General features: G+C 50.5%; 111 protein-coding genes, 1 tRNA gene, 1 rRNA gene, 1 riboswitch and 1 other annotated feature. Of the genes, 22 read left to right on the top strand and 91 right to left on the bottom strand.

What is annotated here, in order from left to right; translation table 11 throughout:
* Window positions 1-211: ribosomal RNA gene (locus tag EDM55_RS29120) — 16S ribosomal RNA — on the bottom strand; the annotation flags it as partial.
* Window positions 212-523: 312 nt separating this feature from the next.
* Here EDM55_RS29120 and EDM55_RS29115 point away from each other — a divergent pair.
* The gene (locus EDM55_RS29115; RefSeq protein ID WP_092268957.1) at window positions 524-1192 is read left to right on the top strand and encodes an endonuclease/exonuclease/phosphatase family protein; all 669 of its coding nucleotides are present in this window, start codon (window positions 524-526) and stop codon (window positions 1190-1192) included.
* Here the strand turns inward: EDM55_RS29115 and EDM55_RS29110 are convergent.
* The 30 genes from EDM55_RS29110 to EDM55_RS28970 form a co-directional block, all read right to left on the bottom strand.
* Window positions 1172-2644 (bottom strand): alkaline phosphatase family protein, encoded by a 1473-nt coding sequence (locus EDM55_RS29110; RefSeq protein ID WP_092268959.1) that lies wholly within the window; start codon window positions 2642-2644, stop codon window positions 1172-1174. The genes EDM55_RS29115 and EDM55_RS29110 overlap by 21 nt on opposite strands.
* A 130-nt stretch (window positions 2645-2774) precedes the next feature.
* Complete coding sequence (locus tag EDM55_RS29105; RefSeq protein WP_092268961.1) at window positions 2775-4274, bottom strand: S41 family peptidase; 1500 nt, start codon at window positions 4272-4274, stop codon at window positions 2775-2777.
* The gene (locus EDM55_RS29100) at window positions 4271-6271 is read right to left on the bottom strand and encodes an S-layer homology domain-containing protein (RefSeq protein ID WP_092268963.1); all 2001 of its coding nucleotides are present in this window, start codon (window positions 6269-6271) and stop codon (window positions 4271-4273) included. Before EDM55_RS29100 ends, EDM55_RS29105 begins: the two co-directional genes overlap by 4 nt.
* A 62-nt stretch (window positions 6272-6333) precedes the next feature.
* Window positions 6334-7449: a Nif3-like dinuclear metal center hexameric protein gene (locus EDM55_RS29095; RefSeq protein ID WP_122962036.1), complete on the bottom strand. Its 1116-nt coding sequence runs from the start codon at window positions 7447-7449 to the stop codon at window positions 6334-6336.
* A complete protein-coding gene (locus EDM55_RS29090; RefSeq protein WP_122962035.1) occupies window positions 7425-8159 on the bottom strand; it encodes a tRNA (adenine(22)-N(1))-methyltransferase in 735 nt (244 codons plus the stop codon). The genes EDM55_RS29095 and EDM55_RS29090 overlap by 25 nt, the downstream gene beginning before the upstream one ends.
* 139 nt (window positions 8160-8298) lie before the next feature.
* On the bottom strand, window positions 8299-9438 hold the full coding sequence (locus EDM55_RS29085; RefSeq protein ID WP_092268969.1) for an acyl-CoA dehydrogenase: 1140 nt from the start codon (window positions 9436-9438) through the stop codon (window positions 8299-8301).
* A gap of 155 nt (window positions 9439-9593) precedes the next feature.
* Entirely contained in the window at window positions 9594-9758 is a 165-nt protein-coding gene (locus EDM55_RS30555) for a hypothetical protein (RefSeq protein WP_170184386.1), read from the bottom strand.
* Window positions 9759-9838: 80 nt separating this feature from the next.
* Window positions 9839-10717 carry a hypothetical protein gene (locus EDM55_RS29080; protein WP_092268972.1) on the bottom strand — a complete coding sequence of 293 codons (879 nt, stop codon included), beginning with the start codon at window positions 10715-10717 and terminating at the stop codon, window positions 9839-9841.
* Between the two features lie 94 nt (window positions 10718-10811).
* Entirely contained in the window at window positions 10812-11942 is a 1131-nt protein-coding gene (gene rpoD, locus EDM55_RS29075; protein ID WP_092268974.1) for an RNA polymerase sigma factor RpoD, read from the bottom strand.
* 34 nt (window positions 11943-11976) lie between these two features.
* Entirely contained in the window at window positions 11977-13842 is a 1866-nt protein-coding gene (gene dnaG / locus EDM55_RS29070; protein WP_122962034.1) for a DNA primase, read from the bottom strand.
* Window positions 13843-14044: 202 nt separating this feature from the next.
* On the bottom strand, window positions 14045-14881 hold the full coding sequence (locus tag EDM55_RS29065; protein ID WP_092268978.1) for a pyruvate, water dikinase regulatory protein: 837 nt from the start codon (window positions 14879-14881) through the stop codon (window positions 14045-14047).
* An 11-nt stretch (window positions 14882-14892) separates the two neighbouring features.
* Window positions 14893-15537, bottom strand: coding sequence for a transcriptional regulator CcpN (gene ccpN, locus EDM55_RS29060; RefSeq protein ID WP_092268980.1), 645 nt, complete (start codon window positions 15535-15537; stop codon window positions 14893-14895).
* 153 nt (window positions 15538-15690) lie between these two features.
* A complete protein-coding gene (gene glyS / locus EDM55_RS29055; RefSeq protein ID WP_122962033.1) occupies window positions 15691-17760 on the bottom strand; it encodes a glycine--tRNA ligase subunit beta in 2070 nt (689 codons plus the stop codon).
* The gene (gene glyQ / locus EDM55_RS29050; RefSeq protein ID WP_092268984.1) at window positions 17753-18673 is read right to left on the bottom strand and encodes a glycine--tRNA ligase subunit alpha; all 921 of its coding nucleotides are present in this window, start codon (window positions 18671-18673) and stop codon (window positions 17753-17755) included. Before glyQ ends, glyS begins: the two co-directional genes overlap by 8 nt.
* Before the next feature lie 284 nt (window positions 18674-18957).
* Window positions 18958-19731, bottom strand: coding sequence for a DNA repair protein RecO (gene recO / locus EDM55_RS29045; RefSeq protein ID WP_122962032.1), 774 nt, complete (start codon window positions 19729-19731; stop codon window positions 18958-18960).
* Window positions 19722-19877: a YqzL family protein gene (locus EDM55_RS29040; protein WP_092268988.1), complete on the bottom strand. Its 156-nt coding sequence runs from the start codon at window positions 19875-19877 to the stop codon at window positions 19722-19724. The genes recO and EDM55_RS29040 overlap by 10 nt, the downstream gene beginning before the upstream one ends.
* Before the next feature lie 103 nt (window positions 19878-19980).
* Entirely contained in the window at window positions 19981-20898 is a 918-nt protein-coding gene (gene era, locus EDM55_RS29035) for a GTPase Era (protein ID WP_092268991.1), read from the bottom strand.
* Window positions 20891-21289, bottom strand: a complete 399-nt coding sequence (locus tag EDM55_RS29030; protein WP_122962031.1) for a cytidine deaminase — start codon at window positions 21287-21289, stop codon at window positions 20891-20893. Before EDM55_RS29030 ends, era begins: the two co-directional genes overlap by 8 nt.
* A gap of 116 nt (window positions 21290-21405) precedes the next feature.
* Complete coding sequence (locus EDM55_RS29025) at window positions 21406-21789, bottom strand: diacylglycerol kinase family protein (RefSeq protein WP_122962042.1); 384 nt, start codon at window positions 21787-21789, stop codon at window positions 21406-21408.
* Window positions 21790-21798: 9 nt separating this feature from the next.
* Window positions 21799-22278, bottom strand: a complete 480-nt coding sequence (gene ybeY, locus EDM55_RS29020) for an rRNA maturation RNase YbeY (RefSeq protein WP_092268996.1) — start codon at window positions 22276-22278, stop codon at window positions 21799-21801.
* Window positions 22279-22308: 30 nt separating this feature from the next.
* Window positions 22309-23283 (bottom strand): PhoH family protein, encoded by a 975-nt coding sequence (locus tag EDM55_RS29015; protein WP_092268998.1) that lies wholly within the window; start codon window positions 23281-23283, stop codon window positions 22309-22311.
* 38 nt (window positions 23284-23321) lie between these two features.
* The gene (yqfD, locus tag EDM55_RS29010) at window positions 23322-24536 is read right to left on the bottom strand and encodes a sporulation protein YqfD (protein WP_092269000.1); all 1215 of its coding nucleotides are present in this window, start codon (window positions 24534-24536) and stop codon (window positions 23322-23324) included.
* 23 nt (window positions 24537-24559) lie between these two features.
* A complete protein-coding gene (gene yqfC, locus EDM55_RS29005) occupies window positions 24560-24856 on the bottom strand; it encodes a sporulation protein YqfC (RefSeq protein WP_055743267.1) in 297 nt (98 codons plus the stop codon).
* A gap of 164 nt (window positions 24857-25020) precedes the next feature.
* Window positions 25021-25218: a sigma-70 family RNA polymerase sigma factor gene (locus EDM55_RS29000; RefSeq protein WP_122962030.1), complete on the bottom strand. Its 198-nt coding sequence runs from the start codon at window positions 25216-25218 to the stop codon at window positions 25021-25023.
* Window positions 25219-25417: 199 nt separating this feature from the next.
* The gene (locus tag EDM55_RS28995) at window positions 25418-25897 is read right to left on the bottom strand and encodes a hypothetical protein (protein WP_122962029.1); all 480 of its coding nucleotides are present in this window, start codon (window positions 25895-25897) and stop codon (window positions 25418-25420) included.
* A gap of 11 nt (window positions 25898-25908) precedes the next feature.
* A complete protein-coding gene (gene floA / locus EDM55_RS28990) occupies window positions 25909-26913 on the bottom strand; it encodes a flotillin-like protein FloA (RefSeq protein WP_092269006.1) in 1005 nt (334 codons plus the stop codon).
* Window positions 26914-26920: 7 nt separating this feature from the next.
* Window positions 26921-28270 (bottom strand): NfeD family protein, encoded by a 1350-nt coding sequence (locus EDM55_RS28985; protein WP_122962028.1) that lies wholly within the window; start codon window positions 28268-28270, stop codon window positions 26921-26923.
* A 166-nt stretch (window positions 28271-28436) separates the two neighbouring features.
* Window positions 28437-28883 carry a GatB/YqeY domain-containing protein gene (locus EDM55_RS28980; protein WP_092269010.1) on the bottom strand — a complete coding sequence of 149 codons (447 nt, stop codon included), beginning with the start codon at window positions 28881-28883 and terminating at the stop codon, window positions 28437-28439.
* Window positions 28884-28900: 17 nt separating this feature from the next.
* Window positions 28901-29074, bottom strand: coding sequence for a 30S ribosomal protein S21 (rpsU, locus tag EDM55_RS28975; protein ID WP_007727630.1), 174 nt, complete (start codon window positions 29072-29074; stop codon window positions 28901-28903).
* A 107-nt stretch (window positions 29075-29181) separates the two neighbouring features.
* Window positions 29182-29511 (bottom strand): histidine triad nucleotide-binding protein, encoded by a 330-nt coding sequence (locus EDM55_RS28970; RefSeq protein WP_092269012.1) that lies wholly within the window; start codon window positions 29509-29511, stop codon window positions 29182-29184.
* Between the two features lie 195 nt (window positions 29512-29706).
* Between EDM55_RS28970 and EDM55_RS28965 the strand changes: the two genes are divergently transcribed.
* Window positions 29707-31089 carry a UDP-N-acetylmuramoyl-tripeptide--D-alanyl-D-alanine ligase gene (locus EDM55_RS28965; RefSeq protein WP_122962027.1) on the top strand — a complete coding sequence of 461 codons (1383 nt, stop codon included), beginning with the start codon at window positions 29707-29709 and terminating at the stop codon, window positions 31087-31089.
* 47 nt (window positions 31090-31136) lie between these two features.
* Here EDM55_RS28965 and EDM55_RS28960 read toward each other — a convergent pair whose 3' ends face one another.
* Both EDM55_RS28960 and EDM55_RS28955 read right to left on the bottom strand, forming a co-directional pair.
* A complete protein-coding gene (locus EDM55_RS28960) occupies window positions 31137-31703 on the bottom strand; it encodes a histidine phosphatase family protein (RefSeq protein WP_092269016.1) in 567 nt (188 codons plus the stop codon).
* 218 nt (window positions 31704-31921) lie between these two features.
* A complete protein-coding gene (locus tag EDM55_RS28955) occupies window positions 31922-33052 on the bottom strand; it encodes a D-alanine--D-alanine ligase (protein ID WP_092269018.1) in 1131 nt (376 codons plus the stop codon).
* Between the two features lie 224 nt (window positions 33053-33276).
* Between EDM55_RS28955 and EDM55_RS28950 the strand changes: the two genes are divergently transcribed.
* Window positions 33277-33768: a hypothetical protein gene (locus EDM55_RS28950; protein ID WP_092269020.1), complete on the top strand. Its 492-nt coding sequence runs from the start codon at window positions 33277-33279 to the stop codon at window positions 33766-33768.
* Between the two features lie 57 nt (window positions 33769-33825).
* Here the strand turns inward: EDM55_RS28950 and EDM55_RS28945 are convergent, their stop codons facing one another.
* Window positions 33826-35121 (bottom strand): class I SAM-dependent rRNA methyltransferase, encoded by a 1296-nt coding sequence (locus tag EDM55_RS28945; protein ID WP_122962026.1) that lies wholly within the window; start codon window positions 35119-35121, stop codon window positions 33826-33828.
* A 124-nt stretch (window positions 35122-35245) separates the two neighbouring features.
* Here EDM55_RS28945 and EDM55_RS28940 point away from each other — a divergent pair, with 124 nt between their 5' ends.
* A complete protein-coding gene (locus tag EDM55_RS28940; RefSeq protein WP_092269024.1) occupies window positions 35246-36196 on the top strand; it encodes a Na/Pi cotransporter family protein in 951 nt (316 codons plus the stop codon).
* 12 nt (window positions 36197-36208) lie between these two features.
* On the opposite strand, the gene EDM55_RS28935 is transcribed toward EDM55_RS28940, so the two are convergent.
* From EDM55_RS28935 to EDM55_RS28835, 20 genes are all read right to left on the bottom strand, one after another.
* The gene (locus EDM55_RS28935; protein ID WP_092269026.1) at window positions 36209-36874 is read right to left on the bottom strand and encodes an LrgB family protein; all 666 of its coding nucleotides are present in this window, start codon (window positions 36872-36874) and stop codon (window positions 36209-36211) included.
* On the bottom strand, window positions 36867-37262 hold the full coding sequence (locus EDM55_RS28930; RefSeq protein WP_122962025.1) for a CidA/LrgA family protein: 396 nt from the start codon (window positions 37260-37262) through the stop codon (window positions 36867-36869). Before EDM55_RS28930 ends, EDM55_RS28935 begins: the two co-directional genes overlap by 8 nt.
* 108 nt (window positions 37263-37370) lie before the next feature.
* Window positions 37371-38036, bottom strand: a complete 666-nt coding sequence (gene deoC / locus EDM55_RS28925) for a deoxyribose-phosphate aldolase (protein WP_122926890.1) — start codon at window positions 38034-38036, stop codon at window positions 37371-37373.
* Between the two features lie 3 nt (window positions 38037-38039).
* Entirely contained in the window at window positions 38040-38468 is a 429-nt protein-coding gene (locus EDM55_RS28920) for an NUDIX hydrolase (RefSeq protein WP_092269032.1), read from the bottom strand.
* Entirely contained in the window at window positions 38465-39823 is a 1359-nt protein-coding gene (mtaB, locus tag EDM55_RS28915; protein ID WP_122962024.1) for a tRNA (N(6)-L-threonylcarbamoyladenosine(37)-C(2))-methylthiotransferase MtaB, read from the bottom strand. Before mtaB ends, EDM55_RS28920 begins: the two co-directional genes overlap by 4 nt.
* 29 nt (window positions 39824-39852) lie before the next feature.
* Window positions 39853-40605: a 16S rRNA (uracil(1498)-N(3))-methyltransferase gene (locus tag EDM55_RS28910; RefSeq protein ID WP_122962023.1), complete on the bottom strand. Its 753-nt coding sequence runs from the start codon at window positions 40603-40605 to the stop codon at window positions 39853-39855.
* Window positions 40606-40623: 18 nt separating this feature from the next.
* The gene (gene prmA, locus EDM55_RS28905; RefSeq protein WP_122962022.1) at window positions 40624-41565 is read right to left on the bottom strand and encodes a 50S ribosomal protein L11 methyltransferase; all 942 of its coding nucleotides are present in this window, start codon (window positions 41563-41565) and stop codon (window positions 40624-40626) included.
* Between the two features lie 63 nt (window positions 41566-41628).
* Window positions 41629-42756: a molecular chaperone DnaJ gene (gene dnaJ / locus EDM55_RS28900; protein ID WP_122962021.1), complete on the bottom strand. Its 1128-nt coding sequence runs from the start codon at window positions 42754-42756 to the stop codon at window positions 41629-41631.
* Between the two features lie 152 nt (window positions 42757-42908).
* Window positions 42909-44741: a molecular chaperone DnaK gene (gene dnaK, locus EDM55_RS28895; RefSeq protein ID WP_092269042.1), complete on the bottom strand. Its 1833-nt coding sequence runs from the start codon at window positions 44739-44741 to the stop codon at window positions 42909-42911.
* 49 nt (window positions 44742-44790) lie between these two features.
* On the bottom strand, window positions 44791-45384 hold the full coding sequence (gene grpE, locus EDM55_RS28890; RefSeq protein ID WP_092269044.1) for a nucleotide exchange factor GrpE: 594 nt from the start codon (window positions 45382-45384) through the stop codon (window positions 44791-44793).
* Window positions 45385-46413, bottom strand: coding sequence for a heat-inducible transcriptional repressor HrcA (hrcA, locus tag EDM55_RS28885; RefSeq protein WP_092269046.1), 1029 nt, complete (start codon window positions 46411-46413; stop codon window positions 45385-45387).
* A gap of 144 nt (window positions 46414-46557) precedes the next feature.
* Window positions 46558-47700: a radical SAM family heme chaperone HemW gene (gene hemW / locus EDM55_RS28880; RefSeq protein WP_092269048.1), complete on the bottom strand. Its 1143-nt coding sequence runs from the start codon at window positions 47698-47700 to the stop codon at window positions 46558-46560.
* 62 nt (window positions 47701-47762) lie between these two features.
* Complete coding sequence (gene lepA / locus EDM55_RS28875; protein ID WP_092269050.1) at window positions 47763-49580, bottom strand: translation elongation factor 4; 1818 nt, start codon at window positions 49578-49580, stop codon at window positions 47763-47765.
* Between the two features lie 214 nt (window positions 49581-49794).
* The gene (locus EDM55_RS28870) at window positions 49795-50799 is read right to left on the bottom strand and encodes a hypothetical protein (protein WP_122962041.1); all 1005 of its coding nucleotides are present in this window, start codon (window positions 50797-50799) and stop codon (window positions 49795-49797) included.
* Window positions 50769-51317, bottom strand: a complete 549-nt coding sequence (locus tag EDM55_RS28865) for a sigma-70 family RNA polymerase sigma factor (RefSeq protein ID WP_092269054.1) — start codon at window positions 51315-51317, stop codon at window positions 50769-50771. Before EDM55_RS28865 ends, EDM55_RS28870 begins: the two co-directional genes overlap by 31 nt.
* Before the next feature lie 57 nt (window positions 51318-51374).
* Window positions 51375-51596 carry a hypothetical protein gene (locus tag EDM55_RS28860; RefSeq protein ID WP_092269057.1) on the bottom strand — a complete coding sequence of 74 codons (222 nt, stop codon included), beginning with the start codon at window positions 51594-51596 and terminating at the stop codon, window positions 51375-51377.
* A complete protein-coding gene (locus tag EDM55_RS28855) occupies window positions 51586-52398 on the bottom strand; it encodes a heme ABC transporter ATP-binding protein (RefSeq protein WP_092269060.1) in 813 nt (270 codons plus the stop codon). Before EDM55_RS28855 ends, EDM55_RS28860 begins: the two co-directional genes overlap by 11 nt.
* The gene (locus tag EDM55_RS28850; protein ID WP_122962040.1) at window positions 52395-53408 is read right to left on the bottom strand and encodes a FecCD family ABC transporter permease; all 1014 of its coding nucleotides are present in this window, start codon (window positions 53406-53408) and stop codon (window positions 52395-52397) included. The genes EDM55_RS28855 and EDM55_RS28850 overlap by 4 nt, the downstream gene beginning before the upstream one ends.
* 105 nt (window positions 53409-53513) lie before the next feature.
* A complete protein-coding gene (locus tag EDM55_RS28845) occupies window positions 53514-54560 on the bottom strand; it encodes an ABC transporter substrate-binding protein (RefSeq protein WP_092269063.1) in 1047 nt (348 codons plus the stop codon).
* 271 nt (window positions 54561-54831) lie between these two features.
* Window positions 54832-55038, bottom strand: a riboswitch (cobalamin riboswitch).
* A gap of 12 nt (window positions 55039-55050) precedes the next feature.
* Entirely contained in the window at window positions 55051-56142 is a 1092-nt protein-coding gene (locus EDM55_RS28835) for a M24 family metallopeptidase (protein WP_122962039.1), read from the bottom strand.
* A gap of 122 nt (window positions 56143-56264) precedes the next feature.
* Here EDM55_RS28835 and EDM55_RS28830 point away from each other — a divergent pair, with 122 nt between their 5' ends.
* Window positions 56265-57026, top strand: a complete 762-nt coding sequence (locus EDM55_RS28830) for an alpha/beta fold hydrolase (RefSeq protein WP_122962019.1) — start codon at window positions 56265-56267, stop codon at window positions 57024-57026.
* Between the two features lie 44 nt (window positions 57027-57070).
* Here EDM55_RS28830 and EDM55_RS28825 read toward each other — a convergent pair whose 3' ends face one another.
* The 8 genes from EDM55_RS28825 to gpr all read right to left on the bottom strand — a co-directional run bounded on the left by EDM55_RS28825 (window position 57071) and on the right by gpr (window position 65942).
* Entirely contained in the window at window positions 57071-57964 is an 894-nt protein-coding gene (locus tag EDM55_RS28825) for an ABC transporter permease (protein WP_092269074.1), read from the bottom strand.
* Between the two features lie 13 nt (window positions 57965-57977).
* Window positions 57978-58988: an ABC transporter permease gene (locus EDM55_RS28820; RefSeq protein WP_092269077.1), complete on the bottom strand. Its 1011-nt coding sequence runs from the start codon at window positions 58986-58988 to the stop codon at window positions 57978-57980.
* A 163-nt stretch (window positions 58989-59151) separates the two neighbouring features.
* Window positions 59152-60822 (bottom strand): ABC transporter substrate-binding protein, encoded by a 1671-nt coding sequence (locus tag EDM55_RS28815; protein ID WP_122962018.1) that lies wholly within the window; start codon window positions 60820-60822, stop codon window positions 59152-59154.
* A 102-nt stretch (window positions 60823-60924) separates the two neighbouring features.
* Entirely contained in the window at window positions 60925-61896 is a 972-nt protein-coding gene (locus EDM55_RS28810) for an ABC transporter ATP-binding protein (protein ID WP_092269083.1), read from the bottom strand.
* A gap of 18 nt (window positions 61897-61914) precedes the next feature.
* Window positions 61915-62883: an ABC transporter ATP-binding protein gene (locus EDM55_RS28805; protein WP_092269085.1), complete on the bottom strand. Its 969-nt coding sequence runs from the start codon at window positions 62881-62883 to the stop codon at window positions 61915-61917.
* Between the two features lie 312 nt (window positions 62884-63195).
* Window positions 63196-63504 carry a DUF3679 domain-containing protein gene (locus EDM55_RS28800; RefSeq protein ID WP_122925524.1) on the bottom strand — a complete coding sequence of 103 codons (309 nt, stop codon included), beginning with the start codon at window positions 63502-63504 and terminating at the stop codon, window positions 63196-63198.
* 5 nt (window positions 63505-63509) lie between these two features.
* Window positions 63510-64688 carry a stage II sporulation protein P gene (gene spoIIP, locus EDM55_RS28795; protein WP_122962017.1) on the bottom strand — a complete coding sequence of 393 codons (1179 nt, stop codon included), beginning with the start codon at window positions 64686-64688 and terminating at the stop codon, window positions 63510-63512.
* A gap of 153 nt (window positions 64689-64841) precedes the next feature.
* Window positions 64842-65942: a GPR endopeptidase gene (gene gpr, locus EDM55_RS28790; RefSeq protein WP_092269094.1), complete on the bottom strand. Its 1101-nt coding sequence runs from the start codon at window positions 65940-65942 to the stop codon at window positions 64842-64844.
* Between the two features lie 156 nt (window positions 65943-66098).
* Between gpr and rpsT the strand changes: the two genes are divergently transcribed.
* Window positions 66099-66374 carry a 30S ribosomal protein S20 gene (rpsT, locus tag EDM55_RS28785; protein WP_055743229.1) on the top strand — a complete coding sequence of 92 codons (276 nt, stop codon included), beginning with the start codon at window positions 66099-66101 and terminating at the stop codon, window positions 66372-66374.
* Between the two features lie 54 nt (window positions 66375-66428).
* On the opposite strand, the gene holA is transcribed toward rpsT, so the two are convergent.
* From holA to EDM55_RS28765, 4 genes are all read right to left on the bottom strand, one after another.
* Window positions 66429-67469, bottom strand: a complete 1041-nt coding sequence (gene holA, locus EDM55_RS28780) for a DNA polymerase III subunit delta (RefSeq protein ID WP_092269097.1) — start codon at window positions 67467-67469, stop codon at window positions 66429-66431.
* Between the two features lie 311 nt (window positions 67470-67780).
* On the bottom strand, window positions 67781-68641 hold the full coding sequence (locus EDM55_RS28775) for a hypothetical protein (RefSeq protein WP_092269101.1): 861 nt from the start codon (window positions 68639-68641) through the stop codon (window positions 67781-67783).
* Entirely contained in the window at window positions 68641-69186 is a 546-nt protein-coding gene (locus EDM55_RS28770) for an RNA polymerase sigma factor (protein WP_092269104.1), read from the bottom strand. Before EDM55_RS28770 ends, EDM55_RS28775 begins: the two co-directional genes overlap by 1 nt.
* A 53-nt stretch (window positions 69187-69239) precedes the next feature.
* The gene (locus EDM55_RS28765) at window positions 69240-71621 is read right to left on the bottom strand and encodes a DNA internalization-related competence protein ComEC/Rec2 (RefSeq protein WP_122962016.1); all 2382 of its coding nucleotides are present in this window, start codon (window positions 71619-71621) and stop codon (window positions 69240-69242) included.
* 198 nt (window positions 71622-71819) lie between these two features.
* Between EDM55_RS28765 and asnB the strand changes: the two genes are divergently transcribed.
* The 3 genes from asnB (at window position 71820) to comER (ending at window position 75466) form a co-directional block, all read left to right on the top strand.
* Entirely contained in the window at window positions 71820-73745 is a 1926-nt protein-coding gene (asnB, locus tag EDM55_RS28760) for an asparagine synthase (glutamine-hydrolyzing) (protein ID WP_122962015.1), read from the top strand.
* Window positions 73746-73848: 103 nt separating this feature from the next.
* The gene (locus EDM55_RS28755) at window positions 73849-74556 is read left to right on the top strand and encodes a helix-hairpin-helix domain-containing protein (RefSeq protein ID WP_122962014.1); all 708 of its coding nucleotides are present in this window, start codon (window positions 73849-73851) and stop codon (window positions 74554-74556) included.
* Window positions 74557-74632: 76 nt separating this feature from the next.
* Entirely contained in the window at window positions 74633-75466 is an 834-nt protein-coding gene (comER, locus tag EDM55_RS28750; RefSeq protein WP_092269116.1) for a late competence protein ComER, read from the top strand.
* Between the two features lie 141 nt (window positions 75467-75607).
* Here comER and leuS read toward each other — a convergent pair whose 3' ends face one another.
* From leuS to EDM55_RS28705, 9 genes are all read right to left on the bottom strand, one after another.
* Window positions 75608-78025: a leucine--tRNA ligase gene (leuS, locus tag EDM55_RS28745; protein WP_122962013.1), complete on the bottom strand. Its 2418-nt coding sequence runs from the start codon at window positions 78023-78025 to the stop codon at window positions 75608-75610.
* Between the two features lie 64 nt (window positions 78026-78089).
* Window positions 78090-78333 (bottom strand) — a binding site (T-box leader).
* Between the two features lie 44 nt (window positions 78334-78377).
* Complete coding sequence (locus tag EDM55_RS28740; protein WP_122962012.1) at window positions 78378-79121, bottom strand: class I SAM-dependent DNA methyltransferase; 744 nt, start codon at window positions 79119-79121, stop codon at window positions 78378-78380.
* A 5-nt stretch (window positions 79122-79126) separates the two neighbouring features.
* The gene (gene rsfS / locus EDM55_RS28735) at window positions 79127-79483 is read right to left on the bottom strand and encodes a ribosome silencing factor (RefSeq protein WP_092269125.1); all 357 of its coding nucleotides are present in this window, start codon (window positions 79481-79483) and stop codon (window positions 79127-79129) included.
* Complete coding sequence (gene yqeK / locus EDM55_RS28730) at window positions 79483-80073, bottom strand: bis(5'-nucleosyl)-tetraphosphatase (symmetrical) YqeK (RefSeq protein WP_092269128.1); 591 nt, start codon at window positions 80071-80073, stop codon at window positions 79483-79485. The genes rsfS and yqeK overlap by 1 nt, the downstream gene beginning before the upstream one ends.
* Window positions 80066-80650 carry a nicotinate-nucleotide adenylyltransferase gene (locus EDM55_RS28725; RefSeq protein ID WP_122962011.1) on the bottom strand — a complete coding sequence of 195 codons (585 nt, stop codon included), beginning with the start codon at window positions 80648-80650 and terminating at the stop codon, window positions 80066-80068. The genes yqeK and EDM55_RS28725 overlap by 8 nt, the downstream gene beginning before the upstream one ends.
* Window positions 80651-80658: 8 nt before the next feature.
* A complete protein-coding gene (gene yhbY, locus EDM55_RS28720) occupies window positions 80659-80949 on the bottom strand; it encodes a ribosome assembly RNA-binding protein YhbY (RefSeq protein ID WP_092269134.1) in 291 nt (96 codons plus the stop codon).
* 38 nt (window positions 80950-80987) lie between these two features.
* Window positions 80988-81842, bottom strand: coding sequence for a shikimate dehydrogenase (locus EDM55_RS28715; protein WP_122962010.1), 855 nt, complete (start codon window positions 81840-81842; stop codon window positions 80988-80990).
* 76 nt (window positions 81843-81918) lie between these two features.
* On the bottom strand, window positions 81919-83037 hold the full coding sequence (gene yqeH / locus EDM55_RS28710) for a ribosome biogenesis GTPase YqeH (protein ID WP_174769284.1): 1119 nt from the start codon (window positions 83035-83037) through the stop codon (window positions 81919-81921).
* Window positions 83037-83561 carry a YqeG family HAD IIIA-type phosphatase gene (locus tag EDM55_RS28705; RefSeq protein ID WP_122962009.1) on the bottom strand — a complete coding sequence of 175 codons (525 nt, stop codon included), beginning with the start codon at window positions 83559-83561 and terminating at the stop codon, window positions 83037-83039. Before EDM55_RS28705 ends, yqeH begins: the two co-directional genes overlap by 1 nt.
* Window positions 83562-83776: 215 nt before the next feature.
* Here EDM55_RS28705 and EDM55_RS28700 point away from each other — a divergent pair, with 215 nt between their 5' ends.
* Window positions 83777-84325, top strand: coding sequence for a TetR/AcrR family transcriptional regulator (locus tag EDM55_RS28700; RefSeq protein WP_246070909.1), 549 nt, complete (start codon window positions 83777-83779; stop codon window positions 84323-84325).
* A 56-nt stretch (window positions 84326-84381) separates the two neighbouring features.
* On the opposite strand, the gene EDM55_RS28695 is transcribed toward EDM55_RS28700, so the two are convergent.
* The 7 genes from EDM55_RS28695 to EDM55_RS28665 all read right to left on the bottom strand — a co-directional run bounded on the left by EDM55_RS28695 (window position 84382) and on the right by EDM55_RS28665 (window position 89588).
* Window positions 84382-84795, bottom strand: a complete 414-nt coding sequence (locus EDM55_RS28695) for a VOC family protein (protein WP_122962007.1) — start codon at window positions 84793-84795, stop codon at window positions 84382-84384.
* Window positions 84796-84901: 106 nt separating this feature from the next.
* Window positions 84902-85096 carry a hypothetical protein gene (locus EDM55_RS28690; RefSeq protein ID WP_122962006.1) on the bottom strand — a complete coding sequence of 65 codons (195 nt, stop codon included), beginning with the start codon at window positions 85094-85096 and terminating at the stop codon, window positions 84902-84904.
* Between the two features lie 12 nt (window positions 85097-85108).
* Entirely contained in the window at window positions 85109-86161 is a 1053-nt protein-coding gene (locus tag EDM55_RS28685; protein WP_122962005.1) for a DNA polymerase IV, read from the bottom strand.
* 96 nt (window positions 86162-86257) lie between these two features.
* On the bottom strand, window positions 86258-86560 hold the full coding sequence (locus EDM55_RS28680) for a hypothetical protein (protein ID WP_092269163.1): 303 nt from the start codon (window positions 86558-86560) through the stop codon (window positions 86258-86260).
* 33 nt (window positions 86561-86593) lie between these two features.
* A complete protein-coding gene (locus EDM55_RS28675) occupies window positions 86594-87034 on the bottom strand; it encodes a peroxiredoxin (protein ID WP_092269166.1) in 441 nt (146 codons plus the stop codon).
* Between the two features lie 164 nt (window positions 87035-87198).
* Entirely contained in the window at window positions 87199-87933 is a 735-nt protein-coding gene (locus tag EDM55_RS28670; RefSeq protein ID WP_122962004.1) for a gamma-glutamyl-gamma-aminobutyrate hydrolase family protein, read from the bottom strand.
* Between the two features lie 23 nt (window positions 87934-87956).
* The gene (locus EDM55_RS28665; protein WP_122962003.1) at window positions 87957-89588 is read right to left on the bottom strand and encodes a peptide ABC transporter substrate-binding protein; all 1632 of its coding nucleotides are present in this window, start codon (window positions 89586-89588) and stop codon (window positions 87957-87959) included.
* A gap of 105 nt (window positions 89589-89693) precedes the next feature.
* Between EDM55_RS28665 and EDM55_RS28660 the strand changes: the two genes are divergently transcribed.
* Window positions 89694-90503 (top strand): serine hydrolase, encoded by an 810-nt coding sequence (locus EDM55_RS28660; protein WP_092269176.1) that lies wholly within the window; start codon window positions 89694-89696, stop codon window positions 90501-90503.
* A 104-nt stretch (window positions 90504-90607) separates the two neighbouring features.
* Here EDM55_RS28660 and EDM55_RS28655 read toward each other — a convergent pair whose 3' ends face one another.
* Complete coding sequence (locus EDM55_RS28655) at window positions 90608-91900, bottom strand: phytoene desaturase family protein (RefSeq protein ID WP_092269179.1); 1293 nt, start codon at window positions 91898-91900, stop codon at window positions 90608-90610.
* Between the two features lie 189 nt (window positions 91901-92089).
* Here EDM55_RS28655 and EDM55_RS28650 point away from each other — a divergent pair, with 189 nt between their 5' ends.
* Window positions 92090-92794, top strand: a complete 705-nt coding sequence (locus tag EDM55_RS28650) for a M15 family metallopeptidase (RefSeq protein WP_092269182.1) — start codon at window positions 92090-92092, stop codon at window positions 92792-92794.
* Window positions 92795-92907: 113 nt separating this feature from the next.
* Here the strand turns inward: EDM55_RS28650 and EDM55_RS28645 are convergent, their stop codons facing one another.
* The 3 genes from EDM55_RS28645 to EDM55_RS28635 all read right to left on the bottom strand — a co-directional run bounded on the left by EDM55_RS28645 (window position 92908) and on the right by EDM55_RS28635 (window position 95775).
* On the bottom strand, window positions 92908-94047 hold the full coding sequence (locus EDM55_RS28645; RefSeq protein ID WP_122962002.1) for a virulence factor: 1140 nt from the start codon (window positions 94045-94047) through the stop codon (window positions 92908-92910).
* A 94-nt stretch (window positions 94048-94141) separates the two neighbouring features.
* On the bottom strand, window positions 94142-95002 hold the full coding sequence (locus EDM55_RS28640; protein WP_122962001.1) for a GNAT family N-acetyltransferase: 861 nt from the start codon (window positions 95000-95002) through the stop codon (window positions 94142-94144).
* Window positions 95003-95016: 14 nt separating this feature from the next.
* A complete protein-coding gene (locus EDM55_RS28635; protein ID WP_092269192.1) occupies window positions 95017-95775 on the bottom strand; it encodes a DUF4931 domain-containing protein in 759 nt (252 codons plus the stop codon).
* 124 nt (window positions 95776-95899) lie between these two features.
* Between EDM55_RS28635 and EDM55_RS28630 the strand changes: the two genes are divergently transcribed.
* The 3 genes from EDM55_RS28630 (at window position 95900) to EDM55_RS28620 (ending at window position 97353) form a co-directional block, all read left to right on the top strand.
* The gene (locus tag EDM55_RS28630) at window positions 95900-96601 is read left to right on the top strand and encodes a pirin family protein (RefSeq protein ID WP_122962000.1); all 702 of its coding nucleotides are present in this window, start codon (window positions 95900-95902) and stop codon (window positions 96599-96601) included.
* Window positions 96602-96720: 119 nt separating this feature from the next.
* Window positions 96721-96966 carry a hypothetical protein gene (locus EDM55_RS28625; RefSeq protein WP_092269197.1) on the top strand — a complete coding sequence of 82 codons (246 nt, stop codon included), beginning with the start codon at window positions 96721-96723 and terminating at the stop codon, window positions 96964-96966.
* 24 nt (window positions 96967-96990) lie between these two features.
* Window positions 96991-97353, top strand: coding sequence for a L,D-transpeptidase (locus EDM55_RS28620; protein WP_092269200.1), 363 nt, complete (start codon window positions 96991-96993; stop codon window positions 97351-97353).
* A gap of 66 nt (window positions 97354-97419) precedes the next feature.
* On the opposite strand, the gene EDM55_RS28615 is transcribed toward EDM55_RS28620, so the two are convergent.
* Window positions 97420-97638: a hypothetical protein gene (locus tag EDM55_RS28615; protein ID WP_092269203.1), complete on the bottom strand. Its 219-nt coding sequence runs from the start codon at window positions 97636-97638 to the stop codon at window positions 97420-97422.
* Between the two features lie 113 nt (window positions 97639-97751).
* Complete coding sequence (locus EDM55_RS28610) at window positions 97752-99665, bottom strand: ABC-F family ATP-binding cassette domain-containing protein (RefSeq protein WP_122961999.1); 1914 nt, start codon at window positions 99663-99665, stop codon at window positions 97752-97754.
* Window positions 99666-99879: 214 nt separating this feature from the next.
* Here EDM55_RS28610 and EDM55_RS28605 point away from each other — a divergent pair, with 214 nt between their 5' ends.
* Window positions 99880-101364 (top strand): hypothetical protein, encoded by a 1485-nt coding sequence (locus EDM55_RS28605; RefSeq protein WP_141295197.1) that lies wholly within the window; start codon window positions 99880-99882, stop codon window positions 101362-101364.
* Window positions 101365-101422: 58 nt separating this feature from the next.
* Here EDM55_RS28605 and EDM55_RS28600 read toward each other — a convergent pair.
* From EDM55_RS28600 to EDM55_RS31550, 3 genes are all read right to left on the bottom strand, one after another.
* Window positions 101423-101494, bottom strand: a tRNA-Thr gene (locus tag EDM55_RS28600).
* Between the two features lie 57 nt (window positions 101495-101551).
* On the bottom strand, window positions 101552-101905 hold the full coding sequence (locus tag EDM55_RS31555; protein WP_373863300.1) for a Sir2 family NAD-dependent protein deacetylase: 354 nt from the start codon (window positions 101903-101905) through the stop codon (window positions 101552-101554).
* Entirely contained in the window at window positions 101815-102039 is a 225-nt protein-coding gene (locus EDM55_RS31550) for a hypothetical protein (protein ID WP_373863299.1), read from the bottom strand. The genes EDM55_RS31555 and EDM55_RS31550 overlap by 91 nt, the downstream gene beginning before the upstream one ends.
* Window positions 102040-102203: 164 nt before the next feature.
* Here EDM55_RS31550 and EDM55_RS28590 point away from each other — a divergent pair, with 164 nt between their 5' ends.
* The 6 genes from EDM55_RS28590 to EDM55_RS28565 all read left to right on the top strand — a co-directional run bounded on the left by EDM55_RS28590 (window position 102204) and on the right by EDM55_RS28565 (window position 106499).
* Window positions 102204-102995: a metallophosphoesterase family protein gene (locus EDM55_RS28590; RefSeq protein WP_122961997.1), complete on the top strand. Its 792-nt coding sequence runs from the start codon at window positions 102204-102206 to the stop codon at window positions 102993-102995.
* A gap of 165 nt (window positions 102996-103160) precedes the next feature.
* Complete coding sequence (locus EDM55_RS28585; protein ID WP_122961996.1) at window positions 103161-103589, top strand: disulfide oxidoreductase; 429 nt, start codon at window positions 103161-103163, stop codon at window positions 103587-103589.
* 3 nt (window positions 103590-103592) lie between these two features.
* The gene (locus tag EDM55_RS28580) at window positions 103593-104063 is read left to right on the top strand and encodes a thioredoxin family protein (protein WP_092269218.1); all 471 of its coding nucleotides are present in this window, start codon (window positions 103593-103595) and stop codon (window positions 104061-104063) included.
* Between the two features lie 174 nt (window positions 104064-104237).
* Window positions 104238-105107 carry a cytochrome c oxidase assembly factor CtaG gene (gene ctaG, locus EDM55_RS28575; protein WP_092269221.1) on the top strand — a complete coding sequence of 290 codons (870 nt, stop codon included), beginning with the start codon at window positions 104238-104240 and terminating at the stop codon, window positions 105105-105107.
* A gap of 25 nt (window positions 105108-105132) precedes the next feature.
* Window positions 105133-105744: an SCO family protein gene (locus EDM55_RS28570; RefSeq protein WP_122962038.1), complete on the top strand. Its 612-nt coding sequence runs from the start codon at window positions 105133-105135 to the stop codon at window positions 105742-105744.
* 2 nt (window positions 105745-105746) lie between these two features.
* On the top strand, window positions 105747-106499 hold the full coding sequence (locus tag EDM55_RS28565; RefSeq protein ID WP_092269224.1) for a FixH family protein: 753 nt from the start codon (window positions 105747-105749) through the stop codon (window positions 106497-106499).
* The last annotated feature ends 351 nt before the right edge of the window (window positions 106500-106850 follow it).

Below are 106850 nucleotides of genomic sequence, written 5' to 3'. Positions count from 1 at the left end.
TAGCTTGCGCCACCTTTCCGTCTTCCCTCATGCGAGAGAAGACTCTATCCGGTATTAGCATAAGTTTCCCTATGTTATCCCAGTCTTACGGGCAGGTTGCCTACGTGTTACTCACCCGTCCGCCGCTAGCCTCCGAAGAGACTCGCTCGACTTGCATGTATTAGGCACGCCGCCAGCGTTCGTCCTGAGCCAGGATCAAACTCTCCAATAAAGTTTGAAAACAAACTGACTTCAAGTAAAACACAAGCTTTATTACACAGATTCATTCTATCCGGTTTTCAAGGAACATCATTTATTTATCATCGCATCGTTTGCTTCAAGCAGAGGCGACGTTTTTTAATATAGCATAGGCTAAAATGGATTGCAACAGGAAATTATAATTAAGTTGGGAGTTTTTTTGGCTAATAACTCTCCCCCCTGCAAATGCCAGGTATTAAAATATAACAAAAACAACTAGCTATAATCAACTGGAAAAATCGTCCATACTAGTGATAAAACCTACGTCATAACGCGAGGAACGAACATGCTCCGTGCCGTCAGCTACAACATTCACAGTGGTCGAGATCTCTTTTGGCGCAAACGCCTAGAACAAATGGTACAGGCGTTAAGAGAAATACAGCCCGACGCCATAGCTTTGCAGGAGGTTCACCAAAACCCAAAATACGGATATCAAGCGGATTACATAGCTGAGCAATTGGATTACCAGGTTGTCTTTGCTCCTTCGATCGCACTGGCTGGAGGGTATTACGGGAATGCCTTTCTGACTCGCCTCCCCATTCACGATACGAAGGTCATTTCGCTCCCTGCAAAACGCGAGAAACGCACGTTATTAGACGTGTCCGTCAAATGGGAGGGTCGGGATATCTCCATTTGGAATACCCACTGCAGCTTAAACAAAGCAAGCCGCTTTTATCAGCTGCAGCTACTAATGACTCTGACAAGTCAACAGCTTGAACTGCCACGTCTCGTACTTGGGGATTTCAATGCGTCCTCGATCTCCTTTTCTCCTTATTACATTGACTGCGCCATGGCACATGGAAAAGAAAATTTGCACACGCTCCCCGCTTTTCGCAGACGACTAGACTATATCTTCGTCTCGCAGCATTGGGATGTATGCCGCTACGACTTGTACCCGATAGCCTGGTCAGATCATTTGCCCGTGATCGTGGACCTACGTTTGCACGACGCCTAATTCCTGCAAGATAAACCCTTTGACATCCACTAATCGGGCTGGTGTCCGAAACTTGCTCGACGAACCTGCAATGAGCAGCGGAATGATGGAATCCTGCTTGTGCAACGATCCATGGCTTCCCCCTCCCAAATGAGTCGGGGCACACTCCGACAAAAACTCATAGCTCTCCGCAGCACTCATTACGACTACGGGACCAGTCTGTGAAAAAATAGAGCCATACAAGCGCGAAAAGGCATCCGGGAACTTGTCAAACAGTAGGACATCCCCTTCTATGCGCGCATCAATAACGCCCAGATCACCCTCGATGCCCCAGGTTAACCCGTATATATCGCGATTCGGCCCATTTTTCCAGAAGCGCATAGTTTGATCCGTACCGCCACGTCGTACCACGATTTTTTCGTTTTCCCGCCACGCGATCAGGTCAATGCGCTCATCTACAGAAACCGCATCGACGATCGGCAAAAGCTTGGATTCCTCAGTCGGATACAGGAACGTCATTCTTTCGTTATTGCAGATGACCACATCCATTTGCGGGGTGACCTTCGCCCCTAACGGATGGATGCTAAAACGAGAGAGGAGCCGATCCAAAGAAATGTTATGATCTTCACTCTCCCCAATGATCGTCTGGCCATGATCACTGATCAGTATGCAAACGTTGCGCTCCAGCATCTGCTCCCAAGAGTCAAAGCTGTCCAGAAAGCGAACCAGATGCTTATCCACGTCCGCCAAATGTTGAATCGCATCCAACGGAGATTTGTGCAGCTTATGATCATTTTCAGGCAAATACACAAGTGTAAAGTGCGGCTGTTTCCCACTGCGGATCACTTCGATCAAAACATCGATGGCATAGGTATCGTTGATGCCATAGCCTTCTGTAAGGGTCTGCGCCAAATTCCACGTGATCGGACGGAAAATCTCTGGTCGCACCAACGTGCCCATACTCATGATCGTCGGCCCACTCATCTTTTCACGCAGTTGAAAGGAAGTAAGGGCATCCAGGAGGGGAGGAACATGCACCTGATGCTTTTTGTGCCCACGGTGGGCTATTACGTTGATAGAGCCGGATACAAGTTGATTTTCCTCGAGCTCCTCATGTATGGTCTTTACTTCTTTGCTCAGATGTCGTTCATTCAGGTCAAACAGCACATTGGTCGCACAGTGTGTTAACCCCATTTTTTTGACGGGAATCGCCCCGTTGATATAGTTGTGCATTTTTCCTTTTTCAGGTTCGTACCAGACCAATCCAGGAACCTTGTGCTGATCAGGATACACGCCTGTGATTAATGAGCAGTCAATAGAAGCCGTCATCGTAGGAAAGACAGTGACGCAATCTGGAATATACTGTCCCCGCTCCATCAAAAACTGCATGCCCGGCGCTTTTTTTGCAGCAATGCATCTCTCCAGGACATCTGGCATCATGGAGTCGATCAGGAATAAAATAACCTTTTTCATCCGTCTGCCATCCTTCGTCTGTCATGTCGTCGTACATGGTAGTTTTTGATTCCCACACTCCCCCTATTCGCCCGAATTGAAAAAGCCTACCTGCGCGATAGCTCGGCAGATAGGCTTGCGTACGATCCTTTTAATTCGTTTGATAGCGGAGCGTGTGCACGCCATTTTGACTTTGCAGCTGTAAGGAGGGATGACTTTTCAAATAAGGAGCAAGAGAAACGTAATCCTTCTCTCCAATTGATTTGTCGCCCAGCAGATGGGAAAGAACTGCCGCTTTGATCTGCAGACCATCGGAGGCCTGCTTGAAAAGAGGATCTACCGTTGGAAATGGAACCCCATTTACTATGGTATCTCCATTTTCGTCGCTCAGCTCCCAGTTTGTCACGTTCAAGGAATGCAGCGCTTCTACAACTTGCGCCCCGTAATCCTCAACCAGCATATCCGGCTCCAAACCGACGTGGTTGACCACCGTATGCTCGGGGGTAAAGTACTCGTTCAGCGTCAGCTTCAGAGCATCTCCTTCCGAGAGTGGAATCACTTGCTGTGCGCTGCCTTTTCCATATGTTTTGGTTCCAACAAGCTTAGCGATTCCATGGTCGCGCAGGGCACCGGATAAAAGCTCCGACGCCGAGGCTGTCCCCCCGTTCACCAAGATGCGAACCGGAATACCGATGTCCCGGCCGTTACGGACCCATGTCTCCACTTCCACGCCATTGCGGTTCGTTGTGTACATCAGCAAGCCTTCCTCCATAAAGAGACTGGCGATGTCACGGGCAGTCGAAAGATACCCCCCACCGTTGTCGCGCAGGTCCAAAACAAGCCCTTTCATTGGCTGCCCGGAACGAGCAAACTCGGCAAGCTTGTCTCTCATCTGAATGGCCCCATCCGATCCGAACGTTTCCAGGCTGATATACCCGATGCCGCCTTTGGTGAACAGCTGCCCTTCTGCCTCAGGCAACGAAAGCGAAGCACGCTGGAGCTTCACCTGAAACTCGCGGTCCTCTGACGCTCGATAAATAGTCAGAACCGCTTCGGTTCCCGCTTCTCCTTTTAAATAGGCATATGCCTCTTCAAAGCTTTTGCCCACCAGCGAAATATTGCCTACCTTTTTCACCTGGTCGCCCCGCTTCAATACCTTAGAGGCTGCCGCGGGTGAACCCGGAACGATTTCGCGTAAAATCAGCTCGTTGTTTTGCATCCGCATGCGGAAACCAAAGCCGACGAATTGATTTTCCACATCGGATTGGAACAAACGCAACTCATCCGAAGTGAAAAAGACACTGTGCGGATCATTTAAGGTAGAGAGCATCCCGTCGATCGCCCACGTATTGATGGTGGTGGAATCCCATTTTCCTTTGGCTTGCCATTCCGCCATACGCTGCTCCATCTCCCCCAGCGTATCGTCCTCCGCGGAGACAGGGAGTTTCAGCTGCTGCTTCTCATTGGCATGTTCGCTAATGGATTGCAGCGCGCCTTTTACCAATTGTTTGACTTCCGGCTTGCTCAAGTGACTTTCCATGACGTGATAAAAAACTTCTTCTGTCTCCATATAGGGTCTTTCTGCTGCATGTGCTGGTATCACAGTGGTCAAAAGCAAAACAGCTAAAGCCCATTGACTCAACCGTTTCATGGTGTCACCTCTTTCCGAACCTCATCGGGGATGGAAACCTTGACGTTAGACGACAGATTGTACTGATCCGTCCCCGAATAGGCCACATACTCCCTGTTCTCATAAATTTCTTCGTACCGCCATACATGCTTGACCAGCTCGTCACTTTCGCGGTCAATATAGTATTTATTCATATAGAGGGAAACGTTCTTAATCTTCCCTCTGCTAAACGAAAGGCTTTTTGCTTTTTCCGTAAGAGCGGCACCCGGAATCCACTCTGTGATGATGTCATATCGACCAAATGATTGCTTGTAGTAGCGGGCATGCAAATTGTTCATCCGATCTTGGATGCTTTGGGTCCCTACCCATTCATGCACGAAATCCAGCTTGTCTGTCGGATGCTGCACCCAGCCCTGTTTCTTCGTGTCATACGAATACTGGATCTTTTTCTGACCGTCTGTATACGTCTCAAGCTTGTCCGAAACCAACTGCTGGGGAGATTGGTAAAAGCCCTGCGTATGGCTGGAATTGCGCGTAGCGTCTACATCCTGCGTGTATTTGAAGGAAAAACCACTCAAAAACGCTTCCCCTTTTACCTGATAAGACGAGACTCGATCCAGATGGTTCAACGTATAGGTCAGATCAGTTGCAATCGATGGCTGCTGCTTGAGGGAGGCAAGCTCCTGTCCCAAGAGCTTAACCAGCTGTGTCATCCGCTCATCCGAGGGCTTTGGCTTCTGTTTTGCGAGCAAAGACTCCGCCTCTTGGATCCGCCCTTCCTGAACTAGGTAATAAGCGGAATTCAAGAGCGCCTCTGCATGCCTGGAAGCAAACGTTTCATACCGAACCAGGGCTTTGTCTGTCAGCCCAGCTTTGATCTCCAAGGCTCCCAGATAAATCGCCAAGGATTCCCATTCCTCTGTATCCTGCTTGAGCTTCGGCTCATACGCTGCCAAACGCTTCAATACTTTTTCATACTCCGCCGAATCATTCGCTCCCATCTGCAAAGCGATATCATACACGTTCGCACTCAGCAGGCGCAAAGTATCTGGCAAAATGATCTTATCCTGAAAATACGCATCAATAGAACGGAATGCTTCTTCCAAATTGTCTGTCAAAGGTGTCGAGGGGTTCCAGCTTAAATAGAAATGAACGCCGATCTGATTGGAAAACGAGTTGCTCGCCAGCTTCTCCAGATCAAGGTAGGTATTATCTGTATCCTCATGATTGCGAATGGCTTCCACCGCGTTCACATACATCTTCTCATCTGACGTTTTGGAATCCGTATACGTTACAAACAAAGGGAAAAGCTCCTGAATCTCGGGAACCATCGGAAATTTCGAGCCATCGTAATCGAGCAAGGGCAGAATGGTATCCTGCAGCAGGTAGGTCATCAAGCGATCCGCTGCAGCGGCTGCCTCTCCTCTTTTCAAAAGGTCTGTGCTCTCACCCTCGAGCCATCCCCAGCTCTTCACTTCCTCCCATGCCCTTTGGTTGTCACCTGTCATGGTAAACATTTGCATGAGCTTAGCCGCTTCTTCGTGGGTGATCGCTTGATTCGGCTTCATTTGCTCCCCAGGAAACACTTGAGCAATCGCATGTGGACCATACAAACGATCCAAGATATACGAAACACGCAGCGTAGGCGTGTACATCCAAGTCAGGCGGTCGACGTCCTTGTAGGGCAAATACGGCTCTTCAAAGCCCTCGCCCCTATTCCATTCCGCGTGCTCCGACAAAAATGTCAGGGGATATAGCTGGTACTGTCCTCCGTTGTACAAGCGATCGATTAAAGCCACAAACTCTGCTCGGGTCATATCGCGATTTGGGTAAAAAAGTGGGGCACTGCTGCCTGCTGCAAAAAGCCCCGCCTGAACTCCACGGATAATGGAGGTCTTTGCCCAATGGTTGCTAATGTCCCCGTAAGGCATAAAGCCCCCAGCCGCAGAGGCAAAGCCGGGGGTAAGCAGCGTAGCAGCGAGAAGAACACAGGATAACGTTCGTATGAATTTTTGCACGTGAATCCCTCCTACACTTCAACTGGCAGGCCATTAACCGACTGGCCAATACGCCTGGTCTCCTATACAAATTGGAACGGATCCGTGTGCATAGTCGATGCAATTACTTCTGTCTGATAGCCGTTTGCTTTCAGTAGTTCATTTAGGTAATCAGCCAGCTTTTGCTTCATGATCTTTTCGATATTGTGGCCAGCATCAATAATCGAAAGACCCTCTGCCTGTGCGTCGTGAGCGGTGTGGTAGCCAATATCGCCCGTCAAGTAGGCATCCGCTCCCTTAAATATCGCTTTGGAAACAAAGGAGCTTCCGTCGCCTCCCACCACAGCCACTTTTTTCACTTGGCCGTCCAAATCCCCAACAACGCGTAAGCCTTGCAAAGAGAAGCGCTCTTTTACTAGCTCTGCCAGCTGTCGCAGCGTCATCGGCTGTGGCAATACGCCAATTCGGCCGATGCCATAGCCTGTTCCAGCCTGCTCGAGTGGAATGATGTCATAGGCGACTTCTTCATAGGGGTGCGCAGCGAGCATGGCTTTTACAACCGCGGACTGTCGAGAAGCCGGCACAACCATCTCCAGCTTGACTTCTTCGACCTTTTCCAGCTTGCCTGTGGTCCCGATAAACGGATTCGTGCCTTCCCCTGGCATAAAGGTCCCTGTTCCTTCTGTCTGGAATGAGCAGTGGCTGTAGTTTCCGACAAAGCCTGCTCCAGCTTCTGAGATCGCTTGAAAAACAGCATCCCGATGCGAGGCGGGTACGAAGACCGCGAGCTTTTTCCAGCTGTCGCGGTGGATGACATCCAGTACCTCCACCTTGTTCAAGCCGATAGCTTCCGCCAGCCAATCGTTCATGCCACCGACAGCGACATCGAGATTTGTATGAGCCGTATAGACGGCAATATCATGCTTAATCAGCTTTTCGAAGACACGGCCTGCTGCCATATCTGTGCGAATGTTTTTAAGCGGGCGATAGATGACCGCATGGTGCGCAACAATCAGATCCACGCCTTCTGCAATCGCCTCATCAACGACGGATTCCAGAACGTCCAGTGCGACCATTACCTTTTTCACCTGTTTTTGCAAAGTGCCTACGTGAAGGCCAATCTTGTCTCCTTCATACGCCAACGATTTGGGAGCCAATCGCTCCACGTATTGAATCACAGTCTGTCCGTGCGCAAACATGCAATCACCTCATCGATCCATTCAACTTCTGCCGTAATTTCCTGTATCCGGGCTGCTGCTTCCGGTTTTTCCGAGCGGCTTAGCTGCACAAGTACCTTCGCCCATTTTTCTCGTTCATGGAGCCATTTTTGTACGAGAGCAGGCTGTTTTTGCTCCCAGAGGAACGGACCGATTCGCAGCAATTCTACCTTGGTTCGGTCCTTGTTTTCATAAGGCAGCTCCACATTTCCACGCTCTGCCACTAAAATTTCATAGACGATCCCGTCTTCTTCCAGAATCGTTTCAGCGATCAACTCCCAGCCACGCTCCAAGAACCAGCGGCGGACGATTTCCTCCCCCACATTTGGCTGTAGAATCAACCGTTTCACACCAACCAGCTTGTCCACGCCGGCTTCGAGGATGGAAGCAATAAGCTGTCCGCCCATCCCCGCGATACAGACCACATCTACTTCACCGGGAGTGAGTACGGCCAAACCGTCTCCTTTTCGTACAGATGCGCGGTCCTGTAGTTGCAGCGTATGTATTTGTTTAAGCGCTGCCTGATAAGGTCCTTCGTTTACTTCGCCTGCGATTACATGCGATGCGATTCCCGATAGAAGCAAATAAGAAGCCAACAACGCATGATCCGACCCGATGTCGGCGACGCGGGCTCCTTGGGGGCAATAGCGAGCAATCGTTTCCAGACGCTTGGAAATTGTTACATATGTCATGTGTCTCTTCACCTTCCGTTCCCTCTATTCTACCCTATTTGGGAGCGATTGCCCAATGCTAAATACCTGACAAAGAGCGCGCAAAGAACGACAAAAACCCCGCTGGCGTTTCTCAGCGAGGCTCTCTTCAAAGTATGATTTAGCAGCCAATTTCACGAGCAATGACATTGCGCAGAATCTCGGATGTCCCTTCCCCGATCTCCAGTAGTCTGGCATCACGGAAAAAGCGCTCTACCTGATATTCGCGCATGTAACCGTACCCTCCATGGATTTGAATCGCCTGATGAGTGGCGGACATGGCAACCTCGGAAGCATACAGCTTTGCCATGGCGGCTTCTTTTGTGAAGCGACGACCGTTGTCCTTCAGCCATGCAGCTTTGTACACCATGTTTCGCGCAAGCTCGATTTGCATCGCCATGTCTGCCAGCTTGTGCTGGATCGCCTGGAATTGGCTGAGTGAATTTCCAAAAGCGGTTCTTTGCTTGGCGTATTGCAGGGCCTTATCATAGGCAGCCTGCGCAATTCCTACAGCCATCGCCCCAATTCCGATCCGTCCTCCGTCTAGCGTAATCAGGAACTGCTTGAAGCCCTCTCCCTGTTTCCCCAGCACATTCTCTTCTGGAACGCGCACATTCTCCAAAACCAGCTCTGTCGTATTGGAGCTATGCAGGCCGAGTTTCTCGTAATTGGCCAACACGGTAAAGCCAGGCGAATCCGTCGGCACGATAAAGGCGGTGATTCCGCGCGCCCCTTTCTCTTTATCCGTAACAGCTGTCAAAGCGAGAAAGGATGCATAGGAAGCATTGGTAATAAAGCATTTCGATCCATTGATTAGCCAACCGTGATCATCGAGCACTGCTGACGTTTTCGTGCCTCCTGCATCCGATCCCGCATTCGGCTCCGTCAAGCCAAATGCCCCAAAGCTTTCTCCTGAGCAAATTTTGGACAGATACGTACGTTTTTGTTCCTCTGTTCCAAATAAGGAAAGGGGAGCCCCTCCTAGGGATATATGCGCCGAGTACGTAATTCCCGTCGAACCACAAGCTCGGCTGAGCTCTTCCGTTACAATCGCAAAGCTCGTGGTATCTGCCCCTGCACCGCCATAATGTTCTGAAAAAGGCAGTCCCATCAAGTTCAATTCTGCCATCTGCTTAAATACCTCAACAGGAAACTGCTTCGTCTTGTCGCGCTCATCTGCACCAGGCGCGACTACCTCATCCGCAAACTCCCGAATCATTTTTTTCAACATAAGCTGTTCCTGGGTCAAATCATAGTTCATTTTTGAAGCCCCCTTGAAAGCGCTTTAGTGTAGTGGTAAAAAGGATTGCGGCATTTTGACTGAGCGTTTGTTCAGAATTCTCTTACCATTATACACCATAGCTCCCCTCCTGTGGAGTTACATTTATAATCTCCTTGGCCAGAAAAAAGCACGCCTTATTTTTGGCGTGCTCCCACTACAATAGCCCCGATAAAAGAAAGAGCTCCCAATATGTACCCAATACTATAGGTCTTGTAGCCCATAAGCTGAGCAGCCGTTTCCCCTCCGAGAAAAATGACGGCGAGCAAAATTCCGATCAAAACTTTCCACTTGTTGTCCACTCTATCACCTCAACCCCTTATCCCCACCCATTGTAGCAAACAGCAAACCACCGTGTCAGGGAAATCCAAAGTCATCCTCTCTACAGACGCAGCCAGGAAAACCAATAACCACGCGTAAAGAAAAACAAGGCAGAAGCCAGAAAAACCTTTAGAAATAGCAGCAGCTGGATCACGTCACGTTTCGCTTCCGGTATGTAGAGAGCCTGCACCTCAGCTCCGAAAAAGGCAGCCAATCCGCAGAAGGCAAAGACTCCGGCCCATTTGGGATTGCCGCTGTTCATGAGAAAGCCCAATCCTGTCCACACACAAGCCAACGGTACCCAGTACAGCTCCGAACGCCACCATGAATACTCTTGACTGATTCGGCCCATTGTAGCAAATCCATATAAAAGGGCCAAGCCCAGCATGCCGCCATAAAGCAGGTAGGTAAACCCAAACAGAAACGCACTCGCGCACAGCAGAACACATATCAGACCCAAGTAAAACAGAATCATCGGGGTTGAGCCACCCATTTGGATAATGCTGTATATCCCACCCGCGATCAAGACGATGAAGGAGAGAATTAAAAAAAGATGGGTGAGAGGCGGTGCCGTGCGGCGAAATACTAGTCCCATAATATAGAAAACAAGTGCGAAACAGGCAAAGATGGTAATTTGCATTGGGGTTTGAAAACGGTTAAAATGAAAAGCAAGTAAGATCAAACCTGCAATAACAAAGGCACCTAGGAGCCATGCCATTACCATTTTACCGGTTATAGGAGACGAGTAGGAAGCAGGTGTCTTATAAATGACCTCCGATTTCTTCCTTTCGCTTTTGGCTACGGCTGGTGAAGAAGCCTGAGGCCGGTCTCCTTCCGTATACAGATTTAATAGGAAAATGCAGTAATGTTCAGGCAGCAAATGATTTCTCCGCCAGTTTTCAATCTCTGCAATAATGATACGTTTGCGCTGGTCGTCCAACGCGGCCCCTCCTTACTATCGACGGCAAAGGTCTGATTGGTGGAAAAAGAAAAGCCTACGTAGGCTGTACGTAGGCCACATATTACTATATCGGTTATTCCAAGAAATCTTTTAAGCGCTTGCTTCTGCTTGGATGACGAAGTTTGCGCAGGGCCTTTGCCTCGATTTGACGAATCCGCTCACGCGTCACGCCAAATACTTTCCCCACTTCCTCCAGTGTACGAGTGCGTCCATCGTCGAGACCAAATCGCAGGCGCAATACGTTTTCTTCTCTATCCGTCAACGTGTCCAGCACGTCTTCCAACTGTTCCTTTAACAGCTCGTAAGCCGCGGCATCAGATGGCTCTAGTGCATCCTGATCCTCGATAAAATCACCCAGATGGGAATCGTCCTCTTCCCCGATCGGCGTCTCCAGCGATACCGGCTCTTGGGCAATTTTCATGATTTCCCTCACCTTTTCCGGTGTGAGATCCATTTTTTCCGCGATTTCTTCTGGCATTGGCTCGCGGCCCAGCTCTTGCAGCAGCTGACGAGATACACGTATCAGCTTGTTAATGGTTTCCACCATATGCACAGGAATCCGAATCGTACGCGCCTGGTCAGCAATCGCACGGGTAATAGCCTGACGGATCCACCATGTCGCATACGTACTGAACTTGTAGCCTTTGCGGTAATCAAATTTTTCCACCGCTTTGATCAAACCCATGTTTCCTTCTTGAATCAAATCGAGGAACAGCATGCCGCGACCTACATAACGCTTCGCAATGGAAACCACCAGACGAAGGTTGGCTTCAGCCAATCGGCGCTTCGCTTCCTCATCCCCTTGTTCGATACGCTGAGCCAGTTTAATCTCCTCTTCAGCGGAAAGCAGAGGCACACGACCGATTTCTTTCAGGTACATTCTTACAGGGTCATTGATCTTGATTCCAGGTGGAACAGAGAGATCGTCAAAATCGAATTCTTCGTTGTCCTCGTCCTTCATGATCATTCGATCGACTTCTTCATCGTCGTCTTCGTTCTCATTGTTGTTTATTTCAATGCCTTGATCACCCAGGTATTCAAAAAACTCATCGATTTGATCAGAATCCTGCTCAAAACCAGAGAGGCGATCTGTAATTTCCTTGTAAGACAACGCACCACGCTTTTTACCTAATTCGACCAATTGTTCCTTCACTTGTTCGATGGACATAGCTTCCATGTCAGAAGTGATGTTTTGTTTGTTCATCTACTATCCCTCCTTCCCCGGGAATGATCTGATGCTACCCTTCTTTTAAAGCATTTTCCAATTCAAGAATCTTCATCCCTATGATGGCTGCTTGAATTTCCAGTTGTTTGCGCGCATCCTCGCTGTCCGCTGCGGCCGCTTGGAGGTGTAAGCTCCGCTGCTCTTCGCGCAATCGTTCCAACTCGGCACGCTTCGGGTAGTTATTCACTTGTTTGATGTAGTCGCCGATCTCTAAATCAGATACGTCTTCCTTATACTCCATCATGGCCAATCCCGAGGCTAATTGCTTTAACGATTCGTCTTGCACGTAATGTATAAACTTTCCAGGGTCTTCCGTGTTTCCCTCTGCATAGTAAGCATACAGGTAGGCTGAAAGCGCATCATGTTCGTCCACTTGAAAGTGTGCGTTGCATTCCTGCTGAACGCGAAAGGCAAGTTCTGCATTTCGCATCATGTAAAACAGCAGCTTGCGCTCAGCCGTGTGATAAGCGGGTGGCAGTGTTTTCGCGAGCGTAACTTTGCCATTATTTATACTATTATTCCATGCTGGCGACACTTTATCCCTTTGGCGCTCACTTTTTTGCTGTTTATACGCGCGTTTTGACTCCCATTTTAAATCGCCGAGAGTCAGGGAGTATTCTTCTGCCAATTGCCGCTGATACAAGTCCCTTTCTACCGGGCTGTCCAGTTCGTTGATGATTTCTACCGCCTTTGCAATCAGGCGCGTTTTATCTGTCTCATCATTTATTACGTACTGGCTCCGCAAATGTTTCAGTCGGAACGCTGTCACTGGCATTGCCTGCAACAAAACTTGCTGAGAAAACGCTTCGGCCCCATGCTGGCGAATGTAATCATCCGGGTCTACCCCCTGTGGGAGCGGAGCCACCCTTACGATCAAACCCGCCTGCTGCAAAACATGAATCGCCTTGCTTGTTGCTTCCTGACCTGCTGCATCTCCGTCATAGCAGAGTACTACCGATTCCACATTCCGCCGTAGGATTCGGGCCTGCTGCTCGGTCAGAGCTGTTCCTAACGTGGCGACACCTTGCATAAAGCCCGCCTGCCACGCTGACACCACATCCACATATCCTTCAAACAGCAATGCCTGCTTTCGCTTGCGCATAGTCGAGCGAGCCCGATGAAGATTGAAGAGGGTGGCGCTTTTGTTAAACAGGAGGCTTTCCGGACTATTCAAATACTTGGGTTGCGACGACCTGGGCCCCGTGTTGTCCAATAGTCTTCCACCAAATCCGATGACATGTCCCTGTGAATCATGAATGGGAAACATGACCCGCCCACGGAAACGGTCGAACACTTTTCCGGCCTCACTTTTCGCAAGCAAGCCTGCTTCTACCATCAAATCCTGTGAGAAGCTCCGTTTCTTTAAAAACTGTGTCACGAAATCCCACGAATCCGGGGCAAACCCAATTTGATACTCGGTTAACGTCTGACTGGACATTCCTCGTTTGGTGAGGTATTTCATTGCTTCCACACCATAGGGAGTCTCCGTCAGTACGTAGTGGTAAAGCTTTGAAACAAGCTCATGAGCTTCTAGCATCGCTTGCTTCGCCCGTTTTTCTGGAGATGCCTCTTCTTGTGGCGGCTTGGGCACATCGATTCCGGCACGTTCTGCCAGTTTGTGAAGTGCCTCCGGGAACGTCAGCTGCTCCAATTTCATCAGAAAGGAGAAAACATCCCCACCTGCTCCACAGCCAAAGCAATGAAAAAACTGTCGCTCCGCATTCACGTTAAAGGAAGGACTCTTCTCAGAGTGAAATGGACATAGACCGAGAAAGGCACGACCGCTTTTTCTCAGCTGTACATACTCTCCTACAACGTCTACGATGTCGACAGCGGCACGCACTTGGTTAACAAACTCATCAGAAGTGTGACCAGCCATCACTATCCACCTTTTCAGGAGAATCGAACGACGAGATTATTTAGTTCGTCAAAATTCGTCATTTTCCTTCTTGTGATCGCACTTCTTTTCTTCATTTCTACTTTTCCACATTTCCGCATGCAATAAACGCTCGTCACAAGGCAAGATCGTGATTCCTGCCCTACTCGTTTTCTACAAAAACCGCCATTTTCCTTCTTTTGGCCTATTTCTTTTCGTTCCGGAGGTTGTTTTTGCGAATCATCTCCAGAATGATGTTGGCCGTCTCTTCCACTGCCTTTTTCGAAACATCGATGACCGGGCAGCCTAAGCGTTCAATAATTTTGTTCGAATAAGCAAGTTCTTCCGCGATCCTATCCAGATTTGCGTAATTCGCTTGTGACGTCAAACCCAGCGCTTTCAGCCGCTCGGTACGGATGCCGTTCAGCTGCTCTGGATTGATCGTCAGCCCAATACAGCGCTCAGGAGGCAATTGGAACAGCTCCTCTGGCGGCTCCACTTCAGGAACCAGCGGCACATTTGCCACTTTCAGCCGCTTGTTGGCCAAGTACATAGAAAGCGGTGTTTTCGATGTGCGGGAGACCCCGATCAAAACAACGTCAGCACGAAGCAATCCACGCGGGTCACGTCCGTCATCGTATTTCACGGCAAATTCAATCGCGTCCACTTTGCGGAAATACTCCTCGTCCAAACGCCGAACCAGTCCAGGCTTGCCTGTTGGCGGCTCTTTCAGCATGCTTTGCAGCGTATGCATGAGTGGCCCCATGACATCAATGGCTGGGATTCCGTGCAGAGCCGCTTGCTTCGTAATGTAGGCATTCAGCTCGGGAATGACTAGCGTAAAAACGATCATTGCTTTGGACTCTTTTGCGGAAGCAATGATCTCGTCGATGGATTCTTTATCTTCTATGTAGGGATACTTCTGTACATCAATCAAAAAACGGTCAAACTGACTAGCACCAGCGCGAACAACAAGCTCGGCGGTTTCACCGATCGAGTCTGAAACTACGTAGATGAGCTGTCCTTGTTGATTTCCTTGCATTGCTTCTCCTCCTACACTTTCGGTTCGCTGCCCAATTCTACAAACGCTTTGGCGATCGTTGTCTTCGTGACTCTACCTGTCAGCTCCATGAATTTGGGGTCATCCTCGCTGGGACGAACCACTGGCAGGGAATCAATCTGGAAGTCGATCAGCTTTTTGGCTGCTGCATACAGTGTTTCCTCAGGAGCACAGGTGATGATATTGGGCATTCGTGACATGATGATGCTGACCGGTACATCCTCCAGCGTCTTGTTGCCAAGAGAGGCACGCAGCAAGTCTTTTCTGGAGATGACACCTGCCAGGTAGCCCTTCTGATTCACGACAAACAACGTCCCTACGTCCTCGAGAAAAAGCGTTACGATCGCATCGTATGCAGAGGCTGATTCGGACACAACGATGGGAACCGCCTTGTAATCATTGACGAGAAGCTTGTGAAGCCGTTCACTTATGACCGAGCTGGCTGGTCTCCCCGCATAAAAATACCCGACCCGAGGCCTGGCTTCTAAATAACCTGACATGGTGAGGATGGAAAGATCGGGCCGCAGCGTCGCACGGGTCAGATTCAATCGATCTGCGATATGCTCGCCTGTAATCGGACCTTCATCCTTCACTATCTGTAAGATTTGCTCTTGTCGTTTGGTGAGCTCGATGACCAATCACCCCGGTTTACGTCTGTTTACCTCTTCCTAGTATTACTCTATTCGACCGGATATTCCTTCTTTCGCATGGAAAAAAGGTACCTCCGCCAGTATATGGACGAAGGCACCCGGTGATTCTCACTCTATTTCTAGTAAGAAATATCTTTTTTCTTAGGCAAATACAAGCTTGGAAAAATCAGCATAAGCGAAAATGAGTCGAGAGAGACGCAGCAGCAAGCCCAGTCTGTTTGCCCGCACCGCTTGATCCTCCGCCATGACCATGACTTTATCGAAGAACGCCTTGATCGGCTCGCGCAGGATTGCCAGCGTTGCCAGTGCCTTCTCCTGATCTTTCAGACCCGCTACTTCCTGTTGTACGGACAGGTACGCCTGATACAAGCCACGCTCCACGTCCTCCACAAACAAAGCTTCGTCTACTTGATCCGCTTCGGCTTTTTGCGCCAGATTGTTTACACGGTTGAACTGCTCCACGATGAGCTTGAACTCCTCGTCACTTACAGCTGTCATCAGCGCTTTTGCTTTTGCCAAAATTTCTGGCACATAGGACAGGTCCGCAGACAGGACAGCATCGACTACATCGTAGCGCACGCCGTTTTCTTGCAGAACGTTTTTCAAACGAAGGCCAAAGAAGTCGACCAGATCCTTCTTCACTTCTTCAACCGTGCGCTTGTTCACACCTTGAGCTGCATACGTCTCGAGAGTTGCATCCCATAGCTGATCCAATGAAAGCTGCCAGCCTCGCTCCAGCAAAATGGTAACGATACCTGCTGCCATTCGGCGCAATCCGTATGGGTCTTGAGAACCAGTCGGCACGATGCCGATGGAGAAGATCCCGATGATCGTGTCCAGCTTATCCGCCAGGCTCACAATCGCTCCTTGCGCGGATTTCGGCGTCAGGTCACCTGCGAAGCGCGGCAGGTAGTGCTCAAATACACCGCCAGCAACGATCTCGTTTTCCCCTGCTTTGCGGGCGTAGTCTTCACCCATAATACCTTGCAGCTCAGGGAACTCGCCAACCATGTTGGTCACCAGGTCGAATTTGGCTATTTCTGCGATTCGATCGACTTGCTTTGCCTCTTCCTGACTCACACCCAGCTTTTCTGCGATTTGAGCAGCCGTTTTGCGAACACGGCGTACTTTGTCTCCGATCGTTCCCAGCTCTTCGTGGAAAACGATGGTTTCCAGACGTTTTAGGCAGTTTTCAATCGGGAGCTTTTGGTCTTCTACATAGAAGAAGCGAGCATCAGAGAGACGTGCACGAAGCACCTTTTCATTTCCTTTTGCTACGTTTTCCAGCGCACGGCTATCACCGTTGCGTACCGTTACGAAGTGGTTCAACAGTTGGCCTTGTGCGTTTTCCACAGGGAAGTAGCGCTGGTGCTCACGCATGGAGGTTACCAGAACCTCGCGCGGGATCGTCAGGAACTCTTCTTCAAATGTTCCGTACAGGGCAGTAGGATACTCAACCAGATGCACGACCTCGTCCAGCAGCCCTTCGTCCATCGGGATTTTCCAGCCATTTTCCTGTTCCATCCGGCGAATCTGCTCCACGATCGTGGCACGGCGCTCTTCCGGATTGACCATTACATGCTGTTCAGCGAGCTTGCTTGCATATTCAGCAGGCGAGTTGATTTCAACATCTGTGCCTAGGAAACGGTGACCACGGGAGATTCGGCCGCTTTTTACACCAGCAATCTCCAATTCAATGACCTCTTCCCCAAACAATGCTACCATCCAGCGAATCGGACGAACGTATTTCAGATCGTTTGCGCCCCAGCGCATATTTTTCGGAAAGTTCATCCCGGCAATGACGTCTGCGAGCTGCGGCAGAAGCGTCTTGGTTTCTTTTCCTGCTTCTGATTTGCGCGCATGCACGTATTCCACGCCATTCACGTCTTTGAAGTACAATTGATCTGGTTCTACTCCGTTGCTGCGGGCAAAGCCCAGTGCCGCTTTCGACCAGTTCCCGGCTTCATCCTGGGCGATCTTGCGTGCAGGACCTTTCGCTTCGTCATTGCGATCTGGCTGCTTTTCTGCAAGGCCATGGATCAATACAGCAAAACGACGCGGCGATTCCATCGAGATGATTTGATCAAAGGGGATACGCTCTGCTGCCAACCATTTTTCCACTTTTTCTTTCAACTGCGCTGCTGCCAAAGCGACGAAGCGAGCAGGCATTTCTTCGAGACCGACTTCCAAAAGCAAATCGCGCTTACTCATTCGAATTCTCTCCCTTCTCCACAACCGCACCATTGTTTCCTTTTTGCAAAAGCGGGAAGCCCAGTCTTTCACGCTCGGCGTAGTAGGTCTGTGCCACTTCACGAGATAGGTTGCGTACACGAGCGATGTAGCCTGCACGCTCGGTCACGGAGATAACGCCTCGCGCATCCAGAAGGTTAAAGGTATGAGAGCATTTCAGCACGTAATCGTAAGCTGGATAAACCAGGCGTTCTTTCATGAGACGCTTGGCTTCAGCTTCATAGGTGTTGTACAGATTGAACAGCATGTCCACGTCAGACAGCTCAAAGGTATATTTGGAATGCTCGTATTCCGGCTGAAGGAACACGTCACCATAGGTGTAGCCGTTCACCCATTCCAGGTCGAACACGTTTTCTTTTTCTTGAATGTAGGAAGCAAGGCGCTCCAGTCCGTAAGTCAACTCGACGGCTACCGGTTTGCACTCCAGACCGCCCACCTGCTGGAAGTACGTAAACTGGGTGATCTCCATCCCATCGAGCCATACTTCCCAACCGAGGCCCCATGCGCCAAGGCCAGGATGCTCCCAGTTGTCTTCTACGAAGCGAATGTCGTGCTCCAATGGCTCAATGCCCAGCTGGCGCAAGCTGTCCAGGTACAGCTCCTGGATGTTGTCAGGCGACGGCTTCATGATCACTTGGAATTGATGATGCTGGTACAGACGGTTTGGGTTTTCTCCGTAACGTCCGTCTGCCGGGCGACGGGAAGGCTCTACGTAAGCTACGTTCCACGGCTCAGGACCGATGGAGCGCAGGAATGTCATAGGATTGAGCGTACCTGCCCCTTTTTCTACGTCATACGGCTGTACGATCAGGCAATTTTGTTTTGCCCAAAAGTTTTGCAGCGTCAAAATGATGTCTTGAAACGTCATCTTCATGCTCTTTCCTCCTCAAATAATAAAAACCCCTCGTCGCCTACACCGTCTACTTGCGACAGTGTAGGGACGAGAGGATTCTCGCGGTTCCACCCTACTTGGCGAAAAAAGCTTCCGCCCACCTTGGATTATGCATTGCTCCAGAACGCCCTTCATCAGCTTGGTGACCGGGCTTACACTATCCCCGGTTCGCTAACACATCCAGCGGCCGACTACTCTTTTCCTTCATGGCAACATTCGGTATCAAGTTTGGTAATTATCATAACGAAAAGACAAACGGATGTCAATTACTCGCTGTCTTTCATCGGCAGCCGTTCCATCCGCTCCAGTTGTTCCAGAAACGAACGACTTTTCAGGCGAAGATCGAGATGCTCATCCATAAAGCTGCGCAGTACATGCTTGAGCTGATTGCGCGTCGCAGGCTTCACTTCGATATCCCCCAGCCGCTCCAAATCAAAAACCTGAAACAGCCGCAGCAGCTTCCAGGTCGAGGGTGTCACCGCTAACGCATATGGATCTGCAGGCAGGCAAACAGGGCACAAAAGGCCTCCTTGCGAGACACTGATCGCATAAGGCTCCCTCTGCGCACCACAGTTTGCACACGCGGAAAGTTGTGGCGAGATCCCTGCCACGATCAGCATCTTCGTTTCAAAGATGCGACAGAGGATCTCCGCATCCCGCCCTTCGTCCAAATATCGAAATGTATGGAGAAGCAGCTGAAACAGATACGGATTGGGCTCTCGCTCATGTGTCAGTCGATCCAACAGCTCTGCTATGTACGCGGCATAAGCCGTCGCACCCAGGCTTTGCCGCAGGTCCCGGAACGATTCCATGATGTCTCCCTGCGAGAGATCAGGCATACCTGTACCGGGTCCAGCTTTGCATAGATAGTACCCATGTGAAAACAATTGGGAGACGGCTGCCAGTCGGCTCTTGGTCTTTTTGGCTCCGCGCGCCATCAGACCCAGCTTGCCGTTCTCCCGGGTAAACAACGTCACCACTTTGCTGGACTCGCCATAGTCCACACTACGGATGACAATTCCTTCCCACTTTACAAGCATGCCTGCGAGTCACCCAATTCTTCCTGGGCGAGATCAAAGGAGGCCTCCTCGACAGCACCATCCGTTTGATGGTGATCCCGGTAGAGAAGGTACGCATGGATGTCACCGGTTGAAGCGAAAACTCTCCAAGAAAAGTCACGAAGCATGGAGCATCATCCTTTCCTATATCGGGTCTATCCACTTCCTTCTTAGAATCACCTTAGCCCGTTTTTCTATGCCTTGGAAAAATTAACACGTATAAAGCTCGTCCTATTCTTCGTTGTAAAAACCGAAATTGCGCAGCATCCGCTCCTGGTTTCGCCAGTCCTTCTTCACCTTGATCCACAGCTCCAAGAAGACCTGGTCCCCCATTAGCCGCTCAATGTCCTTGCGCGCACGGCGCCCGATCTCTTTGAGCATTTGACCTTTTTCGCCGATGAGGATACCTCGCTGGGAATCACGTTCTACGTAGATAGCTGCGTAGATGTACAAAGTCTTGCCGTTTTCCCCACGCTTCATTTCCTCAATCACGACAGCGATCGAGTGCGGTACCTCTTCCCTCGTCAAGTGTAGTACCTTTTCACGAATCAGCTCAGCTGCTACAAAGCGCTCGGGATGATCCGTCACCTGATCAGCTGGGTAGAACATCGGACCTTCTTCCATCTCGCCCATGATAGCTTGCATCAAAGAATTGGTATTGTTGCCTTCGAGAGCGGAAATCGGCACGATCTGCTTGAAATCATAAAGCTTGCGATAGTCGTCGATGATCGGCAGAAGCGCTTCCGGATGTACCTTGTCGATCTTGTTGATGACGAGGAAGACTGGTGTTTTTACCTGTTTCAGACGCTCGATGATATACTCATCTCCCGCCCCGCGTTTCTCCGTCGCATCCACAACAAACAAAACGAGATCAACTTCGTTCAGCGTATTTTCCGCTACGGTCACCATGTAGTTGCCCAATTTCGACTGCGGCTTGTGAATCCCTGGTGTATCGAGGAAGATGATCTGCCCATCCTCTGTCGTATGGACAGCCGTAATTTTGTTGCGTGTTGTCTGCGGCTTATTGGACATGATAGCGATTTTATGACCTACCACATGGTTCAGCAGTGTCGATTTTCCAACATTCGGCCGTCCCACAATAGAGACGAAGCCGGATTTAAAGCTTTTCTTGGTCTTGCGGTTATCCACGTAAATCCTCCTTGGTGAACGCCCCTGGAAGCAGGGCAGATATAGTCGTTTCCCAAACATCTCCGTTCAGGTTTGTTAAATAAACAGGCATTTCAGGCGGGCACAGCTCCGCCATCACTTGACGGCAAGCACCGCACGGAGACACTGCTTTTGGAGTATCTGCCGCTACTGCGAGTGCTTTGTACTGTTTATCCCCCTCGGAATATGCCTTAAACAAAGCCGTGCGCTCTGCACAGTTGCACAGAGAATACGCCGCATTCTCAATATTGCCGCCCAGATAGACTTTGCCTTCCTCTGTCAGGAGTGCAGCCCCCACTTGGAATTGGGAATACGGCACATAGGCGCGCTTTCGAGCTTCTATGGCTTGCTTCATCAATGCTTGTTTATCCATTCTCATCATTCCTCATATCGGTATTCTCTAACACCTAGGAGACACCAAGAGACCAGACTTCTTTCTCTTGGTAGAGGAAAGCATCTGGTCCATAGTAGTCTGATCATGCCATATTTTCAAGAAAGAAACCACTCTAACATTTTTTCATACAGTGGAGGTCCGAAAATAAAGCACCCAATCACCACTGACGCGATGGCTGCCACGAGAACGGCACCCGCTCCGACATCCTTGGCAATCTTGGCTTTGGCGTGCCAATCCGGCGAGGCCAGATCCACCGCTGCTTCGATCGCTGTGTTGACCAGCTCCAAGGATGTGACCAGCCCGATAGAAAAAAAGACCAGCAAAACATCGCTGCGTGGAATTTGCAGCCACCAAGCCGCCGCCAGCACGAGGAGAGCGGCAGCTACGTGGATTTGCATGTTTCGCTGTGTCTTCACGGTATAAACAATCCCTTGCCAGGCGCAGGAAAAACTACGCATCAAGCGACTCCACTCTTTCACTGCCATCGCCTACCTCGTCAAGCCAATTTGCTCCAATACCGCATCTTGACGGGAAAACATTTCTTTCTCTTCTTCTTCGCTGCCGTGGTCGTACCCTAACAGGTGCAGAAAGCCATGCACAGCGAGAAAGCCCAATTCTCTTTCCAAAGAATGCCCGTAGTCTTCTGCCTGCTCCTTTGCTTTTGGGAGCGAGATAATGATGTCTCCGAGCATGTTCGGGAAGTCTTCGAGATCACTCTCATCCAGAAAGATTTCCATCTCGCCTTCACCCGGCTCATTCATGGCAAAGGACAAAACATCTGTTGGCCGATCAACATCCCGATAGTCGCGATTCAACTCGTGAATCCGCTCGTTGCTTACAATCGTCACAACGACTTCTCCACTCACGTCCTCGTGCACAGCAGCCGCCTCGAGGCTTTTTACAATCAAGCTTTGCAAATGTTCATCGATCGGTTCGATATCTTCATGAAGAATTTCTACAGATAGCACAGATGCCTAATCTCCTTTATCCAAAACAATTTATCCATAATTGTGCTCGACTTCTTCTTTCGCATACGCTTGGATAATCTTCTGTACCAGGCTATGCCGCACGACATCCCCTTCTTGAAAATGGATGAAGGCCACATCCGCGATCGGGCTCAGAATGCGCTGGGCTTCCCTCAGGCCAGACTTTTTGCCTTTTGGCAAGTCAACCTGGGTAACGTCACCCGTGATTACCATTTTCGAGCCAAAGCCGAGACGAGTTAAAAACATTTTCATTTGCTCGGGAGTGGTGTTTTGCGCTTCGTCCAAAATGACAAAAGAGTCTTCCAACGTACGGCCACGCATATACGCCAGTGGAGCGACCTCGATCAGCCCTCTCTCCATCATCTTGGCCACCTGCTCATTGCCTAGCATGTCATACAAGGCATCGTAGAGAGGCCGCAAATACGGATCGACCTTTTCCTGCAAATCCCCAGGTAAAAATCCGAGACTTTCTCCTGCTTCCACAGCCGGTCTGGTCAAAACAATCCGTTTTACCCGAGCATTCTTCAATGCATTAACCGCTGTGACAACAGCTAGGTACGTCTTCCCAGTTCCAGCTGGTCCGATTCCAAAAACGATGTCTTTCTTTTTGATCGCCGACAAATAGTGACGCTGCCCTAGCGTTTTGGCACGAATGAGCTTCCCGCGTTGGGTTCGGGCTACTTCTTCGTCATAGACGTCCAGCAATTGGGCTGCATCTCCCTGGTTCGTGAGCATCATCGCATACGAGATGTCACGCTCGGACAAGGCAATCCCTCTGCGGATCAGCTGCAGCAGTATGCCGACCAATTCAGCCAGCTTATCCACCTCAGGCTTGTCGCCAGAAATCACGAGCTCGCCTTCGCGCGTCATGATTTTGGCAGAGCTTTTCTCTTCGATCAATGTTAAGTACGCGTCGTGTGGTCCGAACAACAGCAAGGCCTCAGATGCGTCTGCAAATGGGATTCTTACCTCATCTTGTAGGTGCAACAGGCTTCCATCTCCTTGCAATGATTATCAGCAATCCATCACGGCTTGCCAGCATCGGCAGGCGGCTGCGGTGCTCCCACAATCGGCTGTTCAACGGCAATATCCTCAATGACGGAAAAATGAATGCTCAAGTAAACTTTACCATTCTCTGTAGTGACGTGCAAAACTTTTTCGTCTGAAATCTCCGCATCCTTACCCGCTTTCCTCAAGATGTCCTCTCTGGCAAAGCGTTTCGCGATCTCGGTCGCTTCCTCCACACTTAGCTTGCGCTGGATAGGTTCTGTCTCCGCAGTATGAACGGTCTTCCACCCAATCGGAGAGGTGTACCCTGCGTAGGAAGGAATAAAGCGCGATTCCGTACTCTCCGCATGGACAAAAGTCTCTTTGTTGAATGGCCATACCTGGACAGCGTAAGGCCCAACAAGCAAGTATTGCTGCTCCTGATTTTCACCGGTTAAGCGGTACATGTTTTGCGTCAAGGGAACAGACGTTTCACTGACATACCATACTTCTCCACGTACAGTCCCTCGCGCGGAAACGACCTGCTGACGCGTTTCATTTCCGATTATCCCTGAAATGAGGACCTGTCCTTTTTCAACCAGCTGGTTGATCGTCACATGACTCTTCCCAACCTCTGGCAATATCTTGGTTATAACGGCACGTTTTTTTGCGACCAAATGGCGTGGACTTGTCGGCAGTGGCTTGACAGGGGCATCCTTTTCAACCACCTGCAGCTGCACCTTGGTTCCTTGGAAATCGATTCCCACCCACGTCACTTCCGGAAGCAAGCTCATCAGCTCTTTTTGCAAAACCAGTGGTTCCTTTAGTTTGACCTTCCATGCCCCTTCTTTAATCCCAACTTGTTCGGCAGCGAGCAGAACCTTTTGCGGATCCATGTGACGTGTGCCCGTGACCTCTACCGACCAAACAAACGAAGAGAGCATGTACAATCCGAGAAAAAAAAGAGAAGCGCCTATAGCCAGTCCTGCTCGCCTGCGAAGACGAATGAACCAGAACGGCAGTCCCCCTCGCCCCTCTACATGGCTGCGACAGCCTGTCTCCCTGAGCAACGGCCGCAGCCGGAAATAATCCCGAATCAGAATATCGCAGCGAGTCAAATCCTCACCGACCCGGCGGATGTTCCAGATGCGAATCCCATCTCGGATCGCCATATTCAACAAGCGCTCAAACCGCTTCCCTCGCACTGTGATGGTGACGTGTCCGTCTATCCACTCTTTCAGCCCGTTTCGCATGTGACTTCCCGCCCTTTCAAGTGTTACGAGCCCTGCGGCCCGGTTTCCAGAAATTTTACGCCCCCGATCCTGCCTTCTAGGAGCACTTCCTCGGGCAAGATGGCTCGTATCACGAGCTGCTCGCCAGATACGATCATCTGTCCATTCGTCAACAACAAGCGGAGCTCTTTTTCACTGAAGTGGAGAACTCCACGGTGATTCTCTATGTACATTTGCAAATGGCCGATCATCGTGATGCGCGGGACTTCCAGGACAACATCCTGCGGCAGCTCCAAAACCCCTCCCGCCAGTTGGCGCAGACGGCGGCTCCAACGCTTCATGGATAAGCCCCCTCTCTTACTAGCGCTACTGCGCCGAATATACTTTCCAATGGCCGTGCAAAACCGTTCTTACCTATGCGTATGCGGCTGACGAAGGTGGCATTCATGAAAAGAAAAAAGACCCTAACCGTCACGATTTCTCGTGCAACAAGGGCCTTTGTCAGCTATTGATCATCTTTAAGAGGTAGGTTTTCCATTTCGTTTCGAGAGAGTGCTTTCCATTTTTTCATGACGCGTTTCACTTTTTCCGCTGTGCAGCCGCAAGCTATCGCTGTCTCATAGACCGATTTCTTTTCTTCATACACGCATCGGATGACCTTTTGACGAAAACTCCCCATTTTTTCAAAAGCTTGTTGATTCATCGCTTGTCCACTACCCCTCATCCCGATTGGAAGATATTTCTATATAATCAGAATAGTCAACCGCAGGATGTGACACAAGACAAGATATTCGTGTTCTTTCGACACTTTTCTGTATCAGCTTGCTATTTTCTTCGCGCCTTTCGCCTACCAAAAAAGAGACAGGCAGACCCGCAGGCCCACCCGTCTCTCTACTCATTTCTTATACGTGCCTATTTCTTGCAGCAGGTGTCCCATGTGGAGCTTTCGCACGAGGCTCGCCAAAAATGATTGCCCACTTCATCCCTTCACGAGGATCCATGTGAGGTGCCGTAGGTTCTGCTTCGCTCTGCACCTCAGCTTGCACAGGCTTTTTGCGCTCTGCTGCGGCCTTTCTTTCATCGTCGCTCTCAGCAAAAGCCCACTCCTGCTCGACACCTACGCCTTCCATCGACTCGGAAGCGATTGGTTCGTATTTGGAAGAGGCACGAACGATTTGGCGCTCTTCCGGTGGTGCGGTGTTCGGATATCCACCGCTTTCCACAGGGGTCAATTGACGGCGAGGCTTTCCTTGTGCCATCTTCTTGGCACCTTTTCCAAAAAACTTGTAGCCGATCAGCGCCACGATGAGAAGCCAAAACTTGCCGATCAGTGGAATAACCCAGCCCAGGAGATCAAAAAGCAGATCAAGGAGTGCGTCCATGGCGGTCGCCCTTATTCCTGTCCGTTAGGCGGTGTATTCTTTTGCTTGTCGCCCGGCTGTCCAAAGGATTGGCGCATTTGCGTATCAGCAGCAATGTTTTGCATGTTGTAGTAATCCATGACTCCCATTTTGCCGCTGGTCAATGCTTCTGCGAGTGCAAGAGGTACTTGCGCCTCCGCTTCCACAACCTTCGCCTTCATTTCCTGTACGCGGGCTTTCATTTCCTGCTCCTGGGCTACTGCCATTGCACGGCGCTCTTCCGCTTTTGCCTGAGCAATTCGCTTGTCAGCTTCTGCTTGGTCTGTTTGCAGCTGTGCACCAATGTTTTTGCCGACATCGACGTCTGCAATATCAATGGAAAGAATTTCAAAAGCTGTTCCTGCATCCAATCCTTTGTTCAATACGGTTTTGGAAATCAGATCCGGGTTCTCCAGAACGTCTTTGTGACTGTTGGAGGAACCGATGGTAGAGACGATCCCTTCCCCTACACGGGCGATGATTGTTTCTTCCCCGGCACCACCGACCAGGCGGTCAATATTCGCACGTACTGTCACTTTTGCTTTCGTGCGCAGTTCAATCCCGTCTTTGGCCATCGCGGCCACAATCGGCGTCTCGATGACTTTCGGGTTTACGCTCATTTGTACTGCTTCCAGCACATCGCGTCCTGCCAGGTCAATGGCAGCCGCACGTTCGAAGCCCAGAGGAATATCTGCGCGCTGTGCCGCAACGAGAGCATCTACGACACGGTCTACGTTACCACCTGCGAGATAGTGACTCTCCAGCTGGTTCGTATCCAGCTCGAGACCAGCCTTGCGGGCCTTAATGAGCGGATTTACGATCCGGGATGGAATAACGCGACGCAGTCTCATCGCAACAAGTGTAATGATTCCGATCCGCACGCCCGAAGCCAATGCTGAAATCCACAGCATGACGGGAACGAACGAGAAAAATATAGATAGGACAACAATGGCGACTGCCACCATGAAAATAAGTGGTATCAATCCGCTTTCTAGCATAATCCGATCACTCCTTTAGTTCTAGTTCTTGCACCACGACGCGTGTGCCCTCGACCTGGACAACAATGACAGGCGTACCTGCCGCCACATATCCGCCAACCGTTACAGCGTCGACTCGTTTACCTTCTACCTTTACCATCCCTGCAGGACGTAATGGCGTGAGCGCAATCCCTTCCTTGTTGAGCAATTCACGCTGATCTTTTGGTGCAACGTAGCCTTCTTCGTTTCGCTGTACATCTCCCAGAATGAATTTGTTGAACAATCCCTTCACCCCAAATCGTTTCACGAGCAGGAGCGTGACGATCACCGTGATTACCGCGGCGATGCCAAGCGATGCGAGTCCCTGCTGCGTATCATAGGCTGCCATCACCAAGCCAGTGACGATACTGATGAATCCGAGAGCTCCGACGATACCACCTGGTAGAAAAATTTCCATAATCATAAGCAGGATCCCGATGACGAACAGTCCAATATGGAGCCAGTTGGCAAATCCAGCAACGAAATGACCAAAGAAATACAATCCAAAAGACACCAACGATATCGTTCCGGCAACACCAAATCCGGGCGCAAAAAGCTCTACAACGATCCCGACAAGCCCAATGACCAAGAGCAGGCTCATGACGACTGGGCTGGTCACCCATCTGGCAACACGTTCGCCTGCTGTCGGATCGATGCTTTGTACAGCGGAAGCGTTCACACCTAATTGACGAAACAGCTCTTCCTTGTTGGCGACGACCCGGTCCGCATACCCTACGTTCTGAGCCGTCTGGGCGTCCAGCGAGAGCACCGTCCCCTTTGGCTTTAATCCAGGGAACTCGGTGTCAATCTCCACCATCGCCCGAGCCACTTCCGGATTGCGCTTATTTAGCTTGGCAGCACCCTGCATTTGCTCGGACCATGCGGAGATGACTTTAATATCTGCTGCATTCCCCGCCAAATCGATCGGCGTAGCGGCTCCCATACTGCTGCCTGGCGTCATCACGATTTCATTCGCGTTCAAGGCAATGTAGGTCCCCGCTGAAAACGCCTGATTGTCTATATAAGCGACCACATGCATCGGTGCCTCACGGATGAGCTGCCCGATCTCTCCTGCTGCTCTGACTTCACCACCCGGTGTATTGATATCCAGGATGACTAGATCAGCCTGCTGCTGCTCTGCCTCAAGAAACGCTCGCTTCAGAAAGCTTTCCAGTCCGCGTTCAATCGTGTTGTCCACCGGAATCCAGAAAGCTTTCTGGTAAGAGGCAGCCTTTGCTGTTTGCATGGAAGCGAACATCATGAGTCCAGTAAGCAAGCTGAGCAGTGATAACCAGAACCGAATGCGGCGAATGGATGGTCGTGCGGCTGCTGTATTCATCTCTTCTCCCCCCTCTCTACCTATCAGCTTCCACGAATGGCTACTATGGTATACGAAAGGGGGCAGGAAACGTTTCATTTTTATGCGTCCCGATCCCCAAAAAGAAAAAACCCAACCGCAAACGGCTGGGTTTTTTCTATTCGTATCTATATGAGGTGTTACTCGTCTACGTTGGTAGTTCCTCAGATACAATCTTCTGCACGAGGTTTCCGTCTGCTCTGCCTTTCACTTTCGGCATGATCGCACCCATTACTTTGCCCATCTCTTTTTTCGAGGAGGCATTCGTGGCTGCAATCGCTTCCCGAACGATATCACGAACTTCTTGTTCGCTTAGCTGAGCGGGTAAGTAAGCGGCGAGCACGTCAATCTCTTCGCGCGCTTTCGAGGCAAGGTCATCCCGGCCTGCCTTTTCAAATTCGTGGAGGGATTCACGGCGTTGTTTTAACTCACGAGTCAAGATGGTCAGCACTTCGTCGTCAGACAAAAGTCTGCCTTTGTTAATCTCTTCGTTCTTTAACGCGGCTTTCACCATGCGAATAACAGAGAGTTTTAGAGCAGCTCTGTCCTTCATTGCTTGCTTCATATCTTGATCGAGTCGCTCCATTACACTCATGATGGGCCCTCCGTCAATTAAAACTTGCGCTTGCGAGCTGCTTCGGATTTCTTCTTGCGCTTGATGCTTGGCTTCTCAAAGTGGCGACGTTTACGGAGTTCCGCCATCACCCCGGATTTTGCGCTCTCACGCTTGAAGCGGCGAAGTGCGCTATCCAAAGACTCGTTTTTCTTGACTCGAATTTCTGCCATTTGTCTTCCCTCCCTCCGCTAAAACCGTGGGACGCCTGAATCGAACGTACGAACAGACTGTCACACTTCATTATAGGATAATTAACTAAAGAAGGTCAACCTTTAGTTCATTTTTCTTCCTGAAATCCGGCAAGAAAATGATAGTGAATGTGGAAAACTTCCTGTCCACCTTCTTTACCGCAGTTGTTGATCAACCGAAATCCTTTGAGTCCAAGCTTGTTTGCCAGCTTCTGAGCGACGACATGAATATGGCCGATCAGTGGCAAATCCTCTTCCTGGACGTCCATGAGCGTAGCAATGGGCTTGCGTGGAATGATCAACAGATGCACCGGGGCTTTCGGAGCAATATCATGAATCACGATGACCTGTTCGTCCTCATATTCTACACGAGCCGGGATTTCTTTTTCCATAATTCTCGTAAAAATACTTTTTTCCATCTCAAATCACCTTTCGTTTCCGTAGATGCGGGAAAACTTTCGTTCGATTATGTACGCTAAGATAATATCATGATAGCGGACAATCCAGAGGAAAAGCAATCTTTTCGACAGCACGTTCCCCTTGCGGCTGCTTTGCCAGCGTGTTAGCATGACTTCGAGGTTTGGACTTATTTCATCATAAAGGAGCTCTTGGACATGAAACCAATCGCATTGGAACATGCGGCCATCAAAGCAGAAGGGATGGTACGAGCAGGCGATCCCGGATTGCTATTGCAAGCAGTTCACTTCGACACCCGCCAATTGATAGACGGATCCCTATTTGTAGCCTTGACCGGCGGTGCCAGGGACGGCCATGATTTTCTCCTCCAAGCGGCGGAGCAAGGTGCCGTTGCAGCGGTTATTTCAGACGAAAGCAAAGTTCCACAGGGTTTGCCTCAAGGATTTGGGCTGATTCTGGTCAACGATACGCTGCGTGCCTTTCAAAAGCTGGCCGCCGCCTATCGCAAAGAACTGACGATCCCGCACATCGCAGTAACGGGCAGCATCGGGAAGACGACCGTAAAGGACATCATTGCCCATGTGCTGGGAAGCCACTACTCGGTCTATAAAACCTACAAAAATTTGAACAATCATCTGGGTGTGCCCTATTCGCTTTTGCAAATTGAAGCGAGTCATCAGGCGGCTGTCCTGGAGCTGGGTATGAATCATGCAGGGGAAATCGATCTGATCGCCTCCCTGACCAAGCCGGAAATCAGCGTGATTACGTACATAGGGGATTCCCATATGGAGTTTTTCGGCTCCCGTGAAAAAATTGCTCTCGCCAAAGCGGAGCTGCTGCCCCATACTTCGCCAGACGGGCTCGTCCTTTTAAACGGCGACTCCGAATACTTGCGCATGATCGCTCATCTATATCCGGGGAAAATCGCCTATTATTCCGTCGAAGGCCCTGCGGATATTTGGGCAGAGGATATTCTGTCAACCGATGACGGCATGCAGTTTACCGTGTGCTTTCCTACTGGAGAACGCTTTGTAGCCGCTCTGCCATTGTACGGAACGCACAGCGTGCTGAATGCCCTCCCAGCTATTGCCATTGCCATGCGCCTGGGAATGTCTGTCGAGCAGATTACGGACGCTCTCTCGACTGTCAAGCTGTCTGCCATGCGTTTTGAACAGGTGACTTCCGCTCATGGTGCTCTCTATATCAGCGACGCCTACAATGCCAGTCCGGCATCCATGGAGGCAGCGATCGGTACCTTTGCCGAGCTGTTCCCCAATCGTAAAAAAGTACTGGTACTCGGAGATATGTACGAATTAGGTGCTGAAAGTGATGCGATGCATATACAAGTCGGAGCCTATGCAAATGCCCTGCGCGACCGCTTCTCCTTGCTCGTAACGGTCGGGGAACACTCTCGCCACATCAGCGAGACGTACGAGGGACAAAAGCTCCATTTCGCCACGAAGGCGGAAGCTGTAGCCGCCCTGCTCTCTTTGCGCAACGAGCAGCATGCATTCTTGCTGAAAGCTTCTCGCGGCATGGAGCTCTGGACTGTCATTTCCGATCTGGAGAACCTGTCATAAGTAAGACGCCACTCCTGTGAAGCACTCACGGGCAGTGGCGTCATTTTTTATTCCTCCCACAATCGTACGACTTCTCTCAAGTCATTTTCGGCGAATGTCAATCGATACAAATCCGGCTTCGTAGTCTTCCTCCAGAATTGGAAGTCGTATGCGGAGTCAAAGCGATTCATGATGATAGTCATGATGTTTCCATGCGTCCCTACCGCCACCTTTTTCCCCCGATATGCTGCGAGCAGCTCCTCAAGAGCCTTCACCCCTCGCACGCCTGCGACTGCGTTGGACTCACCGCCTGGGTAGGAAAAAGCAGGATCCGAGAAAGCTCGTTCTACCGCTTGCTCCATGTCTTCGAAAAAATGATCGTGCCGTGCAAGGTCACGTTCACGGAACCGGGAGTCGATGACAATGGATTTTCCCAATCGTTTTGCCGCAATCTCGATCGTTTGAATGGCTCTCTTGTACGAGCTGGAAACAAACGCGTCCACGCCCTCTCTTTGCAGGATCTCTGCGATACGCTCTGCGTCCTTCCAGCCTTTCCTCGATAGCTCCCTCGTCTCTTCCGCGTTTAAGGTAAATGGAGATTCCGCATGTCGAACCATATAAATGTGAGTAAGCATAGTGTTCCTCCTCCTCCGTTTCTAGGGCCCAGTCTTTTCAACAATTCGCTCCAGCTCGTCCAGCTTGTCGGCCGCAAAATCAGTAAAGTGCACCTAAGACCAATCTGCTACGTAAAAAGAAACGTTTCTGCACGCGCTTTGTTGCAGGTAACAGCAAAAAAGGGATGCCTTCGCCGGCACCCCTCGTTTCCCACGCTCGCATATTCGTTCCTGCGCAGCTATTCCAGTTCTTCTGCATCCACGATGTTGCGCTGCTTATCTGCATGGCGCTCAATCCCCAGTTGTACGAGCCTGTCAATCAGCTCGCTGTAGCTGATCCCTGCAGCTTGGAACAGCATCGGATACATACTGAACGGCGTGAATCCTGGCATCGTGTTGACTTCGTTAATATACAGCTTGTCGTTTTTCTCGTCCCAAAAGAAATCTACCCGAGATAAGCCGGAGCCATCAAGCGCATGGAAAGCTTTTTTGGCGATCTCAGCAATTTGCTCGGAAACATGCTCGGGTACATTCGCTGGAATCGACAGCTCTGTCCCCGCTCCTTTGTATTTCGCTTCGTAATCGTAGAATTCTTTTGCAGCGATAATTTCACCGACTACGGACGTGATCAGCTCTTCATTTCCGAGCACACCGATTTCCAATTCGCGCGCATTCACAAATTCTTCGACAATCAATCGGCGGTCGAACTTGGCTGCAACATCGAGAGCGGCCGCGAGTTCATCCCTGTTCTTCGCTTTATTGACACCTACGCTTGAGCCCATATTCGCAGGCTTTACAAAACAAGGAAACCCGAGCTCTTCCTCGATGCGGTCCATTGCGGCTTCCTGATCTTTTTCCCATTGGGAACGCAGCAGTCCAATATATTTCACCTGTGGCAGACCCACTTGGCCAAATACGGTTTTCATCATCCATTTGTCCATACCTACAGCGGATGCCATGACACCAGCTCCTACATACGGCAGGTTCGCTAATTCGAGCATCCCCTGCATGGTGCCGTCTTCACCATTGGGTCCATGTACGACCGGAAAAATAACATCAATCTGTTGGCCGATCGAAAACAGAGAAGCAGGCTTAGAGGAAGGGACCAATTGCTGTCCCGAAATTTCTTGGTTGTTGATTTCGTCTGGACGTCCTGGTGTCAATCGAAGAGCATCAATTCCCTCAGGCAATTGTCCGGCAATGACCTCTCCTTTTACCCATGAACCGTCGAGCTGAACGTAAATCGGGGTCACTTCGTATTTATGAGCATCGACTGCCTGCATAATAGACATCGCCGTCCGCAGAGAAACCTCATGCTCCGAGGATTTTCCACCGTAAATAATTCCCAGACGAATTTTCTCGCTTCCCATCTTCCTTACTCCTTTCCCCTCTGCTGCGGCAGAGAGCCTACCCAGTATCTTTCTCTCCTATGCTATGCGAAAGCCCAGCATCTGTTCTTTATCACTGGGCCGAGCCCATCAATCAGCATACACAAACTGTACTCCGATTTCAAGGGATTCACCCATGGACTTCATCCGTCATATCATAGCAAATAAACTTCCTGACATGGAGCTATTATGTTGGAGGGATGTCCATGAGAGACTATCTCGTCTACTGTACGTACTGCTCTTCTTATACGCTGTTGCACAGCTTTGACAAAGACAGTGGCTCGTTTTTAGGGGAATATTCCCTCCTGCACAACGATTACACGCGAAACAGTGTCGTGCTGAACAAATTCCTGCTCTCTCACCTCGGTCATACCATCCGCTCGATTCCTTCCAAAACGGAAGACTATCGAAACATCATCTGTACGGCCTCCCATTTTCTAGAGGATGACATCGACAAGTACGTCGAAGAGAGCCAGGACCGAATGAGGTTCAGTGAGCGGAATCGGAAAAGCGAGCGGGAAATTGGTCAGGTACAGCTTTATCTCGTCGAGCATTTGCTCACCCACGAGCTGCAAATGATGACGCAAACTCGAGCATCTACACCTGCAGAAGGACAAGTCATGCTAGGCAAGGAATTAGGTCTCAAGCAATCTCTGGAGGTACTGCGCAAAGTTCGCAGCGACAAGCAGTTCGCGTGAATACTGGAGGACATGGCAAAACCCCCGATCGCGATCACGGGGGTTATTTTTCTAGCTCTATTTTCGATCGCGCACTTCAAAGATGGCAAACTTCAAGTAGTGCGCCTCATCGGCTCCGCTAATTTGCGGATGGTCTTTCCCTGCTCCACGCCACTCGATCAGGCGCAGAATTTTCTTCGCATCGATCGCGGCTTCCTGAATCGTATCAAGGAACAGCTCCGGCGACATATGATACGAGCAAGAAGCAGTCACCAGAAAGCCTCCCGGACGGACAAGCTTCAAGCCGTTCAGGTTGATGTCCTTGTATCCGCGGATGGCCCCTTTTACGGCACCACGAGATTTGGCAAAGGCTGGCGGGTCAAGGATGACGACATCCCAGCTGCGTCCCGCTTCCACATTTTCACGCAGGTAATCAAACGCATTGGCTACCACAAAATCAACGCGATGCAAAAAGCCGTTCAAGGTGATGTTTCGTTTCGCTGTTTCGATCGCATGCTCGGAGATATCGAGTGCGGTTACTTTTTTCGCTCCATGCTTGCATGCATTCAGCGTAAACGAGCCTGTGTGAGTGAAGCATTCCAGCACCTCGGCTCCGTCCCAGAACGGGTTTTTGATGGCTTTCCCCCGCTTGTCTACAGGCACGGTCTTCAGCTCTCCATCCACCTCAACCGACTGCAAGGAGATGCCATGCGACTCCCCCCACCCCTTCATCAACGGCGCGATCGATGCGCGGTTTTCACGCTGATCATAGAAAAATCCTGTCTTCTGGCCTTCGACGATATCTACGTAGTACTTGAGCCCATTTTCTTCGATCAGTACTTCACGCGGGCATTCTCCGTACAGAACCCCTTTTCCTTGCTCCAGACCTTCCAGCTTGCGCACAGGAACGTCATTGCGCAAATAAATACCTTCCGGAGCAAAGACTTCTACCAGCGCATCACGGATCCATTCGATTCGCTGCTCCATCCCAAGAGACAGTACTTGCACGACCAGAACATCGTTATAACGATCGACAATCAAGCCCGGCAAAAAGTCGGCTTCACCATAGATCACCCTGCAGGCATGTGGGTTGTCCACAAAGCGCGTGCGAAACTCTGCCGCTTGTCTAATTTTACGCAGGAAAAAATCGTAGTCGATCGCTTCATTTGGATCAAAGCTCAAGATGCGAACGATCATTTGAGACGCTGGATTGATGTAGCCTTTTGCAAGGAAATGACCTTTGTGATTGGTCACTTCCACAATTTCTCCTGGCACGACATCGCCCTGGATCTCCAAAACCTCCGATTGATAAATCCATGGGTGACCGGTTTCCAGCCGTTTTTTTCGATGTTGATTTAAAAGTACTTTTGCCACTGTTCTAGGGCCTCCTTGTCATGCTCGTCTCCGTACAGGCATAGCGTAGTAATATCTTGCAGAAATCTCCTTAAGGAACAAAAGGATCTGCGCATGTATGTCTAGGGAAGGAGGATTTTGCTTTGTGATCGTGTCCATCCTCGCCCCGTTCACTTTTGGGCTCAGTTTTTTTCTGTTCGGTATGTATGCCATGAGGACCGGGTTTCAAAATCTTGCAGGCAAAAAAATGGAGCAATGGATGGGACGCTTTACACGTACGCCTATCCACAGCTTTTGGATGGGGCTTTTATCTACCTTTGTCTTGCAAAGCTCCAGTGCTGTCACCGTGCTGACCATCGGCTTGACCAATGCAGGGATTATCCGCTTTAGCCAAACCGTCGGCATCATCCTCGGCACCAATCTGGGTACGACTGTTACCACAGAGCTGATCGCACTCAAGCTGGAGTCGTTCGCCATACCCATGCTGCTCATCGGAGTCGCCCTCTGGCTCATGCCTCGGCGCAACATTCGCTGCACAGGGCTTGTCGTCGCAGGGTTTGGGCTGATTTTTCTCGGGATCGATACCTTGAAGCTCATGGCTGCCCCTCTGGAGCAATCGGAAACCTTTCGCTCCCTATTTCTGGAGAGCAGCCATTCGATTGGGGTAGGTCTATTGACCGGGATCATTTTTACCGGGTTGATCCACAGCGGTTCGGCTACAACGGTCATCACGATGGGGCTGCTCAGCCACAATATCTTGTCGATGGAGACTGCCATCGCGATCGTGCTTGGCGCCAACATCGGAACCTGCTTTACCGCTATTATCGCCAGCATCGGAACCAATACAGCCTCGAAGCAAGTAGCGTGGTGCCATACATTGTTTAATGTCGCCGGTGCTCTTGCCTTTCTGCCTATTCTTCCTCAGCTTTCCCTGGTCAGCGCCTTTTTAACGTCCAACCCTTCTATGCAAATCGCCCATTCTCAAACCATTTTCAATCTGGTTTGCTCGCTCGTCGCGCTGCCTTTTACCAGCCAGATCGCCAGCTTTATTCAGTGGCTGATTCCGGACAAGCGAATCCCGATCAAACGCTCCTGATCCAGCAGCGTTTCAAAAGGAGAATGGGATCAAATAGATCGAGGTGATGACTCCCGCTACAATCATCGCCACACTGGACGCCGCGGTTTGAACGGGAGAGATCCGATTCAGACTGGCCGTTCCTATGGCGTGGGCACTCGTTCCTACTGCGATTCCAATCGCCCAGTCATCCCGGATACCCCCCCATTTGAGGACAGGTCGGGCAACCAGAACGCCAATCATCCCGGTCAGTGCCGTGAAGAAGGCAGCCAAAGCAGGTACGCCGCCAACCGAGCGTGCCAGCTCCAAAGCGATCGGCGTAGTCACTGACTTGCTCAGCATGCTTTTCAAAAGGACATCATCGGAGCCTAGGCACCAGTGTATAACGTACACGGTGAGTATCGCAACTGCACAGCCTATAGCCACCCCCAACAAGACACCTTTCCATATATGAGCGAACTCTCTGATTTGTTTGGCTAAAGGAACAGCGAGTGCCACCGTAGCCGGGCCTAGCCAAAAGGAGATCCATTGACCTCCTGCCGAGAATGCCTCCCAGTCGCCGCTCACAAGCCACCACAAAAGCCAGACGAGTACGACCGCTACAATAAGAGGCTGTAAGCGCGGAAAGCGAGCACTGATTGTGGTCGCTCCTTTGTAGCCGATGAGGGTCACCACAATGGCAGACAGCTGACTAAGCATCCAGAGCCCTCCCTTCGTGCTGAACGGATGGCTCTTCTTTGTGCTTGTGTCGGCTCAAATACCATTGGACGACGCGACCGGTAACCAGCATAACGATGACGGGTCCTAGTACCAAAGACAGAAGGATCGTCCATGGATCTTTCGCGATTCCGCTCATATAAGACGCGACTCCCACAATAATAGGCACAAAGAACAACATCATGTGCCGTACTAAAAAGGCGCTCGCTCGTTCAACCCAGTCCATTCGAATCCAGCCCATGCATAAGCACAGGGTCAACAGCAGCATGCCAATCAGATTGCCTGGCATCGGTATGTGCAGCCATTTGCTCGCCAAGGTCCCTACTCCGTAAAAGGCAAGCAAGATCAAAATTCCAGAAACGAGCTTCATCCCTGCTAACCCCTCTCCCCCAATTTTCACCCATCGGTGCTTCTCTTTTTCTCATTTTGACGATGAAGAAAAAGCCCGGCCTTTCCTTGGCCAGGCTTTACTCTGCTCCTAGTATCCGTTTCCTGTCGTTTTTGCACCTGTCACGATCGCTACGCCAGAGCTGGTGCCGATCCGGCTCGCTCCTGCTGCGATCATCGCTTGTGCCGCTTCTCCGTCGCGGACGCCGCCAGAAGCCTTGACCCCAATGTCAGGTCCTACTGTCTTACGCATCAAGGCGATGTCTTCCACCGTAGCCCCACCTGGTCCAAAACCCGTGGACGTTTTGACGTAGTCTGCTCCTGCTTCCACAGATAGCTTGCACGCGGTTTCTTTTTCGGCATCAGTCAATTGGCCCGTTTCCAGAATAACCTTGAGCAGAACGGAACCCGCTGCTTGTTTCACAGCCGCAATATCTTGCTTCACTGCATCCAGATCTCCGGATTTCAGCGCGCCTACATTTAGAACCATATCTACCTCAGTTGCGCCATTGGCGATCGCATCGCGCGTTTCCGCCGCTTTGATCTCTGTTGTATTTACACCCAGAGGGAAACCGATCACCGTGCAGACTTTTACGTCTGTCCCCGCCAGCAGTTCTGCACAACGCTTTACCCAGTAAGGATTGACGCAAACGGAAGCAAAATCGTGTTCCTTTGCTTCTGCACACAGTTTGTCAATCATCGCTGCGGTGGCTTCCGGTTTTAACAAGGTATGGTCGATATATTTATTGATATTCATAGGCTACACCTCTATCCCTAATTGTTCAAAAGCCAGTAGGAACACTTTGTCGTTGTTTCGATAGCCGCGAGCCTGCTGGAGCGCCCAAGCCTCTGCAGCCGGATGCCAATGAACGTCATTGATCTCTTCCAGCTGCACCGTGATCTCTGTATTGTAGGCTTCAACCAAATAGTAGTGGACTTCCTTGTCGACGGCTTCTCCCGTCACCGGATGGTGGTATACATACGTAATCATATCCAGCTTTCCACCCAGACGCCCTGCTACACCGGTCTCTTCCAGCACTTCACGCAATGCGGTTTCTTCGATGGTCTCCCCGATTTCCTGCTTCCCTTTTGCCAGCGTTACCTTCCCATAGCGATCCTCAATCAAGAGAAGCATGTATTCTCCGTCTTGCTCGCGGTAAACAACGCCTCCTGCCGAGATCTCTTTCATATGGCTCGCTCCTTCAAGAGGGGCAGATGTTCGTTTTCCAAGACGCGCACGAGTGTCCCTTTGCAATATTCAGAGCCTGGTTCGTCCAGACGGACCTTGCAAATTTTGCCGATCATGCTCTCGTCACCTGGGAAAACGACGTTCAAATAGTTGTCGGAGTACCCCATCAAAAGCCCGCTCTCTGGAGCTTCTTTGTAAGGGCGCTCTGGAATGACTTCCAGAACATCGCCAACGAATTTCGAAGAGTATTCCATGGTCAGCTGTTGATTCAGCTCGAGCAGCTTCGTCACGCGCTCGTGCTTCACTTCTTCCGGAATCTGATCGGTCATGCGGGCAGCAGGTGTACCTGTACGCATCGAGTACGGGAACACGTGCAGCTCGGCAAACCCGATTTTTTTGATGAACTCGTAGCCGTTCATGAACTGCTCTTCCGTTTCGCCAGGGAAGCCTACGATGACGTCTGTCGTGATCGCTGCACCTGGCAGAGCTTCGCGCACTTTTACCATTCTTTCGTAGAACTCAGCTGTCGTGTACTTGCGGCGCATGCGCTTCAGCACCTCATCATCCCCTGCTTGCAGCGGGACATGTAGATGGCGCACGACACGGTCTGAATTGTTGATGACTTCGATCACTTCATCCGTGATTTGGCTTGCTTCGATCGAGCTGATCCGAATGCGTTTCAGCCCTTCGACTTGGTGCAGGTCAACCAGCAGCTTCGCCAGATTGTAATCTTCCAAATCCTCGCCGTAACCGCCGGTATGAATACCCGTCAGCACGATTTCCAGATACCCTGCATCCACCAGCTTTTGAGCTTGTTCGACCACACTCTCCGGTTTGCGGGAGCGCATCAAGCCACGCGCCCATGGAATAATGCAGAAGGTGCAGAAGTTGTTACAGCCCTCCTGAATTTTCAAGGATGCGCGCGTGCGGTCTGTGAAGTTCGGTACATCCAGCTCCTCGAATTCACGAGCCTTCATGATGTTTCCAACGGCATTGATCGGCTGGCGCTCCACTTTGATCTGGTTCACATACTCGATCAGCTTTTCGCGTCCTTGCGTCCCTACGACGATATCCACCCCAGGAATTTGCGCAATTTCGCTCGGAGAGGTTTGTGCATAGCAACCCGTAACGGCGACGATTGCTTCCGGATTGCGGCGGATCGCCCGGCGAATGACCTGACGACTCTTTTTATCACCTGTATTGGTAACCGTACATGTATTGATGACATACACATCCGCGTCCTCCTGTTCGAAGTCGACGCGCTCATAGCCCTCTGTTTTAAATAGCTGCCAGATAGCCTCAGTTTCATAGCTGTTCACTTTGCAGCCCAATGTATGAAATGCAACGGTAGACATTGCGATTCCTCCTTTCTTCCTTGTCAAACTTAGCGTGATGATGGAGTCGTCCGTTCAAACTGATAAGAAGCACAGGCCAGCACATACTGACTCGCTGTTTCCGTTCGCAAAATGCGTGGGCCGAGTGAGACAGAAAGAAAGCCCTTTGCTTCGGCTTGAGCGACTTCATCAGAGGTAAAGCCCCCTTCAGGTCCAATCAAGACGAGCAAAGACTCATCTGCAGTCATCTCGGTCAGCACCTGATGCATCGTCGTACCGCCCTCTTTTTCATAGGCAATCGCACAACGAGTATACTGCTCGCCAGCTTTGAGCGCCTCCCGAAACGATACGGGTGCCAAAAGCTCGGGAAGCACATCGCGATGAGACTGCTCCGCCGCTTCCTTTACAATCTTTCGCCAGCGCTCCAGCTTCTTCGCCTCTTTTTTGGCATCGAGCTTGACGATGGTGCGCTCCGAGGAAAATGGGAAAAAGGAATACGCTCCCAGTTCCGTCCCCTTTTGCAGGATCCACTCCATCTTTTCGCCTTTTGGCAGCCCTTGGCCAATCGTTACGCGAATCGGCAATTCACGCTGTTCATTCAATAACTCCACTATGGTTGCTCTGACCTCTTTCGCAGACAGTGACACAAGCTTGGCCACTGCAGATCTGCCCGCTCCGTCAGAGACGAATATTTTTTCGCCTTCTTTTGACCGCATCACGTTTACGATATGGTGGACGTCGTCTCCAACAATCGTTACCTCATGCTCGTGAAAGTGATCTGGCAGGGCAAAATATCGTTGCATCTCGCCAACCCCACTATTCTATCTTTTTTTCGACACAATTGCTACCCAGTCGTCGATCATAATGGTTTCCACTACCACCAGTCCGGAATCAGCCAAAGCCTTCTTCACGTCAGCTTCGCGCGCCTGGATAATCCCTGATGCGATGAATACGCCCTCTGGTTTGAGAACGCGATATACGTCGTCCGTAAAGCGCACGATGACCTCCGCCAAAATATTGGCAACGACCACATCGACTGGCTCTTCTACTCCGTCTAGTAAGTTGTTCTGACGGACAGTGATTTTTTCATGAACCCCGTTCAGCTCCGTATTGGCTTGTGCGGAACGAACCGCTACCTCATCCAGATCCATCGCCAGCACATGCTCTGCGCCAAGCTTGATTGCAGCGATGCTCAAAATCGCAGTGCCTGTCCCAACATCGTAGAGACGGTCTCCTTCGTCTACATACTTCTCTACCGCACGCAGACACAGAATGGTCGTCGGGTGTGTGCCTGTTCCAAAGGCCATCCCCGGGTCCATCTCAATGATAATCTCCTTGTCATGTCTAGGCTCGTACTCTTCCCATACAGGCTTGATCGTCATCCGATCGGTTACATGCACAGGCTTGTAATACTTTTTCCAGGCGTGGGCCCACTCGTCTTCGTGCACATCGTTTACAGCAATGTTCGCCTTACCGATGTCCAAACCGTACTCGGTCAACTGTGCGAGCTGCTCCTTCAATTCTTCTACAACATCAAACAGCTCACTGCTATCAACCGGCAAGTATGCTTTGACGAATACGCCCTCGGCCGGAAAATCATCCGGGGAAAGCTGGTAGATTTCACCAAACGGCGTATCCCACTCACGATATAGTACTTCAGGGTCTTCAATTACGACACCATTTGCACCCATCTCGTACAGAATACTCGAAACCGCCTCTGTAGCTTCTGCTGTTGTATGGATACTGATTTCTGACCATTTCACGAATCTACCACTCCCCACGTATGCTCCCTAATAATGCTGTGTAAAAGCGGACAACCGCGGCAGTTACTCGCCGCGGAATGCCCGTTTCATTTTTTCAAAAAAGCCTTCGTCTTCGCCGCCATGCTGTCCTGGCTTTTCACCCGACAGCTCAGCCAGCTCCCGCAAGAGCTCTTTTTGCTTGTCGCTCAGCTTGGTTGGAGTAATCACGCGCACTTTGACATGTTGATCTCCACGACCGTTGCCTCGCAGATGCGGAACACCTTTCCCCCGCAGGCGGAAAAATGTCTCGGTTTGTGTACCCGATGGAATCTTCAGCTTCACACGGCCATCTACAGTCGGCACTTCAATCTCGTCACCCAAGGCAGCTTGGGCGTAAGTGAGTGGAACCTCACAGTAGATATCATTTCCTTCCCGCTCGAAAAACTCATGGCTCTTCACGCGCAGGACAACGTACAGATCTCCTGGAGGGCCGCCGTTCATACCCGGTTCGCCTTCGCCCGTCACGCGCAGCTGCGCACCGTCATCCACACCCGCTGGGATGTTGAGATGAATTTTGCGGCGTACCTTCACGCGGCCGCTTCCACGGCAGGTCGAGCATTTTTCTTTGAAGACTTTCCCTTTTCCTTCGCAAGTTGCACAAGTGCGGCGGTTGGCAATCCGGCCAAATGGTGTGTTCGTGACCACTTCCTGCTGCCCCGTACCGCTACATGTTTTACACGTCTCGACTCCAGTACCTGGCTTGGCACCTGAACCATGGCATGTATCACACTCTGCTTCCTTGGGAATTTCCACGTCTGTTTCTTTCCCAAAGATCGCATCCAAAAAATCGATGCTCAGACCAAATTGAAGGTCAGAGCCTTTGCGAGGTGCATTCGGATTTGCCCGTCTGCCTCCACCGCCGAAAAACATATCAAAGATGTCGCCGAAGCCGCCCATTCCGGAAGCATCGAATCCGCCGCCACCAAAGCCCTGGTTTGGATCCTGATGTCCAAAACGGTCGTACTGCGCACGCTTTTGCGGCTCAGACAAGACATCATACGCTTCTTTTACTTCTTTAAACTTCTCTTCCGCATCTGCGGCTTTATTTACATCCGGGTGATACTGGCGCGCCAGTTTGCGGTACGCTTTTTTGATTTCATCTGCGTCCGCGCCCTTGCCGACTCCCAGCACCTCATAGTAATCGCGTTTCATCTCCTAAAATCACTCCCATGACAGTCAACTGTTATCATAGCATGTGACAGACTTGAAAAAAAGTCAAAGTCAGCATTCCGTGACTTTGACTTTCATGGGTCACATCGCGGGGAGGCAAGGGGAGGAACCTCCCCTGCCAGACTCCAACGTGATTACTTTTTATCGTCTACCACTTCGTAGTCTGCATCAACCACGTTATCTTTCTTTGGTTCTGCGCCACCTTCTGCTCCGCCTTGTGCAGCTTGTGCAGCCTGAGCCGCTTGCTCATACAGCTTCACAGAGATTTGTTGAACGATCTCGGACAGTTCGTCTTTCGCTGCCTTGATCTCGTCGATGTTGGTACCTTCGAGCGCTTTTTTCACTTTGTCTTTCGCAGCATTTGCACGGTCGATTTCCGCTTGGTCTACTTTACCTTCAACCTCTTTCAAGGTCTTCTCGGTTGTAAACACGAGCTGGTCAGCTTCGTTGCGGACTTCCACTTGCTCTTTGCGCTGTTTGTCAGCTTCCGCGTTCAGTTCCGCTTCTTTTACCATGCGGTCGATTTCTTCATCGGACAGACCAGAGCTCGCCGTGATCGTGATGCGCTGTTCTTTACCGGTACCCAGATCTTTCGCACGAACGTTTACGATACCGTTCGCATCGATGTCGAAGGATACTTCGATTTGTGGCACGCCGCGTGGTGCTGGCGGGATGTCGTTCAGGTTGAAGCGACCCAGTGTTTTGTTGTCTGCAGCCATTTGACGCTCCCCTTGCAGTACGTGGATTTCCACGCCTGGCTGGTTGTCAGCTGCAGTAGAGAACACTTGGGATTTGCTCGTTGGGATGGTTGTATTGCGATCGATCAGCTTAGTGAATACACCACCCAAGGTTTCGATACCCAGGGACAATGGCGTTACGTCGAGCAGTACAACGTCTTTCACATCGCCAGTGAGTACGCCCGCTTGAACAGCAGCACCCAGTGCTACTACTTCGTCAGGGTTTACACCTTTGTGAGGCTCTTTGCCTGTGAATTTTTTGATCGCTTCTTGTACAGCCGGGATCCGTGTAGAACCACCGACGAGGATTACTTTGTCGATTTCGTTTGGAGTCAGTCCTGCATCGTTCAGCGCTTGACGAGTTGGACCCATCGTACGCTCTACGAGGCTTGCGGACAGCTCTTCGAATTTTGCACGAGTCAGGTTCATCTCCAAGTGTTTTGGACCAGTCGCATCTGCTGTGATAAATGGCAGCGAGATGGTAGTAGTCAATACGCCAGAGAGGTCTTTTTTCGCTTTCTCAGCAGCATCTTTCAAACGCTGTTGAGCCATGCGGTCTTTGGACAGGTCAATGCCATGTTCTTTTTTGAATTCGCTCACCAGGTGATCGATTACGACTTGGTCGAAGTCGTCCCCACCCAGTTTGTTGTCACCGGAGGTCGCTTTTACTTCAAAGAAGCCTTCGGACAGCTCAAGGATGGATACGTCAAACGTACCGCCGCCCAAGTCAAATACGAGCACAGTTTGATCTTCGGACTTTTCCATACCGTATGCAAGCGCTGCAGCCGTTGGTTCGTTTACGATACGCAGAACTTCCAGACCTGCAATTTTACCAGCGTCTTTTGTTGCTTGGCGCTGGCTGTCATTGAAGTAAGCAGGAACCGTAATAACTGCCTGCGTCACAGATTCACCCAGATACGCTTCTGCGTCAGATTTCAGCTTTTGCAGGATCATCGCAGAGATCTGTTGAGGGGTGTACTCATTGCCTTCGAGGGTTTCTTTATGAGCAGTACCCATGTGGCGCTTGATGGAAATTACGGTGTTGTCAGGGTTGGTAATCGCTTGACGTTTCGCTGCTTCCCCTACGATTTTCTCGCCATTTTTGAACGCAACAACAGATGGAGTGGTGCGGTTGCCTTCTGGGTTTGGGATAACGACTGGCTCTCCGCCTTCCATTACTGCTACACAAGAGTTGGTGGTTCCAAGGTCAATACCAATTACGCGACTCATACTATATGTCCTCCTAACGCTTCACTGTCTATTTAATAAGAAATGGATCTTACTCGTTTACTTTGACCATCGCCGGACGAACGACGCGATCTTTGAACATGTATCCTTTTTGCAGCTCTTCTACAACCACACCGGAATCAAACTCTGGATCCTGTGTTTGCATGACAGCCTGATGGACATGTGGATCAAAAGGCTGACCTTTTGCGGCAATAGCAGCCAAGCCTTCTTTTTCAAAGACTTGCACCATTTGACGATGCACCATGTCGACGCCCGTCAGCAGGCTTTCTACTGTCATGGATTCCTTGTCAGCTGCCAAGGCACGCTCGAAGTTATCCAGAATAGGCAGCAGCTCTTCCACGATTTTCTGGGAAGCGTACTTAGCTAAGTCTTCCTGCTCCTTGCGAACACGTCTTCTGAGGTTATCCATGTCAGCCATGGCGCGAAGCATCCGGCTTTGATGCTCTTCTGCCTGGGCCTTCCAATGGGCAGCTTCCTGTTCCCAGTTCACTTCTGCCGATTCCTGCGTATCTGCAGCTTCTGCTTGCTCTTCAGCAATCGGGTCTTGCGTCATTTTTTCTTCGCTCAACTTCGATACCTCCTGCGGCCAAGCTCCGGCTAGTAGAGCAGGAGCCTTTCCATCCATTTATTTCTCAAACTGCGAAGTCAGCATGCGCGATAAGCCTTCTGCCAAATAGTTCAGGACCGTAATGACTCTGCCGTATTCCATTCGCGTCGGGCCAAGTATCCCTACCATCCCTACAGGCTTGCCGCCCAAAGAATACGAGGTAGTAATGATACTGCATTGCTTAATCGCGTCTAGCTGGTTTTCCTGGCCGATGCGCACCGTGAGTCCATCTGCCGGCACTCCGAACAGGTGAAGGAGCTGATCATTACGCTCTAAGAGCTCCAAAATATCCTTGACCTTGTCTACATCCCGGAATTCTGGCTGGTTCATGATCTTGGTCGCACCGCGTAAGTATACTCGATCCTCTTCAGGCTGGATCAGGGATAGATCAAGGAGCTTCAACATTTCTTCATACTGCTCCGCATGGCGGCGCATCTCTCCTGAAATTTCCTGATACAACCGCTGGCGCAGCTGCCATAACGGGACATCGGAAAGCTTGCTGTTCAGCAGATTGACGAGACGCTCGATCTCGGACGCCCCTATCCCTTCTGGCAATTCAATCAGCTTGTTTTCCACACGACCGGTATGGGTGACCACGATGGCCACAGCCTCCTTGTCGTTGAGAGGAACGATTTGTATATGTTTTAACCGATGCTCAAAAATCTCGGGTCCGAGTACGACGGCTGTATAGTTCGTCAACTGGGAGAGGATTTGAGCGGTGTACTCTACTACTTGTTCAGCATGTAGAATACGCTCGGCAAACAACTGTTTCAGTTTACCCAATTCACCCTCATCCAAAAGATGGGGCTGAATCAGGTTATCGACGTAAAAACGATAGCCCTTTGTAGAAGGCACGCGCCCTGCCGATGTATGTGGCTGTTCGAGATACCCCAGCTCCTCCAAATCGGACATCTCATTGCGGATCGTAGCCGAAGAAAATCCGATGTCGTCCCGTTTGGAAATCGTGCGGGAGCCAACAGGTTCGGCTGAATGAATGTAATTATCGACGATCGCATTCAGAATCAATTGTTGACGGTCAGATAACATAAATGTCTTTCGCCTCCCTGTTGTTAGCACTCATCTCGATCGAGTGCTAATTCTACTTACTAAGGTATCAATAGTAGAAGGATTTGTCAACGGACTTCGTGTGTTCCAGTGCGAAAATCACATCATTCGCCAGCAAGCGTGGGCTTATCGCAAAAAACGAGCAAAGACTTCGTTGCCGAGCGGCAGTCCTTTTTTTGTCAGACGCAGATGGCCATGTTCCTCTTCCAGCATGCCTTTGGCAATCTCTTCTTCTATTATGTTCCCAAAGACTTGCCGAACAGATACGCCAAACCGCTCTGAGAATCGCTCAAGACCGACGCCTTCTCGCAAACGAAGACCCAGGATCATTTGCTCCTCCATCGCATCCTCGCGCGGAACCGGGAATTGCTCGACACGCGGCAAGCCACTTTTGCTCATTTGCATGTAGACGGCTAGCGGTCCGGCATTTACATGTCTTTCCCCGCTCACATAGCCGTGGGCACCCGCTCCCAAACCATAATATTCGTCATTGAGCCAATAGGTTTTATTGTGTTTGCTTTCAAAACCTTTTTTGGCAAAATTGCTGATTTCGTACTGCTCGTAGCCGTGCTTCTCCATTTCCTCGATCAAAAGCATGTACATGGCAAGCTCCGTATCTTCCGAAGGCAGCGGCAGCTGATCCTTTTGATACAAGGTATGGAAGAGGGTGTTCTCCTCTACCTTTAAGCTGTAGGCCGAAAAATGCGTAGTTCCAAGCGCAAACGCCTGGCGCAGCGTATCCCTGAAAATGTCCATCGTCTGATCAGGCAAGCCGAACATCAAGTCAATGGTGACGTTATCAAAGCCGACTTTCCGCGCATTTTCAATACTGCGATACACATCCTCTGTGTCATGGATCCGGCCGAGCCGCTTGAGCAGTGCATTGTCAAACGATTGCACACCAAAGCTCAGGCGATTCACTCCTAGCTCTCGCATAATCGCCAGCTTTTCTACATCTGTCGTCCCTGGATTGGCTTCCATCGTAAATTCGATATCATCCGTCCAATACTTACCGAGGTTATCGCGAACACTCTCCAAAAACTGACGCATCTGAGCGTGATCGAGGAAAGTCGGTGTCCCTCCGCCAACGAAGATCGTTTTGACCCGCTCAGGCGGTTTGCTGGCGAAGGTCAGCTCCATCTCCTTTTTCAAGGCATCGAGATAGTCCCAGACCAGCTGGGGGTTGTTCGTCACAAACGAGTTAAAATCACAGTAAAAGCATTTATTGGTACAAAAGGGAATGTGGATGTAAACCGATTGCGGCAGCATGTCCCTTCCCCTCCTTTTTTCCTGAATACAAGAATGGAAAAGACCTGACACCAAGGTCAGGCCTACTTCTTATCATCCATGCGCAGAACGGCCATGAAAGCCTCTTGTGGCACCTCGACGGAACCGACCGATTTCATGCGCTTCTTTCCTTCTTTTTGTTTCTCGAGGAGTTTGCGTTTCCGCGAGATATCCCCGCCGTAGCACTTCGCCAATACGTTTTTACGCAGGGCGCTGATCGTTTCGCGTGCTACTACTTTTTGACCGATTGTCGCCTGAATCGGCACCTCGAATTGCTGGCGAGGAATCAGTTCCTTCAGCTTTTCGCAGATGACTTTTCCGCGCGCGTACGCCGTATCCTTGTGCACGATAAACGACAGGGCATCCACCATTTCACTGTTCAACAGAATATCCATTTTCACCAGCTTGGATGGTTTGTAGCCTGCCAGCTCGTAATCGAACGAAGCGTAACCGCGAGTACTAGACTTCAGCAGATCGAAAAAGTCGTATACGATCTCAGACAGAGGCATATCGTATTTCAGCTGAACGCGATTTTCCCCCATGTACTGCATGTCGAGGAAATCACCGCGCTTGCCTTGGCACAGCTGCATCACGTCACCTACATATTCCTTCGGCACCATGACGGTGGAGAGAACATACGGCTCCTCAATAGTCTCGATCTTTTGCGCTTCCGGCATTTTCGACGGGTTGTCAATCTCGAATACTTCCCCGTTCGTTTTGGTAATGCGATAAATAACGCTCGGTGCGGTCGTGATCAGATTGATATTAAATTCGCGCTCAATGCGCTCCTGAATGATTTCCATATGCAGAAGTCCGAGGAATCCACAGCGGAAACCAAAACCAAGCGCTTGAGACGTCTCTGGTTCAAACTGCAGAGACGCATCGTTCAGCTGCAATTTTTCCAGGGCTTCCCGAAGGTCGTTGTACTCATTCGTCTCAATCGGGTACAGACCACAGAATACCATCGGGTTGATCTTGCGGTAACCAGGCAAAGGCTCAGCAGCAGGACGGCTCGCATCTGTGATGGTATCCCCCACGCGCGTATCTCCCACGGTTTTAATGGAAGCAGCCACGTAGCCTACATCCCCAACGGTCAGCTCTTCTACCTGCGTCTGGCGAGGTGTCGACGTACCGATCTCGGTTACCTCGAACGCCTTGCCAGTTGCCATCATCTTGATCTTCATACCTTTTTTCAGTGTACCGTTAAGCACACGGATCGAGGCAATAACGCCACGATAAGCATCGAAGTAAGAGTCAAAAATCAGGGCTTGCAACGGAGCGTCTGGATCTCCCTCTGGAGCCGGCACTTTTTGCACCACGGCTTCGAGCACTTCCTTGATCCCGATGCCTGCTTTCGCCGAGGTCAGAACGGCATCACTCGCATCCAGACCAATGACGTCCTCGACCTCTTGCTTCACGCGCTCAGGCTCTGCGCTAGGCAAATCGATCTTGTTAATGACCGGGATGATCTCCAGATTGCTGTCCAACGCCAGATAGACGTTTGCGAGAGTCTGTGCTTCAATCCCTTGCGCGGCATCGACGACCAGAATCGCCCCTTCACAAGCAGCCAAGCTGCGAGAAACCTCGTACGTAAAGTCTACGTGTCCAGGGGTGTCGATCAGGTGGAGAATATATTCCTCTCCGTCTTCCGCTTTATAGTTCAAACGCACGGCATTCAGCTTGATTGTAATCCCGCGCTCTTTTTCCAGCTCCATTGTGTCCAGAAACTGGGCTTCCATCTCACGCGCTGACAGTGCACCGGTCAATTCCAAGATCCGGTCAGCCAGCGTAGACTTTCCATGGTCAATGTGGGCGATGATGGAAAAATTTCGAATCCTCTTTTGTCTTTCACGGCGATCCATGTGTTGTTCGTTCCCTCCCACGCGAATCCATTCACTCGCTGACGGATTGCGGTCGCAAAAAATACACTAACGTTTATTATATCAAACGCATGACTTCCCGTGCAACCAAAGAGAAACAGGCTTTCGCCGCTTTTTCGCGCACAGATCACTTCGCTTAGGTTTTCTGGATAAAAAACAGACCGAAAAGAAAATCGGTCCGTTTTCCTCATCCCTATTATGGGCGGGTTTGTATTCGTTCCAATACCTTTTGGGGAAAGATTTGTTGCAGACTGCTTTGGTAGCGGTTCCCGTCCTCTGGCATCTGAAAGCCGGTCACTTTGTACTTGCTCCCGTCGTAAGCAATCTGGAAAGCCATAGGCGCGCTGACCCCTGACGATTTGAGCGGGTCCTTGCTCAATACTTTTACCCAAGCATAAACGCTGCGGTTGGCAGCATCTGGCGCTTCTACTCCCAAAAGCTCAATCGTCACGTCTCGTTCTTTCCCCAGATCGCCCAGTTCGGAGCTTTCCCTCTCCACATATTCACGGATAATCGGCTCGACCAACTCCCGATTGGCAGGAGAAACGCCTGTCTTCACCTCTACAAACACTTGACCGAGATGCTTCCCGTCTGCATTTACCTGCAGCTTCCAGATCCCTGGATCGGGCAGCGTGACTCCAGTGGGCACATGGCGCTGCGCATCAAACAAGGGGCCACTAACCGAGTACGATCCCAGCTCTACACGCCTTCCCTCACTGTTGTAGGCAACCAGCTCTACCTTTTTCATTTGCCCAGCATCTAGCAGCCAAAAGACTCGTTGCTGCTGATCTTCATAAAAACCGGACGGATCGGTGATGATTCTCACCGGCTTGTTTCCGAGGTAGAAGAAGGGCTGACCATTAGCGGTCGTTTCTGTTCGAGGGGATGCCTTCCACAGAAGAGGAACATCCAGGGAGCCGCCTGGTAAAAGCTCTGGTACGGACGTGGTTTGCTCAGAGGGTTTTGACGCTTGTCTCTCTCCAGAGAAGAGAGACAAAAGCCCTACCTGCCATGCCAGAAACAGCAGCAATACGGTCAGGACAGGGAAAGCAAACCTCGACCACCTGACCATCCTTTTGGAGTGTCGCTGGTGGATGCGCTGACTGACACCTTCTTTCATGGCAGCCGTGAAATGGACATCGCGGAACATCTTGCTATCCGCCTTCTCTTTCAATTGTTCGATCCACTGGTTCTCGTCCATTCCCACTCACGCCCCTCTCCCATCCTCTTTTTCAGCTGCTGTCTTGCCCGGTGCAAACGCGTACGTACGGACCCCTCCGATACAGACAGGACGTTTGCCACTTCTGCTATGGACAAGTCTGCATAGTAATGAAGGACGATCACTTGACGGTACATGGGAGGAAGGCTTTGCACCTGCTCCACCAGTTCATCCCTCTCATACTGCTTCATCACGACATGCTCGGTAGAAGCATCGCTCCCCGCTTTGATCCAGGAGCCCGGCCATATTTTTCGAAAGGCCCATGAGCGCAGGTATCCTTTGCATTCATTGACCGCGATCCGGTATATCCACGTTTGCAGGGTGCTTTGTCCACGAAATCGCGGCAGGTTTCTGTATACCTTCACAAACACATCCTGCGTGATATCTTCCGCGTCATTCCGCTCTTTTACCAGAAACGTCACCAGCCTAAGCACGCGCGTCCCGTATTCCCGCATGATTTGTTCAAATGCGGCATCCTCCGTGGGCTGCAATTTCTCCACGTGCGCGCCTCCTCTGCATGAATTCGTTACTGGTTAGATGCAGCTGCTGACATTTTGTTACACGATTCCGGATATTTTTTTGGCGATCACAGTCCAGTGAGTCCCACCGGCGGAGGCATCTGTCGATCGGACGAAAGGATAACCCCCGTGCTGCCACCGGTCCCGGTCATAATCTTTCTCCTCTGTGTCATGCGTGGTCTTCCCGATCACCTGGAAGCCCTCGGACTCTAAGAGCAGCTCCAGCTCATTTGGCAAAAGCAAGGCATGTTCACGGTCCACTCGATACCTCAGCGGTTCGAATTCCCTTTGCCTGAAATGCTGTCGAGATAAAGTAAATCTGCTTCTTTCCCGTAATCGGATGCACAGATACGTCCGTCTCCACCCCAAAAACCTCTCGAATCAAATCGGACGTCAGCATCTCATCTGGCGAACCCGATGCAACAAGATGGCCTTCTTTTAATACATACAACCGATCACAATACATGGCCGCTATGTTCAAGTCGTGCAGAGCAGACAGAACGGTAATCCCCAGCTGCCTGACGATATCCATGACCTGCAGCTGATAGCGCACATCCAAATGATTCGTGGGCTCGTCCAAAACCAGAAAATCAGCTTGTTGTGCCAATGCTCTGGCAATCAAGACACGCTGCTTCTCTCCTCCAGACAGCGAGAAGAAACTGCGCTCGGCATAATCGCTCATGTCAACGCGTGCCAACGCCTTGTCGCTGATATCTTTGTCCTCTACCGAATCCAGCTGAAACGTTTTTTTGTGTGGCGAACGTCCCATCATCACGATTTCCTGCACGGAAAAATCGAATTCGACCGAAGATTCCTGTCGAACAACGGACATACGCCGGGCGCTTTCCTTCGGAGACAGCTTGTATAGATCGTCCCCGTCCAGCCCGATCCAGCCCGCAGTTGGCTTCATGACACGATAGATGCTTTTGAGCAGCGTGGATTTGCCGCTGCCATTTGGTCCGATTAGCCCCACGAACTCCCCTTCTTTTACCTCCATGCCTATATCGTGAATGATTCGCTTGTTGGTCAGGGAGACGGTTATGTCACTTGCAACAAGCTTCATCGCCCACCACCTCCAAATGAATACGAGCTGCGAAGCATCAACCAGATAAAAAATGGCCCGCCACAGAGTGCCGTAATAATGCCTATGGGCAATTCTTCAGGAGCGAAGGAAAGCCTCGCCAAAGCATCCGCCCAGATCAGAAAGATGGCTCCCAAGAGTGCGCTGACGGGCAAGACACGTCGATGATCGGATCCGACAATGACTCGGACGATATGTGGCATCATCAGACCAACAAATCCGATAGACCCGCTGATAGCAACGATGACACCCGTCAATAGCGCCGTAATAACCAAAAGCAGCTTGCGAAATTGCACCGTATTCACACCAAGAGTGCTCGCCGACTCTTCGCCCATCAACATGGAATTAAGAGAGCGGTATTGCGCCAGCAAGACTGCGAGACATACCAGGACGACAAGGCTGGGAATCGTCAAATACTCCCATTTGGCCCCTGCCAAACTGCCGCTCAGCCAAAAGAGGACAGAGCGTATGCCATGTTCATTCGGAGCCGAAAAGATAATCAAGCTCGTGACACCCGATAGAATAGCCGAAATCGCAATCCCTGCCATGAGTAGGCGGACGGTTGAATTTTGTCCGCCTATCCGAGAAAGCGAGAAAATCAGCACGATGGATAGCAGAGAGCCGAGAAATGCGCCTACCGACAAGGCGTATTGACCGTACATGCTAAAGGCGCCAAACAGGATGACGAGCGTGGCACCCACCGAGGCTCCTGAAGAAACACCTAGTATGTAAGGATCAGCCAGGGAATTTCGAACCAACGACTGGATGGCTACACCGACCACAGACAGACCAGCGCCAACGACTGCGGCCAGCAGAACACGAGGAAAGCGAATGTCCCAAATGATCGAGTGCTGCGCGCGAGTCCAATCTTCTGTCGTCCATTCCCCGAGGAAGGGGACATGGTTCAGTGCAATTCTCCAGACTGTCCTAGGATGAATGTCTACAGACCCCAGTGTAATGGCGAGCGTAATCGATACAAGCAGCACGATCATTAGAGAAAGGATAAGCACAGTCAGGCTTGTCCTACGCAATTCTGACTCCCCCTCCTGCAAGATGCCCTTGTCTGTTACCCTTCGTCACTTTGCTAACGCTCGCCCTCATTGCTTGAATTTCTCCGGATAGAGCCCTTCCGCCAAAATCTTCAAGGCAATCGGCCCGCGAACCCCTTCGCTTGCAGCCGATAGCGGCAAAACGATCAATCGATTGTTTTGAATAGCTGACACGCTTGCCAGCTCTTTTTTGCTCAGGAGCAGCTCACGTTTTTGCTCCTGGCTCTTGTCTCCGTAATCAACGATGATGATCACGTCAGGATTGCGACTCACGACTTCTTCCCAGCTCACATCAGCCCAGCCTTTTTGAATGTCGTCAAAAATATTTTTGCCTCCCGCCATGTTAATCAAGGCAGTCATATAGTTGTTTGCAGCTGTAAAGGCCTGCTCTTCCCCACTGTCATAAACGAATACCTTTAACGGTTTATCTACCTGGCCCAGCTTGCTCGTCGTTTGTTCCATTTCTGTTTTCATTTTGCTCACTAGCTCATTCGCCCGATCCTCCATCCGGAAAATGCGTCCGATGTTTTGAATATCGGTAAATACATCTTCTACAGTCGGAGCTGTCTTATTAGACGATTCATGCAAGTACGACTTGATCCCTGCTTTCTCCAATTCCTCCATGGATCCTACGCCTTTGTCACCAAAACCGCTTTTCCAGCCTGCATACACGAAATCAGGCTCAGCTGCCATCAACACTTCCTTGCTTGGATACTTATCAGACAGCACAGGAACTTTGTCATACGCCTCTTTCAACTCAGGCAGAATTTGATCATCTAGATAGGCTGTCCCAACCATTTTGTCGCCCAAGCCCAAAGCCAGCATGACCTCTGTTACATGCTGGTTCAACGTGACCGCTCTCTTTGGTGCTTCCGGATAAGTCATTTCCATGCCGTTGTTTTGCAGCGTGACCGGCTTGTCTGCTACTGGTTGTGCTTGCTGCTGTGCAGCAGGAGCCGGATTCCCTTGTGCTTGCTCTCCCTGCCCGCTAGCTGCCGGCGAGCCGCATGCCGTTGCGACCAGCATAAGCGCCAGAATCAGCACTGACCAGCTCCCCTTCCACAGTCGATGCCATTTCTTTTCAGGTGCTTTCATCTTTCTCTTCTCTCCTTTTTTCGTCCCCCAGTTATCGGTTTGGTTTCATCCTCATCATTTCGCCAGCGAAAGGTATCTCGCCTCACCTCCTCTCCAGATTTGAAAGCTTGGCATCGTGAAGACTTCAACGGAGCTTTCGCGGAAATAAAAAAAGCATCTCCCACGCGCAAACGGGAGATGCTTTCCAATGTGGACAGAGTATGGCAAATAAACGGGATTCCGCCTTTACACATGCTGCTGTACTTCCACATCATCCCATCCGCGTGGGTCGATTGTGCATGGTTTCATGGCAGGTCTCCTGGCTTGGAATCATCGTCCTCTACGTCCTTCCCATTCCCTACAAACAGCGGAACAGTGGTTCATCGCAGAGGACTCCTCCTTACAGTGGCGGGACCGCGCCGGAATTTCACCGGACTTCCCTATTAAGCTGGCTGGACTTGTCCTCTTGTCCAGCAGCACCATCAAACACCTATTCAATTATGGCTTGCTTTTATCCGATAACAGTCAGTTGTTTCGGGAATTGTGTCATGACTTCAACGCCTGTCTCTGTTACGAGTACGTTGTCTTCAATCCGCACGCCGCCTACGCCTGGAACATAAATTCCCGGTTCGATGGTAAACACCATACCTGGGCGCAACGTCTCCTGATTTTGTCCGTGTACAGATGGATACTCATGTACGTCCATGCCGAGTCCATGGCCCAAACGATGCATGAAGTATTCGCCGAAGCCTTTCGCTGCGATCACATCGCGTGCTGTTTGGTCGAGGTGAGCAAAGGTCACGCCGGGACGAACCTGTGCGATCGCTGCTTCATTCGCAGCCAGAACGGTTTCGTAAATTTCACGCAATTGCTCACTGATTTCTCCGACCGCAAATGTGCGCGTGATATCAGAGACATAGCCGTTTGCTTCCACACCGATATCAAACAAGAGTACTTCGCCTTCTTGCACTTGGCGAGAGCCTGGTTTTCCATGCGGCAGCGCAGACTTTTCTCCAGCCAATACCATCGACGTAAAGGACGGGCCGTCAGCACCCAAGCGCTTCATTTGAAACTCCAGCTCAGCCACCAGTTCCGTTTCGGTTACACCAGGCTTCACTTTTTTCAAGGTCTCGCGCAAGGAGTCCTCCACCAGCTGGATCGCATGCTTCATACGATCCACCTCGTCAGGGGATTTGATCAGACGCATTTCACGCAGAGGCCCTTCTACATCGACATAACGGGAAGCGCCAACCACTTCGCCCATTGCCTCATAGCGCTCGACTGTCATATGGCTTTTTTCAATGCCCAGCTGCTTCAAGCCAGCAGGAAGCGTTTGCTTTAAGACTTCATATGGATTTTGAATATCAGTGTGGGTGAAAATATTTTGTACGCTCGAAGCGGATGCTGCGGCTTCACGATCCAGCGCAGGCACGATCAGAGATGGTTCTCCCTCCGCCGGAATAATCAGACCCAGAAAACGTTCATGGGGATCGGTGAAAAAGCCTGTCAAATAATAAACATGTTTGGGAGAGGTGATCAACACCGCGTCAAGTTCTTGTTCGCTAAGAAAATCGTGCAGCTTTTGGATGCGTTCTTGGAACATTTTCGTCACCTAGCTTTCTCCATTTATTCTATTGCGAGAATACCATTTCCCTCTGTAAAAAAGAAGCTTATCCGAGAAAAAAACCTTTTCAAAACCAAGTTATAGCTGAGGTGAATATTGCTATGGAACACACAATTACTCTACCAAACGGAACCCTGGCATGCACCATTGTCGGACAAGGCACTCCACTCCTCTGCATTCATGCGCCCTGCATTGGCTCTATCAATTTTGTCTCTCAGCACCCTCTCGCCGATACGTTCCAGCTGTTCGTACCCGATTTACCTGGTCATGGACATAGCAGCCCGCTCCCTGAACCGTTCTCTATTCATGATCTCACCGTGTGCCTGCATGAGCTCATACAAACGCTAGGTTTGGAGAAGCCTTACTTGCTCGGCTACTCACAGGGAGCCTCGATCGCTCTCGAATACGCTCTTTGCTTTCCCGAGCAGGTGAGTGGACTGATCTTGGTCAGCGCCTTTTCTGAAGTAAATGATCTTTATTTGCACAGTCGTTTTTACCTCGCGCAAGCCATGGCAGGCATTCACGGAGTACCCCTCTTGGCACAAAGCATTACGTCATCTCATATCGATGACCCACAGCTGCAAGAGAGATGGATCAAGCACGCCTCTCTGACCGACTCTACCACCTTGAGTCACCTCTACAAGGCAGGTCATTCCTACAACTGTACCCAAAGACTTCCCGAGATTACTTTGCCCACCCTTCTCGTGTACGGGGCAGAAGATCGAAGCATTCACCCCTATGGGCAGCTGCTTAGTGAAGGCATACGGAATTCTAAAATGGTCATGATCCCGGGAGTCGCCCATCAAGTGGTTACCAAGGCTGCACCCGAATTGAATCGTCTGTGCCGGGAGTTCTCCACATAGGAAAAGGGAGGGTAAGAACCTCCCTCCCACACGAGCCCACATGTTTAGTTTTTCATACGAGGGTCAAGCGCATCGCGCAAACCGTCCCCAATGAGGTTAAAGCCCAATACCGTCAGCATGATCGACAATCCCGGGAAGATGACCGTCCAAGGTGCCTTTTGAATGTATTGCCGCGAATCGGAAAGCATTTTTCCCCACTCCGGCTCGGGCGGCTGCGCACCCAAACCGAGGAAACCCAAGGCTGCCGCCTCAATAATCGCTGTGGCAATGCCCATCGTCCCCGTTACAATGATGGGAGCCAGGCTGTTCGGCAAGATATGCTGCATCAAAATGCGCGAATCCTTCATCCCAATGGCACGAGCCGCCATCACAAACTCTTCTTCTTTCAAGCTCAGAACCCGCGAGCGTACGAGACGACCAAACGTCGGAATGTTGATAATCGCGATGGCGAGCAAGGCGTTTTGCAGGGATGGACCCAAAATCGCTACGATCGCAATCGCCAGCAGAATGCTAGGGAATGCCAGCATGATGTCAAAAATACGAGAAATAAGCGTGTCAATCCATTTCCCATAATAACCTGCAAGAAGTCCGAGCACCGTCCCTGCTACTACCGAACCGATAACGGAGAACGTACCTACCCACAACGAAATGCGAGCACCGTACACGACGCGACTGAATACATCCCGACCGTTATAATCCGTTCCAAACCAATGCTCTTCGGATGGTGGCTTGTTTTTCATGACAAGCTCACCTTCGTCGTACGGATACGGCGCGATGATTGGCGCAAAGACCGCTACGACGACGAAGAAGAGAATGATACCCAGTCCTGCCATCGCTAGCTTGTTTTTACGCAAGGCTCTCCATGCTTCTCGCCATGGTGAGATAATTTGTTCGTCCTTTACTTGCAAAGGCACTGTTTGCACTTGTGTATCTGCCATATCTCCTGCCTCCTTAGCGATATTTAATACGTGGATCGATATAGGCGTACAGGAGGTCGACCAGCAAGTTGATCAGCACGAAGATAGTAGCGATCACCAAAATCCCTGACTGGATGACCGGATAATCGCGGTTCCCAATGGCGGTAAAAATGTATCGCCCTACCCCAGGCCATCCGAAAATCGTCTCGGTCAAAACAGCTCCCCCCAGCAGCAAGCCCGTTTGCAAGCCGATTACGGTCAGCACCGGAATCATCGCGTTTTTCAAAGCGTGCTTGTAGACAACCCAAAATTGAGCCAGTCCTTTTGCTCGCGCCGTTCTCACGTAGTCCGCACGCATGACCTCCAGCATACTGGAGCGTGTGATGCGAGCGATAATCGCCATTGGAATCGTTCCGAGAGCCACTCCCGGCAAAATAAGATGCTTGATTACTTCCCACAGCTGATCCCATTGTCCAGCTAGAATCGTATCCAGTATATAGAACTGCGTAATGGCCTCCACGGGATTACGCGAATTGTCACGACCAACGGATGGCAGCCACTTCAGCTCTTGCGCAAAGAACCACTGCTCCATCAAACCCAACCAGAAAATTGGCATGGAGACACCAATCAAGGCGATCAACATCGCACAGTAGTCAAACCAGGAGTTTTGCTTCCACGCAGATAAAATACCTGCATTCACACCGATGATTACAGCGAACAGCATACTGACGATAGTCAATTCGGTCGTTGCTGCTAAATAAGGCATGATTTCTTGCGTAATACTCGCGCCGGAGTGCAAGGAAACTCCGAGATCACCCGTCAAAATCTGTTTGAGATAATCAAAGTACTGAATGTACCAAGGATTGTTCAAGCCAAGTACTTCTCGTAAATCTTCGATCGCTTTTGGACTTGCTTTCTCCCCCAAAATAGTGAGAGCCGGATCACCTGGGATGGCACGAATAATAGAAAAAACGACGATCGACATGCCCAGTAGAACGGGGATGAGCATGAGAATTCTTCGGATGCTGTAGGATAGCAATGCCATCTCCTCGCTTTCCTTAATAGAAAACTTGACTTTGCCTCTGAATGGAAGCAGGCGCAGTCTTTCTTGCCAATATGGCAAGGATAAGTGCAGAAAAATAAGGAAAGGGCAAGAAGAGGGATAACTCCTCTTACCCTTCCGCCTATTCATGAATCACAGCATGAGCTTACTCTTTGAAATCAACCTTCTCCAAGCTCTCGGATCCTTTTGGATGCGGCTTGTAGTTGATGATGTTTGCTTTTGCTGCCAGGGCAGGAGTGGAGTGAGCCAGTGGAACCATAGGCACATCCTTGAAGATGATCTCTTGCGCTTGCATGTACAGCTTTTCACGCTCTTCCTTCGTCGTAGCAGATTGCGCTTGCATCAGCAATTTGTGCGCGTCTTCATTTGCCCAACGTGTACGGTTGTTACCGCCAATGTTGTTCTTGTCAAGCAAGGTAGCCAGGAAATTGTCTGGGTCTCCGTTGTCGCCAGTCCAACCGAGCATGAACATTTCTTGTTCGCCCAATTTTGTTTTTTCCAGGTACGTTGCCCATTCCATCGTTACGATTTCTGCTTCTACACCGATTTTTTTCAGGTCTTGCTGGATTGCTTCTGCGATTTTCACGCCATCTGGCATGTACGGACGAGCAACTGGCATTGCCCAGAACTTAATTTTGAAGCCGTTCGAGAAGCCAGCTTCGGACAGCAATTGTTTTGCTTTGTCCAAATTGAATTCGCGGTCTTTGATGTTGCCATTGTGTCCCCAAATGGAAGGTGGCATTGGGTTGGTAGCTGGTTCTCCCAATCCTGCAAAGAATGCTTCGATGATAGCTGGTTTGTTGATCGCATAGGCAATGGCTTCACGAACTTTTGGGTTATCCAGTGGTTTTTTCTCCACGTTGAAACCTACGAAGCCAATGTTCATAGAAGGACGAAGAATCAGCTGCAGCTCTGCATTGTCTTTCACTGCTTGAGCGTCATCAGGGTTCAGACCATCCATCATGTCGATCTCACCCGAAGTCAATGCAGTCAGGCGAGCTGTGTTCTCAGGAATGACTTTGAATACGAGCTTATCCAATTTCGGGAAGCCTGCATTCCAGTAGTTCGGGTTCTTTTCCAGTGTGATTGTGTCGTTACGCTTCCACTCTTTGAAAACGAATGGACCTGTACCTACTGGATTTTCGTTGAACTTCTCAGGTCCCATGTCTTGTACCGCTTTTGGAGAAGCGATCGCAAAGCATGACATGCCCAAGTTTTGAATGAATGGAGCCAAAGGACGGTTCAGTGTGAACTTCACCGTTTGTGGGTCAACGGCTTCCACGGACTTGATTACATGGGTCTCATCCCCTTTGTAACCACCGAACATGTCGTTGTAATATTCAAAGCCTTCTTTGTTGTGTTGTGGATGACTCTTGTCCATCCAGCGCTCGAAGTTCCATTTCACGGCTTCCGCATTGAAATCAGTGCCGTCGTGGAATTTTACACCAGAGCGCAGGTGGAAGGTGTAGGTCAAACCATCAGGAGTGATTTCCCATTTCTCCGCCAGAGAAGGAACGACAGCTGTGCTCTCTTCCTCGTAACCTACCAGCGTGTCAAATACGTTTTCTGTTACTTTGAAAGACTCCCCGTCTGTTTGTGCGATGGGGTCCAAACCTACCGTATCGCCACCGCGACCTACGATCAGCTGTTTCGGTCCGCTGCTTTTCGCAGGTTCAGCAGCAGGTGTTGTTGCCGGCGCTTCTGTCTTTGGCTGCTCTGCCGGTTTTTGTGCCGTTTGAGTTCCGCTGCAACCCGCAAGCAGCATAGCAAATGCAAGCATGCCGGTCATGGCAGTCGAGAGCACTCTCTTCTTCATGAATAATCCCCCTCTTCTAGAATTTCAGATTTTACAGTTGGTAGAGAATCGATTGGCATGGCTTTGCTTCGCATCCCCCCTTTGATGAGGATCCTTCCCCAATTAAGACTTGTATAGATGGCAAGCCACAAAATGTCCGTCTCCCACATCCTGGAAGAGTGGTCGAGTCGTGCGGCATTCATCTGTCACATGAGGGCAACGCGTATGGAACGTACAGCCACTTGGCGGATTCGCTGGACTTGGCACATCGCCTTGGAGTATGACTCGTTCGCGTGCAGCGTCTGGGTCAGGCGTGGGAACTGCCGAAAGCAAGGCTTTGGTATACGGGTGCAGGGGATTGCTGTACAGCTGTGCACTGCTCGTCAGCTCGACGATTCGGCCGAGGTACATGACCCCTACCCGGTCACTGATGTGGCGGACCACACTCAGATCGTGAGCAATAAACAAATAGGTCAAGCCGAGATCGCGCTGCAGGTCCTGCATCAGATTCAGCACTTGGGATTGAATCGATACATCCAGCGCTGATACAGGCTCGTCCGCCACAATCAGCTTGGGATTGAGCATCAGCGCGCGTGCGATCCCGATCCGTTGACGCTGGCCGCCACTGAATTGGTGTGGATAGCGCCTGGCGTGATAGCTGCTCAGTCCCACGACCTCCAGCATCTCCTGCACGCGTTTTTTGCGCTCAGCAGATGAACCCATGCCATGAACAATCAACGGTTCTTCCAGAATCTTCTCAATATTGTGACGTGGGTTTAGAGAAGCAAATGGATCTTGGAAGACAATCTGCATGTCTCTGCGCATCTTCCGCATTTCTTCTATCGAGAGAGCGGATACATTTACGCCATCAAAATAAACCTCTCCTGCTGTCGGCTCGATCAAGCGAAGCAGCGAACGTCCTGTCGTCGATTTGCCGCATCCACTTTCTCCAACCAATCCCAATGTTTCTCCACGTTTCACGGTAAACGAGACATCGTCTACGGCTTTTACGACTCCGATTTCCCCTCCGAGGACACCGCCTGTGATCGGATAGTATTTTTTCAAGTTTTTAACGACGAGCAGTTCTTCAGTCACCTGCATGCTCCTTTCGGGTTATTCGGCTATCCAGCAGCGCGAGCGATGATTTTCGCCTACTGCTTTTAGCTCGGGCATCTCCTGGCGACAGCGATCTGTCACCTTGTCACAGCGCGGGGCAAAACGGCACCCAACCGTGAGTGATCCCGGGATAGGCACGTTCCCTGGAATGGAATATAAACGCTCTTGGGATTGGTCCAGCTTGGGCAATGATTGCAGCAGGCCAACCGTGTATGGATGCTGCGGATTTTTCAGGATCGTCCGCACGTCTCCTTCTTCAATCACATTTCCGGCATACATGACTACGACTCGATGACACATTTCCGCTACGACACCCAGATCGTGTGTAATGAGCAAAATAGCCGTATCCGACTCTCGATTGCACTGGCGCATCAAGTCCAGAATCTGCGCCTGGATCGTTACATCTAACGCAGTTGTCGGCTCGTCCGCAATTAACAGCTCGGGATCACAGGCCATCGCCATCGCGATCATGACGCGCTGCCGCATCCCTCCAGACAGCTGGTGCGGGTACTCATCTACGATCGCTTCCGCTCGTGGAATGCCTACTTTTTTCAGCATTTCGATCGCACGCTGCTTGGATTCCTTTTTACTCGCCTTCGTATGTAAACGAACAGCTTCCCCGATCTGATCGCCAATCGTAAACACGGGATTGAGCGATGTCATCGGTTCCTGAAAGATCATAGCAATTTCATTTCCGCGTATTTCACGCATCCTCTTTTCATCTGCCGCTACCAGGTCTTCTCCTTTAAAGCGGATCGAACCGCCGACAATTTTCCCTGGAGGATTCGGAACCAGCTTCATTACGGAAAGGGAGGTTACACTTTTTCCACAGCCGGACTCACCGACGATACCGACAACTTCACCTTTGTTTACGGTAATGGTGACTCCGTCTACGGCAGGAATCTGGCCGCGATCTGTAAAAAAGTGCGTCTGCAAGTTTTCGATTTGAAGGACAGGGTGTGACACGGGGCGCACCTCTCTTACCGATATATTCAATAGAAATAGTTCTATCAATAGATATTATGCCATTAGTACAATTTTTTGGCAACACAATAAATTCAAATAATTATATTTTCGCTGACTATATAAAATATTGTTTTAACTCGAAATAGAATGTTAAAATAGTTGCCTCACATCTTCTGATCCCAAGCCCCGTCTATGATTCATGGCTTTTGTCACTTTTTTCATAGCCATTTGGGAAAACAAAAAAGGCCCAATGGCTCGGGCCTTTCGTCTCTCATGCTTTCTGCCTATGGTTTTTTTGTCCATAAACAATTGTTACGGTGCGAAGAGTCCCCCTACCCAATCGACAAAAGTTTGCGCTCCGCTCTTTATTGTCGAACCGAGGGTCATCCCCATATTACTCATGTAGTTGACCACTTTTTCCGGATTCTCCGTCTGCACCTGCTTGCCCATCACAGCGATTTCCATCTTGCCTTGATCCATTTTTTTGATGTAAAAGGTTTGCTGCTCCTGTTCCACCGTTCCGCTCACTTTTGATATGCCGCGTTCTGCCGTTTGCAAGCCTAATACGACTCCGATTAATAGGATCAGTAATAGCCCCGTCAATTTTACCGTCACGTTCACGCTCGTCACCTCTTTGCCGGCTCATCCGAAGCCGGTTTGTCCACTTTTTCCGCCTTGAGATAGTAAGCGGCAAACACATCTGCCAGCGCTTCCGCCGTGTTGTAGCTCTCCTGCAGGGTGTTTTCCGTGCCACCTATTTCCATTAACAGGCTTCCCGGTGAAATGGACTGATTATACTCCCCATGATCTGTCTTTGCTCCTTTTTCCATCACACCTCTAGATAATTCGGGATACATCTCTTCCATCAGCTTGTGCAACTCGGTAGCAAACGCCTCATTTTTCTCGAAGCTTTTGTTTCTTTTTCCGATGACAAACAGGACGCGCGCATAGGTTTTTCCCTTTATCGTGACGGTCGTTCGATCCCTTGGGGCAGTATCGCGATGCAGATCAAAGAAGTAATGCAGCTCGCGGTTGTTATCGGAAGCGGCCTTCACGACTTGCAGTGACTGCGCGTAGGACAGGGCGTAATCCTTTTTTTGATTCAGGAGCTCCTGATAAATGTCGTCTGTGCTCACATCCGTTCCAATGCCTCTCTCGTTTAATGCCTCAGCCAAATGCTTGCCTACCATCGAAATATTTCTCGTCGGGTGATCCACAGAGGATCCGACTGGCTTAGTCTCACTGTACCAAGACTCCCGATTGTGCGTGTTGTACACATAAACGACTTTCTTGCCGCCCGTATTCGGCTTCGCAATGGGCTTTGGCGGTTCAGCTGTCTTGTCTGTTTCATTCTCAGCGGGCTTGGGCGACAGAGGAATGGCGTCAGAAGCGTCAATCACTTGCTTGGGGTGCGGAGGATATTCAATGTAAAAATCAGAGAGACTCGCCCCTTTTCCGGCTACTACGAATCTGGCGTCGTCCGTGGTTACCATGCCAGGAAGCTCTCTTCCAAGCAGGCTTCGCAAATCACCGGGTTGAATGCTAGTCGCGAGCTGGAATAAAAAGCCGGACACACTATTGGTTCGTCGGTCAGATCCGGTCTGCACGATTTCGCTTAGCACCGGGATCTCCTGCCCCATCCACCCTAGAATTGCTAGACTGGAGATGTGTGTAGCCGCCTGCTGGACAGTAGAGGAGGCGATCATCAGCTTGTTGCCTCCGAGGGAAAGCACACCGGTCATGACGAATAGAAAGGCTGTTATAAACGACAGAACAACGAATTGGCGTTGGATAAAGGATGCCATCTGTCTCACTCCTCGTGCTGTAGCATTGTCGCGGGCTTTTCTCTTTCGCTTCCCGCTTGTCTATGCTTTAGCTTATGAGCCTCATAGAGACGATAGAACCCTTTCCCTAGCATTTCTCTTAAATCGTGGCAGACTCTCTACTGGATCGCTAGTCTAGTGCGTGTAGGACGCGCTATTTTCCTCATCTACCGCTCTGTGCAAGGCACGGTTGAGGCCAGTCGCGATGACATTGGATATTCCTTCGATAAAATCGTCCACCTCTTTTGGCGTTACCACTAAATCCTGACCCAACGGACGCAGCACCTCGTGAATCAGCTGACGCTTTTCCTCCTCGGGAAGAGACCCTACCAGACCCATAAACGTTTTGCGCGATTCCAGATCAGGCAAATCATCTTCTGTATACGGCTCTTTGCGCTCCGGCAGTGTACTCATGGAAAGCTTGTTGAAGGCACGCTTGCTCTCCGCCATGGACTGACCAAAGTGACCGAGCAGATACGTAATGGCGTCGTTCACGATGGTAGAGGCAAAGACAACTGTTGGCACACCGATCGCGATAACCGGGATCCCAAGCGTATTCTGGTCAATGGCTTTACGCTTATTGCCGACACCCGAGCCTGGATGGATGCCCGTATCCGAAATCTGGATGGTTGTATTCACCCGATGCAAAGCGCGCGAAGCCAAAGCATCGATACAAATGACAAAGTCCGGCTTGCTTTTTTCCACTACACCAAAGACAATCTCGCTCGTTTCAATACCCGTAATGCCGAGAACTCCTGGAGACAGCGCACTCACTTCCCGATAGCCGTCTCCAACCGTATCCGGAGCCAGCTGGTACAGGTGCCGGGTCACCAGCAGGTTTTCCACCACCATCGGGCCGAGCGCATCTGGCGTTACGTTCCAGTTGCCCAAACCTACGACAAGTGCCTTTTTCTCTTCCGTAATTCCGAGCTTCATCAGGAAGCTGGCGAATTCCAGAGCAAATCGTCTCGTTACCTGCTCTTCTATAGAAGTATCATTGTCACGAAGCTTGGGTACTTCGATCGTGAGGTAACGCCCCGGCAGTTTCCCAATCGCTCGGCCTGCCTCTTCATTTTCCACGTGAAGTCTGGTGACTTTTATATTCGGTTCTTCATCGTCTGCCTGCAGCCAAATCCCGGGGATATTGCTCTCATTTTGCTGCTGCGCCAGCTCGTGTGCTTCTACCGCCAAATCGGTTCGAATCGAGTAGCCAGACAGATCAATATTGTGTTCCATGGTTAATCGCTCCCTTCTCCATTTTGTTCCTGCTACTAGGTTGCTTGAATCCTTCATTTTTATTCCGAATCCTTTCTTGCAAATGGATTCCGTGCATGCTAGAATTACTTTGTTGTATGACTGTATGTCTATGGTCGTTCTAAGGAGGTGACACACATGCCAAACATTAAATCCGCGATTAAGCGCACCAAAACCATTGAAAAGCGCCGCGCACACCGTGCTTCTCAAAAGTCTGATCTGCGCACTTCCCTGAAGAGCTTTGAGAAAGCTGTCGCCGCTTCCGATGTAGCATTGGCGAAATCCACTCTTCTGGTGGCTGTGAAAAAGCTGGACAAGGCCGCTTCGAAAGGTCTCATTCATAAAAACGCAGCAAACCGTCAAAAGTCTCGTTTGATGAAAAAGCTTAACGTTCTGAGCGCTCCTGTAGCGTAAGAGACCATGGAACAAAAAAAGCCCGCGAACCTAGCGTTCACGGGTTTTTTCTTTTTATCTGCTCGTTCTGCTCCGTTCCTCATACGCACGCGTAATAAACAGCTCGAGGGCCAATCGCTTGTCCACCTGACCGGACTTCATCCGAAAATCGTCCTCGGCCAAGATCAGCAGCAATTTTTTCAAGGAATCCTCAGAAAAATGACGGGCCTGCTCCATTGCCTTTTTGACGGCGTATGGATGCATTTTGATCATCCCGGCCATCTGCTGCTGCGAATAGCCTCGTGGGGCCAGCTGCCTTACTTGCAGGAGCATGCGAAATTGCCTCGCAAAAAGGGAAAGCAGCTTGATGGGCTCCTCACCGGTTTTCATGCTGTCATACAGCATGCGCAGCGCCCTGTCCAACCTTCCCGACGCTACCTGTTCAATCAGGGCAAATACGTCCTGTTCGAGCGTTCGAGCAGCGAGGTCCTCGATAATTTGGTCAGTAATGGTTCCGCCTTCTCCCACAAAAATCGCCAGCTTTTCAATCTCCTTGTCCAAAAGGCGCAGCTCGCTGCCGACTCGCTCTACAAGCTTCATCGACTGTGGCCGCTGTATAGACGCCCGGTATTTATCTGCCTGCCGTTCAATCCAAGCGTAGAGATCTCCATCCTTCAAATGCATGAAAGGAATTACTTTTGCCTTTTGCTGCAAGGTTTTGACCAGTTTTTTTCGTTCGTCCAGCTTTTCCGCTTCTGTCTGTAAGATCAACGACGTGTAGGCAGGAGGATTTTGCATGTACCCGAGCAAGGCATCAGGATCACTTTCTACCTTCGAGGGAGGCTTGCTCCCCGTTAAAAAGTACGCTTGTCGCGCAATCACGAGCCGATGCTCCCCCATGAATGGCAGTGTTTCCGCATCCTGCAGAATATCACTCAGGCTTGTTTCCGTGCAGTCGTACACGCTTATATTGAGATCACTGAAATCAGGATCGATCATTTCCCGTCGAGCTAAAGACAGAAACTCTTCTGCCAGAAAGGATTCCGGACCGTGGAGAACGTAGACGGGCGCGTACTGTTTTTGGCGTATTTCCCGAATGGCCGATAGCAATGGCATGGATCTTCCCTTCCCTTCTATGTTCTGTCCTGCGCTATTATAGCATAAAACGGATCGAATGGAGGCAGCGAAGCATCCGCGATGATCTTTTGCCCCGCTTCCTTAAATAGAAAGAAAAAAACCGCTCTCCATGTTGGGTAGCGGTTTTTCCATCTGTTGGCACCTCTATGTAAACGTCTAGGGAAAAGCCCCGGGATTCCTCCTCCCCAAACGGTAAGCAGGGGGTGCTTGATAATGTAGGATACGCAAGACTCCCCTGTTCGGTGCCGGTCCAGATGTGAAATCCACGTTTGCCAGACGTTTTTTTCACATCAATCATCATCGTTCTCTCTGTCTTTTTTTCGGTCATTGTCTTTGTCTTTTTCTTTGTCCTTACTCTTCACTTTTTCCCTGTCCTCGGAGTCACTGTCTCTGTCGCGTGAGTCTTTGTCCGATTCTTCTCCTACACCATACGGGAATGCTGGTGGCTTTGGATCTCTGACAACAGGCTTTGGCGGAACGACTGGTTTCGTTTGTGCCGGATTCGAAACGGGCTTCTTGTTGGAATTGTTCTGGTGCGACTTGGAAGAAGTATTCTTCGCAGGCGCCTTTTTCGTAGTTCCAGTGTTTTGTGTCGCCTTTTTATCCTCCTCCTGAGAATTGGATGTAGGGGGATTAGTGCTTGGAGGTGGAGATTGCACAGGCGGCCCCAAAATCGGAGCTTCTTTTAGTGCCGGATTGACCGCTTCCGATCCTTGCTGGTACGGGTCGGCCTCGATCTTCTTTCCATCACTGCCAGTAAACATGATTCCAATCAAGAGGCAGGCAGCCACTGCGGTACTGCCAATGCTGGCCAACCACACATTTGTCTTCTTCCACTTTTTCGATACCGACGGCGAAGATTGCTTGCGCTTTACTTCCAGAGTGGGCAGGACTTCTTCATTCAGCGTAGATGAAGCTGCTGGAACGGCAGCAGCCGACTCTAGCCGAGGCAGAATCGAATCCACGATGCTGAACGAAGGTACGACAGGGGGCAGCTGTTCAAGCTGCTGCGAAACAGTTTTCAGACGGTTGTATTTCAGTTGCAGATCAGAATCTTTGCGAATGAGATTGAACAGCGCGTCCTGTTCCGTCGGAGAAAGATCTCCATCCAAGTCCCGCTGCATCCATTCCCAAATTTCCTCGTTGGTCATCAACCGATCCCCCCTTTCTGGTAGTCGTACAGGAGTTCCTGCAATTGTTGCCTAGCCCGGAACAAATACGACTTTACCGTGTTAAGCGGCAAATCCAATGCTTCCGCAATCTCCTGATAGGACAGATCCTCGAGATAGCGGAGTACTACGACCATCCGGTACTGTCTGGGCAGCTTCCCGATGGCTTCCTGAATGTCATTTGACAATCCAGTGAGAAGAATTTCATCCTCTACGTTGTTACGATCAGGGATAATCAGCTCATGCTCCTCAATTGAGACCGTTTCCTTCTTCGCTCGAAATTTGTCCATGCAGACATTACTGACAATTCGTTGCACCCATGTGGAAAATTTGGCCTTTTCCTGATAGGTATCTAATTTTCGATAAATGCGAATAAGCACTTCCTGGGCTGCATCGAGTGCGTCCTGCTCATTCCCAAGAATATAGTAAGCGCTGCGGTAAACGGAGGTCTCAATGGATCGGAGCAGTTCGACTAGCGCATCGTGATCCCCGGATTGCGCCTTCCTGATCAGCTCTGCTTCCTGCATATTCTCCTCTCCCCCCTACAGACGGTACGTTTAAAGAAAAGGTTGCAACCATATTATGTATTTGATCCTTGGGTCTTCCAGGACATGCCATCCGGTGTCAGAATCAGCGTTACTGCCCCATTCATGTCCGTTCGGAAAACCTGCGATCCCATTTTTTTGAACCGTTGCAATACTTCTCGCGACGGATGACCATAGCGATTGTTTGCCCCGACGGAAATGACCACCGCCTTTGGGCGCAATGACGCCAGCAGTTCTTCTGTACTCGACGAGCTGCTCCCATGATGAGCTACCTTTAATACATCCACTTCTGACATTCCCAACTGGACTACTGCCCTCTCCCCTTCACGCTCGATGTCGCCGGTGAACAACACCGATTTTCCATAAGCAGTAAGTCGCAGTACGACGGATGCATCGTTGCCAGAAGCTTCTGATGTTTGTCCCGGCCAAAGCCATGTCCATTCCACTCCCGGAAGATCTGACCACGTCTGCCCGGGGCTTCCCGTCAAGATCGGTACTCCCTCTCGTTGCAGCTGATGAAGGATTTCTCTCTGTTTTCCTTCAGGTGTGATTCCATTCACAAGCACAGAGCCTATGGAAAAACGGGGAACAATCGCTGCCATTCCTCCGATATGGTCCATATCCCCGTGCGTCATGACTACACGATCAATCTTCTCTATCCCGCGCGCTCGCAAAAAGGGGAGTAGTACGTCTTTTCCCACCTCATAAGGATCGCGCTTTTCCCTCCAGGATTCACGCACAGGAAGACCGAGTGTCCCACCTGCATCAATTAAGTATACCTTCTGATCACTGATTTCGACAACGATGGAATCCCCCTGGCCTACGTCCAAAAACGTAATCCTCACTTCGTCCCCTGCCGAAAAAGGTTGCCTAGCCAGTACAAATAGCCCGATAAATAGGGTTATACAGACGATGACATCTCTTTGCCGATGATAACCCAATTTCCACAAAATGGGCAATATGATCAGGAACCCGGTATACAAGACGAGCCACCACCAGCTTGGATGCGGCCAATGGGAAAAGGGAATTCTCCATTTTTGCATGACGAATAAAGGCTCGTGAAGCCAGTGCAGCAGTTCAGTGGATAGCAGAACGGGCCAGCTTGCCAGAGCGGGATGAATCATCCCGGCTACGAGAGCAATGTATCCAAGCGGGAGGACGACCAAGGACAAAATGGGAGTCACGACTAGATTCACCAGCCATGACGCCATGGAAAATTGATGAAAATGATAGATGAGAAAGGGAAACGACACGACCTGTGCTGCAAGAGTGACAGCGAGCAGCGTGCGAATCCAAAGAGGAATCCGAACAAGCACATCCTGACTAAACGGAACCAAAATAATGAGCCCAAGCGTAACGGCAAAGGAAAGCTGAAAGCCAATATGCCATAGCTGATAGGGATCGGTCAGCAGCATAACGATCAGCACACCGGCCCATACATCCTTTCCGTCCACTTTTTTGCCTGCCACCTGCGAGGCAAGCCCAACTCCGCCCATCATTCCCGAACGGACGGCAGATGCGCTCGCACCAACCAACAGGACGTAGCCGACAAGCAAACAAGCCGTTGTGACCAGCGCACTTCTCCGTCTCATTCCAACCCGCTCCAGAAACCACATGAACATGCTGCTGACAAGCGTGACATGGAGCCCGGATATGGCCAGCACATGGCTCAGGCCCAAATCGGCGTACATATTTGCCGTTTCGAGATCTACCTCATCACCTACCCCTAGCAGCAGCGATTTCATATACCCCGCGACCTCGGGAGCTTCAAACAGCCGCTCTACCCTTTCCGCAGCATCCTTTTGCCATTGTTGAAAATACCCCCATAGTCCTCGCTCCCCTCCGACTTTGATCTCGGAGTACGAGGTTTCCCCTGTCACATGTACCCCCTGCCAGCGCAGGTACTGGGCATAATCAAAAGCATGCGGATTACGAGCCGAAGCGGGTAAGGAGAGCTGAAGGTTTGCAGTGATTGTGCTCCCTCTCTTCCAGGTGTCTGCCTGCACCGCTTGTTCCTCCTTACTTAGACGGACGCGTACGGCAATCCGTTCTGAGTGGCGCAGAGAAACCCACTGTTTCATGTCATGGGACCAATCGCTTGCCTCCACATAGAGCCTGGCGATATCTCCATCCCGTTGAACGGCCGAATCAATCGAGCCGCGTACCCAGATGCTGATCTCTTCTCGCCCGTACCCTTTCAGCTCGGAAGCATGAAAAGCATCGTAGACGAGAAAATAACTGCCTGCCACGACCGCCGAAAGGGTGCAGAAGACGAGGTGCTTTCGCAAGCTCGTGCGAAACGCAAGGACAGCAAAGCCGGCAGCCATCCCAAGAGCAGTAAGTATCCATACGGGGTGCAGATAAGCGGACAGCAGCAATCCCGCAATCATAGAGAGACTAGCTCTATATATCGTCATGCCCACTCCTCCCTTCCATTGTCGAACCATTCTTTCGTATCCGCGAGTATATCCTGCTCACAAGGGACAAAAATAGGGAGGAAAAGGCTATACATCACGTTTGAGAGCAAGCTCGTAGGCATTCGGAGTGATTGCACTGACTGTCGATCCATGATAGAGTTAGCAGGAGCAATCCAGTGAGAGGAAGAGTCATTTCATATGTGTGGAATCGTATCACTCTACAACAAACGGCAAACACCTGTCGTGCAAGAAGCGATCAGCGCAATGACCGGTGTCATCTTGCACCGCGGTCCAGACGACGATGGTTTTCATTTGGAGGATAACGTCGCCCTGGGCTTTCGTCGGTTAAGCATCATTGATGTGGAAGGCGGACATCAACCGCTGTTCAACGAAACACGGGACATCTGGATCATTGGGAATGGGGAAGTATACAATTACAAGGAATTGCAACAATGGCTAAAAGACATCGGACACGTTTTTCATACCGATTCTGATATCGAAACCATCCTTCACCTTTACGAGGAAGTAGGAACAGATGCGCCGAAGCATTTGCGGGGCATGTTTGGATTTACTATCTATGACTCTCGCAAAAAACGAGTGTTTGGTGCCCGTGATCACTTTGGAATCAAGCCGCTCTACTACGTGGAGACGGCCGATTCTATCGGAGTCGCCAGCGAAATCAAGAGCTTGCTGGAGATGCCTGGCTTGACTCGCGAAGTGAACCATACGGCTTTTTATCACTATCTGACTTTCCAATACGTACCAGATCCTGAGACGATGTACCGAGGTATTTACCGCATCCCTCCTGCTCACTCTTTTATCATCGAAAACGATCAAATCAAGCTTTCCCGTTACTGGGATGTCGAGTTCAATCCGGACGAAAGCAAGCCTTTCTCTTATTATGTAGAGGGCACACGCAGCGTACTGCTGGAATCGGTCGATAAACACCGGATCAGCGAGGTATCGCGCGGAGCTTTCCTCTCTAGCGGTGTCGATTCTACCAGTATTGTCGGAATGCTTCGCACGTTCGAGCCTGTCAAAACCTTTTCTGTCGGTTCTGACATCCCTGGCTACAGCGAGCTGGACTTCGCTAGACGAACAGCACAATTTTTAGGTTCCGAGCACCATGAACTGGTCGTGGGCGCCAAGCAGTACATGAACGAGCTGCCTCGCCTGATTTGGCACCAGGATGAACCGGTAGCGGATCCGTCTGCGATTCTCCTCTATTTTGTCGCTCAAATGGCAAGTGAGCACGTAACCGTCGTTCTCTCAGGGGAAGGCGCCGATGAATTTTTCGGTGGCTACAACATCTATCGCGAGCCAAACTCGCTGAAAATGTTCTCCGGAATGCCTGGCTGGATGCGTCAATCGATCGGTTACATGGCAGAGCGTCTGCCAGATCAAGTCAAAGGTAAGAACTTCCTGATCCGTGGCTCCAAAACCGTGGAAGAACGCTTCTTCGGAAACGCTCTGATCTTCAGTGAAGAAATGAAAAAACGCGTCGTGATGGAAGATATCGCACGCTCCAGCTCGTATGTCTCTCCTTTTACCATTACCGAGGAAATCTACAAGCGCGCATCCCAGTACGACGATGTGACGAAGATGCAATACCTCGATATTCACACTTGGCTTCGCGGAAACATTTTGATGAAGGCAGACAAAATGACGATGGCCAACTCTCTGGAGCTTCGCGTGCCGTTCATTGACCTGAAAGTCTTTGAATTCGCTGCGACCATCCCGACGAAGTACAAAATCGCCAACGGTACGACCAAGCACGTCCTGCGCGAGGCGATGAAAGACTTCCTGCCGCCGGAAATCAAGATGAGAAAGAAACTGGGCTTCCCGGTTCCGACTCGTCATTGGCTGAAAAATGAATTCTACAAATGGGCGAAGGAAATCATTTTCGAATCCAAAGTGGACGATTTGATCAACAAAGCTTACGTCCTGTACATGCTGGATGAGCATCGCGAAGGCAATGCCGACTACAGCCGCAAAATCTGGACGATCCTCGTCTTCATGCTGTGGCATCAGATCTTCATTGAGCAAAAGTACAACTTCGATCCTTATGTCAGTCCGAACGTCGATATTCGACGCAAAAAAAGCTCGCTCCAGCATATTGGATAGAGCTGGCAAATAGATTTGCACACCCTCCCTTACTTTTCGTAGCATCAGGAGTAGAAGCAGTATCCTCTACTTCCAGAATCGACCAAGTAAGGGAGGGTTTTTTGTGTTCCTTGAATGGTGGGACCGATATCGGAAAATTTTTTTAACAGCTATCGCGCTTTTGTTTGTAACGAGCAGCTTTTGGCTTTATCAGACTCGTGTGGCAGGACACGAGGGTACGGACACTGCACTCCCCCTCGTCCCTCCCGCTTACGCTTCGGATGATCTTTTGCCTGCTGACGAACAGGCAAAAGATAGCACTGTGGCTGGCAAACCAGCCTTAGAAAAAACGCCTTCTGCACCCGCTCCCCTTTATGTCGATGTGAAAGGTGATGTCAAGCAGCCCGGCTTATACCCTCTGGATGCTGGCATGCGTGTAGCTGATGCGATCGCCAAGGCAGGGGGAGCCAATCCCACTGCCGATCTTGCACAGATCAACCTGGCGGCTCCTCTGGTAGATGGTACCGCGATCGTCATACCTGTAAAGGAGAGCTCTCCTGCAGCAGGGCCGGTAAATCTGTCTGCACCTGCATACGCCGCCAATGGGAAAAATACGTCCAATGCCTCTTCCTCTGATCAAACGGTTTCGCTCAATTCGGCTACTGCCGAGGAGCTGATGACCTTGCCCGGGATTGGCGAAGCTCGTGCCAAAGCAATTATGCAGTACCGCGAGGAAAAGGGAAGCTTTCGGGCACTTGAGGAGCTGAAGAGCATCGAAGGTATCGGTGATAAGCTGTATGAGAGAATCGCTCCGCGCATACGGATCCATTAGTCCTTTTGGATTCTTGGTCATGATGGCTCCCCGGCGCACATAGAATGGGGAAAGAATAACGGAGGGAGGTATGGAGATGGATAGGATCGGGTTCATCGGTACAGGTAGCATGGGCACGATCTTGATTGAGGCTTTGCTGTCGTCCAAAGCCCTGTCCCCCGGTCAGATCATGATTGGCAATCGCACCCCCGCCAAAGCGGAACGGTTAGCCGAACTGTACCCCGGATTGGTCGTCGCACCGAGTAATGCTGAGCTGGCTGAAGCCGCCAAGGTATTGCTTCTGTGCGTTAAACCTTTGGAGTATAAGGTTTTGCTGGAGCAAATTACTCCTGTCTTGACCCCCGAGCATCTCTTAATCACGATTACCAGCCCGATCAAGCTGTCTTTGCTGGAGGAGCGAGTACCTTGCGCTGTTGCGAGAGTGGTCCCGAGTATTACAAATGCTGCCCGGAGTGGTATCAGCCTCTGCGAGTTCGGCTCGCGGATTGACGAGGCGCAAAAGCAGTACATTCTCAAACTCTTCTCGTCCATTAGCCACCCGACGATGGTCTCAGAAGCCTTTTTACGTGTCACCTCCGACATCACCAGCTGCGGCCCCGCTTTCTTGAGCTACATCCTCCAGCAAATGATCCAGGAGGCCGTAAACGAAACAGGCATCTCCGAGGACGCTGCCACTTATTTGACAACGCAGATGTTCATTGGCATGGCCGATCTCTTAAAAGAAGATATTTTCACCCTGCCTTCTCTGCAGCAGCGAGTTTGCGTACCAGGAGGCATTACTGGCGAAGGTTTGATTCCCTTGAAGGAAGGGATCTCTGGTCTTTTTACAGAGGTGTATCGCCGTACACATGCGAAATTCGCAGAAGATCAAGAGCTGGTAGAACAGCGGCTTACAAACCATCAGCGCTAATTGGAAAATTTGGCTGCGCCAAGCTTTGTGGGGGAACCTTAGTTGCCCTTATACTGGCTGAGAATCTTCTACATTCTTGCTGTAGTACAAAAAAAGGAGCGGAAACCTGTTTTGCACAGTCTCCACTCCTTTTTCGTTTTTTTAGCGAACGACGATGTTTACCAGTTTGCCAGGAACCGCAATCATCTTGACGATTGTTTTTCCTTCGATCAATTCCTTGATGACTTCATTTTCCATCGCGAGCTCTTCCATTTGTTCTTTTGTTGCATCGGAGGCAATGAGCAGTTTTTCTTTGTTCTTGCCATTTACCTGCAGAACGATTTCTACCTCATCTTCTACCAGCTTGGATTCGTCGTACGTTGGCCAAGCCTCGTATGCGATTGTTTCTGTATGTCCCAGCTTTTCCCACAGCTCTTCCGCAATGTGCGGAGCGATTGGGGACAGCATTTTCACGAAGTCTTCCATGTACTTCTTCGGCAATACCTCTTGTTTGTATGCTTCGTTTACAAATACCATCAGTTGGGAAATACCCGTGTTGAAGCGCAGACCTTCGTAGTCTTCGGTTACTTTCTTCACTGTTTGATGGTACGTGCGCTCCATACCTGCCACTTCGGAGGTATCTACGATCTTCTCATTCAGCTGTCCGCTGTCATTCACAAACAGGCGATAGACACGGTCCAGGAAGCGGCGTGCGCCGTCCAGGCCTTTTGTCGACCACGCGATGGAAGCGTCCAGAGGGCCCATGAACATTTCGTACATGCGCAGTGTATCGGCACCATGGCTGTTGATGATATCGTCCGGATTCACTACGTTGCCTTTGGATTTGCTCATTTTTTCATTGTTCTCGCCCAGAATCATTCCTTGGTTGAACAGCTTTTGGAACGGTTCTTTCGTCGGAACGACTCCGATGTCGTACAGGAATTTGTGCCAGAAACGGGAGTACAGCAAGTGCAATACCGCGTGTTCGGCACCACCGATGTAAATGTCAATCGGCAGCCATTCTTTCAGTTTTTCCGGATCTGCCAGCGCTTTGTCATTGTGCGGATCGATAAAGCGCAGGAAGTACCAGCAGCTACCCGCCCATTGTGGCATCGTGTTGGTCTCGCGGCGAGCTTTTTGACCCGTCACAGGATCTACGATGTTGATCCAGTCGGTAATATTGGCGAGTGGCGATTCGCCTGTACCCGACGGCTTGATTTCTTTTGTTTTCGGCAGAATGACAGGCAGCTCTTCTTCTGGAACGACCTTCATCGTGCCATCTTCCAGATGAATGATTGGAATCGGTTCACCCCAGTAGCGTTGACGGCTGAACAACCAGTCACGCAGACGGTAGGTCACTTTGCGATTTCCTTTGCCGTTTTCAACCAGCCATTCGATCATTTTGGCAATGGCCTGCTCTTTGTTCAAGCCATCCAGGAATTCGGAGTTGATATGGGCTCCGTCCCCTGCGTACGCTTCCTTGGAGATATCTCCGCCTGCGATGACTTGCTTGATAGGCAGGTCAAACGTTTTCGCGAATTCGTAGTCGCGCTCATCATGTGCAGGAACCGCCATGATGGAGCCGGTACCATAGCTGATCAATACGTAATCGGCAATCCAGATCGGCAGGCGCTCGCCGTTCACCGGGTTAATGGCATATGCACCGGTAAAGACTCCGGTTTTTTCTTTCGCCAAATCTGTACGCTCCAGATCGCTCTTGTGTTTTGCCTGCTCCAGGTAAGCCGCTACCGCTTCTTTCTGTGCATCGGTGGTAATTAGGTCCACCAGCTTGTGTTCAGGCGCCAGAACCGCATAGGTCGCCCCATACAAGGTGTCAGGGCGCGTCGTGAAGACGGTAAAGGTCTCATCATGCCCTTCGATGCCAAAAGTGACTTCCGCACCCTCAGAACGGCCGATCCAGTTGCGCTGCATTTCCTTGATGCTCTCTGGCCAATCCAGCTCTTCCAGATCAGACAGCAGACGCTCCGCATACGCTGTAATTCGCAGGACCCACTGCTTCATCGGACGGCGTTCTACCGGGTGACCACCGCGTTCGCTTTTTCCGTCGATGACTTCTTCATTCGCCAGTACCGTTCCCAGTGCAGGGCACCAGTTTACAGCTACTTCATCGATGTAAGCCAAACCGTGCTCATACAGCTTTGTGAAGATCCATTGGGTCCATTTGTAGTAATGTGGATCCGTGGTGTTGACTTCGCGATCCCAGTCGTAGGAGAAGCCCAGTGATTTGATTTGACGGCGGAAGGTCTGGATGTTTTTCTCCGTAAATTCTGCAGGATCATTCCCCGTATCCAGTGCGTACTGCTCCGCTGGCAAACCAAACGCATCCCAGCCCATTGGATGAAGTACGTTGTAGCCTTGCATGCGCTTCATGCGGGACAAGATATCCGTCGCCGTGTAGCCCTCTGGATGCCCTACGTGCAGGCCAGCACCAGAAGGGTACGGGAACATATCGAGTGCATAAAATTTCTTTTTGCCCGCGTCCTCAGAAGTCTTGAAGGTCTTGTTTTGCTCCCAATATTGCTGCCACTTTTTTTCTACGTTGTGATGACTAAAAACCATGGTAAAGCACTCCCATCCTTAATGGTAAAAAAATAAAAAAACCCCACGTCCCTATCGATTGACGAAAAGGGACGAGAGGTTGTGTTTACTCCCGCGGTACCACCCAGATTGGCAAATGTCCTGCATTCACCCACTTGATTCCATCCGTAACGTGGAGGATTCGCCCACCCTTACTCAACCGAGCTGTACCCGGCCTTGGGGGCAAGTGCTGGGAGGTGAGTTCAGCTTACTCCGGGTTGACTTGCACCAGCCGTCAACTCTCTAAGACTCGGAGTGATTACCTACTATTCCTCTTTCAACGCGTCGAATTTTGCAGTTATAACACGATTATAGTAAATGTGAACCTGCCGTGTCAACGTTTCGGCTTTCGTGCTGCAAAAAATAGGCGATCGCTCTTTTCATGCGGCGGTTGGTTGGAGTAATCTGCCGACAGCACGATATCTTCAAAACCTGCATCCTTCAGCCAGCGAATCAGTTGAATCGGCTGATATGCCCTTTGAAAATGCTCCTCTTCCATTCGCTCATACAAGCCATTTTCCTGGCGGATGAAAAAGGTCAGCTGATGCTCGACTTCAAGGCGGAGCGGATCGCAAAAACATTGCCAAATGTACGAAACTTCATCATCCATGTACGTGAACGTCTCGTCTCCGAAAATGTGCAGCATCTTGTACGGACTGTGTACGTCAAACAAGAAGCTGCCTCCGTAGGCGAGATGGGCGTACACCCTGCGAAAAGTCTCCTGTACATCTTCTTCCTCTGTCAGATAGCTAAGCGAATCACACAAGGAAATGACAGCATCTGCCACAGGCAGTTCCAGCTCACGCATATCTTGCTCGACCCAGTTAACGTCAGCTTGCGCCTGGCGCATTTTATCATAGGCGACCGCCAGCATTTCGGCAGACAGGTCGACACCGGTCACACGATAGCCGCGCTTTGCGAGCGGGATGGCGATCGTGCCGGTCCCGCAGCCCAAATCAATCACCTGCTTAGGCTTATCCCCTTTTTCCCAGTTGCTTTCCACCCAGTCCAGCCACTGATCATAAGGCGAATCCGCCATCAGCTTGTCATACACAGCTGCCATATGCGCGTACGCCATAGCTATTACCCTTGTTCTGAGAAGGATACGACCTCTGCATCCTTCCACAGACGCTCCAGGTTATAAAACTCGCGATCCTCACGGTGAAACACGTGGATCACCACATCTCCCAGATCGACGAGAACCCAGCGACCTTCCTCAGCACCTTCAATTCCGCGGATGTTCGTTCCGTTTTTGTGTGCCTGATCACGGATCTCTTTTACAATCGCTTGCACCTGACGCTCGTTGTTCCCGTGGCAAATCATAAAGTAATCGGAGATCACAGACAGATTGCGGATATCCAGCACCATTAGATTTTCTGCTTTCTTGTCCTCTGCTGCCTTCACAACCAAACGGGCCAAATCTTCTACTGTTTTAACCATTAAACCCTCCTATTCTCCCTTTTTAAGGATATCAAATCGTTATAAGCCAATAATGTCAACGGAAATACCGTCTTTTTCTTTTCTATCAAAAACTGCATCGTGCCTCCTAGAGCAAGGGCAAGCGCTGCATCCAGATCCTCCTGCGCCAAGGCGCGGATTTCTTCGACACCAGGGAAGTTGCGGTTCGGTTCTATATAGTCTGCCACACATACCACTTTTTCTAACAGAGTCATGCCTACACGCCCCGTTGTGTGATAGCGGACAGCCTGCAATATTTCCGGATCCGTAATACCGAGGTCTGACTGGATGACAATCGCTCCGGCAAAAGCATGCCACAGCTCTTTCTCGCCTTCCAACAGCTCTGTTGGCATATCATGGCGAACCAGAATCTCAAACATCTTGTCTACTGGCCAGCATTTGCAGTAATCATGCAAGTATCCGGCAAGCTGCGCTTTGTCAGGATCGGCCCCATAGCGTATCGCCAGCTGCCTTGCGGACTCCGCTACGCCCAGTGTGTGGTCATACCTTTTATCATGCATTTGGGCCCGCACCTGTGCGAGCAGCTCCTCCCGATTGCTCCACTCACGCATAGAATCCGTTCTCCTTTATATAACGCTCGACTGAACGAGGAACCAAATAACGAATGCTTTGGCCTTCCGCTGCTTTCATTCGGATCAGCGTGGATGAGATATCCCAAACCGGCATTTCAATAAAGGTTACTGTGTCATTCGGCACACGGTCGATATCCGCACCAGGTCTCGCCAAACCGATAAATCGAATCATGCGGCTCAGCTCCTCAAAACGGTACCATTTCGGCAGGATCTCGACCATATCACCCCCAATGATAAAGGAAAAACGGCAATCTGGGTACTGCTCGACCAGCTGAACGATCGTGTCGTAGGTATAAGAGGGTCCCTCTCGTCTGAGCTCCACATCCGTCACCCGAAACGATTCGTGATCCGCTACCGCAAGCTCCACCATCTCAAGCCTAGTAGCAGCGTCCGTCAGCCCGTCACGTGTTTTATGCGGCGGGATATGTGTGGGCATGAACCACACCTCATCCAGACCCGCTTGCTCCCTCGCCTGCTCTGCAGCAAGCAAATGGCCACAATGAATCGGATCGAACGTCCCACCTAAAATTCCGACATGCTTTATGCGTTCATCCATGATGTTCGCTACGGCAGCTTGATCGTTTTGTTTTCCCGAGACTCTTTGTACAGTACAACGGTATGCCCGATCAGCTGAACCAATTCCGCTCCTGCACCTGCCGCCAAATCTTCTGCGACTTCATGCTTGTCGTCATTGTTGTTTTGCAGGATCGCTATCTTGATCAATTCACGCACTTCCAGCGCCTCTTTGATCTGCGTGATCATATTTTCATTTACGCCACCTTTTCCCACTTGGAAAATAGGGGTCAGATGGTGCGCTTCTGCGCGTAAAAAACGTTTTTGCTTGCCGGTCAACATCGGCATGCCTCCTTCTACGTATGAACGTATCATTATCGTTATTCTGCTGTTTTTGTCAATTGCGAAAGGACGATCTGGCGCATGGCTTCTGTCGGAGCCTTTTTCCCGGTCCACAGCTCAAAGGCCAATGCCCCTTGGTTAACGAACATGCCAACACCTGAGTGAACACGTGCTCCAATCGCTTTTGCTTCTGCAAGCAAACGGGTTTCCAGTGGATTGTAGATCAGATCACTGACTGTCAGCTGATCGTGCAGCCACTCTTTTGGAACAGGCATTTCATTCACATTCGGCAGCATGCCGATCGAAGTCGTATTAATCAACAAGGACGCATCCGCAATCGCCTCTTTCCCCTCTCCCTGCTCCACGATGCGGGTCGACACAATCGACTTTAAGGATTCGGCCAGAAGGGTGGCTCTTTCACGTGAACGGTTGATGATGCGAATTTCCTTCACACCTTTTTCTGCAAGGGTAAATGCTACTGCACGCGCCGCACCGCCTGCACCTACCATCGTCACGATCTGCTGCTCAAGCTCAATCCCCGTCTCCTCTACGAGGGAACGGACATAGCCCATACCATCCGTGTTGTAGCCGATCAGACGACCGTCTTCAATCACGACCGTATTTACCGCACCGATCCGCTTGGCCAAGGGGTCAATCTCATCGAGCATCGGCATGATGGCGACCTTGTGCGGAATCGTCACGTTGATTCCTTTCAGACCCAGAGCGCGAATCCCTGCCACGGCATCCTCCAGGTTGTCAGGCTCTACATCAAAGGCAGCATAGGCATAGCCCAAGCCTGTTTCTGAGAAGGCGGCATTCTGCATCATAGGCGACTGTGAATGGGAAACCGGGTGGCCGAACAAACCAACCAGCTGTGTTTTACTCGTAATCATTTTGCTCTCCTACCCCCTATAGGCTCTCTTTACAAACAACCAAGAAACAAGGGCGGCCCTATTCTCTTCGGAGGAGCTAGATTAGCCCTTTTCTGATCCCCACACTAACCCCTTTAGGCGCATGCACGACAATACTGGCATCATGCTTGCCCTGGAGGCTTACCCAGCCTAATCCGGAAATGACAACGTCTGTCGTGATTCCAGTCGGCTTAATTTTAAATGTATGCTTCACAAACGGCGGTAACGCTTTGGCTGCCTCTTCCCCAGTCGGTGGAACAAGCAAGCTGCCATGATGCTTTTCCAGGACTTCATCCGCCTTTTCCAGCTTGGTGCGGTGGATGTACAGATCGTTATCCACATAAATGACAAAAGGCTGACGAGGGCCGTGGACAAAGTCGATGCGGGCAAGTCCGCCCAAGAACAGCGACTGTCCGTCATCGAGCTGATATACCTTGGAGTTGATCCGGCTTCTCGGCGTGATTTTCCGCAAGTCTGCTGGCGGAATCATATGTCCGATCTGATCGCGATTGATGATCCCTGGCGTATCAAAGATGGAGCGACCATCCTCCAGCGGAATCTCAATCTTGTCCAGCGTCGTTCCCGGGAACGGCGAAGTGGTGATTTCCAGCTCGGCTGCCCCGTAGTCATGCAAGATACGGTTGATCATCGTGGATTTGCCCACGTTCGTAACACCGACGATATAAACATCGCGGCCTTTTCGCAGCTCTCCAATCCGTGCGAGCAGCTCGTCGATATGCAGACCTTTTTCGGCACTGATCAGGACTACGTCTTCCGGACGCAGACCGCGCTCTTTCGCCTCGTGCTGCATCCAGTTTCGCACGCGATTCAGATTGATGTTGCGTGGGAGCAAATCGACCTTGTTCCCTACGAGCAGAATCGGATTTTTACCGACAAAACGCGGCAACCCCTTCAGCCAAGAGCCTTGGAAATCAAAGATGTCCACGACCATGACAACAAGGGATTGAGTAGCGCCAATGCCATCCAAAATCCGCAGGAAATCATCATCCCCCATGCTTACAGGGGCTACTTCATTATAATGCTTGATCCGATAGCAGCGCTGGCAAATCACGACTTTTCTGCCTAGGGCAGACGGTGGCGCATAACCGGGCTGTTTCGCATCTTCCGACTGAATCAGGATACCACAGCCAGCACAGGCAGCAGTTTCATGATCCATCATGCTTTTCTCCTCCACGAAACCATTCCTTTCCGTTCCATCCAAATCAAGGCAACGCGTTCCATTTGACGATTGAAGCGCGTCCAAAAACCATCCGTCTGAGCTACCGGTACGACCAAGATCGTATGAAACCCGAGACGATTTCCTCCCAACACATCCGTAAACAATTGATCGCCGATAACGACTGTCTCGGCAATGGTCACGTTCATCTGCCGCACTGCCTGTAAAAAAGCACGATTTGTGGGCTTGCGAGCCGCGCAAATAAATCCGATATTCAGTGGCTTACAGAAACGCTCAACACGCGAGAGTCCGTTATTGGAGACGACCGTCACCTGAATGCCTGCGTAATGCAAGCGCTTCAGCCAATTGACAACCTCAGGAGTCGCCTCCGGCCTGTCCCATTCCACCAGCGTATTGTCCAAATCCGTAATCACTGCACGGACGTTATTTCGTTTCAATTGATCTATATCAATGTGGTGGATCGAATCCACGTACTGATTGGGCACCAGCTTTTGTAAAAACACGGGGCACCTCCAAATGATGTGAAGCAATCAACCGCGATTTCGGCACCTACTATACCATAATCGGCCACTCTGTTGCAAAAGAAAAAGGTAGCGCCGGCTTGCATCCTAAAGGAAAACCATGTAGAATTGCCTTGATCCAATAAAACTAAAATCGTTTATTTGGTTTTCTTTGCAGATTACAAACAAGGAGGCGATGCTTTATCCGAGACAGAATCATGCGCGGCTTCATCGAAGAAATTTGGGAAAAAGGCATGAAGTTTTCGATGGATGACTTAGCTCGCAGACTTGGTATCAGCAAGCGTACACTCTATGAGCACTTTTCCTCCAAGGTCGAGATCCTCGAGACGATCATCGAACAAACAGCGCAGGAGTTCGATGAAAAGACGAGACAAATTGTAGAGGACAGCAACCTTACTCTCCTCGAAAAAATCCGTTCGGTCATCATGGTCGTGCCTACCCATAACGACTTTTACGACCTGCGCATACTCGAGCAGATGAAACGCTACTATCCTGAGCAGTGGGCGATCGTAGATGCTTCTCTTTCCAGTGACTGGGCGATGCTCCGCCAGCTCATTGAACAGGGGATTCGGGAAGGTCTGATCATCGACCGCAATGTCACACTCATGATGAAGATCATCATCGATGCATGCAACTCCGCCCTCGATCAGCGCTTTTACACGAAAAACAATATTACCACGCAGGAGTCACTCGCTGCGATTGCCGATGTGTTGTTATTCGGCCTCGTTCCGGTGGATAAAAGATAAGTCTTTTATTCCCCTTTTTTACGCGAAAACGATTTAAACGTTTTTAGTTTTCTTGGTTAACTTGAATAGTACAGAGGTGAATGACTATGACACTCCTTCCGAAAATGACAAAATCTGCAAGTATCGTCGAAGACAGCTATTGTGACATCGCCCATTTTTGTCGGCTCCATCGTAAACGTCACGCCTTTTTCCTTTAAACGCCTATACTCGTCTTGTATATCTGCAACGCCAAACATGGTGGCTGGAATGCCATCAGCAAATATCCTTTGTTGATACTCCTTTGCGGCCGGATGGTTGTTTGGTTCGAGCAAAAGCTCCGTACCGCCTTGATCATCGGGAGAAACAAGCGTAATCCACCTAAATTCTCCGACGGGGACATCCTCTTTTTTTATGAACCCCAGCTTTTCTGAATAAAACTCCAGAGCCCTGCCCTGATCTTGTACGAATAAACTGGTAACGATGATTCTCAAGCTGGTCCGCCTCCTTTGGTAGTCGTGCGCTTCTTGCTGAGCTGACAATCTAGCAGCCAGCATAGCTTTTCGTCTGAATTCTTGTAACTTTATACCCTCACCACAGCTACTCTTCAGTTTTCTCATGTCTTGCGTCCATTAGACGCTTGACGCTTTCTTTTGGGGACCAGCATTGAAACTGATACTCCGGTCTTGTCTCGTACGTCAACCGAGAGCAGCGATAGGAAACGTTTCCCGTCGTCTTTTCCACGCGAAAATGCTGGCAGGTCGCACAGCAATGATACGGATTGCTTCCTTCCACCAGCTCCCCCTCCTATCTCCCCTGTTTCCAGGAAAACATCGTTAGCTGCTCGTAGCGCTCCTGCTGCGGCTCTGTAAAATTCGAGAAGCCCACTCCGACCAGCCGAACTCCCGGCGTGTAATCAAAGGCATCCAGCAAGTCATCCAAAAGCTCCTGCCAATTGGCATCCGGTACCGCTTTATGCTGCTTGGTTCGCTGTGTGAAGTCAGCATATTTGATTTTCAGCGTGATGGTCTGAGGATGGACGCCTTCCTCGCGAATGTCCTCTTCGACTTCTCGCAGCAAAGACATGGCGATCGGTGCGATGGATTCTCTGTCGAACAAATCGAAGGGCAGTGTGGTTTCGCGGCTCGAGGATTTCGGCGTACGCTCTGTGACAATTTCCCGGTTGTCCTCGCCTCTCGCCCGATGATAGAGCGAACGTCCCATCTTGCCAAAGAGCTGGACCACCTCCTCCAAGGAAAGTGCCCAAAAGTCCTCTACCGTCTTGATGCCTTTTTTGGCGAGAACCTCCTGCGACTTTCTCCCGACTCCGTTCAGGGTGCCAATCGGCAGAGGCCGCAGGACTTCCAATGCCTGCTCAGGACGGATAATGACAAACGCATCCGGCTTTTTCAAATCACTTGCTATTTTGGCCAGTGACATATTGTACGACAGTCCGATACTGCAGGTAAGCCCCGTCTCTTTACTCACACGCCGCTTGATTTCCCGCGCGACGGGAACAGCATCCTCGTAATCGCTCACGTCTAAATAAGCCTCATCCAATCCTACCGTCTGATAGCGATCGGTATAGGCTGAAAAAATCTCCCGTACCTCTGCTGATTTTTCTACATAGCGCCAGTATCGGACGGGCAGGTAAATGCCTTGGGGACATTTTTTACGCGCCATTGCGATCGGCATGGCAGACCGGACACCGTATTTACGCGCCTCATAGCTGCATGTAGACACGACACCTCGATTCCCAGTCCCGCCGACGATAACGGGCTTTCCACGCAGCTCAGGACGATCCAGCTGCTCGACACTGGCAAAGAAAGCATCTATATCCATGTGCAAGATTTTTTTCATATGGGGATAACCACCAAACATACATTCTCATTTTGTTTTATTATCCCCTTTTTTCAAGCATTGCGCAAGGTACGGACACCTACTCGGCAGGGAAGCCTACCTGTATACGATGTCGAAGCTGAAGGTATGATCGGCCACCTGCGTGAATTTGTTGGTCGTCGGATCAAAGGTAAGAACGAGGATTTTCCCAAAGGTCGGTGAATCATTTCGCGTGTCGACTACCGCGATTTTGTTCTTGTCCAGCGAAACGACAGAAGCATTCGAGGAATCAGGCACTTCTGGAAATGGAATCGAAGCTGGCGGACTGTAAAAAGAAGGCGCCGGCTTTTGCGCAATCACAAATAAGCATGCAAGTATTCCCAGAAGTAGGACTCCTGTTATTTTTTCAGAAACAGACATAGGATGAACTCCTTTCTCTCTTCTTAGGCAGGGCTAGCTTTGTGCTTCCAGAGCATGCAGCAGCTCTGAGACAGGGGGGTTGCCCTTTTTTGCGTAGATAATGTTGCCTGACTTCCCAATGATATAGACGATCCGCTGCTGGAAAAACAGCCCCAATATCTTGCCTACGCCATAGGACTGGCGGATCGATTGGTCAGCATCCACAATCAGCGGGAAGCGGTAACCAAACTTACCTGCAAACGCCTCTTTTTTTGCCCGTTCGGCAGGATTGATCCCGAAGACGACAGTATCCGCGTGCTCAAAGGCCGCATAATGGTCTTGAACAGCACACAGCTGCTTCGTGCATACTGGCGTATCATCCCCTGGATAGAAGATCAGGACGATATTCTTTTTCCCCATGTATTCTTGCAAATCGATCAGGCCTCTGGTGCTGTCCGCTCGAAATAGCGGTGCTTTTGTTCCTATTGGCAGCATTTCCCTCACCTCGTATATAGTGTGCTTCCCCTCACATGTCAGCCTGTCTCTAGTATACATTTCCAGCAAGACAAAGAAAAACCGCTCCACATGTTGCAGGGGACTGACCCCCGTCCGTAGAGCGGCTTGCTATTCCTTTTTCTCTGGCGAAATTCTGCCTGATCTTATCTGGCTTGCAGCTTCGCTTGTTTGACTTTGGCTACAAACGCCTCCGCTATCTTTTGCATGTCGCTGTCGTGGCCCCACATCCGCTCTGGATGCCATTGCAGCCCGACATGCAGCCCGTCGAGACTCTCGATCGCCTCGATTACACCGTCAGCCGCTGCCCCTGTCATGGCAAAGCCCGGAGCGACGTCTTTTACCGCCTGATGATGCGAGGTGTTGACCAGGATTTCCGTCTTGCCAATCGCATCTGCTACAAATCCTGGCTGAAGAGTGACTTTGTGTGCGCCGTATTGGCGTGAGCCTTTTTGGGCGTGTTGGAATGCTCCCGGCACCTGGCTTGGAATGTCCTGAATGAGGGTACCGCCGCACGCCACGTTCAGAATTTGCATTCCCCGGCAGATGCCGAGGATTGGCTTTTTCATTTCCAGTGCCAGCTTGATGATTTCAAGCTCTGCCAAATCCCGTTCGTATTCAATATGTCCCAGTCCTTGCAGCGGCTCCTCTCCGTACAAATGAGGAGCAGGATCGTCTCCGCCTGTAAGAATCAGGCCGTCGAGCGACTCCAGCATCGCGCGAAATGGCGCATCTGCATTTGTCAGGAGAGGCAGGATCAACGGAGTTCCACCACAGCGTGCAATCCCCTCCACATAGCCGGAGCCTACATAAAAGAACTGGTCGAGATTGTTATTCGGGAAATACATTTTCGTACACGCCACACCAATTATCGGACGCACACACGTCACTCCCTATTCTCTATTTATTTCTTTTCATTGGATGCGTATTTGAAGTCGATGAAGCCGAGTGCGTCTACAACTACGTCTTTTACAGAGTCTTGTTTCACCCATGCGTAAGTGTAGTAGTAGATCGGCAGAGCAGGCATTTCATCCATCACGATGGCATCCGCTTTTTTCAGGATTTCTTTGCGTTTTACTACGTCGCCTTCTTTGGCTGACTGAGCCAAGAGGTCGAGGAATTCTTTGTTCTCCCATTTCGAGGTGTTCAAACCGCCTTTGAACACTTCCAGGAAGTTGATCGGATCGTTGAAGTCGCCGATCCAGCTGCCGCGGCCGATTTGGAAGTTCCCTTCCTTCATTTGCTCGCGGTGTACTTTATTTTCTTTATTCACCAGCTTCACTTCGATGCCAAATGCTTTTCTCCATTGATCCTGGATGACAGTCGCGATCCGTTGATTGGCTTCTGTCGTATTGTAGGAAATGGTGAGCTCAGGCAGCTTGGTGATTCCCGCTTCCTTCATTCCTTCAGCCAGCAGCTTCTTTGCTGTCTCCACATCACCGTCTTTGATGTAGCCGTCAGGGTTGAGCGTCATGGTAGGAGGCAAAATTCCAAGCGCTGCTGTACTCTTGAATGGAACGACGCTCTCCGTAATTTCTTTGCGGTTTACAGCGGTGGCAAATGCCTGGCGAATCTTTTTGTTGTCAAAAGGCTTTTGCGTGGTGTTGAAAATGTACCAGTAGGTTCCTGCCGTTGCTTGCGATTGCATTTTGCCGGAATCCTTCAAGGACTCAAGTGCGTCGAGCGGCAAGTCACCCAGCGGGGAGCCCGCCCAGTCCAAATCACCATTTTCAAACATCGAAAGCTCTGTATTGGCGTCTTCGATCATGTTGATGTTGAGCTTGGACAGCTTTACGTGGTCTTTATCCCAGTAAGTATCGTTCTTTTCGAATTCGATACCCGACTTGTGCTCCCATTTCTTCAGGACAAATGGTCCGTTCCCTACGTAGGTTTCTGGCTTGGAAGCCCAATCCTTGTTTGCTTCCACTGCTTTTTGGTTTACAGGGAAGTAAGTCACAGATGCAACCAGCTCAGGGAAAAACGGTGCCGGATTTTCCAGGTTGACGACAAGCGTTTTGTCATCGGTTGCTTTTACGCCAACATCCTCTGCTTTCGCTTTCTTCGCATTGAAAGCTTCGCCGTTTTTCAGGTAGTACATCTGATACGCGTAGGAAGATGCTGTTTCCGGATTCAATACGCGCTTCCACGCATATTCAAAATCATGCGCAGTAACTGCTTCGCCGTTGGACCACTTCGCATCCCGAAGATGGAAAGTATAGGTCAGTCCGTCTGGTGATACTTCGTACTTCTCCGCGACCGCCTCTTTCAGCTCGCCCTTTTCATTCAGCCGTAGCAGGCCATCAAATGCTGCACGGGCAACAGACATCGAAGGGATATCTTCTGCCAGTCCAGGGTCGATTGTGTTTGGCTCACCTGTGCTCAGGTTCACCTGCATGCTTTGCGGGGTAGAAGACTCACCTGCTGAAGCTGAAGGTGCCTTCTCTCCCGACGTGCTCCCTTGTGGAGTGCCACAGCCGGCGAACGCTAAGCTCGTGAGCAGCACTGCACAAAATGATAGTTTCTTAAACCGTTTCATGAAAAAACCCCCGTCTCTGGAATAATTCTTCTTGATTGTTAGGAGCATGTATAAATAATATTATCTTGAGAAAATTTTGTCTACATAAAAAGGGGATGAAGAAAAATGCTCTCGAGTTTATCCACCCAAATCGCTCAATTGGTTGAAAATGCTGGCGGCGAGTGGGGTATCTACCTGGAAGACCTGCAAACAGGTGAAACGCTGGCGTTCAATGAGCATAAACGTTTCTATGCGGCTAGCGTGATCAAAGTACCGATCATGACGGCAGTTTTTGCAGAAGCCTACGCTGGCAACATCGCATTGGAACAAAAAATCAAGCTCCGCCAAGAAGATTTGGTAGGCGGCGCTGGGGTGCTTCAGCACATGACCCCCGGCACTGAGTTGACCGTGCAGGACATCGTCACGCTTATGATCATCCAAAGCGACAACACGGCGACCAATATTTTGATCGACTTGGTCGGAACCGAGAGCATTCGAGCAGCGATGCAAAAGACAGGCATGGCAAACAGTCAGTTCTACAACAAGCTCATGGTCGTGCCTGCCGAGCTGGAAGGCTACAACGAGCTGACGGCTGCAGATATGGGCTCTCATTTCCGCTATCTAGCTTCCGGAAAAGTCATTTCCTATGACAGCTGTCTGAAAATGATGGCGATCTTAAAGCAGCAGCAGCATCGAGACCGCATTCCGTTCCACTTCCCCGATCCAGATGGAGACGTGATCGGCATGCTTCCCAAATGGGAGCTCGCCAACAAGACCGGCTCCGTTACCCACATCACGCATGATACCGGTGTGCTGTTCGTCGGCCCGCATGCTGTGACCATCTGCGCTCTGAACAAAGGTCTGGAGCAAATCCCAGCCGCCCAAACGATCGCCGAAATTGGCCGCCTCGTCTACAATCTGTACCAGAGGGCCTAGTTTTATCCCTCCCCCGCAAGCGTATCTTGCGGGGCTTTTTTGCAAGGGAAAAACGGGTGCTTCGCTCAAGCAACAGTTGAGAAAAGCACCCGTTAACAGATGAATTATTTTTCCAAAATTAACTTCGCAACGTTCATGGCACTGGAGAAAGAAAGCTCGGACAGTTGTCCTTGGCCTTCGCACCAGTCACCTGCAAAGAACAGGTTGCGATAGTCAGGCATGAAGATTGGCATAGGCTTCTGGTTCATGGTCCATTTGATCTCCTGTACGATGGCACGTGTGGAGACGCGAGGAACGACCAGCTGCTCACGCCAGCCGGCAAAGTGCTTGTCGTACAGCGCTTCGATTTCCAGCTTGCGTTGCTCTGCCAATTCCTTGTTCCCTACATCAGACTGGCGCATGTACGCTGTCGCTTGGAGCAGCTGACCGCCTTCTGGCACACAGGTCTGATCGTAGTAGGAAATGTCCGTGATAAAGATGTTGTTTTGCTTGTCGTAAATATAGGAATACGGAACATCGATGCGCTCTTTCAAGCCAATGTCGTACACAATAACAACGGTAGGCTCGTATTCTGCGTGCTGGGCAATGGCATGCTCCAACCGCGTTTCCGCAAATACCTTCACCATTTCTTTCGGCGGGATACAGCTGATAAACTCATCTGCCGTAAACTCGCCCTCCGGTGTTACCACTCCCACGACGCGATCTTCTTCTACGTGGAAACTTTCTACTTTTGTCTTCGTCAGGATGACGCCGTTATTCGCCTCGATGACACGAACGAATTCGTTAATCAGCGCCTGCCAGCCTCCGCCAATATACGCTACTGGCTTATTGGTCGTGAACAGTCTGCTGTAATAGGAAAAGAATACGTCAGACGGGATTTTTTCCGGTTCACGTGTAAAGAAGTTGGAGGAAGCCAGTGTCAGCATCATTTCTTTTACTTCTTCATTGACGTTTTTCTTCTCCATCCATTTTTGGATAGACATATGCGGATGTCCCGTTTCCATCTTCAGCATCGTTTTCAAGATTTCAAACGTAAACAATACTTTGTCCAAGCCTTTGAGCAGCTTGGTTTGGAACAAGCCTTGTACATTCGCTGGAACAGCTGTCAGATCGTTCCCGATATCGTACTTCGCTTTTGTCGGATTAAAGTCTTGCCAGTCAATGTGAAGGTCCAGCTCTTTTTCAAACGTTTTCAAAACGGAGCTATCACGAGCGTAAATAGCGTGTGCACCAAAGTTAAAGTTAAATCCTTTGATCTTCAGCGTAACGGCACGACCGCCTAGTTGTCCGCGCTCCAAAACTGCTACTTTTTTGCCTTTCGACGAAAGATAGGCGGCACTGGATAAACCAGCGAGTCCTCCACCTACAATAACTACGTCATAGTGATTGGTTGTCATACACAATCTCCCCTACGCACTAGCAATGTTGATAACATGATCGAAAACCCTCTCCTAGAATAAGGGATAGATCACAAGTAGTCAACCATTATTGAACTGTGTCTATTTTTATACTGGTTGATACCAATAATTTCCTTATGCATCTCGTGCTATAATGAAAAAAATCCCGCAGAAGGGTGTTTTCGACCTATGAAGTTTACCACTCCCATCCCAGAATCGGAATCAAGCGCCGCTTTAGCTAGCTTGCCAAAGATCCTGGAAACCAACGAACCCGTCGTCCCTCTGTTGCAGTATGCCCCCGCAATAGCAGTATATCCTGCTTACTATCACGAGGGGGTGGCTGGCGCGCGATCCGATTGCTTCGTTCGGCGTTCCGTTGCTGACCGTCTGGTCGAAGCCGCGGGCTTGCTCCCACCCGACCATCATCTCGTTGTATTGGATGGGTGGCGCCCGCTAGAAGTGCAGCAATCCCTGTATAATCGCCTAAAAAGCCAGCTCCTCTCACAAGGCTGGACGGAAGGAGAAGCTTTTTACGAGGAGCTCCACCGGTTCGTAGCCCGGCCCTCCCACAATCCTGAGCGTCCTCCCCGTCATTTGACTGGCGGTGCTGTTGACTTGACGATAGCAGGTCTCAACGGCTGGCTGGACATGGGTACTCCCTTTGATGACTTTACTGATCGGGCCCATACACGTTTTTTCGAAATCCATCTGCCCAGTGACGACCAGGAGCGGCAAATCCAGCGCAACCGCCGACTTTTGTATCACATCATGATTCAAGCCGGATTTACGAACTATTCGGATGAGTGGTGGCATTTTGACTATGGAAATCAGGCATGGGCGACTGCTCGCCGTCATGACCATGCTTTTTACGGAGGCATTTTGCAGGTGAATTGACCGAAAGCAGAGCTGCACGTTAGAAAACGGCTAGTAACTTATTCATTTTTACTGTACTTAAGAAAAAACAGGGGCCAGTGCACCCCTGTTTTCTATATATGAGAGTCACGCTCTTATTCGCTTTGTTCGTTTCTGCGTGTCATTTGCTGCCAGACCGTACCGCTGGCGGCTTCCCCGCTTTCGATCCGCTCCACAGCCATTTGCACCTGCAGGCTGACTTCAAACTCCGGATCGTTCTGGGCCGCTCGCAATGCTGGAAGTGCTGACTCGTCTCCCACTTCGTACAGGAAACGCGCTGCACGCCAGCGAACGAGCTTGTTGCGGTCCTGCAATGCTTCACACATCGGTCCCGTCGCCCGTGGATCCCCCAGATCAGACAAGGTATCTCCAGCCGTTCTTCTGACGGATACCGAATCATCCTTTAAAGCTTGGAACAGCAACGGGAAGACAGCATCTCCTCCAACCATCCCGAGATAGACGACCGCCAGCCTGCGGATCGAAGGCTTCGTGTCCTTCAGAGCTTTCTCCAGCACAGGCAAATCCTCTTCCGTTGGCTCCATGCGATCCAATGCCGCGTACCGGTTTTGCCAATCCGGATCATCCAGCATCTGCAGGGTAACGACTTTCTTTTCACGGATGACAGGCTCTGGTGCTTCCCCTTCCCCCAACTGCAAGGCACGCTCCACAAGCTCCTCCACTCGCTCTTCCGGATACGAAGCCACGATCTCTTGTGCGACTTCTTCTCCGATCTCTCGCAGATCGCCATAACGGACACCGTGCTCCACCCATTTGCGCTCCATGATCAGGTTTGGCGAGGCCGAGCCAGCTCGCATCGCTGCTTGTCCAAACCTCTCCGGCAATGCTGCACGGATCTGTTCTGTCCCCATCGTGACTTTTACCTGCATGGGCACTTCCCGGAACATCTGGATAAAGACCTGGGCCTCCCCAAAAGCGGCTCCATCCGTTGCTGCCAATACCGGTATGGCCGTTCCTTCTCCTGCCTGAAGAATCTCTCGGGACTGGGTCAAGATGCGCTGCCAATCCGCGTTTGACTTTCTTTCCAGCGCCAAAAAATCAGCGGTATGAAAAATAGAGGTAACTCCTTCAATCGCCAGCAGCTTCCCCATCAACTCCGGGTACTTGGCGACATTCTCTTTTGTATAGACATGTTGGACACCATCCGGCAAACGCTCGTCTACGTTCAGCTTCATTACGTTTGGACTCGGCGTCGGTTCGATGGACAACAGCTTCATCACTCGTCACTCCTTTTCCGCACTCTTCCCTCAATCTTCTCTATCGTAGCACGGAACCAAACTACATTTCCAATCGTGGGGTGCAACTGTGCAATTAAAGTAGTAGCTTGTAGTAATCGTTCGCCGATTTGACGACAAATCCGCACGATTCGTAAAGACCGAGCGCATGACTGTTCTCGCAGGCGACCTCCAGTGACATTTCCTCGTAGCCTTGCTCGAAAATCAGCTCGATCGTTTTCGCCAACGCTTGCCGTCCATACCCTTTTCCCTGATGATCGGGATGCACACAGAAGCCGAAAATAAAGCCTTTTCCCTCACTGATCATCGCGCTGATCTTGCCGACAGGCTTATCCTCGACTAAGATGAGGTACGTTTTGCTGTTCGACTCGCCTTCGATGCGCTTGCTCATTTCTCTCGCCTGCTCTTCCTCCATCTGAAAGCCGTGGACATTCAGCCAGATCAACGTTTCCAAATCAGCCTTTTCTGCAGCACGCATCTGGATAGCGCACACGGGGACGTTTTTCTTTTCCCCCTCCAGGTCCATCCAATACTCCGAAAATTTATACTGCGCTCCCAAATGCTCCATGCAGGCTTTTCCCGACAAAGACTCTCTTTGAACGATAAACAGCTGCTCAGGAATCTTTCTTTGTTGACATTCTTCTGCCGCCTGAGCCTGCATCGCCCGGAAAATTCCTTTTCTGCGATACTGCGGATGCACCATGCCGCTTACTTCCGCCTCTGCTCCATGAAATACGTACATCCCCAAGAAACCTACCAGCTGATCGTCTTCGTAGCACAAAAAATCTTCCGAGTGAGTACCCGAACGTCGAGTGAGCATGTCTGGATTTATTTTAAGGTCAATTCCGTCATGCTCATTGCATACTTTCACCAGCTGCTTTACTGCGGACAGCTCTTCTGCTGTCATTTGTGTGGTTCCACGAACTTGATACCCCATACTCTCCATGCCCCCTAAAAGTAAAGATGCTTCATTTCTGTAACCATATCATCCAAATTATTGGCCACCTGCGGAATGGAATAGCCGATGTAGAGCGGAGAGGTAACAAAGCGTGGCACGGCTTTTGCGATCAGCTTGTCTCCCCAGCGATAAAAGAAAAAGTTATAGCTGAGACAACGGCGATTGACGTGGTTCAAAATCCAGTGTGCCAGAATCTGTAAGTACTCAGCCATCCTGTCCAGCTGATCCCAGTCTGTTAGGATCACGTTGTATTCAAAAAAGCCTGCGCGCGGATGGGTAGACAGATTGCACTCCACCCCTCGCCCGCGGTCAATGGTGATTCCCTCAAAGTCCATTTCCTTTACTTGGCTGCGATAATCGTAGTTATTCAAGCCAACAATTTGCATATGTGGATGGCGAATGCTGCCCCCGGAGTACGGTCCGTGGTTCTTGAAGAAGAGCACAGATTGAAAAGATCCGCTATTCGAAAGCTCCTGCCACTTCTCTACGCCAAACGAGAGCAGCTCATGCACGTGTGCTTTTGAATAAGTCGACCAATCCCCTTCGCAATCATCCGACTCGATCAGAACCGTCTGATAGGTATCCTGCAAAACGGGGAACTTGTTCATAAGCCAGATCATGGACCCGCGCTGCTCGAGGATATTCGTCAGGTTATTGGTGTCGCAAAATGGACAAGCAGTTTCCCGATTGATCACGCTTTCCGGTTTCTTTCTGCCTATATGCATGTTGAAGTGCAAATGAGTCTGCGTCACACGAGAGTCCCTCCTAATTGCCACCTGCTTCCACTTTACAATGAAATCGGGCGAAAATCATTCACAAAAGTAAGGGATAGCGTTACGATAACGGACAGAACCTAGAATGACGAGGAGGCTTCTCATGATTGACGTACATAAAGCCGCATCACGCTACACAGCAGATCACGGCTGGTTAAAAAGCAATTTCAGCTTTTCCTTTGCGGATTACTATGATCCAGACAATATGGGATTTGGGCCATTGCGCGTCTTCAATGACGATACGGTTGCCCCGCAAACCGGATTTGGCTCACACCCTCACCGTGAAATGGAGATCGTCTCGATCGTTTTGCAAGGACAGCTCGGTCACCGCGACAGCACGGGACGTCAGGAGGTCGTTCGACCGGGAGAAGTACAGCGGATGAGTGCAGGCACTGGGGTCGTTCACTCCGAGATGAATCCCTCGGCGACCGAGGAAGTCAAGTTCCTGCAAATCTGGTTTGAGCCGGCAGAGTACGGCCTCACTCCGTCCTATGAGCAAAAGTCATACGATCCAGCCAAGCTGGTGAACCAGCTACTCCCGGTCGTATCCACCGAGGGCGGCGAAGAAACGGCCAAAATCCATCAAGACCTGACGCTCTACCTCTCGCGCCTGGAAGCAGGAAAAGCGGTTCATTTTGAACAAAATCCTGGCAGGCGCATCTATCTGTTCGTCATGGAAGGAGAGCTTGTGCTAAACGAGGACGCCACGCTTGAGACACGAGATGCCGCACGCATCACCAAAACATCTAGCCTGGATATCCGCGCGACCCAAGATACCTATTTCATGCTGATCGATTTGCCTTAAGCCCTTTTCCTCATCCAAGCACAGCCTATTTTTCCTTCAATAGGCTGTGTTTTCTTTTTTTATCTCAATGAGTTCGCATACAATGGGTAATAGTGAACCATGGAAAGGTGTTGGATGAAATGGAAAGATCCTTTTACTACCCGGTCAGCTGGAGTGAAGCTCACAAATACAAGCTGTTATTGGATCAAGAAGGCGTTCCGTACGAGATTTTGTCCCCGGTGGATTTGCCCATTCTGGAAAAGGGACAGCTGGCCATCGTCTTTCCGTCTATCCCTCTGCGTATGTACGCTTGGGTGCGCACCTTATTTTACCGGGATGGTTTGCGTTACCCCGACCCCTTTTCTCTGGATTTTCGTGCGCGCTGATCTATTTTGCCAGGAGGTGAGATCATGCCTGATTACAGCATCCGCATCTCCATCGCCAAGCTGCGCCTGGATTTGTATGATGCCTCCACACGGGTCCGCTCCTTTCCGGTTGCATTGGGGAAAATTGCGACTTCCACTCCTCGAGGAGATTTCACCATCATCAATAAAGTCCCTTATCCGGATTCCTACCCCGGCGGACCTTTGAGCGTTTTCGGCACGTATTGGCTTGGTTTGAGCCAGCCCCACTACGGCATTCATGGTACCAATGACCCTTCCTCCATCGGCAAATACGTCTCTCACGGCTGTATCCGAATGTATAACGTAGATGTGAATACGTTGGCAAGCCTCGTCCCCATTGGCACTCCTGTAAGAATCAGGGCCACATAGTGCACTCTTTTTCTTTTTTCACAAACAGCAAAGACCCGCCTCTTACTGCTTTGAGGCGGGTCTTTTTCACATGAGTCTTACGTTTTTGTCTTCTTCATCCGGTTCACTAGACTCAAAATACACCAGGTATCTTCTGGCTTGCTTGTACATGATAGACAATGTCAATTCTCGTATTTTGTTCATCACTACATCTTTTTGGTCTGGTTGAAGCTCCAGGGTGAGCTTCTCTTCTTGCATGGTTAGATAAGACATTACCCATTCTGGGTCTAACTTGTAGGCAGGCAACGACAGCGACTCCTCTACTAAGTAATCTATTACAGTCTACAGAAGCCCACTGTCGTTTCACAGCCACAATTACTGGCTACATACACAGAGATTGGCACTAGCAGCAAGAATTCTTATTTTCCCTGCTCCAGCTCTTCCACCATGGCGGAGAGCTCTGCCCAGCGTTCAATCGTCGCTTCCAGGTCAGATGCTACCTGCTGTTCCTCGGCGTACAACCTCTCGATTTTTCCGTAATCGCTGCCGGATGCTGCAATCTCTTTCTTCAGCACTACGCTGCGCTCTTCCAGCGCTGCGATTTTGCCTTCGATTTCATCCCACTCTTTTTGATCCTTATAAGAAAGCTTTTTGGTCCGGTTGTTTCCCCGGTTGGCATTGCTATTCTCGCTTTTTTCACTAGAAACGGCAGGGGTAGGCGCTGCGACAGCTTTCTGTGCCCGCCGCTCCTCCAGGTACTCGGAGTAATTCCCCATAAAATCCCGGATACGGCCCTGCCCCTCAAAAGCGAACAGATGGTCAACCGTCCGATCCAAAAAGTAACGGTCATGGGAAACGGTGATCACCGCACCCGGAAACTGCTCCAGATAATCTTCCAAAATGCTCAGCGTCTGAATATCCAAATCGTTCGTCGGCTCATCCAGGAAAAGGACATTCGGCTCCCCCATCAACGTGCGGAGCAAATACAGACGCCGGCGTTCTCCACCAGACAGGCGGGAAATCGGTGTGTACTGCATATGCGGAGAGAACAGGAAACGCTCCAGCATTTGCGAGGCCGTGATCGATTCCCCGTCACTCGTCTGAATGACTTCCGCCGCTTCCTTTACGTATTCGATCACGCGCAGTTTTTCATTCATTTCGACGCTGTCCTGCGTGTAGTAAGCAATCTTCACCGTTTGGCCAATATCGATCGTCCCTGCATCTGGCTGAATTCTTCCTGCCAGCATGTTGAGCAGCGTCGATTTTCCGCTTCCATTTGGGCCAATGATCCCTACACGGTCGCCTGGAAGCACGATGTAGCTGAAGTCTTTGATCAGCTGGCGATCCCCGTAAGACTTGCTGATTTGTTCCAGCTCAATGACCTTTTTGCCGAGACGGCTTGCTCCCAGCGCCATATCCATCTTGGCGCCTGGTCCTTCGACCACACGATCACGCAGCTCCTCCGCTCGTTGTACACGCGCTTTTTGCTTGGTGGTTCGCGCTTTGGCTCCCCGGCGCAGCCAAGCAAGCTCGCGTCTCAGCAAATTTTGCCGCTTGCTCTCTGCTGCGGCTTCATTATCCTCACGCTCCGCCCTTTTTTCCAAGAAGGTCGCGTAATTGCCCTCGTAGCTGAAAAGCTTCCCGCGATCCAGCTCAAAGGTCCGGTTCGTCACACGGTCCAGAAAGTAGCGATCATGTGTGACGAGCAGCAATGCTCCTTTATAGCGGGACAAGTACTCTTCCAGCCACTCTACGGTTTCATTGTCAATATGGTTGGTCGGCTCATCCAAAATCAGCAGGTCCGCTGGCTGAATCAGAGCCCGTGCCATGGCAACCCGTTTCCGCTGACCGCCAGAAAGCTCGCCCACCTTTTGCGTGAAATCGTGCAAGCCTAGCTGGGTCAGGATCGTCTTCGCCTGTGTATTGCTCTCCCAGGCATCCGCGGCGTCCATTTTGGTCTGTAGAGCCAAGACACGCGACTGCTTTTTCTCATCGCTTGGCGAGAGCTGCAGGTCTGCCAAAGCACCTTCGTACTCCCGCAGCAGCTGGATCAGCGCTGATTCGCCATAAAACACCTGATCCAATATAGAAGAATCTTCATCAAAGCTCGGATTCTGCGGCAAATACTCTACATGAAACCGGTTGGCGTGCACGATCTTTCCGCTGTCTGCCGTATCCAAGCCCGCGATAATTTTCAAGAGGGTGGATTTCCCTGTCCCATTTACGCCGATCAAGCCGATTCGCTGCTGCTCTCCGATATGAAAGGAAATGTTGTCAAAAAGAACTTTCTCTCCGTAGCTTTTGGAGAGATTTTCAACCGTTACGATTTGCATGGTAGTCACCTGTACTTTTCTATTTGCCTTGAAATGCAAATGAATACTTTTCTTCGATGGTAACATGTTTTGCTAGGAAGCTCTAGGGCGGAGAAAACATTTCGTGAAGCGGAGTAATTGGAAACAAATGGTTTTTAAATATCCTTATGGTAAAATTAGGATACTTCAGAATTAAGCTGCATTACCCATCTATTTGTATGAAGGAGAGATCGTTTTGAAACATTTGCACACTATGCTCGGGGTTGCCCTCTGTTCAAGCCTCTTGGCTACCCTACCCGTAATCCCCCTTTCAAAAGCTGCAGCACTATCACTGGAAGAGAACACAGATGCCTTGAAGAGCGCTTCGCCACGTGTCAAGCGCACGGTAGAGCAAACGATCGAATACTTCGGACTGACAGCGTATTCGATTTCCGCTCAGAAAACCCATGTCACTTTGCAAAACAAAGAGGTGGACTCCAGTCCGTCATCCGTACCTACAACGATTTACCTCTCTTTTTCAGACAAGGATGATAGGCTGACACAGCTGAATACAGCTTGGTCCAAATCTCCAAAGGATCAGCCCCCCAATTTGGAAGCAGCCCGAAGTACTGCTGCAGACTTTGTAGAGCTGGTGCTCGGTGAGAAATTCGCCTCGGCAGAACGCGGTACGTTGTGGAGCAGCTCCAAGATGGCGATCTTCCCCGTATATCCCGTCGTCAATGAGATTCCTGTACAGAAATCGGTCGGTGAGATCTTCGTGGATTCAAGCGGTCACGTATCCTCTTATCAACTTCGGGACGCCGACTTTAAGGAAAACAATCTCCCCTCGAAAGCCGGCATTCTTTCCAGGGAGCAAGCCATACCTCAATTTTCCAGCCAGCTCCAGCTGGAACTGACTTATGACGACGAGAACGGGCGCTATGCATACGCGGCCCTTCCCTACAGCGCCATTGATGCCAAAACCGGAAAAGCCCTTGAAGCATCGGCGGACTTCACTGACACTCACATCACTATAGAAAAGCAGTCGACCAAACAGTCCATCACGACGCCTGCAGCAGCGAAGGAGATCGCGACCACCTTTTTTGGTTTGAAGTCGGACCAGCTTTCGATTTCTGCCAGCAGGGAGAGTCACCCAAATGAACTGCCGATTTCCATTTACAGCGTGGAAAATGATAAGCAGACCCTACAGGTTCGGGTCAATGAACAAACGAGCGAACTGCTTTCCATTCAACTCAGCACGAATCGTGCAGACGATGACAGCGCCGCCCTCGTCGATCTGTCGGAGGCACGAGGGCAAGCCCTGGCATTTATGAAACGGTACATACCACTTGCGCCTGGGGATTACATACTGCGCGCGTATCCCCAATCGTCCGAGAACGCCACGAATCCGACCAAAGCTCGGATGGAGCTTTACGCAAGTACAAATGGTGTGCGGTCTAGCAAACCACTCGTCGTCATCACAATGGACTTGCATGGAAATGTCCTGACTTCCGCAACTGCCCGGACCTACGCCCCCTCTTCCGCTGCGACACCAGGCGTCCTTTCATTAGAGGAAGCCAAGCAGAACTGGGTGAAAGCTCTGTCAGCAGAGCTGGCATACGTATATCCCAGCGATCTGGACCCGGAAAAGGACTCGCCTGTTTTGGCTTACGTCCCTTCCTTTTCAGCAGCTGACCGCTACGTAAATGCCCTTACAGGTGCAGTCGATTCATGGAAATAAATCGGTCTATAATGAAAAAAACCAGGGAAAAATCTCCCTGGTTTTCTTGTTTCTCAGGTGCTAGCGAAGGGATTTGAACCCCCGACCTGCTGATTACGAATCAGCTGCACTACCCCTGTGCTACGCTAGCACGACGATTACAAAAAATATTTTAGTCAACTCCTCTCCAAAAAACAAGGGGGAAGTCTCACGCGTTCAAATATTTTTCGGTTCGCTGCAAAATGCTGCCAATCGGCTCGTTTTGAATCAGCATATCTGCCCTCTCATCCAATGGGGTAGTGTCACGGTTCACAATCACCAGCCTGGCTCCGCGTTGTTTGGCTCTCCGTGGAAACAGGTTGGCAGGACTGACAAGCAGAGACGAACCGAGGACGATAAACAGGTCGGCTTCCTCTGTCCACTCTTCCGCTCGCTCATAATCGAATGGGGGGAGCCCCTCACCAAACAAGACTACCGATGGTCGCAAAAATCCGCCACACTCGCAGTTGGCACCCGTTTCCTCCAAATACCGACTGCTGGCATACTCCCGCACGCAGCGCAAGCATCGAACGGAGGCAAGTGTGCCATGTAGCTGCGCCACCTTCTGACTTCCGTGCTTGCCAGCCTGGTTGGATCTTGGCCTTGCCACATCCCAGTCTGTGACCGAAAATCGGGCAGTCCGCTTTCCGTTGACATACCCGCCCCAGTAAACACAACACACGAAGAAGCCGCCTTTATCCACTCGGCCAAAACTTCCGCCTGATCCTTGTTCATGTTATCCCCTCCTTCACCCATCTCGCTCTTTCTCATAATGTAGTAGAGTATGAAGCCATTTGTACACAAAGGAGGTTGGCTCGTCCATGACGACCTATTTCGTTTCTGATATTCACGGACAGTACCAGGCGTTTCAAAAAGCGCTTCAGGATGCTTCCTTTTCACCCAGTCAGGGAGATAAATTGTACGTCATTGGCGATATGATCGACCGCGGCCCGCAGTCAAAGGACGTCCTGCTCTCGCTGCTTGAGCTGCGCCAGCAATATCCCCAGCAGGTGTTTCTCATCAAAGGCAACCATGAACAAATGTTTGAAGACTGGCTGGACCGCAGAGGAAATGATGAGAACTATCTGCGATTTAATGGAGGGGACGCGACCGTGCGCTCTTTGCTTGGGAATCATCCTTTGCGTCGGGCGTTTGCCAATGGCGGACTGCCATCTCCGGAAGTTCAGGAGCAGGCGCGTCAAATCATTCTTGCGCAGTCCCCCTTTCTCCTGCCTGCCCTTCAAGCCCTCCCCCTTTCTATCCAGCTCCCCGCAGATGCACAGACCGGTTCCCCGGCTGTCCTTTTAGTCCATGCCGGCATCCGTCCGGGAATCCCTCTTTCACAGCAAGCCCCCGAAGACTTATTGTGGATTCGCGAGCCCTTTTTTGAAGGCTATGGTGGCGAAATGCCCGTCGTATTCGGTCATACCCCCGTCCCCAAGCTGCCAGGTTATCGCGGCAGAGGTCCTTGGCGTCGCGACAACATCGTCGGGATCGACGGCGGAGCTGCCTTTCGCAGAGGAATCTTGCTGGTAGAGTGGCCTTCCCTGGAGTCGATTTTCGTTCCTATCCAAGACGTCCATCCTTATCCGATCGTCCAGGTAAACGCATAGAACAGCAGTTTGTCCAAACTGCCATATTGTTTCTTGTCCGCTTTTACACTACAATGGGTAGTGGAATCGGACAATTCGATGTCAGACAAGCCCTGTCTTGTCTCACCGTTTTTACCAATCTACAACCCTAGCTTACTGTGCTAATATGAGGACCGAGGTGTTTTTATGATGCGTCAACAAGCCATGGAACAGGCCATGTTTGCTTCCTGGGGAATCTCCCTGATTGCTACGGCAGGCAGTCTCTTTTTTTCAGAAGTCATGAAATACATACCATGCAACCTGTGCTGGTACCAACGGATTCTCATGTACCCGCTCGTTATTTTGCTGGGAGTCGCTTCGGCTCGCAAGGATTACAACATGTCTTTGTATGCGCTGATCCTCTCTGTCATTGGAGGGCTGATCTCGCTCTATCATTATTTGATCCAGAAGGTGCCTGCTCTGCATGAACTCGGCAACGCATGCGGCATCGTGCCCTGCAATACCGACTACATCAACTGGTTTGGCTTTATCACGATTCCGTTTTTGGCCCTGATGGCATTTACCCTGATCAGCGTGCTGCAATTTATCGTCTTGAAAAGTGGAAAGGAGCAATAATCCATGAAAAAAATCATTTTTTTCTCTATCCTGGTAGCTGCCCTGCTCATCGGAGCGATCGTCTATTCGGACATCTCCAATCGTCAGCAGGCTGCTGGAAACCCGTATGGCAAAGCCAATCTCAACCCGGCTACTCTCGCTCAACTGAATGATCCGCTGTACGACAACCTGATCATGCCCGATGAACTAAAGACGCGCCTGACCAACAAAGAAGATTTGTTCGTTTACTACTACAGCCCGCTGTGCGAGCACTGCCAAGCTACTACGCCGGTTCTCGTGCCAATCGTCAAAGAGATGCAGATCGATATGAAAAAGCATAACCTGCTCGAATTCACCAACAGCTGGGATGACTTCCAAATTGAATTCACCCCTACCCTTGTTCACTACAAAGGCGGACAAGAAGTGGCACGCCTCGTTGGTGGTCACGAAGCGAACGAATGGAAGCAATGGTTAGAAGAACAGAAAAAATCATAATTCCATCTCCAGCCTCCCTTCTTCTTTGGGAGGTTGGTCTTTGTATGGAAGGTGACATTTATGTGAACACTCCGGTTATATCTGGAAAAATAGCCCGAATGAGTCATAAGGCTTTCTCCTTCCTTTGCCTATAATGATGGATGGGGAAGTTCCTGGGATAACGGAGGTTTGATCATGATACTCACCTATTTCACATCGACGTTTGGTTTTCGAGCGACATGGAATCCTGAATTGATATTCCTGACCCTTTTGATTGGCTTTACCTATTTTTCCTTGATCGGCCCGCTTCGTCATACCTTTGCCCACTCCACTCCGGTGCTGCTCCGTCAAAAATGGATGTTTGCCCTAGGGCTTTTGCTTTTCTATTTCGGGATGGGAAGTCCATTAAATGTCGCTGGGCATTTCTTGTTCAGTGCACACATGCTGCAGCAGTCCTTGCTCTATTTGGTGATGCCTTTGCTGCTCCTCGCAGGTACACCTGGCTGGCTGCTATCGCCCCTGCTGGAACGAAAATGGTCGAAGGCACTGATCCGATTGCTTAGCCATCCCATTCCTGCCGTTCTTCTATTTAATGCCCTGTTTTCCTTTTACCACATGCCTGTTATTCTGGACATGGCGATGAATAGCTTGGCGATGCACAATCTGATCCATCTGCTTTTGCTCCTCACTTCGCTTCTGATGTGGACGCCTGTCATTGCACCGCTTCCACAGATTCACCGCTTAACGGAGCTGCAAAAGCTGGCGTATATCTTTGCAAACGGCGTCCTGATCACTCCGGCGTGCGCTTTAATTATTTTCTCGGCTGCTCCGCTGTACGAGACATACGTGAACGGACCTACGATGCTGTGCGCACCTTTCTTTTCCGCACCCATCGACAAATCCATGTTTGCCGTCTCCCTGGAAGCTCTCGATGATCAACGATTGGGCGGGATCATCATGAAGCTGATGCAAGAGCTGACCTACGGATCCGTCCTCGCTTACATATTCACGGCCTGGTATCGAAAGGAAAGAGACCAGCCAGATGATCAACTGCTTCCTCATTAAATTTGGAAAGGAGGCGAGGCTGGACATGTCTGAAGCATCTGTGAATGCCATTCGCCTCAAGCGGGTGCTGCTGCTTTTGCCGGTACTCGTACTTGTAGCCCTTGTCTCCTCCTGGTTTTGGGCAGACTCGCAGCAAGCCAAAGCTGCCCTGCCCTCTCTGACCTTAGAGACTTTGGATGGAAAGCCTTACCCGCTTGCCAGCCCTGGAAAAACCCGCTTGGTAGAGCTGATTTATACGCGGTGCCCGGATGTTTGTCCGACCACGACCTTTAAAATGGTCCAGCTGCAAAAACGCTTGATGGATGCAGGAGTAATGGGAAAAAGCGTTGAGTTTTTGACCATTACCATCGACCCGCACAACGATACGGCGGATGTGCTGCAAAGATACGCTGATCAATTGCAGATCCAAACACAAGGCTGGACGATTCTGCGGGGAGACGAAAGCACGATTCAGTCAGTGACCCGCTCGCTTGGGTTTGTCGCCAGAAAGTCAGCCGATGGTTTCATCTCCCATACGACCAGCACCTTTTTAGTCAACGCCAACAACGAAGTCATCCGTACTTTCGGGATGGGCGACGATTTTAACACCGATCTCATTTATCAAGAGCTCGTATCCAAGAACAAGGAAGGATTGTAATCATGAAACGCTATGTTTTCTCCCTGCTTTGCGTATTTGCATTCTGCATCTCTGCTTGTGGTCAAAATCAACAGGAGACGTCTCTTCCCTCCTCTGACCCGATCGAGGCCGATTTTTCCATTCAACCCACTGAGCCCGCAAAAGGGGAAGCCATCACTTTTACAGTCAAAGTGACCCAAAAGGGGGAAGCTGTCAACGACGCGAAGGAAGTGAAATTTGAGTGGTGGAAGGACGGACAGGAACAGCATGTTACCATTCCTGCTGCCCTTCAAGCAGATGGCGTATATACTGCACAGCAGACGATTGATGAACCTGGCTCTTATTTTGTTTATTACCATGTAACTGCTCGAGATTTTCACAATATGCAGAAAGTCGCCTTTACAGTGAAGGACCCAAGCACAGGCTCGTCGCAAGCCCACGAACATGGAAATCCCTCCACCCCCAGCCAAAACGATCATCATTCGAGCGGTGTTGACTTTCACTTTATGCCAGAAGAGCCAGCCAAGGCCGGTCAGCCCGCTTCCTTCATGGTTCACTTGATGAAAGACAATCAGGCTATTGCAGAAGCCAAGGTCAAATACGAGATTTGGCAGGGAAATGACGAGAAGCACTTGTATGTAGAGACAAAAGAAACAGCTCCAGGCCAATACAGTGCCACCGCCACGCTTCCTTCAGTTGGCAGCTACACTGTAAACGTCCATGTAGAAAAGGGCGAGTTACACGATCACAAGACCTTTCAACTCACCGTGCAATAGCCCTGTTGTAGGAAAAATGAACAAGGCGCATTCCCAACGTTAGAGGGGAAATGCGCCTTGTTCGATTAGCATGTAAAGTAGGCGATCCTATTGAGATTTGTACCAAAATAGACCCAACGATTGAATCTCCATCGGTAGCCAGCAACAAAATTACGACTGATAAAAACAGGATAGAACCAGAAGGAGTTGCCATTTCTCATCCATACATATGCAAATCGGAACAAGCAGGGTGAGAATCTGCGTGCATCAATCGTACGTGTCCCTCCGAATCCACGTTCCCCTGGTGAACTCGGTGTCCTTCTTGGCGGCGGTGCAGATGGGGGTGGGGGAAACCCTCCCGGCGGTGAGGGG

The organism is Brevibacillus centrosporus (assembly GCF_003710815.1).
GTDB classification, from domain to species: domain Bacteria; phylum Bacillota; class Bacilli; order Brevibacillales; family Brevibacillaceae; genus Brevibacillus; species Brevibacillus centrosporus.
This window is presented reverse-complemented; position numbering and strand designations above follow the sequence as displayed.

Coding starts and splice junctions, on each gene's coding strand:
- EDM55_RS29115 (WP_092268957.1), top strand. CDS start 524: ATGCTCCGTGCCGTCAGCTACAACATTCACAGTGGTCGAGATCTCTTT.
- EDM55_RS29110 (WP_092268959.1), bottom strand. CDS start 2,644: ATGAAAAAGGTTATTTTATTCCTGATCGACTCCATGATGCCAGATGTC.
- EDM55_RS29105 (WP_092268961.1), bottom strand. CDS start 4,274: ATGAAACGGTTGAGTCAATGGGCTTTAGCTGTTTTGCTTTTGACCACT.
- EDM55_RS29095 (WP_122962036.1), bottom strand. CDS start 7,449: ATGTTTGCGCACGGACAGACTGTGATTCAATACGTGGAGCGATTGGCT.
- EDM55_RS29090 (WP_122962035.1), bottom strand. CDS start 8,159: ATGACATATGTAACAATTTCCAAGCGTCTGGAAACGATTGCTCGCTAT.
- EDM55_RS29085 (WP_092268969.1), bottom strand. CDS start 9,438: ATGAACTATGATTTGACCCAGGAACAGCTTATGTTGAAAAAAATGATT.
- rpoD (WP_092268974.1), bottom strand. CDS start 11,942: ATGAACAAACAAAACATCACTTCTGACATGGAAGCTATGTCCATCGAA.
- dnaG (WP_122962034.1), bottom strand. CDS start 13,842: ATGGCTGGTCACACTTCTGATGAGTTTGTTAACCAAGTGCGTGCCGCT.
- EDM55_RS29065 (WP_092268978.1), bottom strand. CDS start 14,881: ATGCAAGGAAATCAACAAGGACAGCTCATCTACGTAGTTTCAGACTCG.
- glyS (WP_122962033.1), bottom strand. CDS start 17,760: ATGAGTAAGCGCGATTTGCTTTTGGAAGTCGGTCTCGAAGAAATGCCT.
- glyQ (WP_092268984.1), bottom strand. CDS start 18,673: ATGAAGATGACGTTTCAAGACATCATTTTGACGCTGCAAAACTTTTGG.
- recO (WP_122962032.1), bottom strand. CDS start 19,731: ATGCTTGTAAAGTGGGAAGGAATTGTCATCCGTAGTGTGGACTATGGC.
- EDM55_RS29040 (WP_092268988.1), bottom strand. CDS start 19,877: ATGCTTCGTGACTTTTCTTGGAGAGTTTTCGCTTCAACCGGTGACATC.
- EDM55_RS29030 (WP_122962031.1), bottom strand. CDS start 21,289: ATGGATAAACAAGCATTGATGAAGCAAGCCATAGAAGCTCGAAAGCGC.
- yqfD (WP_092269000.1), bottom strand. CDS start 24,536: ATGCGAAACGGGCTGAAAGAGTGGATAGACGGACACGTCACCATCACA.
- yqfC (WP_055743267.1), bottom strand. CDS start 24,856: ATGAAGCGTTGGAGCCGCCGTCTGCGCCAACTGGCGGGAGGGGTTTTG.
- EDM55_RS29000 (WP_122962030.1), bottom strand. CDS start 25,218: ATGAATCAACAAGCTTTTGAAAAAATGGGGAGTTTTCGTCAAAAGGTC.
- EDM55_RS28995 (WP_122962029.1), bottom strand. CDS start 25,897: ATGGACGCACTCCTTGATCTGCTTTTTGATCTCCTGGGCTGGGTTATT.
- floA (WP_092269006.1), bottom strand. CDS start 26,913: ATGCTAGAAAGCGGATTGATACCACTTATTTTCATGGTGGCAGTCGCC.
- EDM55_RS28985 (WP_122962028.1), bottom strand. CDS start 28,270: ATGAATACAGCAGCCGCACGACCATCCATTCGCCGCATTCGGTTCTGG.
- EDM55_RS28980 (WP_092269010.1), bottom strand. CDS start 28,883: ATGAGTGTAATGGAGCGACTCGATCAAGATATGAAGCAAGCAATGAAG.
- rpsU (WP_007727630.1), bottom strand. CDS start 29,074: ATGGCAGAAATTCGAGTCAAGAAAAACGAGTCTTTGGATAGCGCACTT.
- EDM55_RS28970 (WP_092269012.1), bottom strand. CDS start 29,511: ATGGAAAAAAGTATTTTTACGAGAATTATGGAAAAAGAAATCCCGGCT.
- EDM55_RS28965 (WP_122962027.1), top strand. CDS start 29,707: ATGAAACCAATCGCATTGGAACATGCGGCCATCAAAGCAGAAGGGATG.
- EDM55_RS28960 (WP_092269016.1), bottom strand. CDS start 31,703: ATGCTTACTCACATTTATATGGTTCGACATGCGGAATCTCCATTTACC.
- EDM55_RS28955 (WP_092269018.1), bottom strand. CDS start 33,052: ATGGGAAGCGAGAAAATTCGTCTGGGAATTATTTACGGTGGAAAATCC.
- EDM55_RS28950 (WP_092269020.1), top strand. CDS start 33,277: ATGAGAGACTATCTCGTCTACTGTACGTACTGCTCTTCTTATACGCTG.
- EDM55_RS28935 (WP_092269026.1), bottom strand. CDS start 36,874: ATGCTTAGTCAGCTGTCTGCCATTGTGGTGACCCTCATCGGCTACAAA.
- EDM55_RS28930 (WP_122962025.1), bottom strand. CDS start 37,262: ATGAAGCTCGTTTCTGGAATTTTGATCTTGCTTGCCTTTTACGGAGTA.
- deoC (WP_122926890.1), bottom strand. CDS start 38,036: ATGAATATCAATAAATATATCGACCATACCTTGTTAAAACCGGAAGCC.
- EDM55_RS28920 (WP_092269032.1), bottom strand. CDS start 38,468: ATGAAAGAGATCTCGGCAGGAGGCGTTGTTTACCGCGAGCAAGACGGA.
- mtaB (WP_122962024.1), bottom strand. CDS start 39,823: ATGTCTACCGTTGCATTTCATACATTGGGCTGCAAAGTGAACAGCTAT.
- EDM55_RS28910 (WP_122962023.1), bottom strand. CDS start 40,605: ATGCAACGATATTTTGCCCTGCCAGATCACTTTCACGAGCATGAGGTA.
- dnaJ (WP_122962021.1), bottom strand. CDS start 42,756: ATGAAACGCGATTACTATGAGGTGCTGGGAGTCGGCAAGGGCGCGGAC.
- dnaK (WP_092269042.1), bottom strand. CDS start 44,741: ATGAGTCGCGTAATTGGTATTGACCTTGGAACCACCAACTCTTGTGTA.
- grpE (WP_092269044.1), bottom strand. CDS start 45,384: ATGGATGGAAAGGCTCCTGCTCTACTAGCCGGAGCTTGGCCGCAGGAG.
- hrcA (WP_092269046.1), bottom strand. CDS start 46,413: ATGTTATCTGACCGTCAACAATTGATTCTGAATGCGATCGTCGATAAT.
- hemW (WP_092269048.1), bottom strand. CDS start 47,700: ATGCTGCCGCAATCGGTTTACATCCACATTCCCTTTTGTACCAATAAA.
- lepA (WP_092269050.1), bottom strand. CDS start 49,580: ATGGATCGCCGTGAAAGACAAAAGAGGATTCGAAATTTTTCCATCATC.
- EDM55_RS28870 (WP_122962041.1), bottom strand. CDS start 50,799: ATGGACGAGAACCAGTGGATCGAACAATTGAAAGAGAAGGCGGATAGC.
- EDM55_RS28855 (WP_092269060.1), bottom strand. CDS start 52,398: ATGAAGCTTGTTGCAAGTGACATAACCGTCTCCCTGACCAACAAGCGA.
- EDM55_RS28850 (WP_122962040.1), bottom strand. CDS start 53,408: ATGATCGTGCTGCTTGTATCGATTACGCTCGCCATTACACTGGGGTCT.
- EDM55_RS28845 (WP_092269063.1), bottom strand. CDS start 54,560: ATGAAAGCACCTGAAAAGAAATGGCATCGACTGTGGAAGGGGAGCTGG.
- EDM55_RS28835 (WP_122962039.1), bottom strand. CDS start 56,142: ATGTTCCAAGAACGCATCCAAAAGCTGCACGATTTTCTTAGCGAACAA.
- EDM55_RS28830 (WP_122962019.1), top strand. CDS start 56,265: ATGGAACACACAATTACTCTACCAAACGGAACCCTGGCATGCACCATT.
- EDM55_RS28825 (WP_092269074.1), bottom strand. CDS start 57,964: ATGGCAGATACACAAGTGCAAACAGTGCCTTTGCAAGTAAAGGACGAA.
- EDM55_RS28820 (WP_092269077.1), bottom strand. CDS start 58,988: ATGGCATTGCTATCCTACAGCATCCGAAGAATTCTCATGCTCATCCCC.
- EDM55_RS28815 (WP_122962018.1), bottom strand. CDS start 60,822: ATGAAGAAGAGAGTGCTCTCGACTGCCATGACCGGCATGCTTGCATTT.
- spoIIP (WP_122962017.1), bottom strand. CDS start 64,688: ATGGCATCCTTTATCCAACGCCAATTCGTTGTTCTGTCGTTTATAACA.
- gpr (WP_092269094.1), bottom strand. CDS start 65,942: ATGGAACACAATATTGATCTGTCTGGCTACTCGATTCGAACCGATTTG.
- rpsT (WP_055743229.1), top strand. CDS start 66,099: ATGCCAAACATTAAATCCGCGATTAAGCGCACCAAAACCATTGAAAAG.
- holA (WP_092269097.1), bottom strand. CDS start 67,469: ATGCCATTGCTATCGGCCATTCGGGAAATACGCCAAAAACAGTACGCG.
- EDM55_RS28775 (WP_092269101.1), bottom strand. CDS start 68,641: ATGACCAACGAGGAAATTTGGGAATGGATGCAGCGGGACTTGGATGGA.
- EDM55_RS28770 (WP_092269104.1), bottom strand. CDS start 69,186: ATGCAGGAAGCAGAGCTGATCAGGAAGGCGCAATCCGGGGATCACGAT.
- EDM55_RS28765 (WP_122962016.1), bottom strand. CDS start 71,621: ATGACGATATATAGAGCTAGTCTCTCTATGATTGCGGGATTGCTGCTG.
- asnB (WP_122962015.1), top strand. CDS start 71,820: ATGTGTGGAATCGTATCACTCTACAACAAACGGCAAACACCTGTCGTG.
- comER (WP_092269116.1), top strand. CDS start 74,633: ATGGATAGGATCGGGTTCATCGGTACAGGTAGCATGGGCACGATCTTG.
- leuS (WP_122962013.1), bottom strand. CDS start 78,025: ATGGTTTTTAGTCATCACAACGTAGAAAAAAAGTGGCAGCAATATTGG.
- EDM55_RS28740 (WP_122962012.1), bottom strand. CDS start 79,121: ATGGCGTACGCGCATATGGCAGCTGTGTATGACAAGCTGATGGCGGAT.
- rsfS (WP_092269125.1), bottom strand. CDS start 79,483: ATGGTTAAAACAGTAGAAGATTTGGCCCGTTTGGTTGTGAAGGCAGCA.
- yqeK (WP_092269128.1), bottom strand. CDS start 80,073: ATGCGTGAGTGGAGCAATCGGGAGGAGCTGCTCGCACAGGTGCGGGCC.
- EDM55_RS28725 (WP_122962011.1), bottom strand. CDS start 80,650: ATGGATGAACGCATAAAGCATGTCGGAATTTTAGGTGGGACGTTCGAT.
- yhbY (WP_092269134.1), bottom strand. CDS start 80,949: ATGTTGACCGGCAAGCAAAAACGTTTTTTACGCGCAGAAGCGCACCAT.
- EDM55_RS28715 (WP_122962010.1), bottom strand. CDS start 81,842: ATGATTACGAGTAAAACACAGCTGGTTGGTTTGTTCGGCCACCCGGTT.
- yqeH (WP_174769284.1), bottom strand. CDS start 83,037: ATGGATCATGAAACTGCTGCCTGTGCTGGCTGTGGTATCCTGATTCAG.
- EDM55_RS28700 (WP_246070909.1), top strand. CDS start 83,777: ATGCGCGGCTTCATCGAAGAAATTTGGGAAAAAGGCATGAAGTTTTCG.
- EDM55_RS28685 (WP_122962005.1), bottom strand. CDS start 86,161: ATGAAAAAAATCTTGCACATGGATATAGATGCTTTCTTTGCCAGTGTC.
- EDM55_RS28680 (WP_092269163.1), bottom strand. CDS start 86,560: ATGTCTGTTTCTGAAAAAATAACAGGAGTCCTACTTCTGGGAATACTT.
- EDM55_RS28675 (WP_092269166.1), bottom strand. CDS start 87,034: ATGCTGCCAATAGGAACAAAAGCACCGCTATTTCGAGCGGACAGCACC.
- EDM55_RS28665 (WP_122962003.1), bottom strand. CDS start 89,588: ATGAAACGGTTTAAGAAACTATCATTTTGTGCAGTGCTGCTCACGAGC.
- EDM55_RS28660 (WP_092269176.1), top strand. CDS start 89,694: ATGCTCTCGAGTTTATCCACCCAAATCGCTCAATTGGTTGAAAATGCT.
- EDM55_RS28655 (WP_092269179.1), bottom strand. CDS start 91,900: ATGACAACCAATCACTATGACGTAGTTATTGTAGGTGGAGGACTCGCT.
- EDM55_RS28650 (WP_092269182.1), top strand. CDS start 92,090: ATGAAGTTTACCACTCCCATCCCAGAATCGGAATCAAGCGCCGCTTTA.
- EDM55_RS28645 (WP_122962002.1), bottom strand. CDS start 94,047: ATGAAGCTGTTGTCCATCGAACCGACGCCGAGTCCAAACGTAATGAAG.
- EDM55_RS28640 (WP_122962001.1), bottom strand. CDS start 95,002: ATGGGGTATCAAGTTCGTGGAACCACACAAATGACAGCAGAAGAGCTG.
- EDM55_RS28630 (WP_122962000.1), top strand. CDS start 95,900: ATGATTGACGTACATAAAGCCGCATCACGCTACACAGCAGATCACGGC.
- EDM55_RS28625 (WP_092269197.1), top strand. CDS start 96,721: ATGGAAAGATCCTTTTACTACCCGGTCAGCTGGAGTGAAGCTCACAAA.
- EDM55_RS28620 (WP_092269200.1), top strand. CDS start 96,991: ATGCCTGATTACAGCATCCGCATCTCCATCGCCAAGCTGCGCCTGGAT.
- EDM55_RS28610 (WP_122961999.1), bottom strand. CDS start 99,665: ATGCAAATCGTAACGGTTGAAAATCTCTCCAAAAGCTACGGAGAGAAA.
- EDM55_RS31550 (WP_373863299.1), bottom strand. CDS start 102,039: ATGTCAACGGAAAGCGGACTGCCCGATTTTCGGTCACAGACTGGGATG.
- EDM55_RS28590 (WP_122961997.1), top strand. CDS start 102,204: ATGACGACCTATTTCGTTTCTGATATTCACGGACAGTACCAGGCGTTT.
- EDM55_RS28585 (WP_122961996.1), top strand. CDS start 103,161: ATGATGCGTCAACAAGCCATGGAACAGGCCATGTTTGCTTCCTGGGGA.
- EDM55_RS28580 (WP_092269218.1), top strand. CDS start 103,593: ATGAAAAAAATCATTTTTTTCTCTATCCTGGTAGCTGCCCTGCTCATC.
- ctaG (WP_092269221.1), top strand. CDS start 104,238: ATGATACTCACCTATTTCACATCGACGTTTGGTTTTCGAGCGACATGG.
- EDM55_RS28570 (WP_122962038.1), top strand. CDS start 105,133: ATGTCTGAAGCATCTGTGAATGCCATTCGCCTCAAGCGGGTGCTGCTG.
- EDM55_RS28565 (WP_092269224.1), top strand. CDS start 105,747: ATGAAACGCTATGTTTTCTCCCTGCTTTGCGTATTTGCATTCTGCATC.